The sequence below is a fragment of the Halioglobus maricola genome (genome assembly GCF_009388985.1).
In the GTDB taxonomy this organism is placed as follows: Bacteria; Pseudomonadota; Gammaproteobacteria; order Pseudomonadales; family Halieaceae; genus Halioglobus; species Halioglobus maricola.
Window position 1 is genome coordinate 2376883 of record NZ_CP036422.1, and the last position, 115343, is coordinate 2492225.

The following is a 115343-nucleotide window of genomic DNA, read 5'->3' on the forward strand; positions in this document are numbered from 1 at the left end:
TTTCTCCTACATGGGCGGCTTCCTGATGGTAGGCCTGCTGGTCGCTGTTGTCGCTTCCATCGCCAACATCTTCCTGGGCATTCCGGCATTGTCACTGACCGTTTCTGCGGCCATCGTGATGATTATGTCCGGCCTGATCCTGTTTGATACCAGCCGTATCATCAACGGCGGCGAGACCAACTACATCCGCGCGACCGTCAGCCTGTACCTGAACATCTACAACCTGTTCATCCACATGCTGCACCTGCTCACTGCCTTCGGCGGCGACGACTAAGCGCAAGCAATCGCAAGAGACCCCGGTCATTGGCCGGGGTTTTTTGTTTTCGAGGAACCGAACTTGATTTACACCCTGCTCGTGACCAGCTCTCCTGCCTCCGGCTCAGGCGCTCGCACCGCATGCGCGTTTGCACAGGCTGCGATTGCGGCCGGGCACGAGGTTAATCGGGTGTTCTTCCTCGACGAGGGCACGTCGACCGGTTCCGCTACCGCCGTTTTCCCCCAGGATGAAGCAGATCGGCTGGCACCCTGGGTGAGCCTTGCCGAAGCGCACGACATCGACCTGGTGTTGTGCATCTCCTCCGCCATCAAACGCGGCATGCTCGACACCACTGAAGCCAGGCGCTATGAGCGCGCCGCGACCACTGTGCACCCCGCATTTACTGTTTCCGGCCTCGGCCAGCTGGTCGATGCCGGCGCCGGTGCGGACAGGCTTTTGACCTTCGGTGGCTGATATGCCTGATAAAAAACGCTACCTGGTGCTTATGCGCCGGGCACCCTATGGCAGCAGCCTTGCCCGCGCCTCGGTCGATCTTGCCCTGGCCATGGGCGCTTTCGAGCAGGACTTCGACCTGTTATTCACCGGCGATGGCGTCCTACAGCTAATACCAGACCAGGCCAGCGAAAACATCGGCCAGAAAAATATCGGCCGTGCGCTCTCCTCCCTGCCACTGGTCGATATAGAAGAAGTCTACGTCGAATCCGCAGCACTGGCGCGGCATGGCCTGACAGCTGCAGACCTGGTTCTTCCTGCGATAGCGCTGGACGATACTGCCGTGAAGGCATTGTTGAACGACTGCGATCATCTGGTGAGCTGCTGACATGATCCTGCATACGCTCGCGAATTCCACCAGCCTCGACGCATGCCTGTGCGCTGTCGACAAGGACGACACCATTCTGCTCCTGGGCGATGGCGTGTACTGTGCCCTCCCCGCAAGTGAAGCGGAGCAAATGTTGCGAGGCAGTGCTGCCAAAGTACTTGTACTCAACAGTGACGCTCTCGCCGCGGGCCTGGATGTCGAGGGACTCGCCTTCCCCACCACCGACATGGCTGGCTTTGTCGCACTCAGCGAGTACTATCCACGCCAACTGGCCTGGTACTGACCGTGGCCTCCAACACCGCTTTCGACAAGGAAGGCTTTCTGCTGAGGCTCGATGACTGGTCGCCGGAGCTGGCCGGTGAGATCGCCGCCACCGAGGGTATCGCACTCAATGACAAGCACTGGGAAGTGATCACGCTGCTGCGAGAGTACTATGCAGAATTCGATGCCTCTCCCGCGATGCGGCCTCTGGTAAAATACTGCGCTTTGAAACTGGGGCCGGAAAAAGGCAAAAGCCTGTATCTTCTAAGCCTGTTTCCCGGATCACCCGCAAAGATCGGCAGCAAAATCGCCGGCCTGCCAAAACCTGAAAACTGCCTGTGACAACTGACTTTCAAATCCCGCGTGAAGAACACCCCTTTGCCCAATACATCCGCATTCTGGGCAAGGGAAAAACCGGTAGCCGTTCATTCAGCCGAGCGGAGGCACACACGGCCTTTGGCATGTTGCTGCGCGGCGAAGCTGACGCTATGCAGGTGGGCGCCTTCCTGATGCTTCTGCGCGTGAAAGAAGAGACCGGTGAAGAGCTTGCAGGCTTCGTCGACGCATGCCGCACAGAGATGACCGCGCCACCTGCTGGCCTCAGCGCAGACCTCGACTGGCCCAGCTACGCTGGCAAGCGTGCCCAGCATCCCTGGTACCTGCTGGCAGCCACGCTCATCGCCCAGGCGGGCTACAGGGTGTTTCTGCACGGCGGTGATGGCCACACCCAGGGCCGGCTTTACACTGAACAGGCGATGCAATCGCTGGGCCTGCCCGTCGCTGATTCCTGGAAACAGGTATCCAGCCAGTTGGATCGCGACAGCATCAGCTACCTGCCGATCCGCCGGTTTTGTGCACCCTTGAGCCAACTGATGTTGCTCCGCCCCCTGCTCGGACTGCGTTCGCCGGTCAACACCCTGTCACGTATGTTCAACCCGCTACAGGCGTCCGCGAGTATCCACAGTATTTTCCACCCGGCTTACGCTGAGCTCCACCATGCAGCGGACAAGCTGCTGGGGCAGCCCCGTTCGCTGGTTTTCAAAGGCGACAGCGGCGAGGTTGAAATCAAGCCGCAGGCCAAAACCCGGCTAATGCTGTTGCAGGGACAGCAGGAGTCCGAGCTGTTGCTGCCGCGCACCGTGGCCGACAAGGTAGCCGCGGTAGACCAGCCCTCCGTGGCCCCGCTGCAGGCCCTCTGGCGAGGCGCGCAACACGACCCCTACGGTCGTGACGCTACACTGGCAACCACGGCTGCTGCCCTGCTTGCTGTTGGCTTTGCGGACAGCCTGGCACCGTGCCAGGCACACGCCACAGAGCTCTGGAACAACCGCGACAAGGAGCGTTTCTGACATGCCCATGAGCAATGTCCAGCCAGATGACTACACCCGTTTACTGGCCGAGAAACGCAAGGCGGTTGCTCACGGTCTCGCACCCTGGTGTGCGGGCGAGCCCGACATTTATCCTTCAGCGCCCACCGGTTTTCGCATGCGCGCGGAGTTTCGCATGTGGCATGACGGCGACTCGCTCGACTACGTCATGTTCCGCAAGGACGACCCCAGGACCCCGGTGCCGATCACGCACTTCCCCATCGGCTGTGACACGATCGGCCAGCTGATGCCCGTCTTGCGCGAGGCGCTGACCGCCAACCCGGAGTTGCGCCGCAAGCTGTTTCAGGTTGAATTTCTCGCCACGCTGGCAGGCGACACACTGGTTACGCTGATCTATCACCGCAAACTGGAGGACGCCTGGGAACGCGAGGCAGAGGCGTTACGTGTCTTTCTCGACGGCCATGTCCCTGGCATTTCACTGATTGGCCGCAGTCGTAAACAAAAACTCGTATTGGGAAAGAACTGGGTCACCGAACAACTCGAGATCGAAGGCAAGACCTACAGCTACAACCAGTATGAGCAAGCATTCACCCAGCCGAACGCGCGGGTCAATATCAAAATGATCGAGTGGGCGTGCGGCCGTGCCGCTGCTCTCGACGGTGACTTGCTGGAGCTTTACTGCGGCAACGGCAACTTCACGCTGCCACTGGCGCAACACTTCGATCAGGTCATTGCCACAGAGCTGGCGAAAACCTCGGTGCGCGCAGCGCGCGAAAACCTCGCTGCCAATGGTGTAGAGAATATTCAGATCATTCGCCTGGCTGCGGAAGAAGTGACTCAGGCCATGCAGGGGGAACGCGAATTCAGGCGCCTGCAAGACCTGCCCAAAGCATTGCGGGAATATGATTTACGAACTGTGTTCGTAGACCCTCCACGCGCGGGCCTGGATGACGCCACCGTACAGATGGTGCAGCGCTTTGATTCGATTATCTACATATCCTGCAATCCAAATACATTGGCAGACAACCTGGCGGTGTTGACGAAAACACACGTCGTAAAACGCCATGCGATGTTTGATCAGTTCCCCTACACCGATCATATGGAGTGTGGCGTCTTTCTGCAGCGCCGGTAACTCAGCAACGAATGCCCAGCTCCAGCAAGCCCCTGCCCAACACCTCATCGAGGCGTTCAACATCAGCTGCATTAACCTCAAGGCTGTGTAGCCCCAGCTCGCGGTAGATCTCGCGTTTTCGCAGGCGCGTGGATATTTCACCCGCAGTGATATCGGTGTCCCAGCAATCGATATAGACACTTCCGGCGGGAATATAGAAATCCGCTGTGATCAGCTCTTCTGTAGGTAATGCGCGCTTGTAAGCGTGGGCGAGTTGAGCGAGATACAACCAGTTACACACGCGCATTTGCAGGCTGGAGTCCAACTGATGGCCGTCGATACCATCGCAGCTGATGTTCTCACCCGGATTGGCAAACAGATCAGGCTCAGCACCTGCTTGCGCCGGCTCCGCCGTGGGTATCTGGTCAGACTGGCGGGTAAGCTCACGGTGGATAACGGTGTTATCAATAATTTCGTGAGGCCAGGTGACATAATAAGCGCCACTGGCCTCGCTCTCTTCCTGCTTCCCTCCCAGTGACCGCCCCAACGGCGTCAGTTCCCAGCCCAGAATGGTATGGTGCTGGAGGCCGATCTCAGCCAGGGCCCGGTTGATCTGACGAGCGTGAAGGCGCGGATAATAACGCCGCATGGAAGCGGCAGTAATGCGCTGATTTGACTCGATCGCTGCCAGCAGAGGGTGATGATCGAGCGCCTGTGGCCAGACGATATAGCGTCCATAGCGACGGCTATTCTGGTAAGAGCCCCCCTCAAACTCCCCCTTGGGAAGCAGTAACCAGGCATCCCCGGTGCGGCGAATCCAGCCGTAGTCCCGCAGCGTGGCAAACAGTTGCTGGACAGGAATATCCAGCTTCTTCGCCAGTGCCGTGGTAGAGAGCTTGCTGTCTTCGTCCGCCACTGATCAGTCCAACGCGAGCTCGCGGTAGCGCTTCTCAAGCGCGGAATAGACCTGCTTGGCGAAGTCCTCCGCTCCCTTATCCAGCGAATCCACAATCTCGACCAGATGCTCGTTGTCTTCCTTCCCGGACCAGTTCTTGATGTAGGAACCATCTTTATAGCCATGGTCCTGGCGGAAGAAATTCAGTACGTTCTTACCGACATAAGCAGCGTACAGCCCGTCGAAGTCCAGCCCGGAAGCCAGCATCAGGTCCCAGAACAAGCCCACCGAAAAGCCTTTCGTTTCAAGGCAATTGAGCGCCAGTGCCTCGGTAGCTTCGCGCACGCCGTCACCGCTGGGCTGATGACCGCGAATGTCGGCTTCAATCTCTGCGGCGAGAGTCTCAATAGACTTGTCCTCGGCAAAGAGGGCCGACATACCAAAGTGCCAGATATCGATTGCTTCGAGCCGCACCTGTTCCAGGTCTGGCTGCTGTTTTTTCCACCACTTAAAGCCGTAGTGGTCTATCAATTCCCCGCATTCAATCCAGGCCGCGCGGTACCACTCAAAGTGTTGCTCGATCCACTGAGGATGCACCCGCGTGTTCATATTGTCCTGCATTGTGAGCATGTTGATGAGAGCCTGCTTCAAGGAAAACCTCGCCTAAATCGTCATTTCGAAAGAGGGAAAAGAATACCAGTTTTTGCAGTATGGTGCCCGGAGCGGGACTTGAACCCGCACAACCGTAAGGTCGGGAGATTTTAAGTCTCCTGTGTCTACCAATTTCACCATCCGGGCGGAAGGAGCAGGCTGAAAATCAGCCCCTTGGAGGGAGCCGAATGATAGCATCGGGCGCACTTACAGCCAAGAAAATCACGGTAACTAGATCAACATCGCACCGTGCTACACTCCCCCACTGAATCGAGTTCAGGCCCACAACACCATGCGTAAACTGCTCATTGCCGTATTGTTGCTGCTAGTGTTGTTGGCACTGCCGCTACTCGCAATGCGCTCTGAGCGCACCCTGATTGCGTTCTCACACTGGGCGGTGGAAACCTTTACCGAATATCGGCTCAACCTGGTAAAGCCGGTGCTTCGCCCCCTCGAGCGCAAGGTAAGCGCTGAAGAGATCCATCTCTATCCAAAGGATGACGCTGCACCGCCGTTCCTGAGTGTGCTGGGGTTTGCAGGTGATATCGGCTGGCGAGACCTCTATCGCGCCAACCTCGAGGCCACGACGCTTAGCGCGCGGCAAGTCATTCTCTACACCTCTGACAGTGACGATGTGGATGATCCGCGCCCCAGAGAATGGCTGAACTATCTCGGCTGGTTACCGGCAGACCTCAGTGTCGGTCAATTTCACCTGGTAACCGCCGGAGAGAACATTTTCATTTTCCCGCTGGAAGACATTCAGGGTGGCCGGCCGGACTCCCATAGCTTCCAGGCCAGCGGTCAGGCACGCTATGAAGGTGAGCCACTTGAGCTGGATATTGCAATCTCCACACTGCGAGATCATGGCAGGATTAGTTCTGTCGACCTGCATGGCAAGTTCACCGCGCCTGCATCCAACAGTTTTGTGCGGCTAAATGGTGAGGTCAGAGGTTCCCGTGACGAGTTCAGCTACGACTTCAAACTGAATGCCGATTACGCAGACATTCGTGAATTTCTCCGCGGTTTCAGAGCCCGGGGCGTCCTCGAAGGCAGGCTAAAACTCGAAGCCGAGATGAACGGGGACACTAACGGCTTTGTTCTCAACAACGCGCTATTCACGCTCGACAATATGCCCGCCTATGGGGTCGAAGCCGCCGGTACGATGGAATACGACATTCAGGCGGGTGGTGAATTGAAACTGGTTGCGGCAGGCGAGATTTCTTCAATGGATGTGGTGCTCGAGTGGCTCAATCTCGACCTGCACAGCCTTGGGCGAGCGGCCGGAAATGCAACGATTACCGGCACCCTGAAGCAACCAGTCATCGATGAATTTCTGCTTCGCAGCGAGGCAGACAATGGCCTCATCGTCAGCGTGGGCGGACACCTTGACCCACAGCGAATGGGCGCAAGAGACAACGAGATCAGGCTGGACATGACCGGCCCCTCAGTAGCCACTCTCGCACAGTGGACAGGCCCCCTGCCCTTCGAGCCCGGCGCATTTTCCGCATCGGGTTCCCTGGTTGGTCGTGAGGATAGAATCGCCCTGGAGAATCTAGTGATCGAGGTCGGCGACCCTGACGAATTACTGTTCCGGCTCGCAGGCGAAGCCGGGAACCTTGTAGGGATGGATACCAAGGGCATAGCCGCCGCCCAGGATGTCACGCTTACCATGAGCGTCGATTCGCCAGACAGTCGTTACCTGGGTGAGATCATGGGCACTGATGTGCCCGGAGGGTTTGTCCTGGACGGCGATCTCACGCTAGCGGGCAGCGGCGAGCTTTTGCAGCCTGTCACAGGGCTGTTTACCGCCCGGGGAAGCGACCTCGACATCATTATCGTTCCGCATGAGGCGGCCATTACTCCGCTAAAGCAGCCCATCATATCAGGCACTGAGGCCAGTGTTGCCATCACCCTCAGCGATGTGAGCGCGTTCTCACAGTACACCACCATAGCGGTGCCCGCCCTGGGCAGGGTTGACGGCAAGGCGAAATTCCAGCAACACGATCAGCGTCTCGCACTGAACGATCTACAGCTGAGCGTTGACGGCCCCAACCTGCAACTCTGGGCCAAAGGTGCGGTGAACAACCTGGCGCCGTTTAATGGCCTGACGCTACAGGGAAATTTTTCGGATGTCCCGACCGACCAGATTTTGCAGACCATCTTCGAGAACTTCAGCCACCCAACTCACATGGGTGCTCTGGCAGGACAGTTCCGCCTGAACTACCAGGACGACGTTTTGGATCTTCCTGCAATAGCGATTACAACCAGGAAAGCCCAGGGCCCACTCCGTCTCGATATCGCGGGAAAGGCATCGGACATTACTGGCGCGCTATCCGCCAGGGCTAGTATCGATTACCAGCTAAGAGATACCGCACTGCTTGAGACACTCACCGAGTTACGGCTAAACCCCCTGCACGGGCAGGCAGAGTTGACTTACTCTCCTTCCGAGATCACGGCCAATCACCGCGGCAAGATTGGTGAATCGTCAATCGATCTGGACACACGGATCAGTCACGCCAAAGGCACGATCACCGGCATACAGGCCAAACTCGCAAGCCCTGTTCTGTACCTCGATGATATCGGCCTGCAAGCTAGCGTGGCTTCCACAGAGGACTACAACCCGTCAGAACAGCTGGTTGAAGCTGAACCCGTGGAATTGCTGGAAAACGTTCTGGGTACGGGAAGTTCGCTTCCGACCGACTTCAGGATCAACATTGGCGGCGTGGTAGGCGAACGCACCAATATCGACAATATCAACATCCACATCACCGGCGTGGACAATCGCTATACCCTGCGAGAATTCAACGTGGGCTACGCAGACACCGTCGGCGAAGTGCGCGGCATCATTGATCTGAATGCCAGACCTCCGTTCGTCAGCCTCGCCGGTGAAGCGATTGCCATCCCGCTTAACACCTTGGGCCGGGACCTGGGCCGGGACGCCGACATCAGGGGAGAACTGACTGTACGCGGCGGTATCAGCTCTCAAGGCGCGAACAGGGAGGAGCTATTAAGTGATCTCGACGGCAGCCTTGCCCTCGCGCTTGAAAACGCGGAAATACAGGGCGCCGCCTACGACCTCCTGGCCACCGACCTGCTCGCCTGGTTCTACTCGGGCGCTGCAGCGGAAAAATCGACCCACATCGATTGCACTATGGCGAAATTCCAGTTGCTGGACGGCGTTGCTAACAGCGATAGTCTCTACGTCGAAACGAAACGCATGGTGGCTACCGGAGAGGCAGAAGTTGATATGGTCGGCCAGCGAATGGATCTCAAAATAACCCCCCGTTCGAAGTCTCGGGCATTGCAGGTTCCGTCTTCGGTCCGGCTTAGGGGCGATTTCGACAATCTCAAAACCACAGTCTCTCCCATCGCCGCGGCATTTGATGCCTACGCAGAAGTACTTTCATTAGTACCTCGGATGACACGCAAACTGTTCGGTATCAAACGGGACGACAAGGCACTGCGGCCCTGTGAGGCCGTGCAGTAGCCTGCTACAATCCGCGCATAATCAACAATATCGGGTGAAACATGGCATCAGCACGGGGCGAATTTACCTCCCGCTTTGGGTTTGTAATGGCTGCGGCAGGCAGTGCGGTTGGGCTTGGCAATATCTGGGGTTTCCCCACCCAGGCCGCCAGCAATGGCGGAGCGGCCTTCCTGCTGGTTTACCTGATACTCGCGTTTACCCTGGCCTACCCGGCGTTAATGGCAGAGCTGATCATTGGCCGTCACGCCCACGCGAATGCCGTCACAGCCTTGCGCCTCATTTCGCCGTCTGCCCTGCTCAAAAAAATAGGCGCCACGACGGGTATTGCCGGCTTTATTGTCGCCAGCCTGATCCTGAGTTTCTACGCCATCGTGGCGGGCTGGATGATCGCACATTGCCTGTCAGCAGCTGCACTCCTGCTGGGCATGGACAACGCTGCGCAATGGTTGGTGTCCTTCGGCTTCATGCGCAACATGATTTTCATGCTGCTGTTCATGAGCCTGACGATCAGCATCATCAGCGCAGGTGTACGCGAAGGCATCGAACGCTGGTCCGCTCGCCTGATGCCGGCCCTTCTGGTGACGCTGCTGGCCCTGGTCGTGTACGTGCTCACATTGGACGGAGCGATTGACGGGCTAAAAGTTTACTTGCTGCCCGACTTCTCCCGCGCACTCGAACCCAAACTGATTATCGCTGCCCTTGGCGCTGCGTTCTTCTCCATGTCGCTGGGTGTCGGTACCATGCTGATCTATGGTTCCTATGTTTCTGACAAGGAGAACTTGCCTGTGCTGGGTGGCATGGTGACACTGGTCGACATCTCCATCGCTGTCATGGCGGGCTTTCTGGTACTACCCGCCATGTACGTTGCCTTGCACAACGGAGTGGAGATTTTCACCGCAACCGGGGCACTGATTTCAGAAGACACGCTGATTTTCACCGTGCTACCCGAGCTCTTTTCGACCATGGGTTTTGCCGGCCTGATTGTCAGCTTCACATTTTTCTTCCTGATGAGTATCGCCGCCCTGACCTCGTCTATCTCGATGCTGGAAGTACCTGTGGCCTACACCATTGAAGAACACGGAGTAAAACGACACACCGCCGTGTGGGTTATCGGTGGCGCGATCGCTCTGGTCAGTACCGCCATTTTACTCAACTTCGGCACATTGTTTGGCCTGGTCATTTCCATTACGACACGCTACAGCCAGCCGCTGCTGGGCTTTATGCTCTGCTTCTTCGCAGGCTGGGTGTGGAACAGGAACTCGATACTGGAGGAGCTGCGCAAAGGCAACGCTGCGGTTGAGCAGAGCCTGTTCTGGAAGATCTGGCCCTGGTATGTGAAATTTGTCTGCCCGCTGATTATCCTGGCGATTTTCGCCCAATCACTGCTGGGATGACAGGTCGATTGTCCCCGTCTCCTCGATACGCTGGGTCGGCATAAAGCCGTTAAAATCAATCTTGGCGGTAAAACGATAGTCGAGGTTACTGCTGGTCTCAGTACTCAATCCCGCCAGGAGACGCACAAGCTGGAACAGCTTTAGCCCGGCTTCAACGGTGACCACTTCCTCGGCGTATCCATCGATATATGGCACGTCATTAGTGACGCCACTGATGAGTTCCTTCTCCAGTATCTCAACACTGTATGCGATTCCTGCGATATCCAACCCTTCTTTGTTGGGGTTGGCGATGCGCAGTTTGATCTCGAATCGAGGCGTCGTCCCTTCGGAAGGCAGCACCTTGAAGCTCTCCAACGTGGCTGTCGGGGGATCGAAGTCGGCCATCATATTGGCGCAGCCCGTGAGCAACGCCATCAAGGCAGCTAGCCAAAGTAAGTGCACTGAGCGCTTCATTCGCCAGCCCCTCTACGAGTGAAAAAGAATACCCCGTAGCCCAGGCTACCGATGGCGAAAACCAGCGCTACCCAGTCGCCGCTGCGCTGGTACATCCAGAGACTGAATAGGAACATGGTAATGGCGACCGCCATACCCATGCTTCTGCCGAGAGAACCCAAGTGATTTCGCCTTTTGCGGAGTAGAACCCCATTCTAGACGAATTAATCAGCTCCGCCCATGGGGGCTTACGGCGGTCTCGAGCGCGCGTTCGGTCAGCCAGCGTGCCTGCCTGACCAAAGCATAGATAACCGCGTTACTTGCCGCTTCCTGCCAGGTGTCGCCGTCTCGGGAAGCACACACAGTCTCTAGCTCGTTGAGGTCTTCCACCATGGTGATCAGCTGCGTCGAATCCTGCGAGCCAATCTCTTTGAGCTCTCTCAACTGCTTTTCACTGAAGGCATGCGGGCGTGTGCTCACCAATTCGCTCAGGCTTGAGTGACCGGCATCAGATTCCTTCTCGGTCACGCCATGCGCCAGGTAGTACGCAAGTTCGGTTGGCTGCGGAGGGAACTCCGCAGAGGCCACACCGGCCCGGTCTAGCTCTTCACGCCAGTGGTCACTGATGCTGTCGGCCAGAACCATGAGGCTGGGGTTACCCAGACATTCTCTGGCATTGCTCAACCTGCGCCACGCCTCTGGCCCCAGCGATGTGCTTTCCACGACCAGCGCGTCGCACACAAACTCGTTGGTTGACGCCGCGTCCAGAAATTCGATGACGCTGCTGGCGGTGATTTTGGCGTTGCACTTGGCAAGGTAGCCCTGATGCTCCTGCAGCCACGAGGCTAATCGCTGACCTACAAAAATCACTCGGGGCTTGGGCGCAGCCGCTGTCGTGCCTGTGCTGCTATCCAGTAAATGCTCCAGGGTCTTCCTGTCACTGCCAGCAATCTCGCCAATGCGCGTGCCTGACTCGACCAGCGCAGAGACAAGCTGCAGATGGTCCAAATCAGTCTGGGTATACTGGCGTCGCCCTGTCGGCGACTTATGGCTGGCACCAAGGCTGTAGCGGCGCTCCCAGACGCGCAGTGTATCCGGTTTAACGCCAGTAAGGCGGGCTACTGTGCCGATGCCGTACAAGGGCATGGCTTGAAATTCAATCTGTGTCACCTGTTTCGCATCTCTTGCCATCGTTTGATAGTGATACGCAGCATATCGAGACGTGGATTAGCGCATTCCCAGCAAACCTTCCCCGCCTTGCTGGCGAGGCTCTTGCAGCGAATCGTCGGAACGCGTAGTTTTCAGTCAACAGGAGGACAACCGAGTGAACTTATCGCCTGATTACCAGCCCCTGCCTATCGTCGGGATAGGCTCCTGCCTCGCCGGTAATCCCGTGCGCTATGACGGCCAGACCAAGGCAGCGAATGGCCATGTACAGCGCATGTTGGAGTGCTTCGATGCACGGCCTTTCTGCCCAGAGATGGCGATCGGCTTAGGCGTGCCCAGACCCCCCATCCAGATTGTCGGTGAGCCCGACGCACTGCGCGTCGTTGACGTGGCTACAGGGGAACTCGATGTCACTGTCCCGTTGCAAGAATTCGCCCATCAGGTCATCGAGCAGACGCCCCGACTCAGCGGTTACATACTGGTCAAGGGCAGCCCCAGCTGCGGCTTCGATCGGGTCAAACGCTACAATAATAAAGGTAACGTGGTCGCCCACGACAGTCAGGGTATGTTCGCATCTACATTGGCGGCACTCGACCCACTACTACCTCTGGAAGACGACGGGCGCCTCAACGATCCCGGTTTGCGTGAGAGCTTTGTCACCCGCGTGTACGTCTACCACCAGTGGCACAAGCTCTGCGCAGACGGGCTAAGCGCAAGTAGCCTGATCGCTTTTTACAGCCGCTACAAATACCTGGTAATGGCACACCATGTGCCCAGCTATAAATCGCTGGGCAAACTCCTGGCCAACGCAGGTAAGGAAAACATCGACGCACTCGCCACAGAATTCATCGCCAGCTTGATGACTGCTTTGAGCATGCGCACCAGCCGTCGCAGCCATGCCAACGTGTTGTTTCATCTTGCGGGCTACCTGCGCAAACATATCGCGCCAGCGGAACGACAGCGCCTGAGTGCACTTATCGATCAGTATCGCCTCAGTGCCATTCCACTTATCGTGCCAATTACCTTACTCAAGCACCACTTCGCCAATCACCCTAACGAATACATTGCCCAGCAGGTATTTCTAAATCCGTATCCGGATGAATTACAGATTCGAAATGTGACCTGAGCTCATCAATCCGCGGGTACTGCTTGCTGTGTTTCTTTATCATCCATGCGGGAGCGGTAGTCCCAGCTGAAGAAGCGACTAGGGGTAATAGTGATGGTGACTTCCTCGTCTACTCGCGACAGCAACCAGGTAGCCAGAGACTGGTTGCCGTCCCCGAGATATCGATCAATCGCCAACAACAAGTTATCTGCGGCACCGTCGCTCGAAAGCACGGCATCCCCCTGCCCCCTCACACCGCAATAAGGCGGTTGATTGGGCGATATCTCAAAACCCACCTTGGGCGCCTTGCGCAATAGTTTTACCAGTGGTGAATCACGATGTGACACGCAGTGAAACTTCCCATCGCGAAAGGTAAACCAGAGCGAGACAACTCTTGGATAACCGTCATCACCCACGCAGGCAACACGCAATGGATACCTGTTCTCTCCCAACCAATTATGAATTTTCTGGAGTTCCCAGGGGCCCTTAATTTTCACATCTATCTCCCGTCAGCGAATGGCTGCTACAGCCTGATCCAAGGTAGGATACCTGAAAGCAAAGCCAGCATCCTGCAATGCCTGCGGGATCACCCGCTGCCCACGCAGCAGCAACTCATCGGCCATCTCACCTACCAACAGTCGTGCTGCAAATGCCGGCACCGGAATTGAGGCCAGGGTAAAGTAGTGTTTGCTGAGCACCCTCGCGAAATCGCGGCTGGTCACTGGTTCTGGCGCACAGACATTGAAGGGGCCAGAAAGATTGGCGTCGCTCAGCACATATGAAATGGCAGCGACAACGTCGCGGCGATGAATCCAGCTCAACCACTGCCTGCCACTGCCGAGCCAGGTGCCGACACCGAGGCGGAATGAGCCCGCCATCTGCTCGAACGCCCCTCCTCCTGCATCGAGCACCACGCCAAGACGCAAGGTTGCCACGCGAATGCCCGCCTCCCGAGCGGGATCCAACGCATCTTCCCACTCCTGACAGAGCGACTGTGAAAAACCGGCCTCAGGGAGGCTATCTTCCCGCAATTTTTCGTCGTCGTGATGCCCGTAATAGCCGATTGCACTGGCACTGACGATCACCTCAGGTGGCGTCTCAAGGCGTTCGACAAGGCAAACCAGCGCTTTCGTTACGTCGATGCGGCTATTCACCAGCTCGCGTTTGTAGTCGGTGTTCCAGCGTTGCCCTGCCATCGACGCTCCGGCCAGGTTGATCACTGCATCAATGCGCTCCGAAGAACTGATTTGGTCGAGTGATGTGACCGATGGGTAGACACCGTCACAAGGCAGAACCTGGCGACTGAGTAACAAGATGTCGTGACCCTGCCGCGTCAATTCAGGGATCAACGCACCACCGATAAACCCTGTCCCGCCTGTCACCAGAATACGCATACGCTCTCCTCCTCAGCAAATATACGTTGTCACCCAAGCATAGATCACTGAACTGTCAGGTGTCCTTCCAACGTATACTGTCACTATGCAAAACAGCACCCGCCCCATCACCGAGTTACAACGGTTCCTGAGCACCAGCGAGAGCCTTTTCACGCTGACCGGTGCAGGTATCAGCGCTCCATCAGGTCTGCCAACATACCGCGATACAGAGGGCAAATGGCTCTATCGGAAACCCATCCAGCACCGCGAATTTTTGCAGCAGGAGCACACCCGTAAACGCTATTGGGCACGCTCTACGCTTGGCTGGCCTGCGGTTCGCGATGCGTCACCCAATCCGGCTCATCTGGCCCTGGCTCGCCTGGAACGACAGGGTCGCATCGAGCAACTGGTCACCCAGAATGTCGATCGACTGCACCAGCGTGCAGGCAGTAACCGGGTCATTGACCTGCATGGCCGGCTTGATCGCGTTCGCTGCATCGAATGCAAGTCACTCTATCAACGGGAAATCTTACAGGCAGAGCTTACGGCGAAGAATCCCTGGCTGGTCAGTGCTGCTGCAGAAGCCCGCCCTGACGGCGACCGCGATTTGGAAGACACCGTACTCGATCGATTCGAGATTCCGTGCTGCCCAGGCTGTCGGGGCATCCTGATGCCCGACGTGGTGTTCTTTGGCGGCAATATTCCCGCGGCTCGAAATCAAGACTGCATAGCGGCACTGACTCGCTCTGACGCACTTCTGGTTATCGGCAGTTCGCTTCAGGTTTACTCAGGTTATCGCCTGTGTCGACTGGCTGCAGAGCAAGGTATTCCCATCGCGATCATCAATCCCGGCAAAACCCGGGCGGACTCACTGGCGGATGTCAGGATTTTGGAATCTGCCTCGAAAGCGCTAACTGCGCTACACTAGCGTCAAGCATTGGCAAGTAACAGGCAAGGAACAGCACATGAAATTGTCTCAACATTTTTTTGCAGCACTGGTCATTCTCGCGACGCTATCGGGCTGCGGAACGACTGACTCCACCCTACAGCAACAGGGCCATAATCAATCCTATATCACCGGCTTTCACGATGGTCGTCACAGCGGCATGAAAGAAGGTGGTAACAACTACGAGCACTACATCAAGGATACAGAGCGCTTCGCGTCGGACGAGGAGTATCGCCAAGGCTGGCTAGCCGGCGAAGCGGAGGGGGAAAAACTACAACAACAGGCTGTCGCAGCCGGCAACGCTGCGGCCGGTGCAGCGGCCGGTTACAGTATCAATAAAGAGGCGAAAAAGGCCGGACCACACCCTGAGAAGGCTGCAAAAGACGCGATGAAAGGCGTGGACACTGACGCCTTAAATGCACTGGAAAAGCAGTAAAAATCAACCGCCAGCGGTAAACTGCGCGAACTCGTCATTCAAGCGAGGGCAAGGCGTTATCTCACCTTGAGGTTCATGCTGTTCCCCACAAAAGGGGCAGAACACCTTGCCTGACTGCATCGGCAGCCGGATCTGACCCAGACTCACCAGCAGCAGAAACTGGCCAAATACATAGTCTGCGGGCCACAAGTCTGCGGTCTGACCAAACGCTCCGCTGGCTGAATCCCACACTAGATGCTCGGTGTCAGGCCCCAGTGCCTCATTGAGTTTCTCGACACTGGCGTCACCATTCCAGAACACCGTGAAACTGCCGTCGGCCCGAGACATTAGACCCGCCAGTGGCGTGTTTTCTTGTAGGTAGGTTTCCAACAACGGCTTCAATGGGCTTTCACCCAGCAGACCATGAGTGACAACCATTCTAGTGTTAGACGCCGCTGAACCGATGTAAATAGCGCCTGCACCAGACATCGCCTGGATGACACGGTTGTACTTGACGAGATCAGATTCCATAGACGGATTTGTCATACGATACTAAAGAAAAATGGAGGCTCGGGTCGGAATCGAACCGGCGTAGACGGATTTGCAATCCGCTGCATCACCACTCTGCCACCGAGCCACATAGTCGACTGAGAACCAGTCTGAAAAGAAGTTGGAGCGGGAAACCGGGTTCGAACCGGCGACCTCAACCTTGGCAAGGTTGCGCTCTACCAACTGAGCTATTCCCGCTTCACAGCACGCTCTGCAGGGCAGTGCGTGGTAAAGAGGCGCCTATTGTATGCACCGGGCGCCCGGTGTCAACCGAATATCCAAAAAAATCCTGCAAGGCGCTGAATTAAAACGAATTATCCCGTTCTTTCATCACCACCCAGGCCGCTTTTAGATAGATAAACATCGACCATAGAGTGAGTATGGCGGCGATGTAGAGCACGACATAACTGAGGGCCAAGAGCCAGCTCTCATTGGTATCCGGATCGATAGCCAGCAGGGCAGCAATCGCCACCATCTGGAACGCGGTTTTGACCTTGCCGACATAGGAAACCGCCACCGAGGTTCGGGCGCCAAGCTCGGCCATCCACTCCCGCAGGGCCGACACCACGATTTCGCGACCAATGATCACGCAGGCGGCCAGCGTGAAGAGCAGTGTGTCGTGGCGCTCTACCAGCAAAACCAGGGCCACGGCGACCATCAGCTTGTCTGCCACGGGATCGAGGAAGGCGCCAAAAGCCGTCATCTGGCCCAGCTTGCGGGCGAGATAGCCGTCTACCCAGTCAGTAATTGCGGCCACACCAAAGATGGCTGCGGCGACCAGTAAATGGTTGTGAAATGGCAGATAGAAAACAACGACCAACACGGGTATCAGGCAGATCCTGAGCAGCGTTAATGCGTTCGGTATATTGAGTTTCAATGCCCCGGGTTCCCGTGTAGATGGTCGTATATTTGTTGGGCCATTGTGGCACTAATTCCTGCAATTTTCTGCAATTCCTCAACATTGGCATTCACTACGCCCTGGGCACTGCCAAAATGCCGCAACAGTTCTCGCCGCCGCTTGGCGCCCACACCCGGAATATCCTCAAGCAGTGAGCGCTGACGATTCTTGTCACGCCGTGCGCGGTGCCCGGTGATGGCAAACCGGTGAGCCTCATCCCGAACCTGTTGAATCAAATGCAGCGCCGGACTATCACCTGGCAACTGCCACTCTCGACCGGTGCCGCCGTCGATCAGGGTTTCGAAACCCGCCTTTCGGGTGACACCCTTGGCCACCCCTATCACTTCAACACCGGCGATCTGGAGATCTTGAAGTACGCTCATGGCCTGGGTCACCTGACCTTTGCCGCCGTCGATAAACAGAATGTCTGGCTGGGCACCCTCCCCTGACTTCAAGCGTTTAAATCGCCGCTCCAGCGCTTGCTGCATTGCCGCATAGTCGTCGCCGCCGGTGATGCCTTCAATATTGTATTTACGATAATCGCTCTTGCGCGGGCCGTTCTGGTCGAACACAACACAAGACGCCACTGTTGCCTCCCCGGAACTATGACTGATATCAAAACACTCCATACGCTCGGGCAGTTCAGGTAGGCGCAGTGTCTCCTGCAGATTCTCAAGCCGGCTCAACACTGTCTGGCGGTCCGCGAGGTGCGACTGCAGATTCGTCTCAGCGGTTTGTACGGCAAGCCGCAGCCAACGAGCCCGGGCATCCCGCACCCGGCTGCGCAACTTTACCTTGCGCTCCGCTTGCACAGTCAGCGCCTCAGCTAGCGTTTCAGCATCTTCTGGCAGGTCATTAACAATCACTTCGGCGGGCACCGCACGAGAACCGTTCAGGTAGTACTGTGGCAGAAAGGCCTCCAGCACCCTGGCCGGAGTCTCTTCCAGTTTCAGAGGCGGATAGTAGGTCTTGCTGCCAAGTACTCGCGCGCCGCGCACAAACAATACCTGCACACAGGCGCGCCCTGCGGAGACCGCCGCCGCCATAATATCCAGGTCGCCCTGTACGCCTTCTATTCCCTGGCTGGCTTGTACCTGCTGCAACTGGGCAAGCTGGTCTCGGTACACCGCTGCTTTTTCATACTCGAGCTCGGCGGCAGCTTTCTCCATATCGTCAGCCAGACGCACCATCAGCTGCTGGGACTTCCCTTTGAGAAACAGGCTCGTGCTTTCTACCTGTGCCGCGTACTCCTCCTCGCTGACAAGGTCCACGCATGGCGCGGTGCAGCGATCAATCTGGTATTGCAGGCACGGCCGCGAACGGTTGCGAAAATAGCTATCTTCACATTGGCGCACCTTGAACACTTTTTGCATCAGATGCAGTGATTCACGCACAGCGCCTGCACTGGGATAAGGGCCGAAGTAACGCCCCTTCTTGCGCTGGGCGCCTCGGTGCAAACTGATACGAGGAAAGGTATCCCCGCTCATGTAGATATACGGGTAGGATTTATCGTCCTTGAGCAGAATATTGTAAGGGGGCTGGTGCGTTTTAATCAGGTTGTGTTCAAGTAATAGTGCATCTACTTCAGTAGAGGTCACCGTCACCTGAATCTCTGCAATACGGTTGACCAATGCGACTGTTTTGTCGGTCAGACCACTAGCGCGGAAATAGCTTCCCACACGGTTGCGCAGATTCTTGGCTTTGCCGACATAGAGCAGTTTTCCTGCCTCGTCATACATCTGGTAAACACCCGGTCGGGTGGTGAGCGATTTCAAAAATGCCTTGTGGTCGAAGCTGCTCATTCAGTTGCCGTAAATCCTCGGCTCCATCTCCAGCGCCACCCCAAAGCGGTGCTGCACGGAGGCCACGACTCGCCCCGCATAGGCCAACAGTTCTGCCCCGCTGGCCGTTCCTCTGTTGACCAGTACCAATGCGTGATCGTCATGCATTGCAATATCGCCCTCGCGTCGCCCCTTCCAACCACATTGTTCTATCAGCCAGGCCGCCGCAAGCTTGACAGTGCCGTCATCAAGTTCGTACAGGGGAAGCTGGGGAAACGCCTTGTGCAGTTCATCTGCGTGCTCGCCGCCGATCACCGGGTTTTTAAAAAAACTACCGGCGTTGGGTTCTGTCATCGGATCTGGAAGCCGGCGGCTACGAACAGCAACCACCGACGCATAGACATCGGCGGGGCTTGCAGTTTCAATACCGCGAGCGTCCAACTCCTCTTGCAAGGCAGGATAAACAACATGCGTATCGGGGCGGGTCGATAAGCGGAGATCGATAGCGGTAATGACGACGCTGTCGCGCAATTCACGCTTGAATACACTGTCGCGATACCCAAAGTGACACTCAGCCGTAGAGAAAGAGAAGGCCTCGCCGTTCTCAATATAGATACCGTGGACCGCCTCGACAAAGCGCTCAACCTCAACGCCGTAAGCGCCGATGTTCTGGATGGGAGCGGCGCCCGCCTGCCCGGGTATCAACGCGAGATTTTCAAGCCCGTACCAACCGCGATCGAGACACTCACCCACCAGGGCGTGCCAGTTGTACCCGGCACTCACCTGAACCGAAACTGTATCTCCTCTCTCCGCCACTAACTGGATGCGCTGCTCGCTCTGGCACAGCACCAGGGCCTTGAGATCTCCTGCGAGAACAACATTACTGCCCTCGCCCATTGGCAATACCGGGAGCCCTTCTACACGCGCCCAGTCCAGCGCTGCGACAATATCGTCACGCGAGTGCGCAGACACATACGCACTCGCCGAGGCTTTCAGGGCGAGTGTATTGTGCGCTTTGAGGGGCTTAGCCCGCTGTATCTGCACGCATGATCTCCGCCAGCAGACCTTCGCTGGCGGCCTCGACCATGTCCAGCACCTGGGTGAAGCCTTCGGCACCACCGTAATAGGGATCAGGCACTTCATCGGTCGGATTGTCGGGTGCGAAGGGAAGGAACAGCGCGAGGACACCGGTATAGTCAGGTGGGCACATGGCCTGTAGATCGGCGAGGTTCTGCCCATCCATCGCGAGAATATAGTCGAACTCGTCAAAATCCGACGGCCGCACCTGGCGCGCTCGCAAATGAGAAAGGTCATAGCCACGCTGGGCAGCTTCCGCCGTGGCGCGCTTGTCGGGGGCATGACCGATATGCCAATCACCGGTGCCACTGGAGTCCACCCGGATGCGATTCTGCAGACCCCTCGCGTTTACCATGGCTTCGAAGACTCCATGAGCAGTGGGCGACCGGCAGATATTGCCGAGGCAGACGAACATGACGTTACTCATAGGCTGCCCTCCTCTAACAAGGCTCGCACTTTCTCCAGGTCTTCTGCAGTATCTACGCCGGCCGGCACCGCTTGCTGCGCGCGCGCAACATGAATGCGCACGCCGTTGTACATTGCGCGCAGTTGTTCCAAATGCTCCAATTCTTCCAATGGCGCTGCTGCCCAGCTGACATATTGATGCAAGAAACCGGTACGATAGGCGTAAATGCCGATGTGCCGGGACCAATCACCGGCCGGCATTGTCTCAGTGTTCTGGGCAAAGGGGTCTCTCGGCCAGGGTATAGGCGCCCGGCTAAAATACAGGGCCATACCCTGCGCGTCCGTCACCACTTTCACAGCATTCGGGTTCTTGAGCTCTTCGAGTTCGACAATCGGTTCACACAGTGTCGCAATACCTGCCGCAGAGAACTCTCCCAGGTTCATTGCCACCTGGTCAATGAGTGGCGGTGGGATAAGCGGTTCATCACCCTGCACATTGACCACGATATGATCGTCTGCCCAGCCCTGCTGCCGCGCGACTTCCTGCAGCCGATCAGTACCGGAGGGGTGATCCGGGTCGGTCATACAAACCTCGGCGCCAAAACTTTCCGCCGCAGTGTATATACGTGCATCGTCAGTTGCGACAATCACCTGGCCAGCACCACTCTTTCGAGCCTGCTCCCATACCCACTGCACCATAGGTTTACCGGCAATCAGCTGCAGTGGTTTACCCGGCAACCGTGTCGAGCCATAACGGGCGGGGATAACAACAGAAAATGACATCTAAACTCCAGTGAGGTTTCAGCTTCAGCGCTGTGCAATTTCTACAACGCGCTCTATCAACGACGAGGGAAGCACCGCGTCAATGCGCAAGTACCAGGCATCTTCGCCGACGCCCGGCTCAGCGAGAGAGGCGCATTTTACCGCGTCTTTCTCCGTCATGAGAATCGTCCTATTCTCCAGGCCGGTGAAATCGACTTGTGTATACGCGTGATGATCGGGAAACGTGCGCCGTTCTGCGCTGATCGACAATCCGTCCAACGTCGCAAAGAACTGGCCAGGCTGACCAATACCTGCAATGGCGACGGCATCACGGGTCTCGGCGAAGGCGTCGAGGGGCCGCGCTTCACCAGTGCGCACGTTGATCCAGCATTCAGGCAGGTAAGTCACTGACGCGTCAGGTTTGTCACCGCCGCGATAAATCACCCGGTCGACAGAGCGGAGCCTGCTCGCAGGCTCGCGCAGCGGTCCTGCCGGCAGGCAAAAGCCATTACCCAGCCCACGTTGTCCGTCAATAACAACTATCTCGAGGTCACGCGCAAGCGCATAGTGCTGAAGGCCATCATCACTGAGAACAACATCCACGTCGCCACTGGCGAGCAAGATTTTAGCGGCTTCTGCCCGTCGTGGAGATACCACCACGGGCACACCAGTACGGCGTTGAATGAGCAGTGGCTCATCACCACAATCTGCGGCGTCGGATGCCGCTGAAACACGATGCGGAAAAGTTGCGATGTGCGCCGTCGCACCATATCCACGACTGATCACACCAGGCCGCAGCCCGCGCTCTTTAAGCGCCTCGACCAGCGCGATGACCACCGGCGTCTTACCTGTTCCGCCCACGGTGATGTTGCCAACAATGACGACAGGTCGCTCGCTGCGATAGGCACGAATCAGGCCGCGCCCATAGGCACCCCGCCTGACTGCGGCGAGCAGGCGGAAGAGAAATTCAATGGGGCGCAACAACCAGAGCCAGGCAGCGCCCCGATACCACGCTGCCTCGAGCCCGGACATCAGTCGGCGAACTCCTGATGATAGAGCTGCGCGTAAATACCGCCGGCAGCAAGCAGTTCCTGATGAGTACCCACGGCAGCGATCTGGCCGCCATCCATCACTACGATACGATCAGCTCGCTCAACCGTAGACAGGCGATGGGCGATCACTATCGTTGTGCGCCCCTCCATAATTCGATCCAGGGAGTTCTGAATGCGGTGCTCTGACTCGTTGTCCAACGCCGAGGTAGCCTCGTCCAGGATAATGATCGGTGCGTCTTTCAGAATCGCCCGGGCAATAGCAATACGCTGCCGCTGGCCACCGCTCAAACCACCACCATCATCCCCCAACATGGTTTCCACTCCGTTGGGCAGGCGCTGAATAAAATCGCTGGTGTACGCCGATTCCAGCGCAGCGGCCACAGCTTCCTCGCCCTTATCTGCCAGCGTGCCGTAGGCGATGTTGTTATAAACCGTGTCGTGAAACAGGGTCACGTTCTGCGAGACCATCGCCATCTGGTTGCGAAGATTCGCCAGCTGGTATTCGTCGAGTGGTTTTCCGTCCAGCAAAATATTGCCTTCCAACGGGTCATAGAACCGCATGAGCAACTGGACCATGGTGCTCTTGCCACTGCCCGAGCGTCCGACCAGGGCCACTGTCTCTCCCGCTTCAATGGACAGTGACAAATCATTCAGTACTCGGGTATCGGTACCCGGGTAAGCGAAGCCGATTGCATGGAACTCGATGTTTCCCTTGGCTCGCTCCGTGCGATAGTCGCCGCTATCGGGCTCTGCAGGCTGATCCAGCTGGGCGAAAATATCTTCAGCCGCCGCCAGGCCGCGCTGAATCATCGCCTGCACGCCACTAAGCGATCGTATGGGTTTACCCAGTTGCCCGGCTGCGGTTAGAAATGCGATCAATTTACCGCCGCTGAAATCAGACAATATGCGAGGATCCAGCGCAAACCACACAAGTGCTCCCAGAGCAAAAGCCAGCAGGGTTTGAATAACAGGTGTACTGGCGGCGTCTACTAGCGCCAGTTTAAGGCTCTGGGTGCGATTGTAAGCAGACGCCTTGTGGAAACGACCGGACTGCTGATCCTGACCGCCAAAAATACGCACTTCCTTATAGGCGCCGATACTCTCGTTCGACACCTGGGTCACGTCTCCCATGGAGGATTGAATACGCCGGCTATAACGGCGAAAGTACTTGCCGACAATTACAACTACGCCCGCGATAAAAGGTGCCACCAAAAAGAACACCAGGGTCAGGCGCCAGTTCAGATAAAGCATGTAAGACAACAGTCCGATGACCAACAGCCCTTCGCGCACGATAATTTTCAGCGCCTTGGTAACCGCACCGGACACCTGTTCGACATTAAACGTAATTTTGGAAATCAACACGCCCTGATTATGGGCGTCGTAGTAGGCACTGGGAGCCACCAGCATCTTGTCAAATAACTGACAGCGCAGCTCGTGGATCAGATTGCGCGCCACGTGATTCATAAAGTACGTGCCGGCGAAGAAGCCCATTGCCCTAAGGAATGCGATGAGTACAAGGAACACCGGGAAAGCGACCCGGGTGAATTCCAGAGTATCCATTCCCGGCTCATAAAACATGCGATAGGCAAAGCCGGAGACAATACCGCCGTCGACGGTGTCAGCGTCGTTGAGGGCATCCAACAAAAATTGCATCATGTCCGCGAACAGCACGCTGCCCAAGGAATAGACGACGTAGCCGATGAGGCTGCAACCGAAAATCCACCAGTACGGCAGGACGTAGCGCAGCAGTCGGCCATAGAGCTGCCAATCGCTCATCTCGCCCCGGCGCGGAATGCCGGGATGGCGCGATTTACTGCCCATCGCTGCGAGGCACTCCAGCCGGTTGCCGCGTGGTAATGCTCAGATGCACAAAGCCCATCTGCCCTGCCGCATCCATCGCCCGCACCACGTCCTCGTGAGCAGCCTGGGCATCAGCAGTAATGATCATCGGCATCGTGGTATCTCCGGCAGAAACCTTATAGATAGCAGCCTGCAGGGTACGCATGCTGTTGTCCACCAGGCCCTGGCCATTTACCCGGTAGCTTCCTCCCTCGTCAATCAGGATTTCGACCTCCTCCTCGACCGCGTCCTTGATTTCACCCTGCGCCTCCGGCAGATCGATACTCAGGGACGTCTCGCGGGTGAAACTGGTGGACACCATAAAAAAGATAAGCAACAGGAACACCACATCGATCAGCGGCGTCAAATTGACGCTCACATCGTCGAGGCGCTGGCGACGAAACTTCAATGGCTGTCTTCCGCGTTTTCTTCGCTGTGCAGGGCATCCACCAGTTTGATGGTTTCCTGCTCAAGCTCGACCACGATCGAATCGATCTTGCCGATGAAATAGCGATGCATCGCCAACGCAGGAATCGCGACGGTAAGGCCAGCAGCGGTGGTGATCAGCGCTTCAGAAATACCCCCCGCGAGTACACTGGCGTTACCAGTGCCCTGGGCCATGATTTCGGCGAATACCTTGATCATGCCAACGACCGTGCCCAGTAGGCCTAGCAACGGTGCAATAGCCGCAATCGTACCCAGGGTGTTGAGATAGCGTTCGAGGTCGTGCACCACGTGAGACGCGGCCTCCTCGATGCTCTCCTTCATCACCTCGCGGCCGTGATAGGCATTGCTCAAGCCGGCAGCAAGAATACGCCCCAGCGGCGAGGATTGCTTGAGCGCCTTGAGGCGATTCGCATCCATTTCGCCCGCCTTCAACTGCTTCCATACGGTCGCCAACAGATGCGGAGGTGCGATCTTCTTCGGATTGAGGGTATAGAGTCGTTCGATACAGATAGCCAGCGCGACCACAGAACTCAACACTATGAGTATCATCAGCCAACCGCCAGCGGTCAAAAGCTCCAGCACAGGGAAATCTCGCCAGTAAATTCGGTAGCCCCATTATACCCACAGGGGTGAAAACGGTGGTACTGGTCAAATCTCACAACCTCCAGTTATTGTCCATTTTCCGCTGTGCCGAAACGCGCCAGTTTCCACGGTGGTCAAGCGTCAGCTCCAATGCCCCCGCAGTGGCCGTGGCAAAACTGCTCACATCCCACTGAACCAAACGCTGCAGCACCTGTGGATGGGGATGACCGAACCGGTTGCCCCAGCCATAGCTGAGCAGCCCTACTGCGGGACGCACATGGTTTAACCAGGCCTGGGACGTCGACGTGCCGCTGCCGTGGTGCCCCACCAGAAGCACCTCGGCGCGCAGTTTATCGCGCCAATAGCGGATCAGTTCCCGCTCCCGACCCTGCTCGATATCTCCGGCAAGCAGTACCCGACGGCCCCGCACTTCTATCAACAATACGCAGGATCGATCATTGCTCGTACCCTGATCTTCCCTGGCCGGCGACAGGAAGCGGAAGGTGACGTCACCCGGCCAACGCCAGGTATATCCGGCGCGGCAGGCACGCTCACCCATCTGGAGGGAACCGTTGCCGCCGCGCCATATCATCGCTGGATTCAGGCTGCGCCGGACGACATCGCTCCCGGCGGCGTGATCCCTGTCGCCATGGCTAATCACCAGCGCGTCGAGCGATGCCACCCCACGAGCACGCAGATATGGCAGCACCACGCTCTGCGCAAGGTTTGGGCCGGCTGGATTCCCTCCCCCCGTGTCATACAACAACGCGCGGCCGCCTGCAGCAAACATTACGGCTGTTCCCTGCCCCACATCAAGCACCGCCACCACAGGTTCCGCCGACTTCTGTGGTGGAAGAAACAACGGCAGCACCAGCGCCACGCTCAGTACGCGACGCGAGAAGGCACCCGGCACAACAGCCACAGCAAGGCCGACAATTGCCAGAGCGAGCGCAGGCATGGTTGGGACGAAATCGACAAACACACTGTTCGCAGCTTCACCCATCACGCCTGAGTCCAAACCGGCGGATATCACTCCCAGCGGCCAGGCAGCTGCGGACCAGATGCTTGCAGCACCAGCGGTAAAGCTCGCCAGGTAGCTAACGACGCCCAGCAGGGCAAGCGGTACCAGAAAGAAGGTGAAGAAGGGAACGAGGAAGAAATTGGCGGGGGCGCTGACCAGACTGGCGCCGCCAAACCAGATCGCCCCCAGTGGCAGCATCACCAGACTCATATAGCAATGCATCGCCAGCAGCCCGCGCCAACGCAGCTTGTTGCTGGCCCACGCAGCGAGCCAGATCAGTGCTGCCACCGCCGAAAACGACAGCGGCAGGCCGGCCCCAAGCAGCGCCAGCGGATTTGCGGCCAATACGAGTGTGAGTGCAAGCACCACAGACCAGGGAGTGGCACGCCGATAAAGCATCGCCGCCATGACGGCTACACTGAGCATCAGAAACGCCCGCGATGTCGCGACAGAAAAACCCGCTAACGCGGTATAGCCGCCCGCCAGGACCAGGGCCAATACCGGGCCCAGGTGCCCCCACTGGCCGCCGCCCAGGAGCGAACCAGGCCGGGCAACGACCCCTCCCAGGAGCAAGCCAGCACCCGCCAGCATGCCCACATGCAGGCCGGAAATCACCAGGAGGTGATTAACCCCCAGATGTTGAAAAACGGCCCACAGGTCGCGATCGACCCCGCCCTTGTCCGCCACGGTAATCGCGCGCAACATGGCACTCGCCCAGCCCTCACCCACCGCGTTTGCAACCGCCCCACTCACTTGAGCACGCACGCGATGATGCAGCGCTGCCACCGGACGATCCAGATCGCCGCGCCGCCTGGCGTTGCGTCCAGAACTTCCCATGGCATGCACACCGGTCTCCGCATACCAGAGCGAAAAATCCCTCGAACCAGGATTGGCCAGCCCACGGGGCGGTTTCAGGCGCGCGTTAAAAATCCAGCCTTGCCCAGGCTGTATTTGCTCTGGGCCGTAATAAGAGAGCAGTACCTTGCGGGGCCCGCTGCAAACCATTGGCGTAATCGAGTGCACCGCCAGCTCAAATCGCTGGCGCTCGAGTCCCGCGGCCATCTCACTGCTGCGCGGCAGAGACACCACAGTACCGGCCACCAGCAGAGTTTCCCCGGTACAAGCATCGGGCAATCGGGATGCCTGCCAGTATCCAGCATGCGATAAGGTCAGTACGACTGCGAGCGACATAGCCAGAAGGGTAACGGTGAGCAGAGGTTTGCAGCGCGGCGAAAGCCAGGCCCACAAAAGCGCTAAGGCCAGCGGCCAGATAAACTGGAGGCGCATCGAGGCCAACGCCAGGATGACCCCCAGCACGAATCCAAGCATACCCGCGCGCATATAGAGAACCGCACTCGGAGCAGGCATAATAAGCAGCACTCCCGGCCTCGAGGCCGAGAAGAACAAGCGGCGAAGGATAGCCATGGCTGAAGTACATCACGCCCCTGGCAGCGCCTGAACACCAAATTCGACCAGCGGGAATATGCCCAAGAACACTTTAAAATCGATTACACCCAGCCCGGAGCGCATGCAATCAATAAAGTCGCTGCGCCTGCTGGGCGATTGGATTTACGCGACCAATCTTTGGCACATCAATCGCTACTCTTCATCGATGGCGTTTTTTGTCGGCTTGTTCGTCGCGTTCATGCCTATCCCGGGCCAGATGGTGTTGGCGGCCTTTCTTGCTGTCTTGCTGCGCTGCAACCTGCCCCTGTCGGTTGGCCTGGTGTGGATCACCAATCCAGTCACCATGCCGGCAATCTTCTATCTTGCCTATCGAGTCGGCGCAATGATCGTCGACGTACCCATGCAGCCTATGGAGTTCGAACTGAGCTTTCACTGGTTGATCCACAGCGCCGAAGCCATCTGGCAACCGTTCCTGACGGGCTGTTTTATCTGTGGCCTGTTCTTTGGATCGGTGGGTTATTTTGTCATCAGCATCCTGTGGCGGATGCGAGTTGCGCGCATGTGGCGCGAGCGCAAGAAACGGCGCAAGAAGGCCCTCAGCTCCGGTCCTGGTTCAACACCGCAGCAGGCGCAAGCTTCGCCGCCCGAATCGCCGGATAAATAGCTGCCACCAGGCACATCGCCAGGGCAACGCTGCCCACGGTTACAACATCGCGCCACAAAAGATCCACCGGTACGAAGGAAACAGGATACACATCAGTGTCCAGGAAACGCATGCCGAGTAGCCCTTCCAGCGCACTCACCAGCCCGGGTACCAGTTGGCTGCCGACAGTGCCTAACAGGCTACCCACAACGACTCCCACCAGGCCGATCATCGCGCCCTGTATCACGAAAATCCAGGCGATATCAGGCCCGGAGGCACCGAGTGTACGCAAGATCGCAATGTTATCGCGCTTGTCGAACACCACGAGCACCAGCGATGACACGACGTTAAAGGCCGCCACCGCAATAATGGAAAACAGCAGAATACTCACGAGGTCGCGAGACAACTGGATTGCCGCATAGAGGTTGCCGTGAGTCATCATCCAATGGGTAGCGTAGTGCCCGACGGGAAGCTGATTAACCAGTTCCCAGGCCAGTCGGGAGCTGGAGAACACATCCGCGCTCACCACGCGCAAACCGCTGACCGCGTCACCGAGCCCGGCCAGTTCAGAGGCGAGCTCGAGGTTTAGCAGGGCCAGCCCTTCGTCGAGCTCGGTGCCGGTTTCGATAACACCGCCAAGATAGAGTGACTCAAAACGTGTACGCCCGGTATCTCCGGTGAGCCCGCCACCGGGCACAATCAGGGTGACTGTGTCGCCACTGACCACACCGAGACGCCGGGCGATGCCCGCGCCCAGCACCAGACCATCGCTGCGGGCGGCAAACGCCTCCCATTGTGGCGGCGGTAACGACTGCATCAGGCGCGCAGTCGCCGGGTCGTCCACTGGCAGGCCAATACCCTGCGCTGTCTCGATATCGGTACCGCGCATAAACAGCGCGTCAAACTGAGTAAATGGCGACACTTCCAGCACCTGGGGGTGGGCCTCAAGCAGCGCGGCATTCTCTCGCCAGTCCGGCATGGGTTCATGCGAATAGACACTGATATGGGGTACCAGCGACAAGATACGCTCACGCATCTCGCGATCAAACCCGTTCATCACCGAGAGCACGATAATGAGCAGCGCGATGGCGAGCACCAGTCCCAGCATCGACAGCGAGGACAGAAACGTCGACAAATATCCCTGGCCAAAGGCAAAAGTATAGCGTCGGGCCACCCTGCCCCGCTCGGCCCAATTCACCCGCGCGACTCCAGTACACCGCCACGCAACTCCAGCGTGCGATTCATATGAGCTGCAATGGCAGGATCGTGGGTGACCACCACAAATGCGGCACTGGATTCGCCAAGCTCGTCAATCAGCGCCAATACCTGGGCGGCTGAATCCGGGTCCAGATTACCGGTAGGTTCATCCATCAGCACAACGTCCGGCGAGGCGACAAGTGCGCGCGCGATGGCAACGCGCTGGCGCTCACCACCGGAGAGCTGGCCTGGGCGATGCTGCAGGCGATGGTCCATACCCACACGGGCGAGAATCTCGTCGGCGCGGCGCCAGCTTTCGCGACGGGTTTCACCGCCAATCAGTAGCGGCATGGCCACGTTCTCACGGGCATCGAACTCGGGCAGCAGGTGGTGAAACTGATATACAAACCCCAGGCGCTGGTTGCGCAAAGCACAGAGTTCACGCTCGGCCAGAGCCGCCATGTCCGCGCCGCCCAGCACAACCCGGCCGGCGCTCGGCCGATCGAGCCCGCCGAGCAGATTCAGCAGCGTTGACTTGCCTGAACCAGAGGTGCCCACGACTGCTATTTTTTCACCGGGCATCAGCTCTAGATCAACCCCGCTGAGCACCTCCACAACCTTGTCGCCGTCTTCATACACACGCGCCAGCGATTCACAGTGCAGTACCACTTCATTCATAGCGGAGCACCTCCGCCGGTGCGACTCTGGCGGCCCGCCAGGCTGGGTAGAGCGTGGCCAGCAAACTCAGGGCGAGCGACGCAAGTGTCACCATAAGCACATCACCAGGCATGAGCACCGAAGGTAGTTCGCTGATGAAGTAGACCGAAGGATCGAACAATTTGACCCCGATGAGGTTTTCCATAAACAGGGTAATCTCCGAGATATTGGATGCTAACAGCACACCGATGACAGCGCCTGTAGTGATACCCACCAAAGCCAGCCCGAGGCCATGAGCTACAAAAATGGCCATCACTCCGCCGGCGCGCGCACCCATCGTACGCAACACAGCGATATCACGCCGCTTCTCCGCGACTGACATCACCAGGGTGGATACAATATTGAAAGCGGCCACCGCAACCACACTCAGCAGCAGCAAGCTCACCATGACTTTCTCCATTTTTACCGCGCGAAACAGGGACCCCTGCGTCTGGCTCCAGTCACGCAGTTCGTACTCGGCCGGCAACTGGCTAGCCAGTGCGGCAATAGTTTGTGGCGCCGTGACCAGATCGCTCGTCTTGAGTTGCAGGCCTTCCACCGCACCGCGCGGCCCCAGCAGTTTCTGTCCGGCGGTAAGACCGATATACGCCTGAAAAGTATCAGGCTGAGCGCCCACCTCGAACAAGCCCACCACCGTCAACCGTTTGGTGCGCGGAAATACGCCCAGCGGCGTGACGGTCAGGCGCGGCACGGTAACCTCAACGGTATCACCCACCCGCAAGCTCAACATACGTGCGAGCGATGCACCCAACACGACATTGAAGCCGCCGTCAGCCAGCGCATCCAGTTGCCCTTCTATCATGGCGTCGGGCGCGCGCGAGACCTGGCTCTCAAATTCAGGATCAATCGCGGTCAGCACAGCCCCGCGCAGCGAGCGACCGCTGGCAAGAATGACTTTCTCTGAGATATAGGGTGAGTAGGCTTCGATACCGGGCGAATCCAATACAGCGTCGCCGACGCTACGCCAGTCGGTCATGCCCTCTGGCGCGGCAATATAACCGTGGGGAACCAGAGAAAGAATGCGGCCGCGAAGCTCACCGGCAAAGCCGTTCATCACCGAGAGCACGGTGATCAGACTGGCAACCCCCAGCACCATGCCGAGCATGGACACCAGGGAAATAATGGCAGTGAATCGATTGCGTTTGCGGCTGAAACTGTAGCGCAGGCCTATGAAAGGTGCATAGTTTGCAATGGCGCCGCGGGGTCTATTCAAGCGATAGGTTTCCGCTACTCGCCATCGGCAGGATAGAACATGCCGGGGTTGGTCTTACCGACTTCGCCCTCGCGGGTCTCCTCATCGCAACGGCGCGGATCGCCACCACAAATATCGCAGGACGTATCGATTCCCAGCGCGCCCATGCCGCCGCAGGAGCCCTTAATCGGGCCGCGACCGGCCATCACACCCACCGCCATTGCGGCAATCACCAGCCCCATGAACAAGGCCGTGATAATGAAAATTGTCATACGTCTCTCCCGGGGCGCACTAGTTCGCCGCGTCCGTTCGTTGAAGATAGGGAGCGAAAGCATCCGTGTAGCTCTCGCTATAGCCATCTCCCTCTCTCTGGATGAAATATACCGCCAAACCTGCGGCTTCCGCTACTATGCGCGCTTCCTCTGCACCGAGCACCGTGAGCGCTGTCGCCCAGGCATCGGCCATCATACAGCTCGGGTGAACCACGGTAACAGATACCAGCTCATGCGCCACCGGCTCACCTGTGCGCGGGTCGATCGTATGAGAATAGCGCACACCATCTGCTTCAAAGAAATTGCGATAGTCACCTGATGTAGCCACCGCTTCGTCCTCAAGCGCAAAAGCCTGGGCAATCCCGCCGGGCACTGCCTCGGGCTTCTCGATAGCGATCCGCCAGGCGTCTCCCCGGGGCGATTGCCCTGCCACTCGCATCTCGCCACCTATCTCAACAAGGTAGTTTTCAAAGCCGGCTCCAGCCAATACGCGAGCGAGTTCGTCCACGGCAAAGCCTTTGGCAATCGACGAAAAATCCAGATAAAGCTCTGCCTGTTTGAGCACACTGTAGATCTCACCATCGACACGCAGTTTGTCCTGACCCACCTGGGCCATGACCGCATCTATCGCTTCGGATGAAGGCGGTTCATCTGTCCGGTCGCCCGGGCCAAAGCCCCATAAATTGACCAGCGGCCCCACTGTCAGATCGTAGGCGCCGTTGCTCTGCCAACTGATCGCCATCGCAGAAGACAGTACGAGATAGAAATCGGAGGAAACCTCGAACCACTCGCCCACGGGCGCAGCGTTGAACCGACTGACTTCTGAATCCGCTCGGTAGGTAGACATGCTCGCGTTGACGGCCTCGAGCACCGCCTCGATTTCAACTTGCAAAGCCTCTTCGGTTACAGAGGTATGCTCCCCCGGCACCGCTGCGACACGCCAGGTGGTGCCCATGGTTGAGCCAGCCAGGTTCCACGGAGCTGCAGCATCCCCGCAGCCGACAAGTAGCAATAAAACAATAGAAAAAAGCCACTCGAAAGAGTGGCTTTTCAACTTACCCGCCGAAGTCATCGAGCAGGATATTCTCGGGCTCCACACCCAGATCTGTCAGCATCTGGATGACGGCCGCGTTCATCATCGGCGGCCCACACATATAGTACTCACAGTCTTCTGGTGCCGGATGATTCTTCAGGTACTCTTCAAACAGAACATTGTGAATAAAGCCGGTCAGGCCATCCCAGTTGTCCTCGGGCTGAGGATCAGACAGGGCCACATGCCAGTCGAAGTTCTCGTTCTCTGCCGCGAGCATGTCGTAGTCTTCTACGTAGAACATCTCACGCAGCGAGCGCGCACCGTACCAGAAGGAAATCTTGCGCGTGGAGTTCAGACGCTTGAGCTGATCGAAGAGATGAGAGCGCATGGGCGCCATGCCCGCACCACCACCAATGAAGACCATCTCGGCATCCGTGTCCTTGGCGAAAAACTCACCGAACGGGCCGTACACTTTGACCTTGTCGCCGGGCTTAAGGCCGAACACCCAGGAAGACATCTGGCCTGGAGGAATGCCTTCACTGCCAGGAGGCGGTGTGGCAATACGGATATTGAACTTAACAACACCCTTCTCTTCCGGATAGTTGGCCATCGAGTAAGCGCGAATCACGTCTTCCTTCACGATGGACTCGTGCTTGAAGAAGTTGAAGTGTTCCCAGTCACCGCGGTATTCCTCTTCAATATCGAAGTCGGAGTACTTCACGTGGTGCGGGGGGCACTCCAGCTGCACATAACCGCCAGCACGGAAATCCACGTTCTCACCTTCGGGCAATTTCAGGGTCAGTTCTTTAATGAAGGTCGCCACATTGGGGTTGGACTCAACAGTACACTCCCACTGCTTGACGCCGAAGACTTCTTCCTCGACCTCGATCTTCATATCTTGCTTCACTGCCACCTGGCAGCTCAGACGCCAGCCCTCGGATGCGTCGCGCTTGGTGAAGTGCGACTCTTCGGTAGGCAGCATGGAGCCGCCGCCGTCATTGATGATGCACTTGCACTGGGCACAGGTACCACCACCGCCACAGGCAGACGGCAGGAACAGGCCAGACTCCGAGAGGGTTTGCAGCAGCTTGCCGCCAGCGGGAACCGTGATGGTTTTCTCGCCGTTGATTTCTATGTTGACGTCGCCTGTACTCACCAGAGCATTGCGCGCGACCAGAATGATGGCAACCAGTGCCAGCACAATGGCGGTGAACATCACCACGCCGAAAATAATCGTCATATCCATTTTCGCTGCTTCTCCTTACAGATCAATGCCGCCGAAGGACATGAAGCCCAGGGACATCAGACCAACGATAATGAAAGTGATACCCAGACCTTCCAGGCCTTTGGGTACATCCGAGTACTTCATCTTTTCGCGAATACCGGCCAGGGCAACAATCGCCAGGGCCCAGCCCACGCCGGCACCAGCGCCGAACACGAGAGATTCACTGAAGTTGTAGTCTCGCTCCACCATGAACAGAGAGGCACCCAGAATGGCGCAGTTCACCGTAATCAGTGGCAGGAATACGCCGAGTGCGTTGTACAGCGCCGGGACATACTTATCCAGGAACATTTCCAGGATCTGCACCATTGCCGCAATCACGCCAATGTAGCTCAGCAGGCCGAGGAAACTCAGGTCGAGGTCCGGGTAACCGGCCCACGCCAGGGCACCATCTGCCAGCAGCGAATTGTAGATCAGGTTGTTAACCGGCACTGTGATGGTCAGGACTACAACCACCGCGACACCGAGGCCGAAGGCCGCCGTGATCTTCTTGGATACTGCCAGGAAAGTACACATGCCCAGGAAAGACGCCAGGGCCATATTCTCGATAAAGATCGAGCGGATAAACAGGCTCAGGTAATGTTCCATTTACACGCCCTCCCGCGCAACAGTGTGTTTGGCCATCTTGAAATCAGCTTCTTCTACCTGCTCCTTCTGCACAGTGCGCAGAACCCAGATGAAGATACCGATCAGGAAGAAAGCGCTAGGCGGCAACAGCAGCAGACCGTTCGGGTTATACCAACCACCTTCAGTGACCAGTGGCAGAATTTCGATACCCATCAGCTTGCCCGCGCCAAACAACTCACGCACAACCGCGACAGCAATCAGTACCACTGAGTAACCCAGGCCATTACCGATACCGTCGATAAAGCTCGGCAGCGGCGGATTCTTCATGGCGAAAGCTTCGGCGCGGCCCATCACGATACAGTTGGTGATAATAAGGCCGACAAATACCGACAACTGCTTGCTGATGTCGTAGGCAACCGCTTTCAGGGTCAGGTCTACAGTGATCACCAGCGAAGCAATAATGATCATCTGCACGATAATGCGGATGCTTCCCGGAATGTGGTTGCGGATCAGCGATACACCGAGGTTGGAGAACGCGGTCACGAAGGTTAGTGCGACACACATCACCAGCGTCACCTGCAGTGACGAGGTAACCGCCAGCGCGCTACATACGCCCAGAATCTGCAGTGCAATCGGGTTGTTTTTGAAAATTGGAGTCGAGAGAGTCTCTTTAACAGAATCCACGATCAGGCCTCCCCGGATTTCAGGTTATTGAGAAAAGGCTCAAAGCCGCTGGGGCCCAGCCAGTACTTGACGAGATAATCCAGGCCACGAGTGGTCAGGGTGGCGCCCGCGAGGCCATCCACCTTGTACTCGACGCCAGAGGATGAGGGGTCAACCGCACCCTTGACGATAGTCAGCTCAACCTCGCCATCGACATATACCTGTTTGCCAGGCCACAGGCCTTTCCAGCGCGGGTTATCCACCTCACCGCCGAGCCCAGGTGTCTCTTTATGCTCGTAGAAGCCCAAGCCGGCGACCGTATTCATGTCACCTTCAAGAGCCACAAAGCCGTACAGAGTACCCCAAAGGCCATAGCCACGAATGGGCAGAATCACCTTCTCGAGACCGCCATTGTCTTCCACCAGGTAGACCAGAGCGTAGTGTTCCTTGCGCAGGATCTTGGCGGGATCTTCATCGCCGCTCAACTTATCGGACAACGCAGGATCCTTGGTCGCCTTGCGTTGATCGAAGCTGGCCGCATCCACGTCGGTAGTGAACTTACCAGTGCGAAGATCTACGGCGCGCGTGGTGATCGACTCGAATTGCTCGTCAATGCTGCGGCCCTCTTCGAGGATACCCGCTGCAGCGAGAATATTGCGTTTCTTGTCGAGCTCGACGTTGGCGATCTGCGCCGGCTTCAGAATCACCGCAGCAGTAGAGACGATCACCGAACAGACGATGCAGAGGGAGAACGCAACAATCAGCGTCTTCTTGATACTGTCATTACTAGACACGAGCAAGCCTCCTCTTGATGTTGGCCTGGATTACAAAATTATCCATCAGGGGCGCGAACAGGTTGGCGAACAGAATCGCCAGCATAATACCCTCGGGGAACGCAGGATTAACGACGCGGATAAGCACCGTCATCAGGCCGATCAGGATGCCGAAGGCCCATTTGCCGGAATTCGTCATGGCAGCAGAAACAGGGTCGGTAGCCATAAAGAACATACCGAAAGCGAAACCGCCTGTGACCAGATGCCAGTACCAGGGCATGGCAAAGGCCGGGTTGCTGTCCGAGCCGATCATGTTGAACAGGCTGGCCATGGCAACCATGCCCAGCATGACGCCGGTAACAATGCGCCAGGAGGCAATGCGGGAAAGCAACAGGATCAAGCCACCTATAGCGACAGCCAGGGTCGATGTCTCACCGATGGAGCCAGGAATACCGCCAATAAAGGCTTCCATCCAGGTCATCTGTTGCTGCAGTGCAGCCATCCCATCAGCGGCAACCACGGACAGTGGCGTTGCTGCGGTGTAACCGTCAACCGCAACCCATACTGCATCGCCGGACATCTGGGCCGGGTAAGCGAAGTACAGGAAAGCGCGACCGGTCAGGGCCGGATTGAGGAAATTTTTGCCGGTACCGCCGAACACTTCCTTGCCAATCACCACACCGAAGCTGATACCCAGTGCAACCTGCCACAGGGGAATATCCGGCGGGCAGATCAGGGCGAACAGGATGGAGGTAACGAAGAAACCCTCGTTAACCTCGTGGCCCCGCTTCATCGCAAACAGGACTTCCCAGAAACCGCCGACAACAAACGTCACCGCATAAATAGGTAGAAAGAATACCGCGCCATACCAGAAACAGTGCCATAGGCTGGAGGCATCGTAGCCGCCTAGCAGTTCGATGAGCCAGCCGCGCCAGCCCTCAACTGCCATCCCGGCTTCCATTACGCCGGTAGCCTGGAAACCCAGGTTATACATGCCGTAGAACATGGCCGGGAAGGCCGCGAACCAGACAGTGATCATCATACGCTTGAGGTCAATACCGTCGCGTACATGGGCGGTAGACTTGGTTACGCTGCCCGGGGAATAAAAAATGGTGTCTGCCGCTTCATAAAGGGCGTACCAGTTCTGGAACCTGCCCCCTTCGGTGAAGTGGTGCTCCATATCGTCAAGAATCTTGCGCAATCCCACGACTTAACCCTCCTTCTCAATGCGCGTCAGGTTATCCCGAAGGATAGGACCGTACTCGTACTTGCCCGCACACACATAAGTGCACAGGGCCAGATCTTCCTCTTCCAGTTCGAGGCAGCCCAAAGCCTGGGCCGATTCGGTATCGCCTACGATCAGGGAACGCAGCAACTGGGTGGGAAGGATGTCCAGGGGCATAATCGTTTCATACTGCCCCACCGGTACCATGGCGCGTTCGGAACCGTTGGTGTTCGTTGTCATAGCCAGCGGCTTCACACCAAAGAAACTGGACAGATAGATGCCCAGGCTCGAATGGCGGCTTGCACCTGGGCTCAGCCAGCCCATGAAATCTCTCTGGCGGCCTTCCAGCAGCACGCTTACCTGATTGTGGTAGCGACCGAGGTAGGCAGTACCGGAGGCAACACCGCGCCCGCCGAGTACCGATCCGGAAATAATACGGTTTTCACCGTCTTTGACTTCGCCAGCGCACAATGCCTGCAGATCAACCCCGAGGCGAGTGCGCAGAAGACGAGGATTCTCGACCTGAGGGCCACCCAGGGAGATCACGCGATCAGTGTATACCTTGCCGTCAAGGAACAGCCGGCCCAGGGCAATAACGTCCTGATAGCCGATTTGCCATACCGCCTTGCGATTGCTGGCACCTTCAAGAAAATGAATATGGGTTCCGGGCAGACCGGCAGGATGCGGGCCGTCAAATTGGGCATACTGAATATTGCCCGCCGAACCAAGCGGCAGAGACACGTCGGCGGCGGCACAAACATACACCTTGCCGTCGGTCAGTTTGGCCAACAGTTCCTGGCCGAGCGTAAACGCTTCGCCCTGGGTGTTGATAATGACGGTCGGGTCAGCTGCCAGCGGATGGGTATCCATGGCGGTGATAAAAATCGCCGCGGCCTCGCTGTCAACAGCGGGCACCCTGCTGAAAGGCCGTGTCCGCAGCGCCGTCCAAAGACCGCTCTCCAGGAGTTGGGCGCGAATCGCACTGGCGTCCAGATTGGCCGCGTCTGCCGCGCTGTAGCTGCCAAAGGTCTCTGCATCGTCACCGTCTACGTCGATGACCACCGACTGCAACACCCGCTTGGCGCCACGATTGATGGCGGATACGACACCGGAAGCCGGTGCGGTGTAGCGCACGCCTTCGGACTTCTTGTCGGTAAACAGCAGCTGGCCGAGCTTGACCCGGTCGCCTTCCTGCACCTCCATGGTGGGCTTCATACCAACATAGTCGAAGCCGACCAGCGCCACGGCGCGGGCTGCAGGTGCATCTTCAATAACTTGCTGGGGAGCTCCCTGGATAGGGATATCCATGCCCCGCTTGATCTTGATCATACGATCTGCCTATGAATCTAGTGTGTGGATAGGCCGGGACAATCCTTAGAAAACCTAGTAATCACTTAGGTTTCGCAGCATCGCGATACTGCCAGATTTTGCCATGTTGCATGTGCAATTTCTGCCACCTGCCCCTGAGCCGCGCGCATTATAGGTTAAGCGCCTGAAAAAGGCCATACGATCTATGCCAGTTCTTTGATTCTGAAACGTTTTTTGGCGACTTGTTCGACCAATGTCTAATACCAATTTCAGGGGCTAGTGTTGTTTCGGGCCAGCCAACTCCTGCTGGCGCTTGACGATAGCCGACCTGGGACGGGCAGAAACAAAAACGCCCGGGCAGAAACCTGCCCGGGCGCCAAAAGAATGCGAAAGGAATCAGCCTTCTTTGGGATAGACGGCGTAATCGATACCCGCCATTTGCTCCAGAATACGATGCACCTGGCAGGAATAGCCGAATTCGTTGTCGTACCAGAGGTAGAGCACCGCCTGGTTGCCGTTCACGATCGTGGCCTGGGCATCGAAGATGCAGGCGTGGCGCGAGCCGACGAAGTCGGTGGAAACCACTTCCGGTGAGCTGGAGTAGTCAATCTGCTTGCGCAGCATCGAATGCAGCGCCATGTTGCGCATGTACTCGTTCACCTCGTCAGCAGTAGTTTCCGTGTTCAGCGTCAGGTTCAGAATCGCCATGGACACATTCGGGGTCGGCACACGGATCGCATTGCCGGTGAGCATGCCGTTGAGCTTGGGCAGCACTTTGCCCACCGCTTTGGCGGCGCCCGTCTCAGTCAGAACCATGTTAAGCGGCGCAGCGCGACCGCGACGATCACCCTTGTGATAGTTGTCAATCAGGTTCTGGTCATTGGTGAAGGCATGCACGGTCTCGACGTGGCCAGCCTTGATGCCGTACTGATCGTCCATGGCCTTCAGTGGCGGTGCTATAGCGTTGGTCGTACAGGAAGCTGCAGAGATTATCTGGTCAGCGGGGTCGATCACGTCATGGTTGATACCGTGCACGACGTTTTTGAGGTCACCCTTGCCGGGTGCGGTCAGGATCACCTTGCTCACGCCCTTGCTCTTGAGATGCTGGCCGAGGCCGTCTTCGTCGCGCCATACGCCGGTGTTGTCTACCACGATAGCGTTGTTAATACCGTAACTGGTGTAGTCGATGTCAGCAGGATCGTTGGCGTAAATCACCTTGACCTCATTGCCATTGGCAACGAACGACTGACGCTCCTCATCCACACGAATGGTGCCGTCGAAAGCGCCGTGGATGGAATCGCGACGCAGCAGACTGGCACGTTTGACCAGATCGTTGGGAGCCTTGCCCTTGCGCACAACAATGGCGCGCAGGCGCAGGCCAGCACCGCCGTCGGTCTTGTCTATCAGAATTCGGGCCATCAAACGGCCGATGCGACCAAAACCATACAGAACCACGTCCTGCGGCTCTGGCAACGGCTCATCGGAAGAACCGATGTCTGCGGCCACCTCCTGACGAACGTATTCTTCAATTGAAAGGCCCTGGCCCATACCTTTGTCGTAGTAATTGACAGCGATACGGCCAACATCGATGTGCGCGGGGCCGAGGTCCAGCTTGGACAGTTCAGTAATGACCGGGAAAGTTTCGAATTCTGACAATTCGTTTTCTTCAACCTGACGCACATAGCGATGGTCTTTCATCAGCTGTAGCACGGAAGCATTCACCATGGATTTACCATAGATGTAGCACTTCACGTTTTTTTCACGGGAAAGGGTGCCAACCAGGGGAATCATGCCCTCGGCCAGGGCCTCGCGTTCCTTCCAATCGGAAAAGTAATCAGCTGGGCGCTCTCTTTTGCGGTCTGTCACGGTGTGTCGTCCTGCGGTGGATATTGAGGGCGCGTATTATCTGCCTAAGCACTCCTTGATTCAACCGGACGAGTTCGGACATTTTCACGCACTGGAGCCAGCCCACCCCGGCACGCTACAATGCGCGCCCGCAAGCACGAGCTAAGCCCTACACATGTTTACATCCCTGGTCGCCACCACGCCCTGGCCAGAAAAATCGGGCACCCGCACGGCCCTCGGGCCCTTTTACGGCGGTGCTGATGCGCGCTGCGTCGCCGAGCTGGCCTCGCCCGATCGACTGACCATCGTGGTCACCGCAGATACCAGTTCAGCCATCGCACTGGAGCGAGAGCTACCGTTCTACCTGGACCAGGAGCTGGATATCCTGGCCTTCCCCGACTGGGAAACGCTGCCATACGACAATTTTTCGCCCCACCAGGACATTATTTCCGAGCGTCTCCACACGCTGCACACCCTGCCGCGGACCCGGTCGGGCATTCTGATTGTGCCGGTGCCAACGCTGATGCACCGCCTGCCACCGACCCACTACGTGGCAGGCTCCAGCCTGGTGCTGGAAGAAAACCAGCAGATCGATATCGACAGTTTCCGCCGCGATCTCGAGCGCAATGGCTACCGCAATGTGGACACTGTGTTCGAACATGGTGAGTTTGCCCTGCGCGGCTCGCTGTTCGACATTTTCCCCATGGGCAGCCCCCTGCCCTACCGAATTGACCTGCTGGACGACGAGGTCGACACGCTGCGTACCTTTGACCCGGAGAATCAGCGCACCGTAGAAAAGGTCAGTTCCATCAATTTACTGCCCGCCCGTGAATACCCACTGGACAACCGCGGCATTGGCCGCTTCCAGCTCAATTGGTATGACGCCTTCGATGTCGATCACGACGCCTGCCCCACCTACGTGGAAGTGAGCGCCGGACGCAGCCCCGGTGGCTGCGAATACTATCTGCCGCTGTTTTTTGACGAGTGCGCGACGCTGTTCGACTACCTGCCCAAAGACGCAGCGATTGTCACCATCGGCGATCACGCGGGCGCCGCCAACCATTTCTGGCAGGAAGTGGGCACCAGGTTTGAAGAGTACGGTATCGACCCGCGCCGCCCACTGCTGCCGCCTGCCCGCGGGTTTGTCCCGGTTGACGAATTTTACGGCGCCCTGAAGGGCTTTCCTGTACTGGAACTGCGCCACAATCCCGACGCCCCGGTACACGCGTCCACAGGCGTGCTGCCGCCGCCGGATTTGTCCACCGACCAGACGGTAACCTCTGCGGCCCAGGGTCTGGCCACCTTTATCGAAAGCCATGCGGCCCCGGTGCTGCTGTGCGCGGAATCCGCTGGCCGGCGCGAGATCCTGCTGCAATCACTCAAAGACCTGGGCCTGAAGCCGCCTGAGGTGAGTAACTGGCACGATTTCATTAGCTCGGGATTCGAATTCGCGATAGCCACGGCACCGCTGGACCGCGGCCTCTATCAGGGCCCCGGCGAACCGACCCTGATCAGTGAATCGCAGCTGTTCGGCAACAGGGTCGCCCAGCGACGGCGCCGCAAGGCGACCTCGGAGAGCGCGGTAGCCAATGCTTTCCGTGATATCAATGAGTTGCGCGAGGGAGTGCCGGTAGTCCACCTGGAGCACGGTGTAGGTCGCTATGTCGGCCTGCAGACTCTTGAGGTAGACGGCCAGCAGGCAGAATTTCTCACGCTCGAGTACAACAAGGGTTCCAAGCTCTATGTGCCAGTAGCCTCACTCCATCTGATCAGTCGCTACGCCGGTGCCGATCCTGATGCCGCGCCGCTGCACACCCTGGGTTCTGAGCAGTGGGACAAGGCTCGCCGCAAAGCAAGCGAGCGCGCCAATGACATCGCCGCACAGCTGCTTGAGGTCTATGCCCGCCGCGAGGCACGCAAGGGCTATAAGTTTGAGTGCGATCCCATCGCCTACGACAAGTTTTCTGCCGCGTTCCCGTTTGAGGAAACGCCCGACCAGGAACAGGCCATCAAGGCGGTGGTCGACGACATGTGCAGCCCCCGGGTCATGGACCGGCTGGTCTGCGGTGATGTTGGCTTTGGCAAGACCGAAGTCGCCATGCGCGCGGCCTTTATCGCCAGTCAGAGCAAAAAGCAGGTTGCGGTACTTGTGCCAACCACCCTGCTCGCGCAACAACACCACGCTTCCTTCTGCGACCGCTTTGCCGATTGGCCGGTCAACATCGAGGTGGTATCGCGTTTTAAGACCGCTGCCGACATCAAGGCCGTGAGCCAGCGCATTGCCGAGGGTAAGGTCGACATTCTGGTCGGCACCCACAAGCTGCTGCAATCGGATTTCAAGTTCTCCGACCTCGGCCTGCTGATCATCGACGAGGAACATCGCTTCGGGGTAAAGCAGAAAGAAACCATTAAGGCGCTGCGCTCAGAGGTGGACATCCTCACACTCACCGCGACGCCAATTCCGCGTACCCTCAATATGGCCCTTGGGGGCATGCGCGATCTCTCGATCATCGCCACTCCACCAGCCAGGCGTCTGTCGATTAAGACCTTTATCCGTGAGCATAATATTGCACTCATCAAGGAAGCAGTGCTGCGCGAGACGCTCCGGGGTGGCCAGGTGTACTACCTGCACAATGAAGTAAAATCGATCGAGGAAAGCGCCCGCAAACTGCAGGAACTGCTGCCGGAATTAAATATCGGAGTGGCCCATGGCCAACTGCGGGAGACAGAACTGGAGCAGGTAATGTCGTCGTTTTACCACCAGCGACATCACATCCTGTTATGTACCACCATCATCGAGACAGGGATCGACATTCCCAACGCGAATACGATCATCATCGAGCGCGCTGACAAGTTCGGTCTGGCCCAACTGCACCAGCTGCGCGGTCGTGTAGGCAGATCTCACCACCAGGCCTATGCCTATCTTCTCACCCCACCGCGCTCAGCCATTACCGCGGACGCAGGAAAACGCCTGGAAGCCATCGAAGCCGCCGGCGATCTCGGTGCCGGCTATCTGCTGGCTACTCACGACCTCGAGATTCGCGGCGCCGGGGAACTGCTGGGCGACGAGCAAAGTGGCCAGATCCACAGTGTGGGTTTTGCGCTCTACATGGACATGCTGGAACGCGCAGTGGCCGCCCTAAAGCGCGGTGACATTCCCGACATCGACGCACCGCTTGACGCCGGCACAGAGGTTAATCTGCACATACCGGCACTCATCCCAGAGGATTACCTGCCGGACGTAAACACCCGCCTGGTGCTGTACAAGCGAATTGCCGCTGCCGCCGACGAAGACCAGTTGCGCGAACTGCAAGTGGAGATGATCGATCGATTTGGCCTGCTACCGGAACAAGTAGGCAACCTGTTCGAGACCTCGCGCGTGCGCTTGCTGGCACAGAAGCTGGGCATCAAGGCCATTGAAGCAGGCCCCGGTGGTGGTAGTATCGACTTCAAGGAAAGCACCCGGGTGGATCCCCTGGCACTGGTCAAACTGGTTCAGTCAGATCCGCGCGGCTACAAGCTGGCCGGCGCCACTCGCCTGCGTTTTGAACGCGAGTTGCCGGATCCGCTAGAACGCCAGCAGTTTGTCGAAAATTTGCTGGAGACATTTACTACCGACGCCAAGGATACAGCCGCCTGATGCCGCTCGCGCCACGCCCATTGAGAACCGCCCTCGCTGCACTCTGCCTGCTTTCCACAACCGCTCACGCCAACGAGCGCTGGTATCAGGTTGAATTGCTCGTATTCAGTCACGAGACATCCAATTCTGTAGAACAGTGGGATCCGCTGCCAGAGCTCAGCTACCCCACCAGCGGCCGCTTCCTGGTATACCCGGTGCAAGTTGAATCAAGGTTGCAGGAATTTCCCGGCGAGAGTGAAATCAACGAATTCGGTCGCCAACTTATTGTGATGCCTCCGGAGGTTGCGCCGGATGCCTCTGCTCAGCCCACCGACGAAACTGTCACTCCAGATACCTCTGAGGCCGCACAGACAGCGTCCGCAGAGGTCGAAGCAGCTGAGCAACTCTACCCGACGCCGTTCGTCGCCCTGCCCCATCGCCAGCGCGAATTTCACGGTAAATCAGCGTACATGCAGCGCACAGGTAAATACCGCACCCTGTTCCATGAATCCTGGGTGCAGCCAATGCAGGCGGAAGGCAGCGCCGTCCCTCTGGTGTTGGACGCCTCGGGTGACATTCAGAACTGGCCGCGCCTGCAAGGTACGGTGAAACTCCACATCGCACGCTACCTGCACATCGAGACTAACCTGTGGCTGAATACCTCGGGCGACTACCTGCCGGGAGAATGGCGTATGCCGGCTCCACCGCTGGGACCCGCCTCACTGATCGTGGAACACCCTGAACCCTCACTGCCGGAAGAACCCGAACCGTACTACGTTAATCAAGTGTCGTTCGACGAGCCGGGCACAGCCGATGATCCCAATTCCCTGTCTGACGCAGCGGAAGACCTGGGCCCGGTCTATCCATGGCGCCATGCGGTCGCACTGCAACAGGCGCGCCGCATGCGCAGCAACGAGGTGCACTACATCGATCATCCACTAATGGGCGTGGTCATCAAGTTCACGCCGCTGGATGATGAGGAGTTACATGATATGGGATTGGCTGAAGCGGAAGCCACGGCGGCAAAAGCCGCAAAGCCTTAGAATTGACGTGACAGCGTTGCAATAAGGCCGGCAACGACCCCGGCTTCTCGCTCTAGCGTTGCGCGCATCATCTCCAGCGTAAGCGGTTCGTCTCCCAGACCCGCCGCCGCGTTGACCACCATGCAAATGCTGGCATAGGCCAGGCCCAGCTCGCGGGCCAGGGAGGCTTCCGGCATCCCGGTCATGCCAACAACATCGCAGCCGTCCCGTGCCATACGTCGGATTTCCGCCGCCGTTTCCAGCCTTGGCCCCTGCATGACACCGTGTACACCTTGAGTCTCACAATCCAACGCCAGTTTTCCAGCGGCCGCCACCACAGCTGCACGCAAACCTGCATCGTAAGGCTCAGTAAAATCGATATGCATCAGCTCGCCGCTGTCACCGGTATCGAAGGTGTGCTCTCGGCCCCAGGTATAGTCGATTACCTGGTCGGGAAGCATCAGGCGACCAGGACGCATGGCCGGCGCAATACCGCCGACAGCGTTCACGCCAACGACATGGGTAGCACCCAGCTTTCTGAGCGCCCATAAGTTGGCCCGATAGTTGACCCGATGTGGCGGAATGGCGCGCGGGCTGCCATGGCGATGAAGGAAAAAAAGGGTAACGTCGCCCAAACGGCCTTCCTGCACGGGGCGTGAAGGTTCACCAAAAGGCGTCTCAACCGCATGGCTGTCCACAATTTCAAGGCCCTTGAGTTGATCCAGACCGGTGCCACCGACGACTGCCAGAGTCTTCAAGATTGCTCCTCTGGTGCCGCTTGTTCCAGATGCAGGGTCTGGGTCGGGAATGCGACATCAGCGCCGTTGACATGGATAATCTCGAGAATCTTCAGCATGACATCCTGCTTGATCTCATGAAACGTGACCCAGTCTGTCGTCTTGGTGAACGTATAGACGAAGAAATCCAGCGAGGACGGTCCGAAGGAAACGAAATTTACGATAAGCGTACGCGACATATCCAGGTCGGGGTGATTGCGCAGCATCTCTTTCACCTGAGTGACGACTGGCCCCATCAATGCGGAATCTTCATAGCGCAGGCCGATGGTTTCGTAGATACGACGATTCAGCATGCGCGAAGGGTTTTCCACGGAGATCTGGAGGAAAGTCGAATTCGGCACATAGAGTGGCCGCTGGTCGAAGGTGCGAATACGGGTGAGTCGCCAGCCAATGTCCTCAACGGTGCCCTCTATGCTCTTGTCCGGAGATCGGATCCAGTCGCCGGCAGTGAACGGGCGATCCAGGTACACACTGAGCCCGCCGAAAAAGTTTGCCAGTAAATCTTTTGCTGCGAAGCCCACGGCGATGCCACCGATGCCGCCAAAGGCCAGTAAACCTGAAATAGACACACCCAGGCTCTGGAGGATCATCAAGCCCGCGGATACCCACAGTACAAATCGCGCGAGCTTGGCGACTGCATGGACCGTCGCCTTGTCGGCGGATTTCCGTGAACCGCGTTTCTCGCAGAGCAATTCTTCTTCAACACCCTTGATGACGCGCTGCAGAAACCAGGCCAGCAGCACCACGAGCGCCGTGTCGTAGGCCTTGAGGAGAAAAGCCTGCAGGGCGTCTGCTACCGGGTAGATTTCCAGGGTCAGGTACATCACCAGCACCCACAGAATAACCCGCACAGGCTGGGCGAGTGCAGTTACCACAACATCATCCCAGTTGTGCTCCGTGACGCTGGCGGCGTGGTGCAGCTTGCGCACGATCGCACCGAGCGCGAGATGAGCTGCACAGGCCAATGCCAGCAGAAGCAGCAGCGCCAGCAATTGCCCTTCGATACCGAGGGTTAATGCCAGGCTGTCAAATTGCGAGCCAAGTCCTTTCATAAGCAATTTTTAGACGATTTTTTCATGTGCAAGATATGTGGTTAGTTCTGAAACGATATATAAATCTGGGGCAGAGATTAAGTCATCTCTTGAAGTCTAGCGCAACTGATTGATACGTTTCGAAAAGAATTTCGTTGGCACTAAAGAGAATTTCTACCCCTGTTTTTATAGCCTTTTCACATAATGGACAGCCTTTCCCAGCGTGATATGTTGGTCTGCCATGACCGTCACTACCGGAGGAAAACCGGATGAAAATGCTTAGCCCCGTTGTCGGCGGCTGGTACAAGGACCTTCAGACCAGCGCCCTGTTCGAGGTGGTGGACTGGGACCCCAGTACCCTGACTATAGAAACCCAATACCTGGACGGCGAAGTCTCCGAATACGACCTGGACGCCTGGCGAGAAATGCGCCTTGAAAGCGCCGAAGCCCCCGAAGACTGGCGCACAGCCTTCGAACTTGATGACGAAGACTTATTGGACCCGGACCTGCCCATGCACCCCGAGGATTGGAACAGCCCTATCAATGTGATCGAGCCCGACGCCATGTATGGCGTGGAGGATTTTTAGCCGCAACTGAAAAGTGCAAAGACTCCTTGCGGCCGCCAGTTCTGACAGCCTTCGGAGCATTGTGTGTATAACGCAGAGCTGCCGCAGATCTACCGCGGGGATCCAGCCCATCAGGGAACACCCGCATAGACTGATCAACATAGGGAAAAGCGCGCGCCATTTCCGCCCATATCTCACGAACAAGATTGCGAACCTCAGGCCATTGGGGCGCGTAACTGATGGCATTTTTCTTGTCCGGACTGTTGATCACGTTCACTCATTCCCCGCAATAGATTCCAAATTTCACTATCCATTACAAGGCGCAAGCCAAACAGGACCGATCGCGCCGCTATCATGTCTGTTCACGCCAAGGCCCTGTTTGCGACGCGACACCGAATCTGTATATAATCACAGTACCTGTATAAATAAACAGATAGGGCACACATGGAAAAGCTCACCAATCGGCAGCAACAGGTGCTGGATATTATCCGCGCACACATCAGCGACACAGGCTTCCCCCCTACTCGGGCCGACATAGCCCGCGAACTGGGTTTCAAGTCCGCCAACGCTGCCGAGGAACACCTCAAGGCACTGGCGCGCAAAGGCGCTATCGAAATCATTCCTGGCGCATCCAGAGGCATCAAGCTTCCCGACACCCAGGGCATCCCGATCGTCGGCCGCGTGGCTGCGGGCAACCCGGTTCTCGCCGAGGAAAATATCGAGGAATACTGCGACCTGCCCCCGCAGTTCTTCAAACCGGCCGCTGACTATTTCCTGCGAGTTACCGGTGACAGCATGATCGACATCGGTATCTTCGACGGCGACCTGCTCGCGGTGCATAGCACCCCGGTGGCGAACAACGGCGATATTGTCGTGGCTCGCATCGAAGATGAAGTCACGGTAAAAAGGCTTCAGCGCGGCGGTGACAAGCACCAGTTGGAGCTACTGCCAGAGAACCCGGATTTCGAACCGATTAAAGTAGATTTGCGCGAGCAGGCCTTTGCTATTGAAGGGCTCAGCGTGGGTGTATTGCGCCGGGGCAACTAAGCGCGAGGATAATCGACAGCGGGAGGGGCTTCGACAGGCCCCTTTCAGGGCTTGCAGGGGGCCGGCATCTTACCCCGGCGAATTTTAAATCGAGCCTGTCAGTGCAGGACGCGAGGTGCCTCTGGCTCAGCGTAAGCTTCGGCGTCTGCCTCTGCTTCATTCTGTTCCATAAGGTTGGACGCGGCCTGAATACCAGCCTGAATCATGGCCTTTGCCACTTCCAGTCCGTTATCCATCAGATACATGCGCGATTCGTCGGAGAACTGTATGGTCACCAGCGGAGCGGAGTCATCGTCAGCGCGTTGCAGAACGATTTCACCATCACCCAGATCGACAATCTCCAGTAAGGATGCAGACACTCAATAGACCTCTGTTGTTGAGAACATTTTGCGAACATGTCGCTAAAACTGCACCTCAATCATAACAGCAGGCCCCAGCACTCGATAGCACTTATTCTCATAATTGTTGTGACGCGGTGCTCAGTACTCGTCGAGAGAATCGCCCATACGATCAAACAATTGTTGCAAAAGATTTGCCCAGGTTTCGACCTGCTCAGGGCCGGACTCTACTGCGGACACGGCGAGGTTGTTCGGCGATAAAGCCTGCACTGGCATGGTGTCGGCAGCGAGCATCTCCCCTATCCAGCCGTCTTGTTCCAGGTGTTGAAACTCACGAAGTTCGCCAGCGATCGCCTTGCCCTCGGCTATCTCGGGCAGCTCAGCAAGGCTTTGCGGTGGTGAGGAAGGAAGCGCTCCCGGACGCGCTATCTCCAGGAGAAACCAGCCGTAGGCATTGGCCAGATGCGCCCGGGTAGCAGGAAGGTAAGCACTGGCCAGGGTTTTGCCCGCTACCGTTTCGGCAGCGAGGTCGCCGCGCCAGGCCTGGAGCAGAATCCGGGCCAGATACAGCGACTGGTTTGCCCGCCCCCGCGCAGAGCTCACTTCTTTTTAGCCCTGCTCTTACTCTGCTCGACGTCCCACTTACCACCGCGATAAAACGCTTTCCAGCCAGTGGCTTTACCGTCTTTCTCGGTCATCACGTACTGCTCTTTGGTCTTGCGGCTATAACGCACCTGGACACGATTGCCGTCGTCGTCTTCAGTGGGCGCAGAGAAGATGAACTTATATTTGGGATCGATCTCTGCCTTGTGCGGCAGCAGCTCGTCCACGAATGGTGCCCTGGTTTCACGATTGCGCGGGAAACCACTGGCGGCAAGAAACATACCGGCGGCGCCATCGCGGAGCACATAGGTGTCATCCACTTTCTCACAAGCCAGTTCCGGCATGGGTACCGGGTCCATTTTGGGTGGTGCAGGCTCGCCGCTGCGCAACAATTTACGCGTGTTTTTGCAATCCTCGTTAGTACAGCCGAAGTACTTGCCGAAGCGGCCATTCTTGAGCTGCATCTCGCTGCCACACTTGTCGCACTCAAGTGTCGGGCCTTCATAGCCCTTGATCTTGAACTTGCCGAACTCCACTTCGAAGCCATCGCAATCGGGGTTGTTGCCGCACACATGCAGCTTGCGGTCCTCGTCGATCAGGTAGCTGTCCATGGCCGCGTTACATTTCGCGCAGCGATGCCGTTCCAGCAATTGGCGAGATTCGGCCTCGTCGTCCGCATCTTCGCGAATGGCCTCGTCGCCAGACGTCAGGTTGATCGTATTCTTGCAGCGCTCCTTGGGGGGTAAGGCATAACCAGAACAACCGAGGAAGACACCAGTACTGGCAGTGCGGATCTGCATCGGCCGTGCGCACTTGCTGCACTCAATGTCAGTCATGGTGGGTTCGTTGGGCTGCATGCCTACCGGCTCGGGCTCGCCGGCCTTCTCCAGCAGCTCACTGAACTCGGCGTAAAACGCATCAAGCAGGTCACGCCAGTCGCGTTTTCCTTCCGCAACGTCGTCCAGCCGCTCTTCCATGCTCGCGGTAAAACCGTAGTCCAACAGTTCTGTAAAGCTCTTCTGCAGACGCTGGGTTACCACGTCGCCCATTTTCTCCGCGTAGAAGCGCTTGTTCTCCAGCCGGACATACCCGCGGTCCTGGATAGTGGAAATAATGGATGCGTAGGTAGAGGGGCGGCCAATGCCGCGCTTCTCAAGTTCACGCACCAGGCTCGCCTCGCCGTAGCGCGGCGTGGGTTTGGTGAAGTGCTGGGCCGGGTCGAGCTTCTTCAGGCCAAGATCATCCCCTTCCTTGAGGTCGGGCAACACGGTGTCGTCGCCCTTGCGCGCTGCCGGTGCCTGCACCCGGGTGTAGCCATCAAAGCGAATGATTCGGCCTTTGGCGGTCAACTCATAGTCGCCCGCTGCAGCGGTCACAGTGGTAGCCGTGTATTCCGCCGCGGGCATCTGGCCTGCCACAAACTGGCGCCAGATCAACTCGTACAAGCGCTCTGCATCGCGCTCCATACCCTTGAGGGCGGTTTGGGGCACGTTCACGTCTGAGGGACGAATCGCCTCGTGCGCCTCCTGGGCACCCTCTTTCGAGGAATACAGGTTGGGCGATTCAGGCAGATAGCTGGGCGGGAAATTGTCGCCGATGTAGCCACGACAGGCAGACACCGCTTCCGCACTCAGATTGGTAGAGTCGGTACGCATGTAGGTGATGTAGCCTGCTTCATAAAGGCGCTGGGCCAGCATCATGGTTTTCTTGACCGAAAAGCCCAGCCGCGTGCTCGCCGCCTGCTGCAGGGTCGAGGTAATGTAGGGCGCTGGAGGCTTGGAACGGGTAGGTTTGTCCTCGCGCTTGCTCACAGCGTAAGGCAGGTTCTCAAGTTCGGCGGCCGCAGCCATTGCCGTCGTCTCATCACCGGGGCGGAAATTCTCGCCCTTGTGCTTCTTGACCTGGAACCTCACCTCGGAGTCGCCGCCTGTGTCTAGATCGGCGTGAATTTCCCAGTATTCTTCCGGAACGAAGGCATGGATCTCACGCTCTCGCTCCACAATCAGACGCACAGCTACTGACTGCACGCGGCCGGCGGAAAGCCCGCGCGCCACTTTCGACCACAGCAGCGGCGACACCATGTAACCCACAACGCGGTCGAGGAAACGGCGCGCCTGCTGGGCATTGACCCGGTCAGTATCAAGTACTGCCGGCTCATGGAACGCTTCGGTAATCGCTTTTTTGGTGATCTCGTTGAACACAACACGCTGATAGCGGCTGTCGTCTCCACCAATCGCTTCCCGCAGGTGCCAGGCGATCGCCTCCCCCTCGCGGTCGAGGTCGGTCGCGAGGTAGATGGCATCTGAATCTTCGGCCAGTTTCCTCAGTTCATTAACCACCTTTTCTTTGCCGGGGAGCACCTGGTAATTAGCGTCCCAGCCGTTTTCGGGGTCAATACCCATACGGCGGATCAGCTGCTCCCGGGCTTTCTTCTTTTTATGGGCAGCTTTCTCCTCGGGCGCCATTTTGCGAGTAATGGCGGCCTGGGCAGCGCGTTCCTTGGGATCGACTTTGCCGGTCGAACTACCCGCTGTGGGCAAGTCGCGAATATGCCCGACGCTGGATTTGACCACAAAGTCTTTGCCCAGATACTTGTTGATTGTCTTCGCCTTGGCTGGCGACTCGACGATTACGAGTGATTTTCCCATTGGATCCTGCTGTCATTGGGTGCCGGTAGTGGCGCCAAAAAGGGGCATATATAAGGCCACGACAGGGAGCGGTCAAGAAAAATCGTGTTTTGGATGTTCTGTAAATCCGGTCACAAGCGTCTCGGACCAGGCCTCCAGTGCCCCCAGAATCTGCTGTACATCGGCTTCCTCTCCCGGCTCCAGCCAATATACACCGCAGCTGCCCTCCTCCTGGCTAAGCGCCAGTATTTCCGCGGGTAACAGCTCGATACAGGCAGGCGCAGGAAGATGATGACCCACGCCATAGAAGCCCTCGTCGCGGATGCGCCAGGCCAGCCTCGCGCGGGGTTCGCCGCGCGACGGCGGCAGTCGTTTGCCGTAATAAATAATTTGTTCCGGCCGTCGTGTCCCGCCCATGGGGGCTCGCTCACTGCCCGGCAAGTCGCGAAATTCAACAAACAGGCCGTGCACCGCGGCAAATTCACGCAGGCCGGAGACCTGTCGCTGTCGTTTGGTGGGAACAAAATGCGTGAGCGGCGCAAGAGCCACAGCGACAATGAAAATGATGAGAAACAGTTCCAACAATAGATACCTGACACAAATCAAACATAGGTTGCAGACAGCGTTGCACCCCGTTGTCCGGCGCCCATTCTATGCTATAAATAGAAGCATACTAAATGCGCGAATATGGGGAGTGAGTTATGTCGCAATACTCAAAAGTGGTCGTCGCTGTCGACCTCAGCGAAGAATCGGAACTGGTAGCCGCCAGAGCACGAGCCATAGCGGCAGGTGCCGGCTGCGAACTTCATCTTGTGCATGTGATCGAACCGCTGAGTTTTGCTTACGGTGTCGACATTCCCATGGACTTCTCCGGCCTTCAAGACGAGATTCAGGAACAGGCAACCAAACAACTCCGCCAGTTTGCCGACAATAATGGCATTGATGCCGACCACCAGCATATTTTGCTGGGCCGCCCTGAAGTCGAGATTCACACAATCGCGGAACAGGTTGGTGCGGACCTGATCGTGGTCGGCAGCCACGGGCGCTACGGCCTCGCCCTGCTCATGGGCTCAACGGCCAACGGCGTGCTTCACGGCGCCTCCTGCGATGTCCTTGCAGTTCGCGTGGGTTCCTAGGGAATTCCTTTCAAGGCTTTAAAAACGCCGCCAGCATCTCCTGGTCGAAAGGCCAGTTCAGCTCTGCGCCGTCCTCTCGGCGCAATACCGGTATGGTCGTGCCGTAACGCTCGAACAGTTCGTCCGACTCGCTGATATCCACATGTTCGAACGCCATGCCTCTCTGCGCGAGCAGTGCCTCTGCCAATTCACACAAATGACAGGCGGATGTCCCGAAAAGAGTTACCATTCATTAATCCCCATTGTCTCGACCAGTTCCGGCCTCTATGATGACCGCCCGATGACGCCCCGCTCCGGGACTTGATGACCACTGAGCTGGAGCGGTACCATACCCATCAGGTACAAAAATTCATACTAATATCGCCTAGGTGATCTAATAGAGGGAGCAGTAACTTTGGCTCTATTTTCGCAACCTACCGCCCGTGCCCTGGCAATTCTCGATTTGCTGATGGCCAATCCGGACCAGGCCTTTGGCCTCACCGAGATGACTCGCCGGCTCAATCTCAACAAGGCGACTTGTCACGCTATCCTGACCACCATGGCAAATTACGGTTTCCTGGTCCAGCACCCCAAGACCAAGGCCTACCGCCTCGGGCCCTCTATTATAGCGGCGGGCAACGCCGCTTTTGCCCAGTTTCCGGTACTCGAGTATGCCCGCCCTGAGCTCGAAGCCTTGCAGGCAGACCTGGATATCGGCTTCGCTGTAACCGGACGCTCCAAGCAGCATATGATCCTGCTCGCCCTCTACGGACAGGCCTCCGAGCTTATTAATTCATTCCAGCTTGGGCTGCGCCTGCCGAACGATGCGCCTGTCGCCGCAGCCTTTATCGCATTTTCTCCGGCCAAACACCTGGAGGCCTGGCTCACCCGCGCGCACGAGGCCCGCGGCGGCTACAACGAACGCCTGGATCAGAAGCTCAGAGTGTCAGTGATCGGCATACGCGCCCGCGGTTATGAGGTCACTCTCAAGACCAAGGCCGAGACAGAGCTCACCAAAGAGCTATCGCGTATTCACAACTCATGGAGCCTCACCGAGCTCGAAGATGCTGCGCGCAAATACCAGAGCGACATCTGTGAAGAGCAGTACCACCTCGATCGCATCGACCCCAAGACTCGCTACGACGTCTCCACTATTTCAGTACCGGTATTCGTCGAGAACAAGCTCCCGGTAGTGTGTTTCGTCGCTGGCTCTTTCAAAGAACCCCTTACCGGCGCCAAGATCGAAGAGATCGCCGCCCGTATCAAGGAGTCTGCAGACCGGGTCACCGCCCTGGCTGAAAGCTTTAGCTGAGCGAGCACACCTTGAATTCTATGCCCCTAAAGACCCTGACTACGCTGTTGCGCGTGGTCAGGGAACAGGGCTATCCGGTCGAGCAAGCACTCCTCCACATTGGCCTTGAGTTCAATCCGCTCGAAGACGACCCAGCCAGCCTGCCAACCCAGATTCCAACCGATTGCTATAGCCGGTTGTACGGCCTGCTAATGGAACTGCTGCAAGACGAGGCTTTTGGCCTTGGCCAGGAGTATCACTCGCCCCCAGGCACGTTCCGCATGATGTGCCTCTTTGTTATTCATTGCCCAACCCTGGAACAGGCTCTGCGTCGCGCCCGGGAATTCTACGACTACTGCGACCAGTTCCGCGACAGCGAGCACCACGATGGGCCGCTGTTTGTCCCTCAGGGCGAGAGCGGCAATGTGCTTTGCGTTCTGGAACGTGGCTCGCCCAGTCAGCAGAATCGTGCACACATAGGCCATGCCAATGTGTTGCTGATGATGTTTCGCTTCTACAGCTGGTTGATTGGCCGGGAGCTACCTCTGCAAGAGGTCCGTGTGCGTGCCAACGAACCAGCCCAGTCACAGCCCTATGAGGCTATCTTCGGCTGCCCGGTGCGTTTCGGCACAGATCACTCAGGGCTCGTGATGAGTAATAATGTCCTGCAGTTGCCTATCGTCCAGACCGAGGATTCCCTGCGAGAATTTCTGCGCCAGGCACCCTACCATCTGGTCAAGCGCGAGACGCCCGGTAGTCTTAACCCGCTTACCCAGAAGATCAAGCAGTTGCTCACCGAACACAGCAACCAGAAGCTGCCCAATGCCAGCGAGATAGCCCTGACTCTCAACATGTCACCGCGCACGCTGCACCGCAAGCTCACCTCTGAAGGCACCAGCTTTCAGCAACTTAAAGACGATTTCCGCAGGGAATTGGCCGTGCACTATATGAACCGACCAGAGCTGACTCTGGATGCTATTGCGGCAGTTATGGGTTTCCAGGACAACTCCGCCTTCTACCGCTCCTTCAAGAAGTGGACCGGTGTATCGCCCGGCCGCTACCGAGCCACCATGCTGGCGGGCGAGGCAAACCCATGAGCGAGCAAGGCTACGCCGACAAACGCGCCTACTTCGACCGCATGTTGACCCTGTATGGCCGCAAACCTGCCCTGGAGGCTCTGCGTGACAAAGCATTGGAATGCCATGCCCTGCATCTCGCCCACAGCAATCGCGAGGGTGGCATCGTCGGGGAACTCATCAACGCGGCAGAACAGCGCGGCATACCCGTACAGCGCCACAGCCGGGAAGAGCTCGCGAGAATTTCTCGCAATGGCAAACAGGACCAGGGCGTAGCACTTGATGTTATCTGTCCAGCATTCCAATCAGTAGGTGGCTATCTCGATACGCTTGATTCAGCGCGGCCCCAGCGCCTGCTCGCACTGGATGGCATCACCAATCCGCAGAATCTCGGCATGATCGTGCGCTCAGCTGCTGCGGGGGATATCGATGGCCTGCTGTGGGCGCGAAAAGGCAACGCAGCGCCTGGCCCGTTGGTGGTCAAGGCAAGCGCCGGCACACTGTATCGCGCACCGGTACTGACCTGCCCCGAGTTGCCTGGCGCACTGGAACAATGCCAGCGGCATGGGTTCGACGTATGCACTCTGGAAAGTAGCGCCCAAACCGATCTGTTTGCTTATCAGCCTCAACGGCACTGTGTTTTCGTGCTGGGTAACGAAACCGACGGAGTCTCTTCGAAGGTGAGCAGGCTGGCGCAGCAGAAATTGTCGATCCCGATGAATAACGGGGTGGAGTCACTCAATGTGGCAGTGACGGCGAGCTTGATTGCTTATGCGGGGAGAATCGAGCGCGGCTGAAGCCGCACTCGATTGAGCCACTTACTTGGAAAGGTAGGCCATACCCTCTTCCAGACCCTTGAGGGTCAGCGGGAACATCTGCCCTTCCAGCAGCTTGTTGGTAATACCCACCGATTGGGTGTACTGCCAGTCGTCCTCGGGCACCGGATTGATCCAGATAACCTTGTCATAGACTTCCTGCAGCCGCCGGAACCACATCTCGCCAGACTCTTCGTTCCAGTGCTCTACGCTGCCACCGGGTTGGAGAATTTCATACGGCGACATGGATGCATCGCCCACGAATACCACTTTGTAGTCGTGGCTGTACTTGTGCAGGATATCCAGCAACGGCGTGCGCTCGTTGTGACGCCGAATATTATTCTTCCACACGCTTTCATACAGAAAATTGTGAAAGTAGAAATACTCCATGTGCTTGAACTCGGTGCGCGCCGCAGAGAACAGTTCTTCACACACCTTCACATGCGGGTCCATAGAGCCGCCTACATCGAAGAACAGCAGCACTTTCACCGCATTGTGGCGTTCCGGCACGAGCTTTATGTCAAGCAGACCAGCGTTTCGGGCCGTCGAGGAAATGGTGTCGTCGAGGTCCAGCTCATCGGCCGCACCGGTGCGGGCGAACTTGCGCAGGCGGCGCATGGCCACCTTGATATTGCGGGTACCCAGTTCGACGCTATCGTCCAGATTTTTAAAATCGCGTTTATCCCAGACCTTCACCGCTTTCTTGTTCTTGCCATTGGGGCCTACGCGGATACCCTCGGGATGATAACCTTCCTGACCAAAAGGCGAAGTGCCACCGGTACCGATCCACTTGTTGCCACCCTCATGGCGTTTTTCTTGTTCTTCAAGGCGCTTTTTGAATTCCTCGATGAGCTTTTCCAGACCACCGAGCGATTCAATTTTGGCCTTTTCTTCCTCACTCAGGTTCTTGAGAAACTCAGATCGTAACCAGTCGTCCGGAATCATCGCTTCGATCACGTCGTCCAGGGCTTCAAGATCTTTAAAATGCAAGCCAAACGCTTTGTCAAAACGATCGAAATACTTCTCGTCCTTCACCATGCAGGTTCGGCTGAAGTAGTAAAAATCATCCATCGAACCAAATACCACGCGCTGCTTCATACCCTCCAGCAGGTCGAGCAACTCACGTGTTGTCACCGGAACGCCCGAGTCGCGAAGACCCTGGAAGAAGTTAATCAGCATGTCGGCTTACCGCGTTTCCCTGCGATGCATGAACGCCAGACGCTCGAGCAGATGAACGTCCTGCTCGTTCTTCATCAGTGCGCCATACAGCGGCGGAATGGCTTTAGTGGGATCGCGATCCTTGAGAATTTCATCGGGGATATCATCAGCCATCAGCAATTTCAGCCAATCGATCAACTCGGATGTTGAAGGCTTCTTCTTCAGGCCGGGAATCGCGCGCAGATCGAAGAATACTTCCATGGCTTCCTGTACCAGATTCTTGGATATATCCGGATAGTGCACATCTACAATCTCGCGCATTGTGTCGCGATCAGGGAAGTTAATAAAATGGAAGAAGCAACGGCGCAGGAAGGCGTCGGGGAGCTCCTTTTCATTATTACTGGTGATGATAATGATTGGCCGCTGTTTGGCCTTGATGGTTTCGCCTGTTTCGTAGACGAAGAACTCCATCCGATCCAGTTCCACCAGCAGATCATTGGGGAATTCAATGTCGGCCTTGTCTACCTCATCGATCAGCAAAACAACCTGCTCGTCGGCCTCAAAAGCCTCCCAGAGTTTACCCTTCTTGATGTAGTTGGCGATATCGTGAACCTTCTCGTCGCCCAACTGTGAATCGCGCAAACGCGACACTGCGTCGTACTCATACAGGCCCTGCTGGGCCTTGGTGGTGGACTTGATGTGCCATTGAATAAGGCGCATACCAAGGCCGCCTGCGACTTCTTCAGCCAGCATGGTCTTACCGGTGCCGGGCTCACCCTTGATCAACAGGGGGCGTTGCAGCGCGACTGCGGCGTTTACCGCCATGCGCAAATCATCAGTGGCAACGTAACGATCAGTGCCTTCAAATTTCATCTGGATTAATACCTATATACAAGCGAGGGCGGTCAGGGTACCTATGGGAAACGCGCTAATCAAGCGGTTGCCCAGCTTCCTCTTTGGCGGCGCTAATTCCGGACATTGAAAACTGGCCGGTACCGTCACCTGAAGCCTGCTTCGCCCTTCGCTCCCAGATTTCCAGCTTGCGTTTCTTGCGCCGGCGCAGGATATACCAGACCAGCAGACCCGCAGCGCACACTGCGGCGCCCACGGCCGCCAATGGCGCGGTATATTCATCCTCTGGAAGCTCATCGCCACGAGTCACCAATGTCGCCTGCTCGGGCTTGGGCATGACTTCTACGTGCAGTGGCAATTCGCGCTGCAGCGTCTGAGCATTGAGCCGCACCATAAATTCGTAGCGACCCGCCTGCTCGAACACAGGGACCGAGACGCGGTATTCGCCATCCAGCGGGGCTTCATAGCGAGCGCTGACGGGAATGATCTCGCGGCTGCCGTCCGGGGCAAGAATATCGACCACCAGCTCAAACGCGGTGAGCACGGCCGGATCAGTGATCGCCTTGCCCTGTTCGGTAATCCGCAGCCCCAATTCAGCCTGACGCCCCGCCGCAATACTGGCGGGCAGTGGGTCTACCTCTATCTGCAGGTTGGAGATAACTGTCACCCTGACCTGCTTTGCACCGGGTGCTTCGAGGCGCCATGCGCCGGGCTCTGGCGCAGGAATAGTCACCAGCGCAAACTGCTCGCTGAGAAACCAGTCACCACCGCTCCCTTGCGGATTGTATTGCCGACCAGATGGGCTGATCAGGGCAATGCTTTGATTGCGCCCGCTGAAGAACACCAGGGTGGTCAATTCCTCGACAGAAGCATCAATCGTAAAACTCTGCCCGGCCACGGGCACTCTGGCGACAGGGGCAACCAGTTCCAGGGACTGCAGGAATATGCCACTGAGTGCGTCCGCGGTGGCGGCCTGCTCCGCAATGCCGCTGGTCGCCAGCGCCAGGGAACGCAGGAACTTCCAATCGGCCTCCTCAGACAAAGCGATCGTGTGCACAGGAATGCCCGTGGCACCCAGTGCCGGTGCGCGTTCGTTGAGAATCTCCCGAGCGGCGCTGGCATTGCGCATGGGTGATTCAGCGATATCAACCTTGCCGTCTGTGAGTAATACGATACTGGTGCGATAGCCCGGATCCATCCGCTCAAAGTCGTAGGTGGCGGCGGCTAGCGCGGCTGGGATATTGGTCCGCTGACCGGAATTGTCGATCAGGCCAATGACATCGCGAGCTTGCGCTCGCCACTGGGCATTGACCTCGCCATGAGGCACCAGAATCTTTACATCTTCGCCAAACAGCCAGACGCCGGCCCGGGCACCGTCCGGCAGCAGGCGGACCAGCATCTCCATAGCCGGTGCGCGCAAATTATCGGGATCAGAAGTCTTCATGCTGCCGGAGATATCGATCAGCAGACGCAGATCGGGCTTCAGGCCAGCACCGCCGGTATCACCGTGTACGGGTGCTACCAGCAGTACCAGACTGGTATATAAGGCGATAAGAATGTGCTTAGGCAACGCTCTCTTGCTCCCCCTGAGCCTCATCGCTCTCCTCTGCCTTGTGTCGATTCGGGCGAATAAAGAGCAGACGCAAGAGCACTGCAGCGCCCAGGGCGACAGCACAGGAAATCGACAGTGGCTTGATCGCATGCTGAGCCGCTTCCGGTCCATTCAGTAGCAACTCAAACCCACCAACAATGAATGCCGGCGCCATGGTCTCCACCCCCGGCTGGGGGTAGGCAGGTGTCAACAATAACGCTGCACTCAATAAGACAATCAATGCCGTCCAGAAATTGGGCCAGCGACGCAACAGCCACCAGGCCAGTAACAGGGCGATCATGACCGCTGCCGCCGTATAGGCGTAGATCGCCGTCATATAAGATTCTTCGGTGAGCACTCGGGCCTCCTATTCCACCCAGGTCACGATGTGCTCATCGTAACCGTCGGGATGCACATATTCATCTGAAATTGCCCTGCCGCGAATAGAGACGCCGGCGTTGTGCACCGTTTCGCGACTCCCGGACACCAGGTAATGCCAATCAGGCAAGGGCTCACCCGCCGCTCGCAGGCGATAGGCACAGGTACTGGGCAGCCAGTCGAGCTCGTCGACATTGCCCTGTTCCAACTGGATACAGTTGGGCACGAGAACGGAGCGACGGCTGTAATCTGTGCACTGACAGTTGTCTTCCTGCAAGAGACGGCAGCGAACCTTGGTATAGAACACTTCACCGCTGTCCTCGTCTTCCAATTTGTGCAGGCAGCATTTGGCGCAGCCATCGCATAGCGCCTCCCACTGCTCACGATCGAGCTCCTGTAGCGGCCTTTGCCACCAGTCAGTCATTGGCTCGGTTCCGACGTAACAACTCCTGCGGCGTCGGTGGCATCTGCAGGAAAAAGCCATTCGCTTCGATATGTTCCAGCACTTCGGCCACATCCACTCGGGCCAGCTTCCTCTCCGGTGTGAGAACAATCGTCATCACAGACTCGGCCTCACCGAATTGCTTGAGCAGAGTTTCCGGAACATCTTCCAGCCCTTTCGCCTTTTCCACATAGAGATACATCTCCTCCTTCTGCGGGCTTCGGAAAATTTCACAGATGAGCTTCACATTTCACCTCGCTGAAGTGCTTTCTTGAGTGGTTCAACCACTACCGCCTCGCGCCAGCCCTGCCAGGACAAGGGTTCCGCTGCACCGGGTCGCAGCAGCAATTCGTAATCTTTGGCCGCCAGCAACACCTGTGGCGGTAACCCCAATTCATCTGCTATGGCTGCTGTGCGTTTTTTTAGCGCCTTGAGCTGATCGCGCTGACGCTGTTCCAGCGGCGGCGGCAGCCTGGCCGGCAATTCCGTCTCAGGCACCTGTTGTTGAGCATCGACCAGGTCCAAAAGCACCTCGCCGCGCTTGCGCAGCACCGCAGGCGGAAGCTCCACATGCTGGCGCAGATCGTCCATATTGGCCGGCATAAACTGAGCCAATTGCAGGCAGGCCTTGTCATCAATAATCCAGGAGCGCGGTTTGTCCCTTTCCCGGGCCACCTCCTCCCGCCATGCGCTCACCGCCACCAGCACTGCCAGCTCGCGCGGCTGCAGTTTCCACGCGCTTTTAATACGTTTGTAGTAGTCCGGGGCTGCAGTGGCCAGGGACGTGGCAGCATCGGCGCCATCTCTGAGCACCCAATCGTAGCGCCCGAGATCGTGACAACGCTTGGCCAACTGGGTGTAGGCGGACAGCAAGTAAATGACGTCTTGCGCGGCGTAGTGGCACTGGGATTCGGTGAGGGGGCGTTTGAGCCAATCAGAACGGGTCTCCCCCTTGGGCAAGTCCTCCTGACACAGCTCGAGAATCAGCGCCCGATAGCCCATGCCAAATTCGAGCCCGGCGAAGGCCGCTGCTTTCTGGGTGTCGAACAAAGGCTGGGGCACAGTACCCAGCCAGCGCTGAAACACCTCGAGATCTTCACTTGCCGAGTGCAGCACCTTGACCACAGAAGGGTCCTGCAGCAATTCCGCCAGCGGTGTCGGGTCAGTGATTTCGAGCGGATCAATCAGCCAGGCGGTGCCTGCGGCATCGCTGCCATCGAAGCACAACTGCACCACCGCTACCTGCGGAAAAAATGTGTTGCGGCGCATAAACTCTGTATCGACCATCACCGCTGTGCAACCTGCGCTTGCGGCGATCAAATTCGCCAGCGCTTCGTCGGATTCAATCAGCTTCCAGTCCATATTCTCTCCGCGCTTGCGTTGCGCTCTCGGCTTTCTCGGCTCACTTCAGTCACTCTACGACCCTGCGTCCGGAGAACGCGTGAGCCAGTGTACTGCCATCTACGTATTCTAGTTCACCGCCCAGCGGCACACCGTGGGCAATGCGAGAAACCCTGATACCCTGGGGCTGGAGCATATCGGTAAGATAGTAAGCGGTGGCCTCTCCCTCCACGGTGGGATTGGTGGCGAGAATCACTTCGCTGATTCCCTCATCCAGAACCCGGCGCTGGAACTTGTCGAGACCAATGTCCTCGGGGCCGATACCATCGATGGGCGAGAGGTGCCCCATCAACACAAAATAGAGGCCGCGATAACTACCGCTCTGCTCTACTGCCAGCACGTCTCCGGGCGTTTCCACTACACAGATTGTCGCAGCGTCGCGGCGCAGGTCGGAACATATCTCGCACACATCAAGCTCAGTGAAATTACGACAGCGACTGCAGTGATCAATCTTGTCGACCGCATCCTGCAGTGCCTCGGCCAGCTTGGAGGCGCCCTCGCGATCACGCTCCAGTAGATGCAAGGTCATCCGTTGGGCAGATTTGGGGCCTACACCGGGCAGGCAACGCAAGGCTTCCATGAGTTCCTGCAATGCGGGACTAAATTTCATTCGCGAGGCTCGTCCTAGAACGGCATTTTGAAGCCGCCGGGGATATTCAGCCCCGAGGCGACACCAGCCATGGCTTCCTGGTTATGCGCTTCAACCTTGCGGACAGCGTCGTTCACCGCAGCGGCGAGCAGGTCTTCGAGCACTTCCTTGTCCTCCGTGAGCACCGCGGGATCGATCTGGACACGCTTAACATCGTGACGCCCGGTCATGGTGACGCTGACAAGGCCCGCGCCGGACTCACCCTGGATCTCCGCATTGGCAAGATCATCCTGCACTTTCTGCATGTCGGATTGCATCTGTTGTGCCTGTTTCATCAGGTCTGACAGGTTACCTTTCATATCAATTCCTCAAGAATCTGTGGGGGCAATAGAAGCCCTATCAAGCGCGCCGTCAAAGCGCGTCATCAGCGCCTGCAAACGCTCGTCGCTATCAATCTCATTCACCGCCTGCTGCTGGCGCTCACGTGTCGCTCGAGCTGCGCGCATGGCCGGTGTCTCACCCGCGGGCGTACCGACGTCTATAGACACGGACAGTTCGCGGCCGTAGTAGTTCTGCAACGCCAGGGCAATTTTATTGCTGTGACCGTCGTTGAACAGGCTGGAGTTGGCCTCATCCAGCATGAATCGCAGGGCGTGGCCATCGACTGTAACCAATTCGCAATTACTGGCAATGCTATAGACCATGCCAAGCAGGCCCAATTGTTCGAGAATTTGCGGCCAATTTGCTGAATTGAGATCAGAGAATTCAGCAGGCGCTGCGATAGTGTTTGCGGGCTTGGTCTCGGCAGAAGGCGCAGTTGGGACAGCGACTGACGATTGTGCTGCAACGGGTGGCGGACTCGGAGTTGCAACTTCCCGCGCGAGCGCTGCCGCTGGAGATTTATCGGGCCGTGTCTGCAGTGCAGGCTTGGCTTGTGGCACAGGCGCAGGGGCCTCCGCCGCAGGCACCGCCGGCGGCGCTACCTGCTCACTCGGCTTTTTTACGGCCTGGCCGCCCTCCCCGGCGGCCACAGGTGCAGTTTGTGGCGCGGGCTGCAATTGATCTGGAGCGAGGTTCGCATCAATGACCGCTGCCGGCCTGAAGGCGAGCATCCGCAGAAGCAACATCTCGAACCCGCTGCGGGGATCAGGCGTATAAGCCATATCGCGCTTGCCATTCACTGCAATCTGGTAGAAGAACTGGGCGTCTTCAGCAGTAATCGATTGCGCCAGCGCAGCGACACGCTCAGCATCTCCCCAGCTGTTGTCGATACCATCGGGAACAAGCTGGGCAACGGCTATGCGGTGCGCCAATGAAATCAACTCGTCGATACTCCCCTCGAAATCGGGAGCGTGCTCGGACATGCGTTCAACAACGGCCAGCGTCTGTGCGGCGTCACCTGCAGCGACTGCCTCCAGTAACTGGTAGACAAACGTGAGGTCCACCGTACCCAGCATGGAGCGCACATCATCTTCAACGAGCTTGCCAGATCCGAAGGCAATCGCCTGGTCGGTCAGGCTAAGGGCATCCCGCATACTGCCCGCCGCAGCGCGCCCGAGAAGGTATAGCGCCGGCTCCTCGAAACTCACCATCTCCTGCTCCAACACATTGCGCAGGTGACCAACGATCTGGTCCGGTGGCATATTTTTCAGATTGAACTGCAGACAGCGCGATAGCACGGTCGGCAGCAACTTCTGCGGGTCAGTGGTCGCGAGCAAGAATTTTACGTGGGGTGGAGGCTCTTCCAGCGTCTTCAGCAGAGCATTGAAGCTGCTGTTGGAGAGCATATGCACCTCATCGATGAGGTAAATTTTGTAGCGAGAGCGTGTGGGTGCGTACTGAACGTTCTCCAGCAACTCCCGGGTATCTTCAACCTTGGTGCGAGAGGCAGCATCTACTTCGAGCAGATCGACGCTACGGCCCTCAGCTATCTCAATACAGGAACCGCATTCGCCACAGGGTTCGGAGCTGACCCCTACTTCGCAGTTGAGACATTTGGCCAGGATACGGGCGATGGTGGTTTTGCCCACCCCCCGGGTGCCGGTAAAAAGATAGGCATGATGCAGCCTGTCGTGGTCGAGCGCATTGATCAGCGCCTGTAGCACGTGCTCCTGGCCGACCATTTCCCGAAAGATTTTTGGCCGCCACTTGCGCGCAAGTACCTGGTAGGACATGCCCCGTCTTGCCTTCTATGAAAAAGAGTTATTCGTGAAAGGTGAAGGATACACCAGAGGCCTAGCCACCGGAACATAAAGCGCACGTATTGGAGGAAGTAGGTTGCCGAGAAGTAAGCGTTGCTGCGGAGGAAATTGGAGGTGACCCAAACAGCCACACCCCGGCACACGAGTTGACAGTTACGGTTGCTCCCTTCCGGGCCTGGCCGGGTTCACTATCTATCGTTGCGAGGGGACCGCCTGGGCCACCACAGCGTCTGCAGTACTGCAGAGGGCGCGTATTGTGCTGCAAACCATCTCCCGCTGCAAGCGATTCGCCGCGGCGGTGTTGACTTTGATGTTAATGTGACTAACATTGATGTTAATTGAGTTAACATAGCTGCCAAGCTGGCAGGGAGATGCCGCATGGCAATTCAAATCAATCCGAAATTCAGTGGCCTTGTTGGCATTGGCGTCGCTGCACTGATTACGATCAGCCTGTCCAGCGCCCTGCACGTACGCACAGCCATGGGCGACAAACCCTCCCCCCGTGTCCCGCTGACTGTAGAACCGGTGATTTACACCCAACAGGACCACTACGACCGAGAGGTATCGTATCTGGGACTCATCACTGCTGGCCGCAAGGCCAATCTGGGCTTCGAGGTGCCAGGCACCGTAGCCGAACTGCCGTGGCGCGAAGGCAGTCCGGTCGCCAAAGGCGAAATCATTGCCCGCCTGGATGACGCCGCATTGCGCGCCAGCTACCGTGCTACCGAGGGTGATCTTGACCAGGCTCGCTCGGAACTCGAATTGGGCCGCCTGAAAGCCAGGCGACAGCAGGAGTTGCGTGAAACAGGCGCGGTCTCACGTGAAGCATTCGATGAGACGAGATTGCGGGCAGAAGCATTAGAATCTCGCGTCGTCGCCACCGAAGCACGGCTCCACAGCATCGCCATCCAGTTGGAGAAGGCCAGCCTCCGTGCGCCCTATGACGGCATTATTGGCGATAGATTTATTCACGAAGGTGCCGTGGTAAACCCCGGCAGCCCGGTGGTCCACTTTATCGAGACCGCAGGTCGCGAGGCGAACATCGGCGTCACAGTGACCCGGGCTCGCGCCCTGGTGCCAGGGCAGGAATACACACTGACCTTACGCGGACAGACGTTCAACAGCCCTCTGCTGACGGTGCGTCCAGACGTCGACCCGGTGACGCGGGTTACCACCGCCGTATTCTCTCTCCCGGAAGATATCGATGCCGTGGACGGCGAGCCCGTCAGCCTGTTGCTCTCTGAATCGGTTCCCTCCATCGGGGGCTGGTTACCTATCGCCTCTTTACTGGAAGGTAATCGTGGACTGTGGACTGTGCTCAGGCTCGATCGCGATGGCGACATTGCAGTGACTGTGCGCGAGGCCGTCGAGGTTGTCGAAATACGGGGCGACCAGGCATTTGTGCACGGCACGCTCGCCGATGGCACTGAAGTAGTAGCCAGCGGCGTCCACCGAATCACCCCCGGGACCGTCGTTTCCGTTGGGCCTGCATCGACCGAGGTCGAATAATATGCTTGCCCAATATATCTACAAGCACTCTCGCTACTTCGCGCTCCTGATCATCTGCGTGTTTGCCCTGGGGGTAAACAGCTTTAGCAATATCCCGCGGCAAGAAGAGCCGACGCTAACCAACTTTGGCGGCAGCGTCATCGCCTTTTACCCGGGCGCCACGCCCGACCGGGTTGAGGCGCTGGTGACCAAACCGATCGAGGATGAAATCCGCAAAATTCCAGAGCTCGACAAACTGATGACCACCTCAAGTTCGGGCGTAGCTTCCATGCAGGTCAGGCTCATCGATTCGCTGCCCGATCACGAGTTGGAACGGGTCTGGTCAGAGGTGCGCGACGCCCTGGCAGATGCCTATCCTCAATTCCCCCCTGGGGCCCAGATGCCGTTTCTCGACACGGACAGGTTCCAGTCTTTCACAGCGATAGTGGCACTCTCTGGCCGCGACGGTGCTGACATCCCCCTCTCGCTGCTGGGGCGCATGGCTGAAGATCTGGCGGACCAGGCGCGGAACCTTGAAGGCACCGAACTTGCAGTCGTGTTTGGCGAACCCGCTGAAGAAATTCGCGTGGAAGTCGACGAGAGCGCACTGGTTGCGCGCGGACTGAGCCTGGCTCAGGTATCCGCTGCGCTGCATGCAGCAGACGCGAAGTTCTCTTCCGGCAGGGCGACCGGCGCCGGCACCGACATGCTGATCGAACTCGCCGGCGATTTTGACTCACTGGCGCGAATTCGGGAGGTGATCGTCAACACATCCAGCAGTGGCTCCGTCACCCGCATCTCTGATCTGGCCAGGGTTTACAAGGACGCTGTCACCCCTACCCCGACCAAAGCCCTCATTCAGGGCAAGCCCGGGATTCTGGTGGGTATCGCAATGAAGGATGGCGGCCAGGTAGACCGCTGGGCGGAAGGCTTCAGGACGTTCCTGCAGCAATACAATGCCGAGGCACCTGCCAGCGTGCTGGTTGAACTAACCTTCGACCAGAGCACCTATGCCAAGAGCCGTCTTGTGGGGGTCACCCAAAATCTTGCTATCGGCATCTCGCTCGTATTGCTGGTGCTGCTTTTCACGCTGGGCTGGCGTGCTGCAGTGGTGGTGGCCATTATCCTTCCTCTATGCGGCATGATTTCTATGGTGGTAATGGAACGCACAGGCATGGCTCTACACCAGATGACCATCTGCGGCCTTATTGTGGCCCTGGGTCTGCTGGTGGACGGCTCAATCGTCATGACCGACGAGATCCGCAAGCGCCTGCTTGAAGAGCAGACACCCTATGACGCCATAGCCGGGGCCGTCAGCCGGTTGCGGATTCCGCTGCTCTCCTCTGCACTGACGACCATTCTCGCCTTCATGCCCATGGCGCTGATGCCGGGCCCCGGAGGGGACTTCATCGGTGTGATTGCCCAGTCAGTGATTATCATGCTGGTGACCTCGACAGCGCTGGCGCTCATCGTCACGCCTGTGCTGGCGGCCTGGCTACTACCGCGTACCCGTGAAGACAGCCGCCATTGGTATAGCGGTGGCATGGATGGCGGCAAAATGAGTGCCGCCCTGGCGAGCGCTATGGACTGGAGCCTGCGTCACCCTGTCGCCGCCGTGACGCTCGCCTTGTCTCTGCCCCTGACTGGATTTCTCAGCTTCCCGACACTGACTGCCCAGTTTTTTCCCGGCACCGACAGGGACCAGATGTACATCAGGGTCAAAATGGCCGATGGCCGATCTATCGACGATAGCTTGGCCCTGGTAGAGCGACTCGACAAGCGCCTTCGCGATGACCCCTTGATCAGGCGCGTTGATTGGACGCTCGGGGAAAGCGCGCCGGCGTTTTACTACAATCTCTATCGTACCAAAGACGGAATCCCCTCCTGGGCCGAAGCACTAATCATGACCCGGGATGAAAACCAGACCGATGACCTGATTCGATCGCTACAACTCGAACTGGATCGAGACTTTCCCCAGGCCCGTATAATCGTCAATGGTATTTATCAGGGCCCGCCCGTGAATGCCCCGATAGAACTGGAAATTCACGGCCCGAACCTGGCGGTGCTACAGCAGCTCGGCGAGGTCTATCGACGACGTCTGGATGAGATGCCGAACATAATTCACACCAGCACAGACCTGATCGGCGGTGCGCCGAAAGTCGTCTTCCATCTGGACGAGGAGCGTCTGCGCCTGGCTAATCTGCAACTGGCAGATGCGGCTTCCGCCCTCAATGACGCGCTGCTGGGCCGCGTTGGCGGCGAAGTACTTGAGGGGACTGAGCGATTACCCGTGCGAGTTCGGTTGAGCGAATCAGAGTGGAGCACGCCCGACAGAATCGCCGACATTCGCCTGCCAGTACCTGCTATATCTGGTTCACTTACCGGGGTACCGCTCAATGCCCTGGGTGCACCAACCCTGGAGCCCGCCCAAAGCCCCATCAGCCGGCTCAATGGCGTGCGCATCAACACGGTGCAGGGCTATATTACTCGCGGCGTCCTGCCGGAAGAGGTGTTCAAAGTCTTCCAGAAGGACCTCGCAGAAAATCCTATCCCCCTGCCGCCTGGGTATAAACTCGTTTTCGGCGGCGACACAGATGAGCGCGCCAAAGTCGTCGACAAAATCATGGCTCCCATGGGTCTGATCGTATCGGCCCTGATCGCCACCATCGTTCTGACCTTCAATTCCTGGCGGCTCACCGGCATCGCCATTCTGGTATGCGTTTGCTCGATGGGTCTGTCGCTACTGTCGCTCGCACTCTTCCAGTACCCGTTTGGCGTGATGTCCCTGGTCGGTGTTATCGGCTCCATCGGTGTATCAATTAACGCTGCCATCATCATCATGACCGCGCTACAGGCAAACTCAGCGGCGATCGCAGGCGGCACTCTCGCAATTCGCGAGGTCGTGATGGATTCGAGCCGGCACATTGTGTCCACCACCGTGACAACCTTTGGCGGCTTTCTGCCACTAATACTTGAGGGAAGTCAGTTCTGGCCACCCTTCGCCATGGCCATCGCCGGCGGCGTTCTGCTCTCTACTATTATCTCTTTCTTCCTGGTTCCTCCCTTGTTCCTGCTCACTGTGCGCTCGCAGCATAACTTTGGATTTGGCCGCTTAGAGGTTACCGGTACTGAGGAAGCTACCTCATGAGTCAAAGCAACTATCATCATGGCGACCTGCGCAATGCGCTCATTCTGGCTGCGGTAGAATTGATCGAGGAAAAGGGATCGCCCGATGTCGCCATCTCTGAAGTAGCCAAGCGTGCCGGGGTCAGCGCAGCGGCGCCCTATCGCCACTTCAAAGACAAAGAAGCGCTGCTGGATGCGGTCTCTCAACTCTGCTTCCTCGGCCTCGGGCTGCAGGTAATAGACGTTCGCGAGAAGTTCGAGCCAGGCGCCAGAGAGTGCATCATCTCTCTGGGAATAACTTATACCCGCTATGTCTCAGAGCGGCCCGCTTTCTACAATATGATGTGGAGCGAACACAGCGAGAAATCGGAGCCACTGGAAGAAACGGATGGCCGACGTGGTTTCAGCAACTTCGCCGACGCGGTCGAATCCTGGTGTATCGCGAAAAAACTCAAGCGTGCCGATCCTCTCGACCTCGCGATCAAGCTCTGGGCACTCGCCCACGGCCTTGCCGTATTGAACATCAACGGCCAGGTAGATTGGTTCATGCCGAACGCCGATCTCGAAGACATGCTGGTGAGCAGCACCAACGCCTTTCTGGATGGCGTAGAAAAAGCCGGCTAGCAAGCCAGTCCTTGCTATGATGCAGGGTATTGAATCCCAAGGACATCAACTCATGCTCAGAGCCCTTCTCGCCCTTCTTCTGGCTGGCAGCACCTGCTCCGCTGGCGCTGCCACTCTCGTTCACAATGTCAAAGGCTATACCCTCAACCAGGGAGAGCTGGAGACCTTCGCCGCGCTGGAATTTGAGGGTAAAACCATCACTGCGGTTTACGACTCAGCGCTAGCCGCGGAACAAAGTCAGGCCCGGGACAAAATAGACGCAGGCGGGGCTACCCTGCTTCCAGGCCTGATTGATGCTCACGGTCACATTGGCGGCTACGGCCAGGCACTTGCCAGCGTTGACCTGTTCGGTGCAGGCAGCGAAGCAGAAGCTGCCAGGCGGGTTGCCGACTTTGCTGCGCAAAATAAGGACGCATGGATTGTGGGCAGGGGCTGGAATCAGGTGCTGTGGCAGGACAAGGAGTTTCCGGAACGCAGTTCGCTGGACTCGGTAGATACAGACCGGCCTATCGCACTGAGCCGGGTCGACGGTCACGCGCTGTGGGTTAACTCCACTGCGCTTGAAATGGCAGGCATTGATGCAGAAACTCCCGACCCGGACGGCGGCCAGATCATTCGCGGCGCCGATGGCAAACCCACCGGCGTGCTTATCGACAATGCGATGGACAAGGTTTTTCGGGCAATACCTTCCCTCACAGACGACAACATTGCTGAATACCAGCGCCAGGCGCTACTGAGCGCTGCAAGTTTCGGCCTCACCAGTATCCACGACGCCGGCATCACCGCCGCCCAGGTCAAGGCGTTCCAGACCTTACAGGCATCTGGCTCCCTACCCCTGCGCGTGTACGCCATGCTGGATGTCCTCGATCACGAGAATGACGCCATACTGGCGCGAGGCCCGCAAATCGATCCTGAGCACATGCTCGACATCCGCAGCGTGAAAATTTCCGCCGATGGCGCACTCGGTTCGCGAGGCGCCGCGCTATTTGAAGACTACAGTGACAAACCCGGCCACACGGGCTTGCTCCTGCTGTCTGACGAGGACCTCAGGCACCACATGAGCCGGGCGATGGCTGCCGGCTACCAGGTGAACACCCATGCGATTGGCGATCTTGCCAACGCCCGTATTCTCGATTTGTACGAAGAGCTGATGCCCCAATACAAGAGTACTGATCAGCGCCATCGCATCGAGCACTCGCAGATACTGCGGGTGGAAGACATACCGCGCTTCGCATCTCTTGGGGTCATCGCGTCCATTCAACCCACCCACGCCACCAGCGACATGAATATGGCGGGCGATAGACTGGGCAAAGACCGGCTCGTCGGCGCCTATGCATGGAAAAGCCTGCTCGACAGCGGCGCCCACCTGGCCGGCGGATCTGACTTTCCGGTAGAACACCCCAACCCCTTTTTCGGGCTCTACTCGGCGATCACCCGTCAGAATCACGACGGTGAACCGCCCGGCGGCTGGCTACCTGAACAGAAGATCAGCCGCACCGAGGCCTTGTATCTGTTTACTGAAGGCGCCGCCTACTCGGCTCACCAGGAACAGCTGATTGGACGACTGGCACCGGGATACTTTGCAGATTTCATTCTAGTGAAAGAAGACTATTTCGACATGCCCGAAAGCGACATCTGGAACAGCACGGTGCTGGAGACCTGGGTAGGCGGAACAAAGGTTTATTCGAAGTAAAAAAAAGGCCCCGATGGGGCCTTTTTTACAGGACTAGCAGATTAACGCTGCTCCTGAACCGCCGGGGCTTCAACGGATGTATCAGCAGCAACCGCAACTTTGGCGCCGACCAGGCCGGCCATAATTGCGAAGAATACAAAGGGCAAATACTTTTTCATAAGACTACTCCTAAAAATTACCACAAGGTTTGACGGCGAACTATGGATGCCGTCTATTGTCGGGCGTTGCAGCCCTGCTCCACATGGCCGTCCGCGACATCAGCATGGCGCGAGGCGACTTTCGTGGACACATACGCAGATGTGCGGCCGCGATACTAATCAGAGTGGTCCAGGGTCGCAATAACCCTACTGTGATAGTCAGTATTTGCCGAAAGATTATTGATGTAGCGCAAGTAAAGCCCATGCCGTTTCGCCCTGCTCTCGCCCTCGCGCTCTCCTGACGAGCACTATTGACGCGCAGCGCCATGCCCATGGCGTCGCCAGTCATGTCTGCTTAAGCCCCGAATCTCTAGCATGTCACTCATTGGCCGAGTGCCGAGCAAATTCACCCATCAAACCCAGCAAACAAAGTCACTGGGGGGCCTGGGAAAACAAAGCACTGACAGTAGGAGAGCAACTCATGGGCAAGGCATGCAGTATCTGCAAAGGAAGTCCTGAACACACAACGGAAGATTGGTCAGCTGAGCAGTACATGACTTTACGTCTTGAATGCGAGGAGACCGAGCAGTCTGTGTCTGTTTCTGTTTGCCCGGAATGTCAGAACTTTGGAGGTTTACGACCACATTGTGTAACAAAGTTTAGAGGCCGCGTGGATGGATTCGGTTTTGAGATGATTCCGACCCTGCTTAAATACCGTGCACATATGAGGGAGTTATCGCGCAGACGGGGCCGGGAATCGGAGGTACTTAATTTCGAGCTTAAGCAATGAATAATGGCGGGGGTAGAAGGATTCGAACCCTCGACCGTGCGCTTAGAAGGCGCATGCTCTATCCAACTGAGCTATACCCCCGAGAGGGGAATGGGGTGGCCGACGGGTCTTGAACCCGCCACCTCCGGAGTCACAATCCGGTGCTCTACCCGATGAGCTACGGCCACCACTGAAGTTCTTGAACGAATCGCCGAACTCACCAATGCATGGCTAAAGAGTTGGTCGGGGTAGAGAGATTCGAACTCCCGACATCCTGCTCCCAAAGCAGGCGCGCTACCAGACTGCGCTATACCCCGATGATCCTTACCACAGTACGGACGTTCCGCCCTGTTTTCAAGAGGGCGCATCATACTCACCTGCTGGGTGAGCGTCAACGCCAGCGGCAATGATTTTACTACAGTTTTTGCAATGATCGTGGGACAATGCGCGCCTTTACGCACTGAGGAATCAAACCCATGTCCGCACTTGTACTGGATGGCAAAACCCTGGCCGCCGAAACCGAGGCAGAACTGCTGGCTCGAGTGGAAAAGCTGAAGGAAAAGTCCAGCGGACAAACCCCCATTCTGGCCACCATTCTGGTGGGCGATGACCCAGCTTCAGCGACTTACGTGAAAATGAAAGGTAACGCCTGCCGCCGAGTCGGTATGGATTCCATGGCGGTGGAAATGCCCTCCTCTACCACCACCGAAGAGTTACTGGCCAAGATCGATGAGCTGAACAACAATCAGGATGTGCACGGCATTCTGCTCCAGCATCCCGTGCCCTCACAGATAGACGAGCGCGCCTGTTTCGACGCGATCGCGCTCACCAAAGATGTCGATGGCGTTACCTGCCTGGGCTTTGGCCGCATGGCCATGGGCGAGGACGCCTACGGTTGCGCCACCCCGCAGGGTATCATGCGTATTCTCGAACACTACAACATCGATATCGAAGGCAAGCACGCCGTGGTCGTGGGCCGCTCGCCCATCCTCGGCAAACCCATGGCCATGATGCTGCTGGAGAAAAACGCCACGGTGACTATCTGTCACTCTCGCACCCAGGACCTGCCCTCCCTGATCGCTCAGGCAGATATTCTGGTCGGAGCCGTTGGCAAGCCGGAGTTCATCAAGGCGGACTGGGTAAAAGAAGGCGCAGTGGTGGTTGATGCCGGTTATCACCCAGGCGGCGTTGGCGATATTGAGCTATCTGCACTGACTGAGAAAGCTTCGGCCTACACCCCGGTGCCCGGCGGTGTCGGCCCGATGACTATCAACACCCTGATCTACCAGAGTGTTGAATCGGGTGAGAAGAGCCTTGGCTAGGCCCTAAACCCTGGTCTTCAATCTCTGAGCCTCGAGGCTCAGCCCCGCTTCCACTTGGTTCCCTCGCGAGAATCCTCCAGAACGACGCCCTGTGCCAGCAGGGTCTCGCGGATTTCATCAGCGCGGGCGAAGTCGCGATTGGTCTTCGCATCGGCCCGCGCCTGAATCAGCGCTTCAATCTCTTCGGCGGAAACCGCGTCACCTGAGCCGGCTTCCTGCAGCCACTCCTGCGGATCCTGGTTGAGAATACCCAGCAAATTACCGGCGGCCACCATGCGCGCCTTCAGCATCGGCTTCTCCTCGTCGCTGGCCTTGTTAAGTTGCTTGGCCAGTGCGTGAATTTCTGCGATAGCTATCGGCGTATTGAGATCGTCATTCAGGGCTTCGTAGAAAGCCTCCCCAACCAGGGACACCTCCACATCCAGCTCGATGTCGACAACCTCACGCAAGGTGCTGTAGAGGCTATCCAGCGTTGCCTGGGCCTGATCGAGGAGCTCAGGAGAGAAGTTCAGGGGCGAGCGATAGTGCGCGGAGAGGAGCGCAAATCTCAGCACTTCACCCCGATAACTCTGCAGCAAATCGCGAACGGTGTGGAAATTGCCCAGCGATTTCGACATCTTCTCACCGTCGATATCCAGGTACGCGTTGTGCATCCAGTACTTGACGTAGTCACCGCCATGGGCGCAGCGGCTCTGGGCGATTTCATTCTCATGGTGCGGAAAAATCAGATCGCGACCACCGCCGTGAATGTCGATAGTTTCTCCCAGGTGCGCACGAATCATCGCGGAACACTCCAGGTGCCACCCTGGGCGGCCGCGGCCCCAGGGGCTATCCCATCCTGGATCGGCATCATCAGCCGGCTTCCACAGTACGAAATCACCGGGGTGGCGCTTATAGTCGGCTACTTGCACCCGCGCTCCCGCCAGCATGTCATCCAACGAGCGGCCCGAGAGCTTGCCGTAGTCCTCCATCGATTCAACGGCAAATAGCACATGGCCCTGAGACTCATAGGCGTGACCCTTGTCGATCAGAGTCTGGGTGAGTTCGATCATCGGCTCGATATTATGGGTCGCGTGGGGTTCAAGCGTTGGCGGCAAAGCGTTCAGCTGTGCCATGTCCTCGCGGTACTTTGCAGTGTATTCGTCAGTTACCGCTTCTATACTGCGCTCGCCCTCTCGGGCCGCCGCGATAATCTTGTCGTCCACGTCCGTGATATTACGGGCATAGGTCACTGTGCTGAACTGGGTCTGCAGCAGGCGAAAGAGTGTATCGAATACGACCACGGGACGCGCATTGCCAATGTGCGCCAGGTTGTAAACCGTGGGACCACACACGTACATGGTTACTGTGTCCGGAACCAGGGGTTCGAACGCTTCCTTCGCGCCGGCCAGAGTATTGTATAGCTTGAGGCTCATAGGTCTTATCCGTTCCAGGTATCGCGCAGGCCGATGGTTTTGTTAAACACCGGCTTGTCGGAAGTATGGTCGTAGCGGTCGGCGACGAAATAACCCTCGCGCTCGAACTGAAAGCCCTGTTCCGAGGTTGCCTGCGCCAGTGAAGGCTCCAGCATCGCCCCCGTCACCACCTGCAGTGACGCTGGATTGATATGCGACATGTAATCGTTGTCGCCCTTGTCCGGCGCTTCATGATTGAACAGGCGGTCGTAAACGCGAACCTCGGCAGCCACCCCGTGCGCAGCGGACACCCACTGGATCACACCCTTGGGCTTGATGCCGTCCTCAGGGTTCTCGCCAATCGTATTGGGGATCGTGTGGGCGTGAATCTCAACCACATTGCCCGCCTCGTCTTTGATCACTTCATCGGCTTCAATCACATAGGCATTGCGTAAGCGCACACGCTTGCCCAGCACCAGGCGCTTGTATTTCTTGTTGGCTTCCTCGCGGAAGTCTTCGGCATCGATGTAGACCTCTCGGCTAAAGGGCAGTGTGCGCACACCCAACTCCTCTCTCGAAGGATGGTTGGGCGCCGTCAGTTGCTCGACCTTGTCTTCGGGGTAGTCAGTCAGTACGACCTTGACCGGATTCAGCACAGCCATAGCCCGTGGTGCGTTTTCATTCAATTCCTCGCGCACTGCAAATTCCAGCATGGCAACGTCAACAACGCCATCCTTGCGGGTGGTGCCGATCATTTCGCAGAACTTGCGCAGGGCTACCGCCGGATAGCCGCGACGACGCATGCCCGAGATGGTCGGCATACGTGGATCGTCCCAGCCCGCTACCGTTCCCCCGTCCACCAGATTCTTGAGTTTCCGCTTGCTGGTAATGGTATAGCTCGGGTTGAGGCGACCAAATTCATACTGCCGGGGGCGGCTCTGCACTGGCAGGTTTTCGATATACCAGTCATACAGCGGACGGTGATCCTCAAACTCCAGCGTGCAGATGGAGTGAGTCACTCCTTCGATCGCATCTTCCTGGCCATGAGCGAAATCATAGGTGGGGTAAATCACCCAGTCCGTACCCGTCTGATGGTGAGCAATTTTGCGGATACGGTACATGATCGGATCGCGCATATTCATATTGGGCGAGGCCATATCGATCCTGGCTCGAAGCACCTTGGCGCCCTCGTCGAACTCGCCGGCTTTCATGCGGGCCAACAGATCGAGGTTCTCCTCGACACTGCGCTCACGATGGGGGCTGTTCTTGCCTGGCTCGGTCAGGGTGCCGCGATACTCTCGGGCTTCTTCAGCGTTGAGGTCACAGACATACGCCCTGCCCTGCTCTACAAGATAGACAGCCCAGTCGTACAGTTGCTGAAAGTAGGACGATGCGTAGCGCACATCGCCATCCCACGCGTAACCCAGCCACGCCACATCCGCGAGGATTGACTCGATATACTCCTGGCTTTCTTTCTCCGGATTGGTGTCGTCGAAGCGCAAGTTACAGCGGCCGCCATTGGCTTGGGCCAGGCCGAAGTTCACGCTGATGGATTTAGCGTGTCCGAGGTGCAGGTAGCCGTTGGGCTCTGGCGGAAAGCGTGTCACCACCTCGGTGACACGGCCGGCGTCGATATCCTCGGCAATAATAGTCTGCAGGAAGTTGCTTGCGGGGGTGTTGTCCATAAATTCAACTAGGTCTGGAAATGCAAAGGGCGCGTATTATAGCGATGAAAAGCCCCCGCTAATAGGCGCGCATTGCGCCTTTGCCGGCTACGTGGCAATTTCACCGAAGTTCGGCCCCGGCCTGCTTTCCCGGGCCGGTAAAAGCCCGTATGATTGCCAGCCCGCAAGAACAAATATCCTCAGGGAAACACTATGGTCATCATTCGCACTACTTTCGGCGAAATCAAACTCGAACTGGACGCCGAAAAAGCGCCCCAGACCGTCGCTAATTTTATCTCCTACGCCAAGGACGGGTTTTACGACGGCACCATTTTCCACCGCGTCATCGACAATTTCATGATTCAAGGCGGTGGCTTTGATACAGACATGAACCAAAAGTCCGTTGGCGAGCCGATTGAAAACGAAGCTGACAACGGCCTCAAGAACGACTTCGGCACCGTGGCCATGGCCCGGACTATGGATCCTCACTCCGCCACAGCGCAGTTTTTCATCAATGTGAAAGACAATGACTTCCTCAACCACTCTGGCAAGAACATGCAGGGCTGGGGCTACGCCGTGTTCGGCAAGATTACCGAGGGCTCCGAAGTCCTGGACAAGATCCGCGCAGTGCCCACTGGCTCGGCAGGCGGTCACCAGGATGTTCCAGTGGATCCTGTCATCATCGAATCTGTGGAAATCGTTGAAGACTAAGTGCCACGCACGCTCTTCATATCCGACCTCCATCTGGACAGCTCCAGGCCCGGTGTCATCCGGGCCCTGGCGGAACTTCTGCAAGGCAACACTGACTGTGAAGCTCTCTATATCCTCGGCGATCTGTTTGAGGTCTGGGTGGGGGACGATGACGACACCCCACTCGTGTCGGAGATTCGCGAGCTGTTCAAGGCGTTCACCGCGGCGGGCCCCTCTCTCTACCTGATGCACGGCAACCGCGATTTTCTGCTGGGCGACGATTTCGCCAAAAGTTGCAACGCCGAACTCTTGTCCGACCCGACCTTGATCGATCTCTATGGCACTCCCACCCTGCTCATGCACGGCGACAGTCTCTGCACTGGCGATGAGGAGTACATGAATTTTCGCGCTATGGCTCGCAGTGAAGCCTGGCGCGGCGAAATCCTGTCGAAATCACTGGACGAGCGCCGCGCTATTGCGGCACATATCCGCGCGGCCAGTAGCGAGGGCAACTCCAACAAGGCAGAAGACATCATGGATGTCACTCCATCGGAGGTTGATCGGGTTATGACGGATGCCTCTGTGAGCCGTCTAATCCACGGTCATACGCACAGGCCAGCCCGCCATGACGTCGCTCGGGGGGAGCGTGTTGTGCTCGGCGACTGGGAGGCCACCGGATGGTACATATCGGCTTCTTCAGGCTCTTTTGAGCTTATTAAATTCAATATAAATCAATAAGTTAAGCCGGGAAATTAACGTTATTTATATTTCCATGGAATCATCAATCCGGAACCCCGCTATGGAACCGAAACTCATCGTCCGGTAACTCAATCAGTTCGCGCTCTGCCTCCAGTAGAACCTCCAATCGCTGTGCGACTTCGCCCCCCGAACTGGCCTCCTCTGCGAGCTTCAGGTAATCCATGAAGTGCCGCGACTCCGATTTCAGCAGAGAGGTGTAAAAATCAGCCAATTCATCATCGAGCTCGGGCGCTATGCATGCAAACCGCTCACAGGAGCGAGCCTCGATGATCGCGCCCACCAGCAAGGTGTCTACCAAACGTCCAGGCTCATTGCCCCGCACCTGCTTGCGCAGCGCCCCAGCGTAGCGCGCAGCAGAAATTTGGCGATAGGTCACGCCGCGCTTTTTCATAATGCCGATCACCTGTTCGAAATGTCGCAACTCCTCTCGCGCCAGGCGTGAGAGTTTATTGAGCAGTTTGTGGTTGTCGACATAGCGGTACATCAGGTTCAGTGCCGTGCCAGCTGCTTTTTTCTCACAGTTGGCGTGGTCGATCAGCATAACTTCAGGGTTCTGCAGGGCCCAGTCCACCCAGGCGCGCGGGGTCGGGCAGGCGAGGAATTCGAGTATGTGGCTGATATCTGCGATTTTACTCATGGGGTTTCACTGGAAAACAAGTCGGGGACGGCGATATAGCGGTCGTAATGGGCCTGGGATAGCAGCAGGTACTCGGCGTCGATCTGCTCGCGCAAGTCCAATAGCGACACATCGCGGCACTTGAGGTCCACTTCAAAGCCGAAGTCTTCGGGAACCGCAATCTGCCCTGCCCCGGCTTTGAGCAAACTGAATAGCCAGCAGTACTCATCGTGATGGGGAGTGAAGCGCACGTTTTGCACCTCCAACTGCCACTTGAGTAATCGGCCATCGAGAATCCGCAGCTTGTTGCTCACACACTGCGATAGAAAACCGGCCAGACGCGTATCGACGATGCGCTTTTGCTCTTCTGTGTAGCCATTCCAATCGATGACCTCATGGCTGAAGCGTTTGCATCCGCGACACACACTGTCGCCGATGCCTGTGGAGCAGACACCGATACACGGGGTTTTGATACGGGGTTGTAACATTCGCTGGAAACGGCTGGTCGATAGGACGACGAGTGTAGGGTATCACCAGGATGAATGCACGATATAGGGCCTGAGTCGTTTAAATTATAAGCCCTCTGATATATACTTTGCGCCGTTTTTTACTCTACCGAGACCTCCTGCCCCTACCCCCCGGCAAGAGGTCGCCTTCAGTCGATAAAGGAGCTCTACCATGAGTCTGTATTCCGAATATCTGGAAGAAATCGCGACCCGTAAAAGTGAACTGGGCCTGCATCCCAAGCCAATCGACAGCGCCGACTTGCTGTCAGAAATCATCGCCCAGATCAGAGATACAGAAAATGAACACCGCGAAGATTCGCTGAATTTCTTCATTTACAACACCCTGCCTGGTACCACCAGCGCCGCTGGTGTCAAAGCAGCATTCCTCAAGGAGATCATCCTGGGTGAAGCTGAGGTAGCAGAGATCACACCAGAGTTTGCTTTCGAGCTGCTCTCTCACATGAAAGGCGGCCCCTCCGTTGAGGTCCTGCTGGACCTGGCCCTCTCCGATGACGCCCAGCTCGCCAAGCCTGCAGCAGAAGTTCTGAAAACCCAGGTTTTCCTGTACGAAGCAGACACCGAGCGTCTAGACACTGCCTACAAAGCCGGCAACGCCATCGCAAAGGACATTCTGGAGAGCTACGCACGCGCAGACTTCTTTACTGAACTGCCCGATATAGATGAAGAGATCCAGGTCGTGACCTACATCGCCGCCGAAGGCGACATCTCCACCGACCTGCTCTCCCCGGGCAACCAGGCACACTCTCGCTCAGACCGTGAGCTACACGGCCAGTGCATGATCACTCCGGAAGCGCAGGCTGAAATCAAAGCACTGCAAGCGCAGCACCCCGCCGCGAAGGTTATGCTGATTGCCGAGAAAGGCACTATGGGTGTGGGTTCATCGCGCATGTCCGGTGTTAACAACGTCGCCCTGTGGGCCGGCAAACAAGCCAGCCCCTACGTACCCTTCGTCAACATCGCGCCGGTTGTCGCTGGCACCAACGGCATTTCACCTATCTTCCTGACCACCGTCGGCGTTACCGGCGGCATTGGCATCGATCTGAAGAACTGGGTCAAGAAGCTGGATGCTGACGGCAATACTGTGAAGGATGAGAATGGCGATGCCGTACTCGAGCAGGCCTATTCCGTAGACACAGGCACCGTGCTCACCATCAACACCAAAGAAAAGAAACTTTACAACGGCACGCAGGAGCTGGCTGACGTTTCCTCCGCATTTACGCCGCAGAAAGTCGAATTTATGAAAGCCGGCGGTTCCTACGCTGTGGTGTTCGGCAAGAAGCTGCAAAACTTTGCGGCTCAGGCCCTGGGCATCGAAGCCCCCCTAGTCTTCGCCCCCTCCAAGGAAATCTCCCACCCGGATCAGGGTCTGACAGCGGTAGAGAAGATCTTCAACAAGAACGCGGTGGGCGTTGCCACTGAAGAAGCCCTGCACGCTGGCTCCGACGTACGCGTCAAGGTGAACATTGTGGGTTCCCAGGACACCACTGGCCTGATGACTTCGCAGGAACTGGAATCCATGGCCGCCACCGTGATTTCCCCCAGCGTCGACGGCGCCTACCAGTCCGGCTGTCACACCGCATCTGTCTGGGACAAGAAAGCGCAGGTCAACATCCCCAAGCTGATGGCCTTCATGAACAAATTCGGTCTGATCACGGCCCGTGATCCCAAGGGCGTTTACCACGCCATGACTGACGTGATTCACAAGGTGCTGAACGACCTCACCGTGGACGACTGGTCAATCATCATCGGCGGTGACTCTCACACCCGCATGTCCAAGGGCGTTGCCTTTGGCGCCGATTCCGGCACGGTTGCCCTGGCCCTGGCAACAGGTGAAGCGACCATGCCTATCCCCGAGTCGGTCAAGGTGACCTTCAAGGGCGAGATGAAGAGCTATATGGATTTCCGTGACGTGGTACACGCCACTCAGGCACAGATGCTGAAGCAATTCGGTGACAATGTGTTCCAGGGGCGCGTTATCGAGGTGCACATCGGGACATTACTCGCCGACCAGGCCTTCACGTTCACCGACTGGACTGCAGAAATGAAGGCAAAGGCCTCCATCTGCATCTCCGAAGACGAAACCCTCATCGAATCACTGGAAATCGCCAAAAGCCGCATCCAGATCATGATCGACAAGGGCATGGACAATGAAGCTGCCACGCTGCAAGGCCTGATTGATCTGGCTAACGCCCGCATCAACGATATCAGGAGCGGTGCTAACCCCGCTCTGGCACCGGATGAAAACGCTGAGTACTTCGCGGAACTGGTTGTCGATCTGGACGAGATCGCTGAACCCATGATCGCCGATCCCGACGTGAACAATGAAGATGTTTCCAAGCGCTACACCCATGACACTATCCGTCCGATCTCCTACTACGGCGGCACCAAGAAGATCGATCTGGGCTTTGTGGGCTCCTGCATGGTGCACAAAGGCGATATGAAGATCATCGCCCAGATGCTGCGCAATATCGAAGCTGCGAATGGCAGTGTCGAATTCAAGGCGCCCCTGGTGATCGCCCCACCCACCTACAATATCGTCGACGAGTTGAAGGCTGAAGGTGACTGGGATGTGCTGACCAAGTACGCCGGCTTTCAGTTTGATGACACAAACCCCAAGGAGGCAGCGCGCACCAGCTACGACAACGTGATGTATCTGGAACGCCCAGGATGCAACCTGTGCATGGGCAACCAGGAAAAAGCCGAGAAAGGTGATACCGTAATGGCCACCTCCACTCGCCTGTTCCAGGGTCGCGTTGTTGAAGACAGCGACGAGAAGAAGGGTGAATCCCTGCTCTCGTCAACGCCTGTCGTCGTACTCTCTACCGTACTCGGCCGCACGCCGACCATCGAAGAGTACAAGGCTGCGGTGGACGGTATTGTCTTGACTGACTTTGCCCCTCCGACCGAAGACATGACGGTCGAAGCCTCTCCGATTAAAATCGTGAACGGCTGACACAGCGCCCGACGGCACTATCAAAAAGGCCCGCTTCATTTGAAGCGGGCCTTTTTTTATTCAGGAAGCGAGTTTCTCCACTGCCACAGGTGTGCCATTAAACGCCGCATTGCCACTGACCGGATCCACCCTGCCAACATCCGTGAGCGTATTGATACTGATCCCCGGCTGCCCTTCGGCCACCGACATTTGAGTGCCCTTGCGGTTGTGTCCCCATCCCTGGGGAATGCTGACAACACCGGGCATGATGTGATCGTCGACTTCCACGGGCATCTCAACACGACCGTTTTGGGAGCGCACCGCCACAGTGTCGCCCGCAGTCACACCCAGCTTTGCTGCATCCGCGGAATTCAACTGCAAGGTCACTGGGTCGCGCCCCTTAATCAAGCGATAGGAATTGTGCGTCCAGGTGTTGTGGTTGCGGGCAAGCCGCCTGCCGATCATCGCGAAGGGGTATGCCTCGCTTGCGCCGTCTGACATAAACTCGCGCAGGCGAGTCAGGTCTTCGAGGAAAATCTCCGGCGCCAGGAATATATTGCCTTCAGCTGTTTTCAAGCGCTCATCCAGCCAGGGCTCGAGCGGCCCAAGATCGATACCGTGTGGATGCTGTCGCAACTTCTCGAGGCTCATCCCCTCACCGCCGTAGTGCCCGTGGGTGAGGGCCATATCCAGAATCATCTCCGGCGTGGTGCCGTCATCAGGTTTGCCGGTCAGCGCCGTCGCCAGCAGTTTGAGTATCTGCCAGTCGGGTTTTTGATCGCCGGTTTTCTCGAACAAAGCCTCGGAAAACTTCACCGTATTGCGCACGGCAAAACTGTTAAAGAATACGTCGAAATGCGGCACCTCAAGGCCATGGGTCGCAGGCAAAATAATATCGGCATGCCGTGTGGTTTCGTTGATATAGATATCCACCGCCACCATGAATTCCAGGGACTCGAACGCTGCATCCAGTCCATCACCACCGGGCGCGGAAAGTACCGGGTTGCCGGCGATCGTGAACATCGCCCGCACCTGTCCTTCTCCGGGCGTAAGAATCTCCTCCGCCAACGTTGCCACTGGAAACTCACCATTGTTGTAGGGGAGCTGGCGCACTCGAGACCGGTAGCGTCCAAAGGAGCTGGGCTTGCCGCGAGGCGTATTGGCCAGCAAATCGAAAGCAGGACGCGGGAACATAGCGCCACCGCGACGATCGCAATTACCGGTGATGATATTGAGGCAATTGGTCAGCCATTGGCAAAGGGTGCCAAAACTCTGGGTAGAAGCTCCCATACGGCTGTAACACACAGCGGAGGGAGCAGTGGCAAATTCCCGTGCAAGGCGGCGAGTATCTTCAGCCGGTATACCGGTTCTCTCGGCTATGGCTTCAGGCGTAAATTCTGCCGCCGCTGCCTGCAGTGTGGCGACACCTTCTACGATAGCTGACAGGTGGCCGAGCTCGGCGAGGCCCTCCGCGAAAATCACGTTGATCAACGCCATAAGGAATAACGCATCCGCCTCTGGGCGAATAAACACATGCTCGCTGGCAATTTTGGAAGTCTCAGTAAAACGAGGATCGACCGTGACGACCTTGCCATCACGGGCCTTGATATCCTTGATCCGACCCGGCACGCCCGCGGAGGTCATCATACTGCCGTTGGACACGACAGGATTGCCGCCAATGATCATCATGTAATCGGTGTGGTCGATATCAGCGATGGGAATCACCATGCCTGCGCCGAACATGTAATTCGCGGCAACGTGGTGAGGCAACTGATCCGCTGAAGCAGAACTGAAGCGACTGCGCGACCCCAACGCCTTGAAGAAATGCTGGAACATGAGCGCGTTGCCGAAGTTATGCGCATTCGGGTTGCCCAGGTAAACGCCCACAGCGTCTGCGCCATATTCGTCCTGTATGCCGCGCATGCGGCTACCAATCTCAGCCATGGCTTCGTCCCAGCTGATAGATTCCCAGCCCTCTGCGGTGCGCTTCACCGGCGTCTGGAGTCGGTCCGGATCATGGTAGTAGTCTTGCAGCGCAACCGCCTTCGGGCAGATGTGGCCGCGGCTGAATACGTCGTCTTTGTCAGGCTTGATCGCAATAACCTCTGTGCCCTGATACTGCACCTCGATCCCACACATGGCTTCACATATATTGCAGGTGCGATAGTGTTTCTGTACTTCTGACATTGCTGCTTACCTTTTATCTATTGCCTATCAGGCGGTTAAGTGCATCTACCACGTAGTCCGCGTATGCCTCGACATCCGTGCCTGCACTGCGGAAGTACCAGGGCTTGAGATACCAGTCGTCGACCACAGCCAGAACGGTCGCTGCGACCAGCTTTGGCGCAGCACAATCGTAGTCTCCTGCCGCAACACCCTCCTCAATCATTGACGCGAGGGAGTCCACCAGGCGTCGTTCTACATCTTTGACCTGTCCCTTCTGTTCCGCCGGTGCATTCTTGGTCTCCATGAAGACAAAGAAATACCAGGGCCGGAACAACTCGGTCATGTACACCTGCGCCCTCACATGCGCTTCAAGACGCGCATGGCGGGCTTCACCAGGGGGCAGCAGGACGCGGTTGATTTCGGTAAACGTCTGACCCACGAACGCAATCAGCATAGAGGAAAACTGATCCTTGCTGCCAATATAGTTGTATACCCCGCCCATGCTGATTCCGGTGGCGTCGCACAAGTCGCGCGTGGACATGGCATGAAAACCACGGTGGGCCGAGATATCGAATATAGCCTGGACGATCAGCTTTAACTTGGGCAGCGCCTGGGCCTCACTCCGCACCTTGATCCGATCGCGGTTCGCCTCAAAAAAGAACTGGTAGACGTTATCCTCGTTCAGCGGCAAGGTCGCCAGGAACGCCTCGAAGCTCGTATCTTCCGGCCAGCGGGCCGCCGCCTGCTTTGCTACTTCCACGGGGCGAATCCTCCATCATTGCCCGATCACTGGAGCCAGACTATAACTCAAAACAACTTGACGAGCGAGCGCTCGCTCTTTTACTATCGCGCGCATCTGATTTACAGGAAGAAGCCCCATGCCTATCCCAGAGACCTACCACACCGCCCTTCTTGGCATCCTCGTCGTTGTAACAACCCTCGTGATACAGATGATGGTCGCTGCGGTCAGTAAAGCCAAACAGCCCGGCGCGATACCTGGAAAAATGGACGCTGAGCTCAGCCACAGCTCGTTTGTATTCAGGGCGAATCGCACTTTCGCAAATTCGATCGACAACGCACCCGCACTTCTTGGCGCGGCAGTTCTGGCCATTTTAGCGGGCGCTGGCGCCACGTGGGTCGCGATATGGATCTGGGTGTACGCACTTGCGCGTATCACCCACATGGCGCTTTACTATGGTATCTCTACCGAGAAGAACCCCAGCCCCAGATCCCACTTCTTTATTCTTGGGCTGATAGCGAATATCGCCTTAATCATACAAGCCGGCCTGGCATTGACCTGAACAGGAACTCCGACCCCATGAAAGACAATCGAGAATTCGACGTCGTAATCTACGGCGCCAGCGGCTTTACCGGCCAACTCATAGCCGAATATCTGGCGTCTCGCGCCGCACAGGAGAGCGGACTGCGCTGGGCTATCGCCGGGCGCAGCGCTGACAAGGTCGCTGCGGTCGCCGCCGAATCAGGCCTCCCTGCTGACCTGCCCATCATCGCCGCAGATTCCGCTGACCTTGAGGCCATGAATACACTGGCATCGCGCACCAAGGTCATACTCACCTCTGTGGGGCCCTACCAACTGTATGGTTCACTCCTGGTTGAAGCCTGCGCTACCAACGGCACCGACTATGTCGACCTCTGCGGCGAGCCGAACTGGATGCGCGAAATGATCGACAAGCACCAGGAAGCTGCGCAGGCATCCGGCGCACGCATCGTTTTCTCATGCGGCTTTGACTCGATTCCCTCGGATCTCGGCGTGCACTACCTGCAGACGCAGGCGAAAGCGAAATTTGGCACTCCCCTTCCCCAGGTTCGCGGCCGTGTTCGCGCTATGAATGGTGGGGCTTCCGGCGGTACCGTCGCCAGCATGCAGGCCACCATGGTCGCCGCCATGGAAAATCCGGCCGTCGGCGCTCTGCTGAAAAACCCATTCGGCCTCGCAAATCCAGAATTCGACGGCCCGAAACAACCCTCCAGCCACAAACCCTGTTTCGACGAGGGGGTCGGAAGCTGGGCTGCTCCTTTTGTCATGGCGGTCATCAATATTCCCAACGTACATCGCTCCAACTTTGTGCAGGGCTTCAGTTACGGTGAAAACTTCACTTACTCGGAAATGATACTCACTGGCCCCGGCGAAAAAGGCGAGAAAATTGCCAACGCCATGGCCGTGCCCTCTCTCACGGGAAATGGCGACACCCCGCAACCCGGCGAGGGCCCAAGTCGCGAGGAACAGGTCGCTGGAAACTTCGACATCCTGTTTATTGGGGAAAACGATAGCGGAGACACCCTGCGCGTCTCTGTCACCGGCGATCGTGATCCGGGCTACGGTTCTACCTCGCGGATGATTTCAGAAGCGGCACTCACCCTGGCGATGGACAACGTCGCAACCCCAGGTGGTATATGGACGCCCGCAGCAGCGCTAGGCGACAAACTAATTGATCGGCTCGGGGCCCATGCCGGTCTCGAATTCAAGGTGGAGTGACAGCAATGAGCGAACTACAAAGCTTTCTGATCAATCGCGAAGAATTTGCAGATACTCGCTGGGAAGACACTGAGGTTCCCAGCCCAGGCGAGGGACAGGTCTTGCTCGCCATCGACAGCTTTGCCCTGACGGCGAATAACATCACCTACGCAGCGTTTGGCGATGCGCTGCAGTACTGGGCATTTTTTCCTGCACCAGCCAGCCGGGGAATACTGCCCGTATGGGGCTTTGCTGAAGTCGTGGAATCCAATTGCAAGGGTATCGAAACGGGCGAGCGTTTTTATGGCTTTTATCCACTGGCCTCGCATCTATTGGTGGAACCCGCGCAAGTATCGGCCACCAGTTTCACCGACCACGCTGAACACCGCAGGCCATTGCCTCTTATTTACAACCAGTACCTGCGCAGCTCCGCAGACGCGCTGTATGAAGAAGGCAAGGAAGCATTGCAAATGCTGCTGCGACCGCTGTTTACAACATCATTTCTGCTGGATGATTTTTTTGCCGATCAGGCGATGTTTGGTGCCAAAAATCTGCACCTGACCAGCGCCTCCAGCAAGACCGCGATAGGTATGGCGTTTTGCCTGCAGAACAATCGCGCGAACCGCGATCTGGACTACGAAATTATCGGCCTGACCTCTGCACGCAACCAGGCCTTTGTCGAGTCCCTTGGCTGCTATGACCGTGTGGTTAGCTACGACCAGGTTGATGCCATCGACAACACACAGCCTAGCGCCATTGTGGACTTTGCTGGCGACGGCACCCTGTTGCGCCAGTTACACTCCCAGCTGGCCCCAGAGCTGCGGTATTCATGCATGGTAGGTGCATCGCACTGGGACCAGCGCGCCGGTGCAGGCCCCGGCCTTGACGGCCCTGAACCGATCATGTTTTTTGCACCGCACCAGGCCGAGAAAAGAGTGGGCGAATGGGGTGGCGAAGAATTCCAGCGGCGCTTGTCAGGTCAATGGCGCGCGTTTTGTGCTTTCGCCAATGGCTGGATGGAAGTGGATGAGCGACATGGTCGCGAGGCGATCGAGCGAACCTACGCTGAGGTATTGGGGGGCGATTTTTCTCCGCGGAGCGGTTACGTGCTCTCGAAATTGAGCTGCCAGTAACCCACATCCAACCACTCGCCATGTTTGAACCCGACCTGCGGGAAGTGGGCAACTTTCTCCATGCCCAGCTTCTCGTGCAAGGCGACGCTCGCCGGATTGGGCAGGGTAATGCCGCCAATAACCGCGTGCACGCCCAGCGCCCTCAGCCTGTTGAAAAGCTCAAGATACAACGCAGTTCCGTACCCGCTGCCGGTGACATCCGGCTTTAGATAGACCGTACTTTCCACCGAGTAGCGGTACGCTGTGCGCTCCTTAAACCTCGCCGCGTAGGCAAAGCCCACTATCTCGCCCGCCTCTTCCAGCACAATCCAGGGGAAACCCTGATCACTCACAGATTGCAGCCGCTCCTCAAATTCCCGCGCATTCAGCATCTCCTCTTCGAACGTCGCCACTGTATGTTCGATGTAGTGGTTATAGATAGATGCCAATACCGCAGCATCGGAGAAATTCGCATCCCTGATCATCAATTCACCCGTCTTATTGCCTGAGCCAAGCGTTTGAGTGCCGCAGCTTCCTCATCTGCCGGTGCATAAGCAAGACCCAGATAGATGTTTGTAACATCGCCAATCTGCTCTTCAAGGCGAGGTAATTGTGCGCTCGCCCGTCGGCCATATTGCGCAGGCCCTTCACCGGCCGCACGCGCCACCCCAAACTTTTCCAACCGCTCACAAAAGCGCAGGTAAAGTTTATCCATCTCACGCAGTTGCACTGTTTTACGCTGCAGCAGCAAGGTAATGACTACCGGCGCAAAAACCAGCAAGCCCGCGCCTAATAACACCAGCGCAAACTTACGGGCACTGAACTCACCGAACCAATTGGTGAGCAACTGATACTGGCGATCACTGTCAAAACCCGTCACCCAGCTCTGCCAGCGATACGTCAACGCATCGTACCTCAGGCGCAACTGGTTCACCCAGTTAACGCCCCGGAACCGCAGGGGCGACAGGGGCGAGTCGGCGAGAAAACTGCCCTCTTCCGCCAGCGCCTGCTCCAGGCCCAGCTCTATCCGCTCTGGCGCAACGGCCGCAGTAGGATCAACCCGGACCCAACCCTCTCCTTCATGCCAAACTTCCGCCCAGGCATGGGCGTCGAACTGATGCACGATCACCGTGCCATTGACGGGATTGATTTCCCCCCCCTGGTACCCCGCCACTACCCTTGCAGGTATTCCAGCGGCGCGCATCAGGATTACAAATGCCGAGGCGTAGTGTTCGCAAAAGCCCCAGCGTGTGTCGAATAAAAACGCATCGATAGGGTCCCGTTCTGGCAGCAAGGGGGGGCTCAGGGTGTAGCCAAACGGCTGCTCTGTAAACAGGGCTAATACCTGTTCCACGATTTCCCGGCTATCGCCGGCTTCACTCGCGATTTGCTGCGCTAACGCCATGGCTCGTGGATTGTCATCGGGCGGCAAACGTAATTCAACTTTGCGCCTCCAGTCCGATATCTCTGGTTCCAGAACCGCCTCAGGCCAGGTCTGTACTTCATAGAGATAGTCATCCTCTATCTCACTCATGCGATAGAGACGGTAGTCAGCTGCGCTGACAACGCCACTATCGCGCGAACGGCCATAGCGCAGGCTGTATATCCAGTGCTGTTGCGTCGGCTCCATAATCACGGAGTAGCGCAGCGGCTCACCTACCAACTCTGGCTCGCTCGGCCTGCGCTCATCCGGTGGCGCCGCAAAATGACTGAGACTGCTCCAGGCGCCGCCGCGCAAACGGCTCATGACCAGGCCGCGCCAGTACAGCTGATCCTGGGCCGGCACAGCCCCTTCAAATTGCACCCGGAACGCAACCTCGCCGGAACGGCTGAGGCGCGACACATCTCCGGGCTTCATAAAATCGGACATCCCGGTGCGCGCGGCCTGACTCTTTATCGGCACGGTCCACAAGGGGCCAATGCGAGGAAACAGAAAGAACAGCACTAACATCAGGGGAATGGACTGTGCCAGCATCACACTGGCGAGCCGCAATGGACGAAAGGTAAAACGATGCTCACCCGGGCGGTGCAGGGCCACCAGCGCGGCCGTTACGATCACCGTATTAAACAGGCACAGGAGCACGATCAGGATGTCCTGACTGAACAGGAAAACCGTAAGAATGACGAAATAGCCCAGGAATAGAAGTACATAGGCATCTTTACGTTCAGCCAGCTCCAACAGTTTGAGAGCGAACGCGGTTAACAACAGCGCCACCGTGGGCTCCAGCCCGATGAGGCTGCGAAATGAGAACATGATGCCGGCAAAGGCGGCGATGATTAACCCCATCTTCACCGGCCAGCGGGGGAACGACCAAACCCCGCGATAAACCATGATGCGCCAGACGACCGCCGCTGCGAATACCAGCAGCACCCAGATCGGCACGCGCTGCACATGCGGCGCGACCAACAGGAACAGGGCCAGGATAATCCAGACCAGCGCATTGCGCGGCACCTGCTGCTCGAGCTTCACCTTGCTCATCGGTCAATACCGTATAGCGCGAGGGCCTGCAGAACCTGCTCCCGGTGGCGTTCACCGACGTCCGGAACGATGCTCTGGTCAGGAAGGCGCAAGCCGTACTCCTGCCCCTGACGGTCAAACTCCAGCGCCCAAAAACACAGATGCGACAGACGCTGCTCTTGGGCCAAACCCGGGAACATCTCCCAATCAAGCCACACACTGCGATCGGCGTAGGCTGTGTATTGTTTGGTTTGAACCTTGTCGCCCCGAGCAAGCCCTTTCCAATAGATCTGGCGTAAAGAGTCGCCGGCACGGTAATCGCGAAAACCGTAAAAGTCATCCGAACCCGGCACCGGAATAGCAGCGCCGTCGGGCTGATCCGTCGCCAGGCCCGGCAATTCGGCACTGGCCAATGGCCGCGGATACACCAGGGCGTGCAGATCGAGATCTATCCATGTCCAACAACGTACCAGGCCCAGAGGGTAGGTAGATTCGATTCGCAGCCGCCCGGGGTTATGCCATCCACGTTTTTCAACAGGCGCCAGCAAGGTGATCCTGCCGCTGTCCTCAGTCACGAGATTGAGCCGAGCACTGGAACCCTCTGCAAAACGGAAATACACAGCGAAATGCTCGCGTTGCTTTACGCGAGACACCTGCAACTCGAACTCCGTCTGCTGCCCTGGGAAAGCAGGCCTGGCCCGCACCGCTTGAATGTGCAGCCCAGAAAGATTCGCAAAGGTATGCAGGACAGCGAGGACAAACAATGTCGCCAACAAAAAAGTCAGGCCATAGCTCAGGTTGTTCTGAAAATTGATCGCCGCCAGCAACATAACGAACAGGCAGAGCACAAAAAAGAAGCCGACACCCGAAGGAAATATGAAGAGGCGCTTCTGATCCAGGGTGACCGAGCGCGAGGGAGGAATACGGCGATTAACCCACTTGCGGAAGCGCTGACGCAGGCGAGCACGAAAACCTGCTTCGCTACCCGTTCCTGTCGCCGCCTCCATTCGCCTGCTCAGCTGCGGATAACGTCGACATTGCGCAACATCAGGTCGACCAGGGCCGCACCGTCCCCCGCATAATCGCCGCTAGGCACCAGGCGATGGCCAGCCACTGCGGGCAATACCATTTGCAGATCTTCTGGCACCACATGCCCGCGATCGTGCATCACCGCCCAGGTGCGGGCACTGTCGAGCAATGCCAGACCGCCGCGCGGAGAGAGCCCAACCTCGAACTCCGGGCTCTCGCGGGTGTAGGCCAAGAGGCGTTGCAGATAGTCCAACAAATTGTCAGAGGCATGCACCTGAACAACGGCGTTGCGAATCGTTGCAAGCTGCTCCGGACTCACCACGTGGGCAGGCGACTCATGATCAACGAGATTGCGCTGAAACATTTCCCGTTCCGCCTGGGGATGCGGGTAACCCAACTCGAGACGCATCAAAAAGCGGTCCAGTTGCGACTCCGGCAGCGGATAGGTTCCCGATTGATGAATCGGGTTCTGGGTAGCGATAACGAAGAAAGGGTCCGGCAGTGGGCGCGTTTCTCCCTCGACGGTAACCTGCCCTTCCGCCATGGCCTCAAGCAGAGCGCTCTGGGTGCGCGGTGTTGTCCGGTTGATCTCATCAGCCAGTAACAATTGGGTAAAGATAGGCCCTTCATGAAAGCTGAAGGAAGAGTCATTGCGATCGTAAACGGATACGCCGAGGATGTCGGCTGGCAACAAGTCACTGGTGAACTGTACGCGCTTCCATGACAGGCCGAGCACATCTGCCAGTGCATGCGACAGTGTGGTTTTTCCCATACCCGGCAAATCTTCAAGCAACAAGTGGCCACGGGCAAACAGGCAACACAGGGCGAGGCGGATTTGTGGCTCCTTGCCGAGCAGCACTCGCCCTACTTCGGCGACCGCCTTATCAATCACTCCCTGGATCTGCATTATTGTTCTTCCACGCTGTAGTTTCAGCCGATTGCGTCGAAACCCCGGCGCAAATCTGCCTTGATATCCTCTACGTCTTCCAGACCGACCGAAATCCGGATCAGATTCTGTCCAATCCCTGCCAGGCCACGCTGTTCATCCGTCAGCCGGCCATGAGTCGTCGTTGCCGGGTGGACAATCGTTGTCTTGGCGTCGCCAAGATTCGCTGTCAGCGACAGGAACCGGGTACCATCAATACACTGCCAGGCTTGCTCGCGAGCGCCCTTCACTTCAAACGACAGGACTCCACCAAAGGCACTCTGCTGACGCTTGGCCAATGCGTGGCCAGGATGGTCCTCAAGGCCGGCATAGTAGACACGCTCTACCTCGGGCTGTTCACGCAACCAGCGCGCCAGCGAAAGCGCTGCGTCACTGTGCGCTTGCATACGTATACGCAGCGTCTCCAGCCCCTTCAGAAACACCCAGGCGTTGAATGCACTCATGGTAGGGCCACAGGTGCGCAAAAAAGTTTCGACTTCGGCCATGTGTTCCCTGCGCCCGACAACAGCACCACCCACACAACGTCCCTGACCATCGAGGTACTTGGTGGCAGAGTGCACGACGATGTCGGCGCCCATAGCGATAGGCTTTTGTAGCGCGGGTGTGCAGAAACAATTGTCGACGACCAGGAGGCAATCATTGGTTTTTGCCAGGTCAGAGAAGAACGCCAGATCTGCGACTTCGCACAGAGGATTGGACGGCGTCTCCATAAACAACATGGCCGTTTCAGGCCGGATGGCAGCCTCCCAGGCCGCTCCGTCCAACAACGGGACAAAACTGGTCTCGATACCAAACTTGGCCAGATATTTACCGAACAGATTGGTGGTCGTACCAAACACATCGCGCGAGCACACCACGTGGTCCCCCGCTTTGAGCAGAGCCATCGCAGTAGACAGAATCGCCGCCATACCCGAGGCGGTCCCCACGGCGTCTTCGCCGCCTTCGAGAGCAGCTATACGCTGCTCAAAGGTACGGACTGTCGGATTGGTGTAACGAGAATAGACATTGCCTGATTCTTCGCCACCAAAACGTGCAGCTGCCTCGGCAGCGCTGCCGAAAACATAGCTGGAGGTGGCAAAGATTGGCTCGGAATGCTCTCCTTCATGCGTGCGAGCAATACCGGCGCGCACTGCGAGCGTGTCGAGGCCCGCGCCCGCGAGAGGATCGTCAGAATAATCAGTCATCAGGCTATCTCACGCGTTGTTGTGGATGCCGACGACGGCACCCTCTTCAGTGGCAGCGGCCCGTTTCTCGCTCTGGGCCTCGTCATTGCGCAACGCTTCTATATGATCCAGATAACCCTGATCCACGTCGCCAGTGATGTACTTACCGCTAAATACAGCACAGTCGAATTCGGTAATGTCCGCATTGCCGTCAGAAGAACAACGCACCAGGTCATCGAGGTCTTGATAGACGAGCCAGTCCGCACCAATCAGTTCACACACTTCATCCACGGAGCGATCATGTGCGATCAGTTCCGAGGCCGATGGCATATCGATGCCGTAAACATTCGGGTAGCGCACAGGCGGCGCTGCCGAGGCAAAGAAGACATTTTTGGCACCTGCATCGCGGGCCATCTCAATAATCTGGCGGCAGGTTGTTCCGCGCACAATGGAGTCGTCTACCAGCATGACGTTTTTGCCGTCAAACTCCAGCGGTACCGGGTTAAGCTTCTGGCGCACGGACTTCTTGCGCTCACTCTGACCGGGCATGATGAAGGTGCGGCCAATATAGCGATTCTTCATGAAGCCTTCGCGGAACTTGACGCCGAGCTCATGCGCCATCGACTGGGCTGCGATCCGACTGGTATCGGGAATCGGGATAATCACATCGATGTCGAGCTCCGGACGCTCTTGACGGATCTTGTTGGCGAGCGCTTCGCCCTGGCGCATACGGGTCTTGTACACCGATATGCCATCCATAAGAGAATCCGGGCGAGCAAAGTACACGTGCTCGAAGATGCATGGCTTGAGTTCAGGTGCGGCCGCGCACTGGCGCCGGTGCAAACGACCTTCAACGTCGATGAATACGGCCTCACCCGGGGCGACATCGCCCAGCAGGTCAAAGCCCAGCACATCGAGAGCCACACTCTCGGAGGCAATCATGTGATCCTTTCGACCGTCGGGGCCGACACGCTCACCGACAACCAGCGGACGAATGCCCAGTGGGTCGCGAAAACCTACCACGCCGTAGTTCACGATAAGGCTGACTGCCGCATAACCGCCACGACAGCGTTTATGCACAGACTCAACAGCGGTGAAAATGTCATCCGCAGTGGGAGAAAGTTTACCCAGTGTCTGCATCTCATGCGCAAACACATTGAGCAACACTTCTGAATCTGAATCGGTATTGAGATGGCGCAGATCATCCTGGAATAATTCGCGCGCAAGCTGTTCGGTATTTGTCAGGTTGCCATTGTGCGCCAGGGCAATTCCGTAGGGAGAGTTGACGTAAAACGGCTGAGCCAGAGCCGGGCCAGAGCTGCCAGCTGTCGGATAGCGAACATGGCCAATACCCACCGTTCCCTCGAGACGCTGCATATGTTGTTGGCGGAAGACATCCCGCACCAGACCTTCGCTTTTGCGCAAACTGAACCGCCCGCGCTCACCACAGGTCATGATGCCCGCAGCATCCTGACCACGATGCTGCAACACCGTCAGCGCATCGTAAATATCTGGAGCGACATTGTTACTAGCAACTAATCCAACCAGGCCACACATCCCGCGCTTTCCTCACTTCTCAGGTTGTTGTCTGCAAAACAGGGCTATCATTGGCGAATACCGCCTGGACCCAGTCCGCAAGCATATTCAGATGGGGCATCAGCACCGACTGTTGTACCCACTGTTGATCCTCGGGTGGCAACAGCTGCTGCACCACGTAGGCCAGCACGAGGATGATGATGACACCCCGGGCAAAGCCAAATACCGTGCCAAGCACCCTGTCCAGTACGGACAACCCTGCGACCTCAACGAGCTTGCTAGCGAGGTAGATCACCAGGTTGAACAGCACCAGGGTAGAGACGAATAAAATCGCGTAGGCCACAATATAACGGCCCGTTGAGTGCGCTATCGCACCGCTCAACTGCACAGCCAACTGATCGACGAAGCCGTGAGCGACGACAAATGCCGCCACCCAGGCCAACAGCGACAGGGCTTCGCGCACGAAACCGCGCCACAGGCTCAGCACCGTCGAGATCGTCAAAACAACGATAATCAGCCAGTCGACGTGATTGAACTGCGCCAGATCTATCATCACTACCCTCTCAAGCGGCGCATTCTAACAAAGCAGTGCGGCCGTGAGGAGGTAAAACCCTCAAGGATAATACCGCGTGATCATGGTGGTGACGCCAAATTTAGTGTCGATCTGGCTCTGTATGCGTTCAAGTCCGGCTTTTTCAACCTTGGGGCCAATATAAATTCGATAAAACGTCTTGCCGCCGCTGGGCACTTTCTTGACGTAGGCTTTGTGGCCCATGCCGACCAGTTCAGCGCGGAGCTCTTCGGCACGGGTGGCATTGCTGAGGCTAGCGACGCGCAAAATCCAGGATATGGGCAGCCCGTCTGCGTCCAATCCCGGTTTGACCGGGGGTTCGGAGCGGGTTTTTTTCGTTTCCTCGGATTTCGGCTCAGGTTTAGGCGCGGGCTTAGGCTCTGGCTTCGGGTCTGGTTTAGCCTCGGGCGCCGGCAGCGCGACCGTTGTCGGCAGGGGGGCTTCCGGGGCGAGGGTCAAAAACTCGGTTTCGGACACCGGCTCGGGTTCAAGATCGCGCTCGGTCTCGGCGGAGGGCCTTAAACCGGCCATATCGGGGGGTTCAACCGGGGTGGTATCGACTTGCGGCTGAGGTGGAATGCGCACTTCATCACGGCGCTCACCCTGTCCCGAATCGACAAAAATAATGGGCCAGAAAACGATTCCCAGCGCCACCAGAATCAGTGCACCTACAAGGCGTTGTTTTAGTACGTCATTCATCGTTTAGGGGCTTCGCTTTTGTTGCGATCCTTTTCCAACAGTGGCACGACCGCAGCCACAGTAAAAAATGAGCCAAACACTATCAGCATATCGCCTTCGGCCATCAATGCCTGGGCGCGCCGAAAGGCCTGGCGCAGGTTCTTGCTCTCACTTATTCGGGTCTGGCCAGCGTGGCGCAAGGCATCCGCCAGGTCTGCGGCGCCCGCTGCCCGAATATTGTCAGGCTGCTCGGCAACAAACCAGGCGTCAAAGCGCTCACCACACAGGGCCACCATCTCTGCTACCGGCTTGTCTTTCATTGCGGAAAATAGAGCAATAACCTTTCCATTACAAGCACTTGCGTCAACTATTTCCAGCATCTTGTGAATAGCGGCGGGATTGTGCGCCACATCCAGCAGATAGCGTCGCCCATCCAACTCAACCCATTGGCGCCTGCCAACAACCCGAACATCAGCCAGTATGTCCTGCAACTGGGCGGGGCTCCATTCGATCCCGAGGCTGCTGGCCGCCTGCAGCGCGGCACAGATATTGGCCGGCAGCAATCCATTGGCGCTACCAGACACGTCGTGCAGCTTGCCATCAGTGCCGCAGATCTGGCCCGACCATTTATCGGCTTCCTCACGCCAGCTGAACTCACGCCCGGCCAGCATCACCGGCGCTGCACCGAGCGCCTCGGCGCAGGCTTGCAGAGCCGGTGGTGGATCCAGGTCCGCGATAACCACCGGGGTCCCTGGGCGCATAATGCCGGCTTTCTCTCGAGCAATCGTATTGCGGTCATCTCCCAGCCAGGCCTGATGATCCAGGTCGATACTGGTAATCACTGCCACCGAGGGGTCGACTATATTGCTCGAATCGAGCCGGCCGCCAAGCCCCACCTCCAGCACAGCCACATCAACATCGCGGTCGCGAAAAACCAGCAGTGCCGCCAGGGTGGCGAATTCGAAATAGGTCAGTGAAGTGTCGCCACGAGCGGCTTCGATGGCGCTGAAAGCGGCGCAGATCTCTTGATCGGAAGCCTCCTGGCCGGCCACCCGAATACGTTCATTAAACCGCAGGAAATGGGGGGATGTGAAACACCCTGCTCGCTTGCCGGCGCGGTGTAGCAAGGATTCCAGCACCGCCACCGTCGATCCCTTGCCATTGGTGCCGGCGACGGTGATGACGGGACAGGGGGGCGGCAGGAGTGCCAAGTCGACTGCGACCGAACGCACGCGCTCAAGGCCCAGTTCCATTTCTTGCGGGTGCAAGTTCTCGAGATGCTGGAGCCAATCCTCCAGCGCAGGTTTATTCATCTGCCGGTTCGGCGACCTCGGCTGGCGGTTCGGCGGGCTCCCCTTCAGGGCCACCCTCGAGCTCAATCGGCTCTGCCTCGATGGGCGTCTCGAGATCGACATTGCCCAACTTGGCCAGCAAGCGAGCAAGTGTGCTCCTCATCTCGGTGCGGTGAATAATCATATCGATCGCACCGTGCTCAAGCAGGAACTCGCTGCGTTGAAACCCTTTCGGCAATTTCTGACGAATGGTCTGCTCGATAATATTGGGGCCGGCAAAACCCGCTCGTGCATCTGGCTCGGCCACATTGATATCGCCAAGCAGCGCAAGAGAAGCGGAAACGCCACCGTAGATAGGGTCGGTCATCACCGAGATATAGGGCACGCCAGCCAACTTCATACGCTCGATGACAGCACTGGTCTTGGCCATCTGCATCAGGGAGATCAGGGCTTCCTGCATGCGGGCGCCACCTGACGCTGCAAAACACACCAGCGGGATGCCTTCATCCAGCGCTACCTGGGCAGCACGGGTGAATTTTTCACCCACCGCATAACCCATAGAGCCACCGTGGAAATTGAATTCGAAGGCGATAGCCACTACGGGCATGGTATACAGATTGCCCCGCATCGCCACGAGTGCATCTTTTTCGCCCGTGGATTTCTGGGCCGCAGTCAGGCGGTCGCGATAGCGTTTCTTGTCTTTGAATTTGAGCCTGTCGACAGGCTCTATATCGACCAGAATTTCCTCTCGGTCGCCCTCATCGAGGAATATATCGAGGCGACGGCGGGCGCCAATGCGCATATGGTGATCGCATTTCGGGCAAACATCGTTATTGCGCTCTACATCCGGGCGGTAAAGAACCGCGTCACATTTGACGCACTTTTTCCACAGACCCTCTGGGACACTGGAACGCTTACGCCCCTCTCCCTTGCTGACCCCGGACGGCAGAATTTTATCAATCCAGCTCATGCTATTCCCCAACGCGATTTAGACCGCATTATATACGGGCCGACGGCTCACTAGGAAGTGACGCTGTCCACGCCCCGGCGAATTTCTGCCAGCAGCCCCGCTGCCACCTTGCCTGCGGCGGTATGATCAGCACCACCCTCGATAGCCGCGGCCATCGCGTTAATCAACGCGCTGCCCACTACCACCCCATCTGCCACGCCGGCTACCGCCGCCGCGCTTTCAGCATCCTTGATACCGAACCCTACAGCCACCGGCAGTTGGGTATTCTCGCGGATACGGCTGACATGGTGCGCTACATTGTCGATGTCCAGGTGGCCTGCCCCGGTCACACCCTTCAAGGACACGTAGTACACAAAGCCACTGGCCTGATCGACGATCCGATGCAGGCGCTCATCCGGAGTGGTCGGCGCGACCAGAAAAATATTGTCCATACCGACGCGCTGCAGTTCAGCGTTGACCGGCGCGACTTCTTCCGGGGGAATGTCTACCGTAAGCAGGGCATCCAGCCCAGCCTCAGCAGCGGCGTCTGCGAATTTCGCATAGCCCATATGCTCTACGGGATTGGCATAACCCATCAGCAACACCGGTGTCGTCTGGTTTTTCTCTCGAAACGCGCGCACGGTATCCAGGGCATGGCGAAGGCTTGCGCCATTGGCCAGGGCACGCTCATGAGCCAGCTGAATCACCGGCCCCTCTGACATGGGGTCGGAAAAAGGCACGCCCAGTTCGATGATATCTGCACCACTGCTGACCAATTCATGCATCAAATCAACGGTGATTTCGAGGCTGGGGTCACCCACTACAATATAGGGGATGACCGCCTTGCGGCCCTGTTCGACGAGTTGCTCAAAGCAACCGGCTATACGACTCACTACAAAATCTCCTTAAAACTCTAGGCCGTCGATCTCGGCGACTGTGTGTATATCCTTGTCACCACGGCCTGACAGGTTAACTACGATATTTTTGTCCGGCCCCAACTCGGCCGCGAGCCGCTCAGCGTATGCAAGGGCGTGGCTGCTTTCCAGCGCTGGCATGATGCCCTCTACGCGTGTCAGGGAGTGGAATGCCTTCAACGCCTCGTCGTCATCTGCAACCACATACTCTACGCGGCCGATATCCTTGAGCCAGGAATGCTCAGGGCCAACACCTGGGTAATCCAGGCCCGCTGAGACGGAATGCGTATGCATGATCTGGCCATCGGCATCCTGCATCAGATAGGTGCGGTTGCCGTGCAGTACTCCGGGAGTACCCGCTGTCAACGGCGCTGCATGCTGGGATGTAGAAACGCCATGACCGCCCGCCTCTACCCCGTACATCGCCACGTCTTTGTCCTCGAGGAAGGGATGGAACAAGCCAATGGCATTGGACCCGCCACCGACGCAGGCCACAAGGGCGTCTGGCAAACGACCAATCTGATTAAGGGACTGGGCGCGAGCCTCGCGGCCAATCACACACTGGAAGTCCCGCACCAGCATTGGGTAGGGATGAGGTCCCGCCACGGTGCCGATGATATAAAACGTGTCATCGACATAGGTCACCCAGTCGCGCATCGCCTCGTTCATGGCGTCCTTGAGCGTGCGAGAACCTGAGGTCACAGGGATCACTTCTGCACCCAACAGCTTCATGCGATAGACATTCAAGGCCTGACGCCGGACGTCTTCTTCGCCCATAAACACCTGACACTCCAGCCCGAGGCGAGCCGCGATCGTCGCGGTGGCTACGCCATGCTGGCCGGCACCGGTTTCGGCGATCACGCGTTTTTTGCCCATGTGCTTGGCGAGCAGCGCCTGGCCAACGGTGTTGTTCACTTTGTGCGCGCCCGTGTGATTCAGGTCTTCGCGTTTGAGCCAGATCCGGGCTCCGCCGATCTTGTCCGACAGGCGGCTGGCTTCATAAAGTGGCGACGGGCGGCCTACATAGTGCGCCAGGTCAGCATCAAGCTCAGCGACGAATTCCGGATCGTCTTTCAGCTTGTTGTAGAGGTTTTCGAGCTCGTCCAATGCCGACATCAAGGTTTCGGCAACGAACTTGCCGCCGTAAATGCCGAAGCGGCCATCACCGTCCGGTACCGAGGCAAAGTCATTCATAACAGCATCATTACTCATTCAGGTTTTTACTTAACATCATCAGCAGCGCTCACCGCTGCGATAAACTCTCGAATCTTGACCGGGTCCTTGATGCCTGGTTGCTCTTCCACCCCGCCGCTCACATCGACAGCGAAGGGACTCGCTGCGGCAATTGCCGCACCGACATTGTCCGGCCGCAAGCCGCCTGCCAGTACAACAGGTAGCGAGAGCCCGGAAACCACCTGGTCCCAATCAAAACTTTCACCGGTACCACCCGGCACACCTTCCTTCCAGGCGTCCAAAAGGACACCGCGCGCGCCCTGGTAGGCGTTACAGTAGGCAGCAATATCGGTATCAGGACGAACGCGCAGAGCTTTGAGCCAGGGGCGATCGAACTGTCGACAAAACGAGGCAGGCTCGTCGCCGTGGAATTGCAGTAAACCAAGGGGTAATTGTGCCGCACATTGCGCGACAAAATCGGCCTCATGATCGACAAAAAGCCCTACCAGTGTCACAAAAGGAGGAACGACTCCAGCCACCGCCTGAGCCTGCTCTATCGTCACTGCGCGCGGGCTTTTGGCATAGAAAACCAGGCCCAGGGCGTCAGCGCCGCACGCAACAGCCACGCGCGCATCCTCTGGTCGAGTGATACCACAGATTTTGATACGCGTACGAGACAAAACAGGACCAGAACACCGGAAAAAAAACAGGCCGGCATCATAGCAGATGGCCCGCGGCCTGTCTGTAAAAGCGCTGTACTAGTCGCCGAGAATGAGGGGCCCATATGGCGTGGCTGGCAGGCCGAATTTTGCCGGGTAGCTTACGTCGACAAGATATAGACCGTCGGGTGGTGCAGTCTCTGCGGCGCGACTCCTGTCCCGCTCCAGCATGAGTTCAGCCATCCAACCTGCCGGTTGTCTGCCACTGCCCACCGCCATCAGCGAGCCGGCGATGTTGCGGACCATATGATGCAGGAAAGCGTTGGCCTGCAGGTCAATCACTACCAACTGCCCGCGCCGCGTAACAGAAATGTCGTGCATGTTCCGCATCGGGGTGGGTGACTGGCAGGCGGCGGCCCGAAAGGCCGAAAAGTCCCTCTCCCCCAGCAATGCCTGCGCTTCGGCGTGCATCAGCGCGGCATCCAGTGGGCGCCGCTGCCAACTAAGCTGCCCCGGCAGCAGAGCCGGACGAACGAGCGCATTGGCGATGACATACCTGTAGCGCCGCGCCGTGGCGGAAAACCGTGCGTGGAAGTCTTCGTCCACGGGCACAGCCCAATGCACCCGAACGCTGGGGTCCATACTGGCGTTTGCGCCCAGCACCCAGGATTTAGGCGGCCGCTGCGCCGGCGTATCGAAATGCACGATCTGACAGTGGCCGTGCACGCCTGTGTCGGTACGCCCGGCACAGTGCACGCGCACAGGCGCACCCGCAACGCTGCTCAAGCCGCGTTCGAGTTCCTGTTGTACAGTGGTGACGTCCAGATGAGGCTGGCTCTGCCAGCCGTTATAGCCGCTGCCGTTGTATTCAATGCGGCAGGCTATACGAGTGCCTGCCGGCAGAGGGTCTGCCGACAGGCGGGGAAATGCATCAGCCAAGGCGCTCTAACAGCTCACTGGCTTCAGTCTTTTGCTCGCCGGTACCTTCGGACACGACCTCCTCCAGAATCTGGCGGGCACCGTCCTCGTCACCCATGTCCATGTAGGCACGGGCGAGATCCAGCTTGGTCGACATGGTGTTGGCTTCGGCAGCGATAACCAGATCTTCGTCCTCTTCGTCTTCGCCGATGACATCGTCATCGAAGTCAGAGGTGAGGTCCAGATCGTCGATATCGAGTGAATCCTCGATCTCAAGCCCGGCAAAATCGTCCTCAGAACTACCCACTTCTTCAGCCAGGCCCGCAGGGGGTTCGGACATATCTTCAGTGGTGCCCGAGAGCATCGTACGGGCGCGATCAACACTGCCCGCGTCACCCATTTTTTCCAGTTCAGCCAACTGTGCTTCGGCCGATGGACGATCGCCAGTCTGGAGCATGAGTTCGATCAGCTTCACGCGGTAGGTGGTATTGGCCGGCTCACTGGTGATTGCGTTCTTCAGCAAATCGATTGCCTGCGGATAGCGGCCGTAAGCGATGTAAATATCTGCTTCGGCCAATGCATCACCGGCGTCTACGTCTGATGCGTAGCCATCGTGTTTGCGCTCGCCATAACCGCGAGTACCGCTGTCGTCGTCTTCGTCCGCGGCAACGACTACTTCATCGACAGGAGGCGCTTCCACCACCGGCTCAGCGGGGGCCTCTACAGGCTGCTCTTTCAGCTCAACCGCGGCGAAAGCCTTGTCGCTATCTGCAGAAGAGGTTGTTTCAGGTTCGTCATCACCCTTGCGACGGCTCACGAAGAAGAAGGCAAGCGCAGCCAAAATCAATGCACCCAGGCCATAGAGCAGGTAGCTCATCATGCCGCCACTTTCGGGCTTGGGCGCGGGCCGTGGTGTTATAGGCTTGGGTTTCGGCTTGGCAGGAGCTTCAGCCTGAACAGGTGCTGGCTCGGGTGCGGCCTCTACCTGGGGTTCCTCGTCAATGGCCGCTACCGAATCAACATCGACTTCTTCGTCGATGCCCGTATCAGAGGCGGCTTCCAGGTCGGCGTCAGTGTAACTGTCGCCGTAGCTATCGTCGTCGCCAACCATATCAGTGGCGTCGCTATCGGTATTGGCAGCAGCAACGCCAGCTTCCGCCAGCGCCTGCTGCAGGGCGGCAATCTGGTCGTCCTTAAGGCTGACAATACGCTCCAGCGTGTCTACCTGTTGCTCGAGTTCCTCGACATCACCCTGCAGTTCCGCCTGATCCATAGCGGCGGCGGCCAATGCGTCGCCTGTGGCTGAAGAAGAGGGAGTATAGCCTGCATCAGCAGTCTCGGATGATGATTCAACGGGATCGGCAGAAATCCGAAGGCTGGGGCCGGAACTCACTGGCTCGCTGGCGCGGCCCGCTTCCCAGTCTTCGTTTTGCTGTTTGACCTCAGCCAGCGCCTCGGACAAATTCTGTGAACTGATGTCGTCGGACGTGGGCAGGTAAATAATGTAACCGGCTTTGATGCGGTTGATATTGCCGTCGATAAACGCATTCGGGTTCAGGCGCTGAATATCGAGCATTGTCTGGTGTACGGATGTACCGGCCGGCTTCGCTGCGTCGGCGATTTCCCACAATGTGTCGTCCCGGCTAATCATGTAGCGGGAACCACTCAGGGGGGAATCAGATGCCGCTGCGTTGAAATCTCGCTGGGGCATCTGACCGGCGCCCAGCTGCGACTTCTTCTTTACATCTACCCGGGTTCCGCTAGTTGCGGCCGGGTCCTGTGTTTTTTTTTCGGGGGAATCCGGGGCTGGAATGCCCTCTACATCTTCGACGCGCTGCGAAGCAGAGACAACCGGAGTGGAACTGTCGAACAACGGAGGATCGACCAGCACGGTATATTCACGGAGCAAACGGCCTGAGGGCCAGCGCGCCTCGACAATAAAGTCCAGATAAGGCTCGAGAACCGGATCTTCAGAGGTCAAGACAATGACAGCCTGGCCACTGGATGTGAACCGGACATCAAAATCAATGCCTGTGAGGAAATAGGCGCGCTCGACGCCCATTCGATCGAAGTCGTCCTTGGTCGCAAGGCGGATACGGATTTGGTCTTCGTTGAGCCCATCCGTGTTCAGAACTTCTACTTGAGCCTTGAGTGGCTCATTGAGAAACGACTCGAGCGTCAGGTCACCTAGACCCACAGCATACGACGAACTCGCATGCAGACACCCAAGAGAGAAAACAACAGCACTGATCCTACGAGCCATACTCCGACGCCTTATTATTTTCCTGCACATAATAACCGACCTCCCCTGGTCGGACCCCTACAGAGACTACTAGCGTATCGTGCTGGAAATCCCTCGACCAAAAAAGCATTTTCTCGACTTTTTTGAACTCGGCGAAACCGTGCTTCCATGCACCCTAGAAACCCTAATTACTCTACGAGTATCAGTGAATTAGGCGTATTAATCAAGGTAGGTTGTTATCAGCGCCTCGGCAATTTGCACACTATTAAGGGCCGCGCCCTTGCGCACATTGTCTGCGACCACCCAGAGGTTCAGGCCGCGAGGATGCGAGATATCTTCCCGGATACGGCCCACAAACACCGGATCGGTGCCCGCGCTATCGCCTACCGCTGTGGGATAGCCGCCGTCGGCCCGCTCATCCATCACCTGGATACCCGGCGCGTTCTCGAGAAGTTCACGTGCCTGCACGGCCGTGATTTCGTCAACCGTTTCTATATGGACGGCCTCGGAGTGGCCAAAGAACACAGGCACTCGCACGCAGGTGGGGTTTACCTGAATACTGTGATCGCCAAAGATCTTCTGGGTTTCCCACACCATTTTCATCTCTTCCCTGGTGTAACCGTTGTCCTGGAAGGTGTCGATATGGGGCAAAACGTTGAAGGCGATTTGCTTCGGATAGACCTCACACTCCGCTTCCTGGCCGTTAAGCAGTCGCGCAGTCTGCCCGGCAAGCTCCTCAATCGCCTCTTTGCCAGTACCGGAAACAGCCTGATAGGTACAAACATTAATACGCTCGATACCTACTGCGTCATAAATCGGCTTCAGTGCTACCAGCATCTGGATAGTGGAGCAGTTCGGGTTGGCGATGATATTGCGTCTGGTGTAGCCGGCCAGCGCCTCGAGATTCACTTCCGGCACGATCAGGGGGATATCCTCGTCGCGGCGAAAGTGAGACGTGTTATCCACCACAACACAGCCAGCTGCCGCGGCAATCGGGGCGTATTTTTCCGAAATACTGCCGCCGGCAGAAAACAGGCCGATCTGGGCCTGGCTAAAATCAAATTCAGCCAGATCGGTCACAGTGACTGAACTGCCTTTAAACATGATTGTCTTGCCTGCGGAGCGGCTGCTCGCCAGCGCATAGAGGTTGCGCACCGGGAAGTCGCGCTGCTCCAGGATTTCGATCATGGCCTCGCCCACTGCGCCAGTAGCGCCGACCACGGCTATATCGTATTGATCTGACATTGTCTTTCTCCAGTATTCCTTAGCTGGCCAGCGCCGCTACCACGGCCTCGCCCATTTCTACAGTTCCGACCAGTTGCGTGCCCTCGGAGTGAATATCCGGGGTGCGCAAGCCCTGATCGAGTACCTTGCTCACCGCCGCCTCGATAGCATCGGCTGCTTCGGGGCTGGCGAGGGTGTAACGCAGCATCATGGCCGCAGAGAGGATGGTGGCCAGGGGATTTGCCTTGCCCTGCCCTGCAATATCCGGCGCAGTGCCGTGACAGGGCTCGTACATGCCGCGCCCATCCTTATCCAGTGACGCTGAAGGCAACATGCCGATAGAGCCGGTGAGCATTGCCGCAGTGTCCGAAAGAATGTCGCCAAACATATTGCCGGTAACGACAACATCAAACTGCTTGGGCCGCATCACGAGCTGCATGGAGGCGTTGTCCACATACATATGCGTCAGCTCTACGTCGGGATATTCCGGTGCGATCTCTTCCATTACCTCGCGCCACAGCACGGTCGCCTCGAGCACATTGGCTTTATCGACGCTACATACTTTCTTGTTGCGCTTGCGCGCCAGCTCAAATGCCAGGTGGCCAATACGGCGCACCTCGGATTCGCTGTACTTATAAGTGTTGTAACCCTCGCGCTCGCCATTCTCCAATGTGCGAATACCACGCGGCTCACCGAAATAAATGCCACCGGTGAGCTCGCGCACAATCAGGATATCCAGGCCGGAAACAATCTCGGGCTTGAGGCTGGACGCGTCTGCCAGCTGCGGGTACAGGATGGCCGGGCGCAAATTACCGAACAGGCCGAGCTTGGAGCGAATCCCCAGCAGACCCCGTTCCGGGCGCAAGTGACGCTCGACATTGTCCCATTTCGGGCCGCCTACGGCGCCTAACAAAATCGCATCTACAGCACCTGCGCGCTCCAGCGTTTCATCAGGCAAGGGCACGCCAGTCTCGTCAATGGCTGCGCCACCCAACAAGCCATACTCAAGCTCCAGACCAAGGCCGAACTGCGTGTCTACTGCCGCCAGCACCTTGACCGCCTCGGCCATGATTTCCGGACCGATATAGTCGCCGGGCAGGACCAATATTTTCTTGCTCATACTTTCTCTCTACTTGATTACGTCAAACAACCAGGGCGACGCCTGGCGGGTGCGCTCTTCATAGGCGCGAATCGCATCGGCACTTTCCAGCGTCAGACCGATATCGTCGAGCCCGTGCAACAGGCAGTGACGGCGAAACTCATCCACTTCGAAGGCTATTTCTTCACCCCCGGGCGTCATCACTTTTTGCTGTTCCAGATCGACGGTGAGCTGGTAGCCCTCCTCGGCATACATTTCCTCAAACAGGCGCGCTACAACATCGCTGGGCAGCGCCACCGGCAGCAAGCCGTTCTTGAAGCAGTTGTTATAAAAAATATCGGCAAAACTCGGCGCAATGACGCATCGAAATCCATAGTCTTCCAGCGCCCATGGCGCGTGCTCCCGACTGGAGCCGCAACCAAAATTCTCCCGAGCAAGCAGCACGGAAGCCCCCTGGTAGCGAGGGAAATTCAGCGGGAACGACTCGTCCACGGATCGATGGCTGCAATCCTGATCGGGCAGCCCCTCATCCAGATAACGCAGGTCGTCGAACAGATTCTTGCCGAAGCCGGAGCGCTTGATCGACTTGAGAAACTGCTTGGGAATAATCAGGTCGGTATCGACGTTCGCACGATCCATTGGTGCAGCGAGACCGGTCTCTACTGTAAATGCTCTCATTTCAATTGCCTCCTACAGCTCGCGTACGTCAACAAAATGGCCGGCAATAGCAGCGGCTGCCGCCATCGCCGGGCTGACCAGATGGGTACGGCCGCCGGAACCCTGGCGGCCCTCAAAATTGCGGTTGGAAGTGGATGCACAGTGCTCACCCGACCCCAGTTTGTCTGCATTCATCGCCAGGCACATCGAGCAACCGGGCTCGCGCCACTCCATGCCGGCATCGAGGAATATCTTGTCCAGGCCCTCTGACTCCGCCTGCTGTTTCACTTCACCGGAACCGGGAACAATCAAGACCTGCTTAACACTGTCCGCTTTCTGACGCCCCTTCACGACTTCAGCAGCCGCACGCAAGTCCTCTATCCGGGAGTTTGTGCAGGATCCAATAAACACGCGATCCGGCCTGATGTCAGTGATCGCCTGACCTGCTTCCAGCCCCATGTATTCCAGCGCGCGTTCAATCGCGGCGCGCTGAGTGGCGTCGTCCGCATCTGCCGGGCTAGGCACCACTGCATCGATGGGCAGCACCATCTCTGGCGAGTTACCCCAGGTCACCTGGGGTTTGATATCTTCACCGGCGAGCGAGACAACGGCGTCGAATACAGCATCGTCATCGCTGTGTAAATCGCGCCATGCCGCCTCAGCCAGGTCCCACATTTCACCCTTGGGTGAAAAAGGGCGACCTTTTACGTATTCCAGGGTCGCGTCATCGACCGCCACCATACCCATGCGGGCACCGGCCTCGATGGACATGTTGCACAGGGTCATCCGCCCTTCCATGCTCATATCACGCACGACCTGGCCACCGAACTCCATCGCGTAGCCTGTGCCGCCGGCGGTTCCAATCTTGCCGATGATTGCCAGGGCAACATCCTTGGCGGTCACGCCGGGTTGGAGCGCGCCATTCACTTCTACCAGCATATTCTTCATCTTGACTTGCACAAGCGTCTGCGTGGCAAGCGCGTGCTCGACCTCAGAGGTGCCGATGCCGTGTGCTAGCGCACCAAGGGCGCCGTGAGTAGATGTATGGGAGTCGCCACAGACGACCGTCATGCCGGGCAGCGTTGCGCCCTGCTCCGGGCCCACCACATGAACAATGCCCTGGCGGACGTCGTTGATATCGATCTTGACGATATCGAAATCGTCACAGTTGTCGTCCAGGGTCGCCACCTGCAGCCGCGAGACAGGGTCCTCAATCGCAGCGACGCCACCGGCGCGTTCACGCTTCTCGGTAGGCACGTTGTGGTCGGGCACCGCGAGGTTGGCGTCGCGACGCCAGGGCTCACGACCCGCCAGACGCAAGCCTTCAAAAGCCTGCGGTGAAGTCACCTCATGAATCAACTGGCGGTCGATGTAAATCAGCGCACTGCCGTCGTCCCGCTGTTCAACCAGATGGCTCTGCCACAGTTTGTCGTAAAGCGTCTTTCCAGCCATGGAACACCTCAGTATTTGGGTCGATGAAAACGGCGTGAATTATGGGCTTGAAATTTAAATTACTCAAATTTATTATTTTTATTCAATCCATTCCTGCCGGGAATACAAAGTGGACAATCAAAACCTCCGTGCCTTCCTTTTGGTCGCCGAGACGGGCTCGTTTTCAGGCGCGGCCGCCAAGCTGCATCTGACCCAGCCTGCGGTCAGCAAACGCGTGGCGCTGCTGGAGGACGAACTCGACGCGGCCCTGTTCGATCGTATTGGCCGCAACGTCACTCTTACTGAAGCTGGCGAGGCGCTACTGCCCCATGCGAAGGCCGTGGAGCAGCAACTGGAGGCGGCAGTGCAGTCGGTGCGGGATCTATCCGGCGAAACCCAGGGCCAGCTGCGACTGGCCACAAGCCACCATATCGGCCTGCACCGCTTGCCCCCGGTGCTCTCGACGTTCAGCAACGAGTATCCGCAGGTACACATCGACATCGACTTCATGGATTCTGAGCAGGCCTATGAGCTGATCCACCAGGGTAAGGCTGAGCTCGCCGTGGTAACGCTATCCCCACAGGCCGAGAGCAATGTGGTTTCTATTCCGGTGTGGCAGGATCCGCTGGATTTCATGATTGCCCGTGACCACCCCCTGCTCACGAGGGTAAACGCCCCCAGCCTTCAGGCGATGAGCGAGTATCCCGCCATTCTGCCGGGCCTCAATACATATACCGGTCAGATCATCAAATCGCTCTTCGACAGCCACGAACTGGAATTACAGGTGTCCATGGCCACGAACTATTTGGAGACGATCCGGATGCTGGCCTCGGTTGGCCTGGGCTGGACGATCCTGCCTCGAAGCATGCGCGATGCCACCCTCGCCAGATTGGAGGTGCAGGAAATCAACATTGAGCGAACCCTGGGGCTCGTCTACCACGAGGGACGCAGCCTGTCCCGCGCAGCCCGCGCGTTCATCAATGCTGTCCGGGCGCGCGGTGACGATCTAACCGCTAGTCAGCGTCCAACATCCCCTTGAGCGCCCCGATCCCCGGCAGGCCATCCTGCGTCAGCCCCTCATGGTCGGGAAAATAGAACGTGGCGTTGTAGCGCGCTACGACACCGCGACTATTGAAGATGATGCCGTGAGAGAAACCGAAACGGCGCTTTAGCGTCACGCCCTCAGACTGCGTTTGCAGCCACTGTCCCATTTTCGCAGCACCGATGAAATCCATTGTCAGATTAACGGTAGGAGCCCCTGCAATTATGCCGCGTGCGAGATTCGCGCTGGACGCGGCCGCTATATCAGCGAGCGTCATCAACGCGCCGCCGTGGCAGATACCCATGGAGTTGGCGTGCTGCTTGTCAACGAGGAGACCGAAAGCGAGCTCACTCCCCTCCAGCCGCCGATAACAGGGCTGCAGATTGTCCGTGAACCCAAGTCCATCCGGCAGTAGCTGGAAACCCTCCGGCACCTGCTCCACCGTGTCATTGTTTTTGCCAGTATCGCTCATTCAAAAAATCCCCATTTCCAGGCCGGCGGCAAAGCCCTGCCCCAATTCTCTCGCCTGCGTCAGGTGTTCGTCGGTGACATCGCCCCGCGCGATCACAGGCTCGCAGGCCGCAGTAAACGGTACCCCGGACAAAATACGCTGAGCCTGGCGCACTGCGCCGCGCCCATCATTGCCAGCGCTAACCAGAAGCGCATAGGGAATAACCAGGGCCCTGCCTATCGCCGGATAAAAAAGACGATCTAAAAACGCCTTGCTCTCGCCACTCATGCTACCGCTGTTTTCAGCTGCCACCAGCAACAACCCAGAGGTATCAACAACGGCGGAGGTACTCGCGTCACACGCCCGCAGCACCGTTACCTCGACACCCTCTACCTCTGCTGCCGCCGCGGCTGCTGCTCGCGCAAGCCGGGCACAGGAGCCGCTCTGGCTGTGATAGACAACACACAGTTTTTTCACGTCGTCCCTCCAGTTTCTTGCGCCGCATTTGAACACAAGGTATACCGCCCTGTCATAAGGTTAGTGGCGCGCATGCGATAATGTGCTGTAATAGCCGGCCAAATTTCAATACTCAAAAATAACGCTAAACAACAAAAAAGGATCGCACGATGTCAGACACCAATCGCCAGTGGCTGCTAAAAGCTCGCCCTAGCGGCATGATCTCCGAAGATATTTTCGAACGCAAAGACTCCGCTATGCCAGAACCGGACCTCGCCGCTGGAGAAGCTCTGGTCAAAACCCTGATGCTCGGGTTCGACGCCTCCCAGCGTGTGTGGATGGAAGAAGCTGACAGCTATATGCCCGCAGTGGAGCTTGGCGACGTCATGCGCGCAACCGGTGTTGGCCAGGTGATCGCGTCGGAGAACGAGGACCTGCCGACAGGCACTCTCGTCCAGGGTCTGGTCGGCTGGCAGGACTACTGCATCGCCTCTCCAGACTCACCCTTTCCATTCAACGTGTTGCCTCCCGGCACACCACCCAATCTCGCGCTCAGCGTGTTCGGCGTTACCAGCCTCACCGGTTATTTCGGCATGCTACACGTGGGAGAACTGAAAGAAGGTGACACGGTGCTCGTATCCGGCGCTGCCGGCGCGACTGGCTCGGTTGCCGCCCAGATCGCTCGCATCAAGGGGTGCAAAGTTGTCGGCATCGCCGGTGGGGCTGAAAAGTGCCAATGGTTGGTTGATACCTGCAAACTCGACGCTGCCATCGACTACAAAAACGAGGATCTCGATACGCGACTGACAGAGCTTTGCCCAGACGGAGTCGACCTGTTTTTTGACAACGTCGGCGGCGACATGCTCGAGACTACGATTGCGCACATGGCCATGCACGGCAGGATCGTATTGTGCGGTGCCATCGCAAGCTACAACGACGCCGAAGCCCGGCCCGGCCCCCGCAATATCAACCGCCTGATCATGCAGCGGATCAAAATGCAGGGTTTTATCGTCATCGACTACCTGCAGCACGCCGCCGAAGCGATGGCTGCCCTGGCCGACTGGGTCACAACCGGGCAGATCGCGTGGCAGGAGGACGTGCAAGAGGATTTCGAAGCGATTCCCGCCACCCTGCAGCGTCTCTATGAAGGTCGCAACCAGGGTAAACAACTGCTTCGGTTGGCTGATCCGGAGTAGTTATCCACAGAGTTACCTGTGGATAACTGTGGGGATAGTACGGTTTTTTGTTCCCTCATCGCGCCGCCGGACATCCGTCAGCGGCGCGCATGCCCAACATCCTTTCTTAGTAATACCAACAAAGAATCAATGACTTAGCGATTTTTTATAGGGTTTTTTGCACTTGCAAAACGCAAACCCCTGTAAAAATAGCGCCATTCGCGCTTGTGTGGATATTGTTACGCTAACCTCGTAAGTAGTCCCTTACGTTACACGCCAAGAATCTTCACTGGTTTCCTATTCGACGCTTGCAACCGAACTGCAATAAATGTGTCATTTCAGTGCCGAATCATCCAGCAACGGTGGATTTTTTGATTGCGCTGGAAGTCCGGATCCAGGGTCTTCGCAGAGATATCTTCACAGCTGAATTTCTCCGCCAGTGCGGGGTCCAGCTTGAAGCCACGCAGGTTGTTGGAAAAGTACAGTGTGCCACCAGGTCTGAGCACTGCCATCGCCGCGTCCACCAAAGCAACGTGGTCGCGCTGAACATCAAACGTGCCTTCCATGCGCTTTGAATTTGAGAACGAGGGAGGGTCTAGCAGGATCAGGTCATACTGTCGTTGGCATGCCGCCAACCACACAGCACAATCTGACTGCTCAACTCGATGTGTGCTCTCCCCGAGGCCATTGTTGGCCAGATTGCGTTGCAGCCAGGCCAGATACGTCTTTGACATGTCGACGCTGGTCGTTGAACTGGCGCCGCCAAGGGCTGCGTGAACCGTGGCGGTCCCGGTGTAACAGTACAGATTGAGAAAATCCTTATCACGGGCTTCTGCGGCAATACGCAGGCGCAGCGGCCTGTGATCGAGAAAGAGCCCGGTATCAAGATAGTCTCGCAGGTTGACCAACAAGCGTGCCTGGCCCTCTTGCACCGTTAGAAACTCCCCGGCTTCACCCTGCTTCTCGTATTGTGAAGTTCCTCGCTGGCGTTGGCGTTGTTTGAAAACGATCTTGTCAGCAGGCATGTCCAGCGCGTCGGGCAACGCCTGCGTCACTTCCGCCAGCCGCTTGTCGGCCGATTGGGGGTCGATACCCTTGGGCGCCTGGTATTCAGCGACATGGGCGTGATCGCCATAAATATCGACAGCTACAGCATACTCAGGCATGTCGGCATCGTAGAGCCGGTAACACTGCACTTGCTCGCGCTTGAGCCAGTTCTTCAGCCGCCGTTTATTCTTGCGAATGCGGTTGCTGAACATGGCGGCACCCTCGCTCAGTTCAGGCGCCGCGGCGGCAGCCGGTGCGGGCGCGTCCGACACAGGCGCAGGCGCGGTCTCGCGGTAGTTGTTGTTCTTGAGCGTGAACAACAGCAGGTGTGCCTCCAGAGCGCCGTTGTAGAGTGCATAACGCTTGTGGGAGCGCAGACCAATGGCGCGCCCAAGCTCAAGGTCAGACGTAAAAATTGCCGCGTCCCAATCAGCAAACTCCGTGGTCATCACCTGGCCGAGCTGGCTGTACAGGTAGGTGAGACTCTTCTTCTCGCCAAGCCGCTCTCCATAGGGAGGATTGCACACGAGCAAACCGTAGGGCAGCGGCGTATGGGTGGGCTTTTTCAATTCTGCCAATGGCTTCACCGCCACCCGCACGACTTTTTCCATGCCAAGCTGGGCGACGTTCTCCTCGGCCCGACGAATGACTTTTGGATCGGCATCATAACCTCGGATCTCAGGCAGCTGGGCCTGCCTGCCCCGCTCGGCCCGACCGCGAGCGTCAGCGACTATTGCGCGCCACTGGGTATCGTTGTGCTCAGGCAGTTTTTCGAAGCCGAAGCGTTTGCGGCCCAACCCCGGTGCAATATCTGCAGCCATCATGGCGCCTTCCAGCAGCAAGGTGCCCGAACCGCACATGGGGTCTATCAGGGCCCCACCTCGTGCCGCAGCCCCTGGCCAGTCCGCGCGCAGCAATATCGCAGCCGCCAGATTCTCTTTCAACGGCGCTGCGCCCTGCTTCTGCCGATAGCCACGCTGGTGCAGGCTCGCACCGGAATAGTCGAGGGCGACGGCAATTTTGCCGCGAGTCAGGCGCACGTTGATCCGCACATCCGGATTGCGTCGATCTACCGTGGGGCGGAGACCGCCGTTGTCCTTGAACCAATCGACGATCGCGTCTTTGCAGCGCTGGGCACCAAACTGGGTATTGCGAATACTGCGATTGGTGCCGGAAAAGTCGATGGCGATACTGTTGCGCGCGCTGCACACCCGGGACCAGTCAAATGTCCTGAGCTGCGTGTAAAGCTGATCGGCATCTTCTACATCAAATCCCGCTAGCGGTCGCAATACCCGGTTAGCCAGGCGAGACCACAGGCAAGCGCGATAGCCGATCGCCTGAGGACCATTGAAATGCACCCCGGCGATGGTTTCACGGGCGTCTTCGGCGCCCAGTGCCTGTAATTCGGCGGCGAGCAAACCCTCCAGCCCTTTGGGGCAGGTGGCGAACCACTCACTGGTCATGTTTAATCCTTTTTGGTTTTCTTGGCGGCGGCGCGCTTGCGCTTGGGAGCTGCCTTTGCAGGCGCTTTTTTGCGAGCCGTTGTAGACCGGCGTCGGGTCTTCGGTTTGGGCGTGTTAGCTTCTTTCTCGCGGGTCATCACCTGGAGAACGAGATTGGACGAACTCTCCATGTACTCGATATAACGATCAAACTCTTCATCACTAAAAGCGCGAAGGCTGTCGTGCTGCCGATAGAGGTTTGTAAAACGGCGCTCACGCTCATAGTGCTTGGGCAGTGTAAGCACCCCCCACTGCTCGAGCGTTTTCTCCAACGCGGGGTTGTAGGTGCGCATAAACTTGATCAGGAACGGGATCGGATCGTGCCGCGCCAGCAAGGACGCGCTGCGCAGCATCATCTCCAGGGGCATGATGGCCTTGCCATCTTCTACCTCTTCCAGCACCTTTTTGTCGGAGATGCCCAGGCTTTCGGCCATGTCTTTGACCGAAAGGCCAGCCGTTTCGCGGGCGTCACGGAGGA

At 57.5% G+C, this 115343-nt stretch carries 110 protein-coding genes, 6 tRNA genes and 1 other RNA gene (2 of these 117 only partly in view); 34 read left to right on the top strand and 83 right to left on the bottom strand.

Features of this window, described 5'->3' with window-relative positions:
* The 7 genes from EY643_RS10770 to trmA form a co-directional block, all read left to right on the top strand.
* Nucleotides 1-274 carry the 3' portion of a Bax inhibitor-1/YccA family protein gene (locus tag EY643_RS10770; RefSeq protein WP_205743033.1) on the top strand. The gene continues 401 nt to the left of window position 1, outside the view, so only the last 274 of its 675 coding nucleotides appear in the window; its start codon lies beyond the left edge, outside the window; its stop codon occupies nt 272-274.
* A gap of 63 nt (nt 275-337) precedes the next feature.
* Nucleotides 338-730 (top strand): sulfurtransferase complex subunit TusD, encoded by a 393-nt coding sequence (gene tusD / locus EY643_RS10775; RefSeq protein WP_170287360.1) that lies wholly within the window; start codon nt 338-340, stop codon nt 728-730.
* Nucleotide 731: 1 nt separating this feature from the next.
* Nucleotides 732-1097 (top strand): sulfurtransferase complex subunit TusC, encoded by a 366-nt coding sequence (tusC, locus tag EY643_RS10780; protein ID WP_152662212.1) that lies wholly within the window; start codon nt 732-734, stop codon nt 1095-1097.
* 1 nt (nt 1098) lies between these two features.
* The gene (gene tusB, locus EY643_RS10785) at nt 1099-1380 is read left to right on the top strand and encodes a sulfurtransferase complex subunit TusB (RefSeq protein ID WP_152662213.1); all 282 of its coding nucleotides are present in this window, start codon (nt 1099-1101) and stop codon (nt 1378-1380) included.
* A gap of 2 nt (nt 1381-1382) precedes the next feature.
* Nucleotides 1383-1700 (top strand): TusE/DsrC/DsvC family sulfur relay protein, encoded by a 318-nt coding sequence (locus tag EY643_RS10790; RefSeq protein WP_152662214.1) that lies wholly within the window; start codon nt 1383-1385, stop codon nt 1698-1700.
* Nucleotides 1697-2707, top strand: coding sequence for a glycosyl transferase family protein (locus EY643_RS10795; RefSeq protein ID WP_170287361.1), 1011 nt, complete (start codon nt 1697-1699; stop codon nt 2705-2707). The genes EY643_RS10790 and EY643_RS10795 overlap by 4 nt, the downstream gene beginning before the upstream one ends.
* 1 nt (nt 2708) lies before the next feature.
* A complete protein-coding gene (trmA, locus tag EY643_RS10800; RefSeq protein ID WP_152662216.1) occupies nt 2709-3818 on the top strand; it encodes a tRNA (uridine(54)-C5)-methyltransferase TrmA in 1110 nt (369 codons plus the stop codon).
* A gap of 1 nt (nt 3819) precedes the next feature.
* Here the strand turns inward: trmA and EY643_RS10805 are convergent, their stop codons facing one another.
* The 3 genes from EY643_RS10805 to EY643_RS10815 form a co-directional block, all read right to left on the bottom strand.
* Complete coding sequence (locus EY643_RS10805) at nt 3820-4713, bottom strand: hypothetical protein (protein ID WP_152662217.1); 894 nt, start codon at nt 4711-4713, stop codon at nt 3820-3822.
* 3 nt (nt 4714-4716) lie between these two features.
* Nucleotides 4717-5343, bottom strand: coding sequence for a dUTP diphosphatase (locus EY643_RS10810; RefSeq protein ID WP_240732673.1), 627 nt, complete (start codon nt 5341-5343; stop codon nt 4717-4719).
* 60 nt (nt 5344-5403) lie between these two features.
* A tRNA-Leu gene (locus EY643_RS10815) sits at nt 5404-5490 on the bottom strand.
* Nucleotides 5491-5635: 145 nt separating this feature from the next.
* Between EY643_RS10815 and EY643_RS10820 the strand changes: the two genes are divergently transcribed.
* Nucleotides 5636-8830 (top strand): AsmA family protein, encoded by a 3195-nt coding sequence (locus EY643_RS10820; RefSeq protein WP_152662218.1) that lies wholly within the window; start codon nt 5636-5638, stop codon nt 8828-8830.
* Between the two features lie 41 nt (nt 8831-8871).
* Nucleotides 8872-10224, top strand: a complete 1353-nt coding sequence (locus EY643_RS10825) for a sodium-dependent transporter (RefSeq protein ID WP_152662219.1) — start codon at nt 8872-8874, stop codon at nt 10222-10224.
* Here the strand turns inward: EY643_RS10825 and EY643_RS10830 are convergent.
* Genes EY643_RS10830 through EY643_RS10840 form a run of 3 tightly spaced genes read right to left on the bottom strand, consistent with a single transcriptional unit; the run spans nt 10210 to nt 11826 of the window.
* Nucleotides 10210-10677 (bottom strand): LEA/WHy family protein, encoded by a 468-nt coding sequence (locus tag EY643_RS10830; RefSeq protein WP_152662220.1) that lies wholly within the window; start codon nt 10675-10677, stop codon nt 10210-10212. The genes EY643_RS10825 and EY643_RS10830 overlap by 15 nt on opposite strands.
* Complete coding sequence (locus EY643_RS10835; RefSeq protein WP_153239448.1) at nt 10674-10838, bottom strand: hypothetical protein; 165 nt, start codon at nt 10836-10838, stop codon at nt 10674-10676. Before EY643_RS10835 ends, EY643_RS10830 begins: the two co-directional genes overlap by 4 nt.
* 46 nt (nt 10839-10884) lie before the next feature.
* Nucleotides 10885-11826: a MerR family transcriptional regulator gene (locus EY643_RS10840; RefSeq protein WP_170287362.1), complete on the bottom strand. Its 942-nt coding sequence runs from the start codon at nt 11824-11826 to the stop codon at nt 10885-10887.
* A gap of 154 nt (nt 11827-11980) precedes the next feature.
* Here EY643_RS10840 and EY643_RS10845 point away from each other — a divergent pair, with 154 nt between their 5' ends.
* Nucleotides 11981-12949: a YbgA family protein gene (locus tag EY643_RS10845; protein ID WP_205743034.1), complete on the top strand. Its 969-nt coding sequence runs from the start codon at nt 11981-11983 to the stop codon at nt 12947-12949.
* Nucleotides 12950-12954: 5 nt separating this feature from the next.
* Here the strand turns inward: EY643_RS10845 and EY643_RS10850 are convergent, their stop codons facing one another.
* Nucleotides 12955-13425, bottom strand: coding sequence for a pyridoxamine 5'-phosphate oxidase family protein (locus EY643_RS10850; protein WP_170287363.1), 471 nt, complete (start codon nt 13423-13425; stop codon nt 12955-12957).
* 12 nt (nt 13426-13437) lie between these two features.
* On the bottom strand, nt 13438-14322 hold the full coding sequence (locus EY643_RS10855) for a TIGR01777 family oxidoreductase (RefSeq protein ID WP_152662223.1): 885 nt from the start codon (nt 14320-14322) through the stop codon (nt 13438-13440).
* An 85-nt stretch (nt 14323-14407) separates the two neighbouring features.
* Here EY643_RS10855 and EY643_RS10860 point away from each other — a divergent pair, with 85 nt between their 5' ends.
* Complete coding sequence (locus tag EY643_RS10860; protein ID WP_152662224.1) at nt 14408-15229, top strand: NAD-dependent protein deacetylase; 822 nt, start codon at nt 14408-14410, stop codon at nt 15227-15229.
* Nucleotides 15230-15266: 37 nt separating this feature from the next.
* On the top strand, nt 15267-15683 hold the full coding sequence (locus EY643_RS10865) for a hypothetical protein (protein WP_152662225.1): 417 nt from the start codon (nt 15267-15269) through the stop codon (nt 15681-15683).
* 3 nt (nt 15684-15686) lie between these two features.
* Here EY643_RS10865 and EY643_RS10870 read toward each other — a convergent pair whose 3' ends face one another.
* From EY643_RS10870 to EY643_RS10930, 13 genes are all read right to left on the bottom strand, one after another.
* The gene (locus tag EY643_RS10870; protein ID WP_205743035.1) at nt 15687-16208 is read right to left on the bottom strand and encodes a hypothetical protein; all 522 of its coding nucleotides are present in this window, start codon (nt 16206-16208) and stop codon (nt 15687-15689) included.
* Between the two features lie 17 nt (nt 16209-16225).
* A tRNA-Cys gene (locus EY643_RS10875) sits at nt 16226-16299 on the bottom strand.
* 34 nt (nt 16300-16333) lie between these two features.
* Nucleotides 16334-16409 (bottom strand) — tRNA-Gly (locus tag EY643_RS10880).
* A gap of 106 nt (nt 16410-16515) precedes the next feature.
* Nucleotides 16516-17088: a CDP-diacylglycerol--glycerol-3-phosphate 3-phosphatidyltransferase gene (pgsA, locus tag EY643_RS10885; protein ID WP_152662227.1), complete on the bottom strand. Its 573-nt coding sequence runs from the start codon at nt 17086-17088 to the stop codon at nt 16516-16518.
* The gene (gene uvrC, locus EY643_RS10890) at nt 17085-18911 is read right to left on the bottom strand and encodes an excinuclease ABC subunit UvrC (protein WP_152662228.1); all 1827 of its coding nucleotides are present in this window, start codon (nt 18909-18911) and stop codon (nt 17085-17087) included. The genes pgsA and uvrC overlap by 4 nt, the downstream gene beginning before the upstream one ends.
* Nucleotides 18912-19934: a UDP-N-acetylmuramate dehydrogenase gene (gene murB, locus EY643_RS10895; RefSeq protein WP_205743036.1), complete on the bottom strand. Its 1023-nt coding sequence runs from the start codon at nt 19932-19934 to the stop codon at nt 18912-18914. It abuts the gene before it with no gap.
* Nucleotides 19915-20394, bottom strand: a complete 480-nt coding sequence (locus EY643_RS10900; RefSeq protein WP_152662230.1) for a low molecular weight protein-tyrosine-phosphatase — start codon at nt 20392-20394, stop codon at nt 19915-19917. Before EY643_RS10900 ends, murB begins: the two co-directional genes overlap by 20 nt.
* Nucleotides 20391-21155: a 3-deoxy-manno-octulosonate cytidylyltransferase gene (gene kdsB, locus EY643_RS10905; protein ID WP_152662231.1), complete on the bottom strand. Its 765-nt coding sequence runs from the start codon at nt 21153-21155 to the stop codon at nt 20391-20393. Before kdsB ends, EY643_RS10900 begins: the two co-directional genes overlap by 4 nt.
* A gap of 24 nt (nt 21156-21179) precedes the next feature.
* Nucleotides 21180-22166 carry a tetraacyldisaccharide 4'-kinase gene (gene lpxK, locus EY643_RS10910; RefSeq protein ID WP_152662232.1) on the bottom strand — a complete coding sequence of 329 codons (987 nt, stop codon included), beginning with the start codon at nt 22164-22166 and terminating at the stop codon, nt 21180-21182.
* Nucleotides 22166-24007 carry a lipid A export permease/ATP-binding protein MsbA gene (gene msbA, locus EY643_RS10915; RefSeq protein ID WP_152662233.1) on the bottom strand — a complete coding sequence of 614 codons (1842 nt, stop codon included), beginning with the start codon at nt 24005-24007 and terminating at the stop codon, nt 22166-22168. Before msbA ends, lpxK begins: the two co-directional genes overlap by 1 nt.
* Entirely contained in the window at nt 23997-24434 is a 438-nt protein-coding gene (locus EY643_RS10920) for an ExbD/TolR family protein (protein WP_152662234.1), read from the bottom strand. Before EY643_RS10920 ends, msbA begins: the two co-directional genes overlap by 11 nt.
* The gene (locus EY643_RS10925; RefSeq protein ID WP_152662235.1) at nt 24431-25054 is read right to left on the bottom strand and encodes a MotA/TolQ/ExbB proton channel family protein; all 624 of its coding nucleotides are present in this window, start codon (nt 25052-25054) and stop codon (nt 24431-24433) included. The genes EY643_RS10920 and EY643_RS10925 overlap by 4 nt, the downstream gene beginning before the upstream one ends.
* A 73-nt stretch (nt 25055-25127) precedes the next feature.
* The gene (locus EY643_RS10930) at nt 25128-27443 is read right to left on the bottom strand and encodes a DNA internalization-related competence protein ComEC/Rec2 (protein WP_170287364.1); all 2316 of its coding nucleotides are present in this window, start codon (nt 27441-27443) and stop codon (nt 25128-25130) included.
* A gap of 160 nt (nt 27444-27603) precedes the next feature.
* Here EY643_RS10930 and EY643_RS10935 point away from each other — a divergent pair, with 160 nt between their 5' ends.
* Entirely contained in the window at nt 27604-28146 is a 543-nt protein-coding gene (locus tag EY643_RS10935; protein WP_240732674.1) for a DUF2062 domain-containing protein, read from the top strand.
* Here the strand turns inward: EY643_RS10935 and EY643_RS10940 are convergent.
* The 12 genes from EY643_RS10940 to EY643_RS10995 all read right to left on the bottom strand — a co-directional run bounded on the left by EY643_RS10940 (nt 28079) and on the right by EY643_RS10995 (nt 40220).
* Nucleotides 28079-29323, bottom strand: a complete 1245-nt coding sequence (locus EY643_RS10940; protein WP_152662238.1) for an FtsX-like permease family protein — start codon at nt 29321-29323, stop codon at nt 28079-28081. The genes EY643_RS10935 and EY643_RS10940 overlap by 68 nt on opposite strands.
* Nucleotides 29320-30000, bottom strand: coding sequence for an ABC transporter ATP-binding protein (locus tag EY643_RS10945; protein ID WP_152662239.1), 681 nt, complete (start codon nt 29998-30000; stop codon nt 29320-29322). Before EY643_RS10945 ends, EY643_RS10940 begins: the two co-directional genes overlap by 4 nt.
* The gene (locus EY643_RS10950) at nt 29993-31252 is read right to left on the bottom strand and encodes a lipoprotein-releasing ABC transporter permease subunit (protein ID WP_240732675.1); all 1260 of its coding nucleotides are present in this window, start codon (nt 31250-31252) and stop codon (nt 29993-29995) included. Before EY643_RS10950 ends, EY643_RS10945 begins: the two co-directional genes overlap by 8 nt.
* A 14-nt stretch (nt 31253-31266) precedes the next feature.
* Entirely contained in the window at nt 31267-31503 is a 237-nt protein-coding gene (gene nqrM, locus EY643_RS10955) for a (Na+)-NQR maturation NqrM (protein WP_152662240.1), read from the bottom strand.
* Between the two features lie 19 nt (nt 31504-31522).
* Entirely contained in the window at nt 31523-32458 is a 936-nt protein-coding gene (locus EY643_RS10960; protein ID WP_205743037.1) for an FAD:protein FMN transferase, read from the bottom strand.
* Nucleotides 32459-32558: 100 nt separating this feature from the next.
* A complete protein-coding gene (nqrF, locus tag EY643_RS10965; RefSeq protein WP_152662242.1) occupies nt 32559-33782 on the bottom strand; it encodes an NADH:ubiquinone reductase (Na(+)-transporting) subunit F in 1224 nt (407 codons plus the stop codon).
* 15 nt (nt 33783-33797) lie between these two features.
* Entirely contained in the window at nt 33798-34406 is a 609-nt protein-coding gene (nqrE, locus tag EY643_RS10970) for an NADH:ubiquinone reductase (Na(+)-transporting) subunit E (protein WP_152662243.1), read from the bottom strand.
* Nucleotides 34407-35069: an NADH:ubiquinone reductase (Na(+)-transporting) subunit D gene (locus EY643_RS10975; protein WP_152662244.1), complete on the bottom strand. Its 663-nt coding sequence runs from the start codon at nt 35067-35069 to the stop codon at nt 34407-34409. It lies immediately after the preceding gene.
* Between the two features lie 2 nt (nt 35070-35071).
* On the bottom strand, nt 35072-35842 hold the full coding sequence (locus tag EY643_RS10980; protein WP_152662245.1) for a Na(+)-translocating NADH-quinone reductase subunit C: 771 nt from the start codon (nt 35840-35842) through the stop codon (nt 35072-35074).
* A complete protein-coding gene (locus EY643_RS10985) occupies nt 35835-37028 on the bottom strand; it encodes an NADH:ubiquinone reductase (Na(+)-transporting) subunit B (protein ID WP_152662246.1) in 1194 nt (397 codons plus the stop codon). The genes EY643_RS10980 and EY643_RS10985 overlap by 8 nt, the downstream gene beginning before the upstream one ends.
* A 3-nt stretch (nt 37029-37031) precedes the next feature.
* Nucleotides 37032-38375: a Na(+)-translocating NADH-quinone reductase subunit A gene (locus tag EY643_RS10990; RefSeq protein WP_152662247.1), complete on the bottom strand. Its 1344-nt coding sequence runs from the start codon at nt 38373-38375 to the stop codon at nt 37032-37034.
* A gap of 375 nt (nt 38376-38750) precedes the next feature.
* The gene (locus EY643_RS10995) at nt 38751-40220 is read right to left on the bottom strand and encodes a glyceraldehyde-3-phosphate dehydrogenase (protein ID WP_152662248.1); all 1470 of its coding nucleotides are present in this window, start codon (nt 40218-40220) and stop codon (nt 38751-38753) included.
* Between the two features lie 154 nt (nt 40221-40374).
* On the opposite strand from EY643_RS10995, the gene mfd reads away from it, so the two are divergent.
* Nucleotides 40375-43839 carry a transcription-repair coupling factor gene (mfd, locus tag EY643_RS11000; protein WP_152662249.1) on the top strand — a complete coding sequence of 1155 codons (3465 nt, stop codon included), beginning with the start codon at nt 40375-40377 and terminating at the stop codon, nt 43837-43839.
* Nucleotides 43839-44861 (top strand): CsiV family protein, encoded by a 1023-nt coding sequence (locus tag EY643_RS11005; RefSeq protein WP_152662250.1) that lies wholly within the window; start codon nt 43839-43841, stop codon nt 44859-44861. Before mfd ends, EY643_RS11005 begins: the two co-directional genes overlap by 1 nt.
* Here the strand turns inward: EY643_RS11005 and EY643_RS11010 are convergent.
* Together EY643_RS11010 and EY643_RS19850 are read right to left on the bottom strand one after the other, a co-directional pair.
* Nucleotides 44858-45598: an S-methyl-5'-thioinosine phosphorylase gene (locus EY643_RS11010; RefSeq protein ID WP_152662251.1), complete on the bottom strand. Its 741-nt coding sequence runs from the start codon at nt 45596-45598 to the stop codon at nt 44858-44860. The two genes, EY643_RS11005 and EY643_RS11010, sit on opposite strands and share 4 nt — an antisense overlap.
* Nucleotides 45595-46689 carry a mechanosensitive ion channel family protein gene (locus EY643_RS19850; RefSeq protein WP_152662252.1) on the bottom strand — a complete coding sequence of 365 codons (1095 nt, stop codon included), beginning with the start codon at nt 46687-46689 and terminating at the stop codon, nt 45595-45597. Before EY643_RS19850 ends, EY643_RS11010 begins: the two co-directional genes overlap by 4 nt.
* 248 nt (nt 46690-46937) lie before the next feature.
* Between EY643_RS19850 and EY643_RS11020 the strand changes: the two genes are divergently transcribed.
* A complete protein-coding gene (locus tag EY643_RS11020) occupies nt 46938-47255 on the top strand; it encodes a DUF6763 family protein (RefSeq protein ID WP_152662253.1) in 318 nt (105 codons plus the stop codon).
* 423 nt (nt 47256-47678) lie between these two features.
* Complete coding sequence (lexA, locus tag EY643_RS11025) at nt 47679-48281, top strand: transcriptional repressor LexA (protein WP_152662254.1); 603 nt, start codon at nt 47679-47681, stop codon at nt 48279-48281.
* Between the two features lie 98 nt (nt 48282-48379).
* Here the strand turns inward: lexA and EY643_RS11030 are convergent, their stop codons facing one another.
* The 4 genes from EY643_RS11030 to EY643_RS11045 all read right to left on the bottom strand — a co-directional run bounded on the left by EY643_RS11030 (nt 48380) and on the right by EY643_RS11045 (nt 52431).
* Nucleotides 48380-48640 (bottom strand): hypothetical protein, encoded by a 261-nt coding sequence (locus tag EY643_RS11030; RefSeq protein ID WP_152662255.1) that lies wholly within the window; start codon nt 48638-48640, stop codon nt 48380-48382.
* Nucleotides 48641-48760: 120 nt separating this feature from the next.
* Complete coding sequence (locus tag EY643_RS11035; RefSeq protein WP_152662256.1) at nt 48761-49222, bottom strand: DUF6586 family protein; 462 nt, start codon at nt 49220-49222, stop codon at nt 48761-48763.
* On the bottom strand, nt 49219-51870 hold the full coding sequence (topA, locus tag EY643_RS11040; protein WP_152662257.1) for a type I DNA topoisomerase: 2652 nt from the start codon (nt 51868-51870) through the stop codon (nt 49219-49221). Before topA ends, EY643_RS11035 begins: the two co-directional genes overlap by 4 nt.
* Before the next feature lie 72 nt (nt 51871-51942).
* Nucleotides 51943-52431, bottom strand: coding sequence for a hypothetical protein (locus EY643_RS11045; RefSeq protein ID WP_205743038.1), 489 nt, complete (start codon nt 52429-52431; stop codon nt 51943-51945).
* A 119-nt stretch (nt 52432-52550) separates the two neighbouring features.
* On the opposite strand from EY643_RS11045, the gene EY643_RS11050 reads away from it, so the two are divergent.
* A complete protein-coding gene (locus EY643_RS11050) occupies nt 52551-52985 on the top strand; it encodes a universal stress protein (protein WP_152662258.1) in 435 nt (144 codons plus the stop codon).
* Between the two features lie 10 nt (nt 52986-52995).
* Here EY643_RS11050 and EY643_RS11055 read toward each other — a convergent pair whose 3' ends face one another.
* Nucleotides 52996-53214: a glutaredoxin family protein gene (locus EY643_RS11055; RefSeq protein WP_152662259.1), complete on the bottom strand. Its 219-nt coding sequence runs from the start codon at nt 53212-53214 to the stop codon at nt 52996-52998.
* 165 nt (nt 53215-53379) lie between these two features.
* Between EY643_RS11055 and EY643_RS11060 the strand changes: the two genes are divergently transcribed.
* Genes EY643_RS11060 through EY643_RS11070 form a run of 3 tightly spaced genes read left to right on the top strand, consistent with a single transcriptional unit; the run spans nt 53380 to nt 56128 of the window.
* Nucleotides 53380-54276 (top strand): IclR family transcriptional regulator, encoded by an 897-nt coding sequence (locus EY643_RS11060; RefSeq protein WP_152662260.1) that lies wholly within the window; start codon nt 53380-53382, stop codon nt 54274-54276.
* 20 nt (nt 54277-54296) lie between these two features.
* Entirely contained in the window at nt 54297-55352 is a 1056-nt protein-coding gene (locus tag EY643_RS11065) for an AraC family transcriptional regulator (RefSeq protein ID WP_240732899.1), read from the top strand.
* Complete coding sequence (locus EY643_RS11070; protein WP_152662262.1) at nt 55349-56128, top strand: TrmH family RNA methyltransferase; 780 nt, start codon at nt 55349-55351, stop codon at nt 56126-56128. Before EY643_RS11065 ends, EY643_RS11070 begins: the two co-directional genes overlap by 4 nt.
* Nucleotides 56129-56149: 21 nt before the next feature.
* Here EY643_RS11070 and EY643_RS11075 read toward each other — a convergent pair whose 3' ends face one another.
* The 11 genes from EY643_RS11075 to ffs form a co-directional block, all read right to left on the bottom strand.
* The gene (locus EY643_RS11075; protein ID WP_152662263.1) at nt 56150-57325 is read right to left on the bottom strand and encodes a vWA domain-containing protein; all 1176 of its coding nucleotides are present in this window, start codon (nt 57323-57325) and stop codon (nt 56150-56152) included.
* Nucleotides 57326-57331: 6 nt separating this feature from the next.
* A complete protein-coding gene (locus tag EY643_RS11080; protein WP_152662264.1) occupies nt 57332-58177 on the bottom strand; it encodes an AAA family ATPase in 846 nt (281 codons plus the stop codon).
* A gap of 55 nt (nt 58178-58232) precedes the next feature.
* Nucleotides 58233-59726 (bottom strand): vWA domain-containing protein, encoded by a 1494-nt coding sequence (locus tag EY643_RS11085; RefSeq protein ID WP_170287365.1) that lies wholly within the window; start codon nt 59724-59726, stop codon nt 58233-58235.
* Nucleotides 59719-60105 carry a hypothetical protein gene (locus EY643_RS19580; protein ID WP_170287366.1) on the bottom strand — a complete coding sequence of 129 codons (387 nt, stop codon included), beginning with the start codon at nt 60103-60105 and terminating at the stop codon, nt 59719-59721. The genes EY643_RS11085 and EY643_RS19580 overlap by 8 nt, the downstream gene beginning before the upstream one ends.
* 9 nt (nt 60106-60114) lie before the next feature.
* A complete protein-coding gene (locus EY643_RS11090; RefSeq protein ID WP_152662266.1) occupies nt 60115-60549 on the bottom strand; it encodes a YcgN family cysteine cluster protein in 435 nt (144 codons plus the stop codon).
* Nucleotides 60542-60814 (bottom strand): YcgL domain-containing protein, encoded by a 273-nt coding sequence (locus EY643_RS11095; protein ID WP_152662267.1) that lies wholly within the window; start codon nt 60812-60814, stop codon nt 60542-60544. Before EY643_RS11095 ends, EY643_RS11090 begins: the two co-directional genes overlap by 8 nt.
* On the bottom strand, nt 60811-61929 hold the full coding sequence (gene rnd / locus EY643_RS11100) for a ribonuclease D (protein WP_152662268.1): 1119 nt from the start codon (nt 61927-61929) through the stop codon (nt 60811-60813). Before rnd ends, EY643_RS11095 begins: the two co-directional genes overlap by 4 nt.
* Before the next feature lie 49 nt (nt 61930-61978).
* Nucleotides 61979-62578 (bottom strand): recombination mediator RecR, encoded by a 600-nt coding sequence (recR, locus tag EY643_RS11105; RefSeq protein ID WP_152662269.1) that lies wholly within the window; start codon nt 62576-62578, stop codon nt 61979-61981.
* Between the two features lie 14 nt (nt 62579-62592).
* Nucleotides 62593-62916: a YbaB/EbfC family nucleoid-associated protein gene (locus tag EY643_RS11110; RefSeq protein WP_152662270.1), complete on the bottom strand. Its 324-nt coding sequence runs from the start codon at nt 62914-62916 to the stop codon at nt 62593-62595.
* A gap of 9 nt (nt 62917-62925) precedes the next feature.
* A complete protein-coding gene (gene dnaX / locus EY643_RS11115) occupies nt 62926-64731 on the bottom strand; it encodes a DNA polymerase III subunit gamma/tau (RefSeq protein ID WP_152662271.1) in 1806 nt (601 codons plus the stop codon).
* Nucleotides 64732-64876: 145 nt separating this feature from the next.
* Nucleotides 64877-64973, bottom strand: an RNA gene (ffs, locus tag EY643_RS11120) — signal recognition particle sRNA small type.
* 163 nt (nt 64974-65136) lie between these two features.
* On the opposite strand from ffs, the gene EY643_RS11125 reads away from it, so the two are divergent.
* Genes EY643_RS11125 through EY643_RS11140 form a run of 4 tightly spaced genes read left to right on the top strand, consistent with a single transcriptional unit; the run spans nt 65137 to nt 71689 of the window.
* Nucleotides 65137-66267, top strand: a complete 1131-nt coding sequence (locus tag EY643_RS11125; RefSeq protein ID WP_152662272.1) for an efflux RND transporter periplasmic adaptor subunit — start codon at nt 65137-65139, stop codon at nt 66265-66267.
* Between the two features lies 1 nt (nt 66268).
* Nucleotides 66269-69394 carry an efflux RND transporter permease subunit gene (locus EY643_RS11130; protein WP_152662273.1) on the top strand — a complete coding sequence of 1042 codons (3126 nt, stop codon included), beginning with the start codon at nt 66269-66271 and terminating at the stop codon, nt 69392-69394.
* The gene (locus tag EY643_RS11135) at nt 69391-69996 is read left to right on the top strand and encodes a TetR/AcrR family transcriptional regulator (protein WP_152662274.1); all 606 of its coding nucleotides are present in this window, start codon (nt 69391-69393) and stop codon (nt 69994-69996) included. The genes EY643_RS11130 and EY643_RS11135 overlap by 4 nt, the downstream gene beginning before the upstream one ends.
* 52 nt (nt 69997-70048) lie before the next feature.
* On the top strand, nt 70049-71689 hold the full coding sequence (locus EY643_RS11140) for an amidohydrolase (protein ID WP_152662275.1): 1641 nt from the start codon (nt 70049-70051) through the stop codon (nt 71687-71689).
* A gap of 931 nt (nt 71690-72620) precedes the next feature.
* Here EY643_RS11140 and EY643_RS11145 read toward each other — a convergent pair.
* The 3 genes from EY643_RS11145 to EY643_RS11155 all read right to left on the bottom strand — a co-directional run bounded on the left by EY643_RS11145 (nt 72621) and on the right by EY643_RS11155 (nt 72912).
* A tRNA-Arg gene (locus tag EY643_RS11145) sits at nt 72621-72697 on the bottom strand.
* A 10-nt stretch (nt 72698-72707) separates the two neighbouring features.
* A tRNA-His gene (locus tag EY643_RS11150) sits at nt 72708-72783 on the bottom strand.
* A 52-nt stretch (nt 72784-72835) separates the two neighbouring features.
* Nucleotides 72836-72912: transfer RNA gene (locus EY643_RS11155), tRNA-Pro, on the bottom strand.
* Nucleotides 72913-73071: 159 nt separating this feature from the next.
* Between EY643_RS11155 and folD the strand changes: the two genes are divergently transcribed.
* Complete coding sequence (gene folD, locus EY643_RS11160) at nt 73072-73917, top strand: bifunctional methylenetetrahydrofolate dehydrogenase/methenyltetrahydrofolate cyclohydrolase FolD (RefSeq protein WP_152662276.1); 846 nt, start codon at nt 73072-73074, stop codon at nt 73915-73917.
* A gap of 38 nt (nt 73918-73955) precedes the next feature.
* Here the strand turns inward: folD and cysS are convergent, their stop codons facing one another.
* Both cysS and EY643_RS11170 read right to left on the bottom strand, forming a co-directional pair.
* Nucleotides 73956-75332 (bottom strand): cysteine--tRNA ligase, encoded by a 1377-nt coding sequence (cysS, locus tag EY643_RS11165; protein WP_152662277.1) that lies wholly within the window; start codon nt 75330-75332, stop codon nt 73956-73958.
* A gap of 5 nt (nt 75333-75337) precedes the next feature.
* Nucleotides 75338-76996 carry a glutamine--tRNA ligase/YqeY domain fusion protein gene (locus EY643_RS11170; RefSeq protein ID WP_152662278.1) on the bottom strand — a complete coding sequence of 553 codons (1659 nt, stop codon included), beginning with the start codon at nt 76994-76996 and terminating at the stop codon, nt 75338-75340.
* 192 nt (nt 76997-77188) lie between these two features.
* On the opposite strand from EY643_RS11170, the gene EY643_RS11175 reads away from it, so the two are divergent.
* Nucleotides 77189-77686 (top strand): peptidylprolyl isomerase, encoded by a 498-nt coding sequence (locus tag EY643_RS11175; protein ID WP_152662279.1) that lies wholly within the window; start codon nt 77189-77191, stop codon nt 77684-77686.
* On the top strand, nt 77687-78403 hold the full coding sequence (locus tag EY643_RS11180) for a UDP-2,3-diacylglucosamine diphosphatase (protein WP_152662280.1): 717 nt from the start codon (nt 77687-77689) through the stop codon (nt 78401-78403).
* Between the two features lie 43 nt (nt 78404-78446).
* Here EY643_RS11180 and EY643_RS11185 read toward each other — a convergent pair whose 3' ends face one another.
* Nucleotides 78447-79061, bottom strand: coding sequence for a MiaE family protein (locus EY643_RS11185; RefSeq protein ID WP_152662281.1), 615 nt, complete (start codon nt 79059-79061; stop codon nt 78447-78449).
* Nucleotides 79058-79528: a DUF1289 domain-containing protein gene (locus tag EY643_RS11190; RefSeq protein ID WP_152662282.1), complete on the bottom strand. Its 471-nt coding sequence runs from the start codon at nt 79526-79528 to the stop codon at nt 79058-79060. The genes EY643_RS11185 and EY643_RS11190 overlap by 4 nt, the downstream gene beginning before the upstream one ends.
* Before the next feature lie 190 nt (nt 79529-79718).
* On the opposite strand from EY643_RS11190, the gene EY643_RS11195 reads away from it, so the two are divergent.
* Nucleotides 79719-82520 (top strand): bifunctional aconitate hydratase 2/2-methylisocitrate dehydratase, encoded by a 2802-nt coding sequence (locus EY643_RS11195; RefSeq protein ID WP_152662283.1) that lies wholly within the window; start codon nt 79719-79721, stop codon nt 82518-82520.
* A gap of 60 nt (nt 82521-82580) precedes the next feature.
* Here the strand turns inward: EY643_RS11195 and EY643_RS11200 are convergent, their stop codons facing one another.
* Nucleotides 82581-84686 (bottom strand): molybdopterin-dependent oxidoreductase, encoded by a 2106-nt coding sequence (locus EY643_RS11200; protein WP_152662284.1) that lies wholly within the window; start codon nt 84684-84686, stop codon nt 82581-82583.
* A gap of 13 nt (nt 84687-84699) precedes the next feature.
* Nucleotides 84700-85425 carry a TetR/AcrR family transcriptional regulator gene (locus tag EY643_RS11205; RefSeq protein WP_170287367.1) on the bottom strand — a complete coding sequence of 242 codons (726 nt, stop codon included), beginning with the start codon at nt 85423-85425 and terminating at the stop codon, nt 84700-84702.
* 118 nt (nt 85426-85543) lie between these two features.
* Here EY643_RS11205 and EY643_RS11210 point away from each other — a divergent pair, with 118 nt between their 5' ends.
* From EY643_RS11210 to EY643_RS11220, 3 genes are read left to right on the top strand one after another with little or no spacing between them, the layout of a single operon-like run.
* The gene (locus tag EY643_RS11210; RefSeq protein ID WP_152662286.1) at nt 85544-85966 is read left to right on the top strand and encodes an MAPEG family protein; all 423 of its coding nucleotides are present in this window, start codon (nt 85544-85546) and stop codon (nt 85964-85966) included.
* Between the two features lie 17 nt (nt 85967-85983).
* On the top strand, nt 85984-87162 hold the full coding sequence (locus EY643_RS11215; protein WP_152662287.1) for a saccharopine dehydrogenase family protein: 1179 nt from the start codon (nt 85984-85986) through the stop codon (nt 87160-87162).
* Between the two features lie 5 nt (nt 87163-87167).
* Nucleotides 87168-88274 carry a DUF2855 family protein gene (locus tag EY643_RS11220; protein WP_152662288.1) on the top strand — a complete coding sequence of 369 codons (1107 nt, stop codon included), beginning with the start codon at nt 87168-87170 and terminating at the stop codon, nt 88272-88274.
* On the opposite strand, the gene EY643_RS11225 is transcribed toward EY643_RS11220, so the two are convergent.
* The 19 genes from EY643_RS11225 to leuC form a co-directional block, all read right to left on the bottom strand.
* Nucleotides 88244-88738 carry a GNAT family N-acetyltransferase gene (locus EY643_RS11225; protein WP_152662289.1) on the bottom strand — a complete coding sequence of 165 codons (495 nt, stop codon included), beginning with the start codon at nt 88736-88738 and terminating at the stop codon, nt 88244-88246. The genes EY643_RS11220 and EY643_RS11225 overlap by 31 nt on opposite strands.
* The gene (locus tag EY643_RS11230) at nt 88738-90732 is read right to left on the bottom strand and encodes a transglutaminase TgpA family protein (protein WP_240732676.1); all 1995 of its coding nucleotides are present in this window, start codon (nt 90730-90732) and stop codon (nt 88738-88740) included. Before EY643_RS11230 ends, EY643_RS11225 begins: the two co-directional genes overlap by 1 nt.
* Nucleotides 90729-91718 (bottom strand): DUF58 domain-containing protein, encoded by a 990-nt coding sequence (locus EY643_RS11235; protein WP_152662290.1) that lies wholly within the window; start codon nt 91716-91718, stop codon nt 90729-90731. Before EY643_RS11235 ends, EY643_RS11230 begins: the two co-directional genes overlap by 4 nt.
* A gap of 8 nt (nt 91719-91726) precedes the next feature.
* Nucleotides 91727-92647 (bottom strand): AAA family ATPase, encoded by a 921-nt coding sequence (locus EY643_RS11240; protein ID WP_152662291.1) that lies wholly within the window; start codon nt 92645-92647, stop codon nt 91727-91729.
* A 23-nt stretch (nt 92648-92670) separates the two neighbouring features.
* On the bottom strand, nt 92671-93870 hold the full coding sequence (locus EY643_RS11245) for an O-succinylhomoserine sulfhydrylase (protein WP_152662292.1): 1200 nt from the start codon (nt 93868-93870) through the stop codon (nt 92671-92673).
* A gap of 9 nt (nt 93871-93879) precedes the next feature.
* On the bottom strand, nt 93880-95406 hold the full coding sequence (purF, locus tag EY643_RS11250) for an amidophosphoribosyltransferase (RefSeq protein WP_152662293.1): 1527 nt from the start codon (nt 95404-95406) through the stop codon (nt 93880-93882).
* A gap of 19 nt (nt 95407-95425) precedes the next feature.
* Nucleotides 95426-95938, bottom strand: coding sequence for a CvpA family protein (locus EY643_RS11255; RefSeq protein WP_152662294.1), 513 nt, complete (start codon nt 95936-95938; stop codon nt 95426-95428).
* 60 nt (nt 95939-95998) lie between these two features.
* A complete protein-coding gene (locus EY643_RS11260; RefSeq protein WP_152662295.1) occupies nt 95999-96655 on the bottom strand; it encodes an SPOR domain-containing protein in 657 nt (218 codons plus the stop codon).
* Nucleotides 96652-97947: a bifunctional folylpolyglutamate synthase/dihydrofolate synthase gene (locus EY643_RS11265; protein ID WP_170287368.1), complete on the bottom strand. Its 1296-nt coding sequence runs from the start codon at nt 97945-97947 to the stop codon at nt 96652-96654. The genes EY643_RS11260 and EY643_RS11265 overlap by 4 nt, the downstream gene beginning before the upstream one ends.
* Nucleotides 97940-98896 (bottom strand): acetyl-CoA carboxylase, carboxyltransferase subunit beta, encoded by a 957-nt coding sequence (accD, locus tag EY643_RS11270; protein ID WP_152662297.1) that lies wholly within the window; start codon nt 98894-98896, stop codon nt 97940-97942. Before accD ends, EY643_RS11265 begins: the two co-directional genes overlap by 8 nt.
* A gap of 50 nt (nt 98897-98946) precedes the next feature.
* A complete protein-coding gene (gene trpA, locus EY643_RS11275; protein ID WP_152662298.1) occupies nt 98947-99768 on the bottom strand; it encodes a tryptophan synthase subunit alpha in 822 nt (273 codons plus the stop codon).
* Nucleotides 99769-99780: 12 nt separating this feature from the next.
* Nucleotides 99781-101001 carry a tryptophan synthase subunit beta gene (gene trpB, locus EY643_RS11280; protein WP_152662299.1) on the bottom strand — a complete coding sequence of 407 codons (1221 nt, stop codon included), beginning with the start codon at nt 100999-101001 and terminating at the stop codon, nt 99781-99783.
* A gap of 8 nt (nt 101002-101009) precedes the next feature.
* The gene (locus EY643_RS11285; RefSeq protein WP_240732677.1) at nt 101010-101588 is read right to left on the bottom strand and encodes a phosphoribosylanthranilate isomerase; all 579 of its coding nucleotides are present in this window, start codon (nt 101586-101588) and stop codon (nt 101010-101012) included.
* 132 nt (nt 101589-101720) lie between these two features.
* Nucleotides 101721-102560, bottom strand: coding sequence for a tRNA pseudouridine(38-40) synthase TruA (gene truA, locus EY643_RS11290; RefSeq protein ID WP_240732678.1), 840 nt, complete (start codon nt 102558-102560; stop codon nt 101721-101723).
* On the bottom strand, nt 102553-104802 hold the full coding sequence (locus EY643_RS11295; protein ID WP_170287369.1) for a type IV pilus assembly protein FimV: 2250 nt from the start codon (nt 104800-104802) through the stop codon (nt 102553-102555). Before EY643_RS11295 ends, truA begins: the two co-directional genes overlap by 8 nt.
* Nucleotides 104803-105000: 198 nt before the next feature.
* Nucleotides 105001-106026 (bottom strand): aspartate-semialdehyde dehydrogenase, encoded by a 1026-nt coding sequence (locus tag EY643_RS11300; RefSeq protein ID WP_152662302.1) that lies wholly within the window; start codon nt 106024-106026, stop codon nt 105001-105003.
* 19 nt (nt 106027-106045) lie between these two features.
* Nucleotides 106046-107125 (bottom strand): 3-isopropylmalate dehydrogenase, encoded by a 1080-nt coding sequence (gene leuB / locus EY643_RS11305; RefSeq protein ID WP_152662303.1) that lies wholly within the window; start codon nt 107123-107125, stop codon nt 106046-106048.
* 9 nt (nt 107126-107134) lie between these two features.
* A complete protein-coding gene (gene leuD / locus EY643_RS11310; RefSeq protein ID WP_152662304.1) occupies nt 107135-107782 on the bottom strand; it encodes a 3-isopropylmalate dehydratase small subunit in 648 nt (215 codons plus the stop codon).
* Between the two features lie 12 nt (nt 107783-107794).
* A complete protein-coding gene (leuC, locus tag EY643_RS11315; RefSeq protein ID WP_152662305.1) occupies nt 107795-109213 on the bottom strand; it encodes a 3-isopropylmalate dehydratase large subunit in 1419 nt (472 codons plus the stop codon).
* 109 nt (nt 109214-109322) lie between these two features.
* On the opposite strand from leuC, the gene EY643_RS11320 reads away from it, so the two are divergent.
* Entirely contained in the window at nt 109323-110231 is a 909-nt protein-coding gene (locus EY643_RS11320) for a LysR family transcriptional regulator (RefSeq protein ID WP_152662306.1), read from the top strand.
* Here EY643_RS11320 and EY643_RS11325 read toward each other — a convergent pair.
* Both EY643_RS11325 and EY643_RS11330 read right to left on the bottom strand, forming a co-directional pair.
* Nucleotides 110206-110706, bottom strand: coding sequence for a PaaI family thioesterase (locus tag EY643_RS11325; RefSeq protein WP_152662307.1), 501 nt, complete (start codon nt 110704-110706; stop codon nt 110206-110208). The genes EY643_RS11320 and EY643_RS11325 overlap by 26 nt on opposite strands.
* A complete protein-coding gene (locus EY643_RS11330) occupies nt 110707-111162 on the bottom strand; it encodes a flavodoxin family protein (protein ID WP_205743040.1) in 456 nt (151 codons plus the stop codon).
* Between the two features lie 149 nt (nt 111163-111311).
* Between EY643_RS11330 and EY643_RS11335 the strand changes: the two genes are divergently transcribed.
* A complete protein-coding gene (locus EY643_RS11335) occupies nt 111312-112337 on the top strand; it encodes an NADP-dependent oxidoreductase (RefSeq protein WP_152662308.1) in 1026 nt (341 codons plus the stop codon).
* A gap of 317 nt (nt 112338-112654) precedes the next feature.
* Here the strand turns inward: EY643_RS11335 and rlmKL are convergent, their stop codons facing one another.
* Nucleotides 112655-114826 (bottom strand): bifunctional 23S rRNA (guanine(2069)-N(7))-methyltransferase RlmK/23S rRNA (guanine(2445)-N(2))-methyltransferase RlmL, encoded by a 2172-nt coding sequence (gene rlmKL, locus EY643_RS11340; RefSeq protein ID WP_152662309.1) that lies wholly within the window; start codon nt 114824-114826, stop codon nt 112655-112657.
* A 2-nt stretch (nt 114827-114828) separates the two neighbouring features.
* Nucleotides 114829-115343 carry the 3' portion of a helix-turn-helix domain-containing protein gene (locus EY643_RS11345; protein WP_152662310.1) on the bottom strand. 202 nt of this gene lie beyond the right edge of the window, so 515 of the gene's 717 nt are visible here — the last part of the coding sequence; its start codon lies beyond the right edge, outside the window; it ends in the stop codon at nt 114829-114831.

Excerpts from the sequence above, each read along its gene's own strand:
- EY643_RS11075 (WP_152662263.1), bottom strand. The coding sequence starts at position 57,325 with ATGCTGATTAACTTCTTCCAGGGTCTTCGCGACTCGGGCGTTCCGGTG.
- EY643_RS11190 (WP_152662282.1), bottom strand. The coding sequence starts at position 79,528 with ATGTTACAACCCCGTATCAAAACCCCGTGTATCGGTGTCTGCTCCACA.
- accD (WP_152662297.1), bottom strand. The coding sequence starts at position 98,896 with ATGAGCTGGATTGATAAAATTCTGCCGTCCGGGGTCAGCAAGGGAGAG.
- EY643_RS11070 (WP_152662262.1), top strand. The coding sequence starts at position 55,349 with ATGAGCGAGCAAGGCTACGCCGACAAACGCGCCTACTTCGACCGCATG.
- EY643_RS10990 (WP_152662247.1), bottom strand. The coding sequence starts at position 38,375 with ATGATCAAGATCAAGCGGGGCATGGATATCCCTATCCAGGGAGCTCCC.
- EY643_RS11050 (WP_152662258.1), top strand. The coding sequence starts at position 52,551 with ATGTCGCAATACTCAAAAGTGGTCGTCGCTGTCGACCTCAGCGAAGAA.
- EY643_RS11255 (WP_152662294.1), bottom strand. The coding sequence starts at position 95,938 with ATGATAGATCTGGCGCAGTTCAATCACGTCGACTGGCTGATTATCGTT.
- EY643_RS11065 (WP_240732899.1), top strand. The coding sequence starts at position 54,297 with ATGCCCCTAAAGACCCTGACTACGCTGTTGCGCGTGGTCAGGGAACAG.
- EY643_RS11295 (WP_170287369.1), bottom strand. The coding sequence starts at position 104,802 with ATGGCTCGTAGGATCAGTGCTGTTGTTTTCTCTCTTGGGTGTCTGCAT.
- EY643_RS19850 (WP_152662252.1), bottom strand. The coding sequence starts at position 46,689 with ATGAAAGGACTTGGCTCGCAATTTGACAGCCTGGCATTAACCCTCGGT.
- purF (WP_152662293.1), bottom strand. The coding sequence starts at position 95,406 with ATGTGTGGCCTGGTTGGATTAGTTGCTAGTAACAATGTCGCTCCAGAT.
- EY643_RS11005 (WP_152662250.1), top strand. The coding sequence starts at position 43,839 with ATGCCGCTCGCGCCACGCCCATTGAGAACCGCCCTCGCTGCACTCTGC.
- EY643_RS11230 (WP_240732676.1), bottom strand. The coding sequence starts at position 90,732 with ATGAGCAAGGTGAAGCTCGAGCAGCAGGTGCCGCGCAATGCGCTGGTC.
- folD (WP_152662276.1), top strand. The coding sequence starts at position 73,072 with ATGTCCGCACTTGTACTGGATGGCAAAACCCTGGCCGCCGAAACCGAG.
- EY643_RS11200 (WP_152662284.1), bottom strand. The coding sequence starts at position 84,686 with ATGTCAGAAGTACAGAAACACTATCGCACCTGCAATATATGTGAAGCC.
- uvrC (WP_152662228.1), bottom strand. The coding sequence starts at position 18,911 with ATGAGCAGCTTCGACCACAAGGCATTTTTGAAATCGCTCACCACCCGA.
- EY643_RS11185 (WP_152662281.1), bottom strand. The coding sequence starts at position 79,061 with ATGAGTAAAATCGCAGATATCAGCCACATACTCGAATTCCTCGCCTGC.
- EY643_RS10830 (WP_152662220.1), bottom strand. The coding sequence starts at position 10,677 with ATGAAGCGCTCAGTGCACTTACTTTGGCTAGCTGCCTTGATGGCGTTG.
- EY643_RS11225 (WP_152662289.1), bottom strand. The coding sequence starts at position 88,738 with ATGATCAGGGATGCGAATTTCTCCGATGCTGCGGTATTGGCATCTATC.
- trpB (WP_152662299.1), bottom strand. The coding sequence starts at position 101,001 with ATGAGTAATGATGCTGTTATGAATGACTTTGCCTCGGTACCGGACGGT.
- EY643_RS11055 (WP_152662259.1), bottom strand. The coding sequence starts at position 53,214 with ATGGTAACTCTTTTCGGGACATCCGCCTGTCATTTGTGTGAATTGGCA.
- tusC (WP_152662212.1), top strand. The coding sequence starts at position 732 with ATGCCTGATAAAAAACGCTACCTGGTGCTTATGCGCCGGGCACCCTAT.
- EY643_RS11215 (WP_152662287.1), top strand. The coding sequence starts at position 85,984 with ATGAAAGACAATCGAGAATTCGACGTCGTAATCTACGGCGCCAGCGGC.
- EY643_RS11335 (WP_152662308.1), top strand. The coding sequence starts at position 111,312 with ATGTCAGACACCAATCGCCAGTGGCTGCTAAAAGCTCGCCCTAGCGGC.
- EY643_RS10945 (WP_152662239.1), bottom strand. The coding sequence starts at position 30,000 with ATGAATGAAGTGGTACTGCACTGTGAATCGCTGGCGCGTGTGTATGAA.
- rnd (WP_152662268.1), bottom strand. The coding sequence starts at position 61,929 with ATGGACTGGAAGCTGATTGAATCCGACGAAGCGCTGGCGAATTTGATC.
- EY643_RS11235 (WP_152662290.1), bottom strand. The coding sequence starts at position 91,718 with ATGGAGGCGGCGACAGGAACGGGTAGCGAAGCAGGTTTTCGTGCTCGC.
- EY643_RS11260 (WP_152662295.1), bottom strand. The coding sequence starts at position 96,655 with ATGAATGACGTACTAAAACAACGCCTTGTAGGTGCACTGATTCTGGTG.
- kdsB (WP_152662231.1), bottom strand. The coding sequence starts at position 21,155 with ATGTCATTTTCTGTTGTTATCCCCGCCCGTTATGGCTCGACACGGTTG.
- EY643_RS11110 (WP_152662270.1), bottom strand. The coding sequence starts at position 62,916 with ATGAAAGGTAACCTGTCAGACCTGATGAAACAGGCACAACAGATGCAA.
- EY643_RS11130 (WP_152662273.1), top strand. The coding sequence starts at position 66,269 with ATGCTTGCCCAATATATCTACAAGCACTCTCGCTACTTCGCGCTCCTG.
- EY643_RS10860 (WP_152662224.1), top strand. The coding sequence starts at position 14,408 with ATGCAAAACAGCACCCGCCCCATCACCGAGTTACAACGGTTCCTGAGC.
- EY643_RS10930 (WP_170287364.1), bottom strand. The coding sequence starts at position 27,443 with ATGCCTGCTCCGAGTGCGGTTCTCTATATGCGCGCGGGTATGCTTGGA.
- tusB (WP_152662213.1), top strand. The coding sequence starts at position 1,099 with ATGATCCTGCATACGCTCGCGAATTCCACCAGCCTCGACGCATGCCTG.
- dnaX (WP_152662271.1), bottom strand. The coding sequence starts at position 64,731 with ATGTCCTACCAGGTACTTGCGCGCAAGTGGCGGCCAAAAATCTTTCGG.
- rlmKL (WP_152662309.1), bottom strand. The coding sequence starts at position 114,826 with ATGACCAGTGAGTGGTTCGCCACCTGCCCCAAAGGGCTGGAGGGTTTG.
- topA (WP_152662257.1), bottom strand. The coding sequence starts at position 51,870 with ATGGGAAAATCACTCGTAATCGTCGAGTCGCCAGCCAAGGCGAAGACA.
- EY643_RS11170 (WP_152662278.1), bottom strand. The coding sequence starts at position 76,996 with ATGGACAACACCCCCGCAAGCAACTTCCTGCAGACTATTATTGCCGAG.
- nqrE (WP_152662243.1), bottom strand. The coding sequence starts at position 34,406 with ATGGAACATTACCTGAGCCTGTTTATCCGCTCGATCTTTATCGAGAAT.
- EY643_RS11020 (WP_152662253.1), top strand. The coding sequence starts at position 46,938 with ATGAAAATGCTTAGCCCCGTTGTCGGCGGCTGGTACAAGGACCTTCAG.
- EY643_RS10825 (WP_152662219.1), top strand. The coding sequence starts at position 8,872 with ATGGCATCAGCACGGGGCGAATTTACCTCCCGCTTTGGGTTTGTAATG.
- EY643_RS10855 (WP_152662223.1), bottom strand. The coding sequence starts at position 14,322 with ATGCGTATTCTGGTGACAGGCGGGACAGGGTTTATCGGTGGTGCGTTG.
- EY643_RS11090 (WP_152662266.1), bottom strand. The coding sequence starts at position 60,549 with ATGACTGACTGGTGGCAAAGGCCGCTACAGGAGCTCGATCGTGAGCAG.
- EY643_RS11210 (WP_152662286.1), top strand. The coding sequence starts at position 85,544 with ATGCCTATCCCAGAGACCTACCACACCGCCCTTCTTGGCATCCTCGTC.
- EY643_RS10870 (WP_205743035.1), bottom strand. The coding sequence starts at position 16,208 with ATGACAAATCCGTCTATGGAATCTGATCTCGTCAAGTACAACCGTGTC.
- EY643_RS11240 (WP_152662291.1), bottom strand. The coding sequence starts at position 92,647 with ATGCAGATCCAGGGAGTGATTGATAAGGCGGTCGCCGAAGTAGGGCGA.
- EY643_RS11125 (WP_152662272.1), top strand. The coding sequence starts at position 65,137 with ATGGCAATTCAAATCAATCCGAAATTCAGTGGCCTTGTTGGCATTGGC.
- lexA (WP_152662254.1), top strand. The coding sequence starts at position 47,679 with ATGGAAAAGCTCACCAATCGGCAGCAACAGGTGCTGGATATTATCCGC.
- EY643_RS11080 (WP_152662264.1), bottom strand. The coding sequence starts at position 58,177 with ATGAAATTTGAAGGCACTGATCGTTACGTTGCCACTGATGATTTGCGC.
- mfd (WP_152662249.1), top strand. The coding sequence starts at position 40,375 with ATGTTTACATCCCTGGTCGCCACCACGCCCTGGCCAGAAAAATCGGGC.
- msbA (WP_152662233.1), bottom strand. The coding sequence starts at position 24,007 with ATGGGCAGTAAATCGCGCCATCCCGGCATTCCGCGCCGGGGCGAGATG.
- EY643_RS11265 (WP_170287368.1), bottom strand. The coding sequence starts at position 97,947 with ATGAATAAACCTGCGCTGGAGGATTGGCTCCAGCATCTCGAGAACTTG.
- trmA (WP_152662216.1), top strand. The coding sequence starts at position 2,709 with ATGCCCATGAGCAATGTCCAGCCAGATGACTACACCCGTTTACTGGCC.
- EY643_RS11220 (WP_152662288.1), top strand. The coding sequence starts at position 87,168 with ATGAGCGAACTACAAAGCTTTCTGATCAATCGCGAAGAATTTGCAGAT.
- EY643_RS11245 (WP_152662292.1), bottom strand. The coding sequence starts at position 93,870 with ATGACTGATTATTCTGACGATCCTCTCGCGGGCGCGGGCCTCGACACG.
- nqrF (WP_152662242.1), bottom strand. The coding sequence starts at position 33,782 with ATGGATATGACGATTATTTTCGGCGTGGTGATGTTCACCGCCATTGTG.
- EY643_RS11140 (WP_152662275.1), top strand. The coding sequence starts at position 70,049 with ATGCTCAGAGCCCTTCTCGCCCTTCTTCTGGCTGGCAGCACCTGCTCC.
- leuB (WP_152662303.1), bottom strand. The coding sequence starts at position 107,125 with ATGAGCAAGAAAATATTGGTCCTGCCCGGCGACTATATCGGTCCGGAA.
- EY643_RS10960 (WP_205743037.1), bottom strand. The coding sequence starts at position 32,458 with ATGGGCACCACCTGGCGTGTCGCAGCGGTGCCGGGGGAGCATACCTCT.
- EY643_RS10935 (WP_240732674.1), top strand. The coding sequence starts at position 27,604 with ATGCAATCAATAAAGTCGCTGCGCCTGCTGGGCGATTGGATTTACGCG.
- EY643_RS11325 (WP_152662307.1), bottom strand. The coding sequence starts at position 110,706 with ATGAGCGATACTGGCAAAAACAATGACACGGTGGAGCAGGTGCCGGAG.
- EY643_RS11135 (WP_152662274.1), top strand. The coding sequence starts at position 69,391 with ATGAGTCAAAGCAACTATCATCATGGCGACCTGCGCAATGCGCTCATT.
- EY643_RS10865 (WP_152662225.1), top strand. The coding sequence starts at position 15,267 with ATGAAATTGTCTCAACATTTTTTTGCAGCACTGGTCATTCTCGCGACG.
- recR (WP_152662269.1), bottom strand. The coding sequence starts at position 62,578 with ATGAAATTTAGTCCCGCATTGCAGGAACTCATGGAAGCCTTGCGTTGC.
- leuD (WP_152662304.1), bottom strand. The coding sequence starts at position 107,782 with ATGAGAGCATTTACAGTAGAGACCGGTCTCGCTGCACCAATGGATCGT.
- nqrM (WP_152662240.1), bottom strand. The coding sequence starts at position 31,503 with ATGACAATTTTCATTATCACGGCCTTGTTCATGGGGCTGGTGATTGCC.
- cysS (WP_152662277.1), bottom strand. The coding sequence starts at position 75,332 with ATGAGCCTCAAGCTATACAATACTCTGGCCGGCGCGAAGGAAGCGTTC.
- EY643_RS10900 (WP_152662230.1), bottom strand. The coding sequence starts at position 20,394 with ATGAGTAACGTCATGTTCGTCTGCCTCGGCAATATCTGCCGGTCGCCC.
- EY643_RS11300 (WP_152662302.1), bottom strand. The coding sequence starts at position 106,026 with ATGTCAGATCAATACGATATAGCCGTGGTCGGCGCTACTGGCGCAGTG.
- leuC (WP_152662305.1), bottom strand. The coding sequence starts at position 109,213 with ATGGCTGGAAAGACGCTTTACGACAAACTGTGGCAGAGCCATCTGGTT.
- EY643_RS11195 (WP_152662283.1), top strand. The coding sequence starts at position 79,719 with ATGAGTCTGTATTCCGAATATCTGGAAGAAATCGCGACCCGTAAAAGT.
- lpxK (WP_152662232.1), bottom strand. The coding sequence starts at position 22,166 with ATGTCCGGGCTCGAGGCAGCGTGGTATCGGGGCGCTGCCTGGCTCTGG.
- EY643_RS10820 (WP_152662218.1), top strand. The coding sequence starts at position 5,636 with ATGCGTAAACTGCTCATTGCCGTATTGTTGCTGCTAGTGTTGTTGGCA.
- EY643_RS11175 (WP_152662279.1), top strand. The coding sequence starts at position 77,189 with ATGGTCATCATTCGCACTACTTTCGGCGAAATCAAACTCGAACTGGAC.